Below are 115,343 nucleotides of genomic sequence, written 5' to 3' on the forward strand. Positions count from 1 at the left end.
GCCGATCTTCGCCGCCTCGTAGCCCTCGAGCATCGCCTTGTAGACGGCGATGACGTCCTCGACGCCCGCCGGATGGGTGGCCTCCGGCGCCATCCGGTAGTCGGGGCTGATCACCTTGTAGCCGCCCATGTCGGCGACCTGCATCGCCTCCGTCTGGCTGAAGTAGCGGGCGCCGACGCGGAAGCCGCCGCCGTGGATGCTGATCAGCAGCCGGTCTTCCTTCTCCTCGGCGACGCCCGCCTCGGGGACGAACACCTCGGTGTAGATGCCGGCGATCGTCTCCGCGCTGATCTTCACCGGGTGCTTGGCGACGGTGTCCCGGTAGATGGCCGTCTTGTAGTAGCCGTCGGCGACGCACTGGCGCGCGGCCCGAATCGCCTCCGGGTCGTCGGCGACGTCGTTCAGGCTCGCGCAACCCTCGGAGAAGGTGCCGAACTCCGGTCCGTAGACCTCGCGGAAGTACTTCATCGCCGCCCGCGACTCCTCGCTGAGGTAGGAGGTCTCCGGCAGGTCGAAGGCCGGGACGTGAACGGTACCGTCGGCCTCCACGCGTGGACGTTCAACCTGCGCCGCGAGCGACGCGCCGGACAGGGCGACAGCGGCGAGGGCGGCGGCGACAAGGCCGAACTGGGTACGCATGACCCGGATTCTAGAGATAGCCTCGATCCTCAACCGCAGGAGAAATCCCATGAGTCATCGAGTCGTACGCCTCTCCGGGTCCCTGGGTGCCGAGGTCCACGATCTGCCGCTGGCGGACGCCGGCCCGGACGAGGCCGCAACGATCCGCGGCCTGCTGCTGGACCACCAGGTGCTGTTCTTTCCCGATCAGCATCTCGACGTGGCGCAGCACGTCGCCTTCGGCCGCCACTTCGGCGAGCTGGAAGGGCACCCGCACCTGAACAACCCCTTTCTCGACCATCCCGAGGTCTTCGAGCTGGTGGCGACCCGCGGTGGCGTCGCGGACGAGTGGCACAGCGACATCAGCTTCCAGGAGAGTCCTTCCGTGATGGCGATCCTGAACATGGTCAAGTGCCCGGAGGTCGGCGGCGACACGATGTGGGCCAACATGTACAGGGCCTACGAGGAACTCTCGCCGCCGCTGCAGGAACTCTGCGAGGGCCTCACCGCGCTCCACGACGCGACACCGCACGGCAAGCCGGAGAGAATGACGATCCACCCCGTCGTCCGCGTTCACCCGGAGACCGGCAGGAAGTCGCTGTTCGTCAACGAGCACTTCACCCGCCGCATCGTCGAACTGAGCCATGAGGAAAGCGACCACCTGCTCGGCTACCTGACCCGCTGGGCGACGAACACGCGCTTCACCGTTCGGTATCGCTGGCAGCAGGGCACGCTCGCCATGTGGGACAACCGCTGCACCCAGCACTTCGTGCTGAACGACTTCGACGAGGAGCGGATCATCCAGCGGGTCACCGTGATGGGCGACCAGGTCGAGGCGGCCGGCGAAGCGCGCTGGGAGCCTTACGTGCGAGCCCGTCACGCCGGCGCCACGAGCCGCTACGACCAGCAGCTCAACAAGTACCTGAAGCGCAAGGTCCAGTCGCTGGAGTCGAACGCGAAGAAGGAAGTCGCGCTGGAGATGTAGGGTCAGGGGAGCAGCATGGTCGCGCGCCAAAGCGGACGCCGGCCTGCCGGCCGGCGCGTCTTCCTGGCCGCCTCTGGCGGCAGCGGGTCAGAAGACCCGCGCACCCAGTGTGTGGCGCTCGTGCTCGCCGTTGCGCTGAGTCCAGCTCTAGTGCACGGGCAATCCCCGCAGCGGTGCGTGCCCGCGGGCGCGAACCCGCCCATGCCGAAGAGTGCCCGCGCCTACGCCGCGATGTGCGAGCCCCACCTGGGCGTGGCGCCCATCGTCGACTGCGGCCAGGGAGCGCGCATCCGCATTCGGCAGGACGGCGAGGAGATCTTCGAGGACCCTGGTCTCCACGCCTGTGACGACGGCAGTCTGCAGATCGGCGACTGCATGCCGGGCTCGAGCCTCCAGCGCCACGAGGGCAGGAACGCCGACGGCTCGCCGCGTCCGGAGGTCGTCTGGGTGGGCTTCTGTCGTCACGACGGGCGGGACGACGTCTTCAACGTCGACATCGGCGATTCGGTGCAGATGATCGGCTACAACCGTGAGACCGGCGCCACGTGCTTCTTCGAGTCGGGCGACAACAGCCCCTGGACCTACGTCGGCGAGAACAACCGGCTGCTCGGCGTGCTGCCCGGCCCCGACGACCCGGACTTCGACGACGCCTACATGCCCGCCGGAGACATCCAGTGCGTCCGCTGCCACCAGGCGGACCCGTTCATCCACAACCCGTGGATCAAGTCCGCGCGGCTTCCCGAGAACCCGCGCCAGCCGGTCGTCCCGGTCCTGCCCGGACCGAACCCGCCTTACTACGTCGTGGGCGCGCCTACGTGGGACATGCGGACGATCCACATCGAGGGCACCGGCTGCCTCGGCTGCCACCGGATCCCCATGGAGACGCTGGAGGAGTTCACCGGCGACTTCTGGGATCCGAACGAGCACATGCCACCACACGATCCGGGCTCACTGGCCGCGGACCTCGAGGCGCTGAAGCAATGCTGGGCCCACGGCCCGGAGAACACGCCCGGCTGCGACTGGGTGATCCCGCCGGCCGGCGAGTGCGCCGGCGGCGTGGTCGGACCGGACTATCCGCATGCGGCGGAGAGGTTCAACCGCGGGGCCAGGAGCGCGCCGCACAGCTCGGGAAAACGCTGGATGAAGCAGGGCGCCGCCCAGTAGGAAGGTCCATGCTGGGGACGCCGGCGCACCCAGTGTGTGGCGACCTACTCCTGCCCGGCTGCCTGCTCCACCAGCAGCAACTGGTCGGCGGCGACGTTCTCTCGCTCCGTGGTCGAGCCGTCCGGCCAGGTCACGACGACCGAGTCGACCGTGGCGGCATCGCCGAGACCGAAGTGCTGGCGGAAGTCGTCCTGAGAAAGGTAGCTGGTGCCGCTGCGGATGTTGCGGATCTGGCTGCGGCCGCCCGCCTTGACCTGAATCACCGAGCCGATCGCGTCCGTGTTCCTGCCGGCGCCCTCCAACCTGACCTGCAGCCAGCGGCCGCCGTCGGCCTCGTTGCGCAGCACCGTCGGCGAGCCGTCCAGGTCGTTGATCACGAGGTCCACCCGGCCGTCGTTGTCGAGATCGCCCATCGCCAGGCCGCGGCTGACTCGCTGTTCGAGGAAGGCCGGACCGCCTCGCTCGGCCACTTCCTCGAACGTGCCGTCGCCCAGGTTGCGATAGAGCAGCTTGCGCTGGCGGTAGCCGGCCGAGGCACCGAGCCGGGCGCCGTCGAGCTGGGGATAGACGTGGCCGTTCACCACGACCAGGTCCTCCCAGCCGTCGTTGTCGTAGTCGAGAAACGCGGTTCCCCAGCCGACGTAGGGCAGGCTCGACGCACCCGTCCTCGACCGGAAGGAGGCGTCGCTCGAGTAGTCGCCCTCGTTGCGGTAGAGCGCGTTGTACTCCTCGGCGAAGTTGCTGACGAACAGGCTCAGCCGGCCGCTGCCGTCGTAGTCGCCGACCGCGACGCCCATGCCTCCCTGCTCGCCGCCGTCCTCACTCACCGCGACGCCCATGAAGAAGCCCGACTCCTCGAAGGTGCCGTCCTTGCGGTTCATGTAGAGGTAGTTGGGCGTCGAGTCGTTGGCGACGTAGAGGTCGAGCCAGCCATCGTCGTCGACGTCGACCCAGGCGATGCCGAGGCCGAAGTAGCCGTCCGGGTCGCGAACCCCCGCCTCCTCGCCGACCTCGGTGAAGGCGCCGTCCTCTTCCTGGCGGAACAGGAGGTCGGAAGTGCCCGGCAGGCCGCGCGGTCCGCACTGGACGGCGACGCCGCGGTACTCGCAGGTCTTGCCGCTGCCGAACTCCGGCAGGCTGTCGAGATCGAACTCGACGTAGCGGCTCACGAACAGGTCGAGATCGCCGTCGCGGTCGTAGTCGGCGAAGCCGCAGCCCGCCGACCAGCCCGAGGCCGCGACGCCAAGCTCCGACGCCACCTCGGTGAACGTGCCCTCGCCCGAGTTGCGGTAGAGCCGGTTCCGGCCGATGCCGGTCACGTAGAGGTCCTGCCAGCCGTCGCCGTCGACGTCGGCGATGCACAGGCCCATTCCCCAGCCCGGATGGGCGACCCCGGACTCGGCAGCGACGTCGCTAAACGTGCCGTCGCCGAGGTTGCGGTAGAGCGCGCTGTGCGAGGACTCCGGGTCGTTCGCGGTCTCGACGGTGAGGGAGTTGACGAAGTAGATGTCGAGCAGGCCGTCGCGGTCGAAGTCGAAGAGACCGACGCCGCCGCTCATCGACTCGACGATGTACTTCTTCTCGGGCGCCGAGTTGTGGCGGAAGGTGATGCCGGTGGACTCGGTGATGTCGCGGAAGAGAGGCGTGTCCTCCGCGTTCTGGGCGAGCGCCGACACAGGCCAGACGAAGAGCACGGCCATCGCTGCCGCGGCTCCGTTCAAGGCTCGGCCCTCGAGCCAAGCGGCGGCTGGGCGCGCAGGCGTTCGATGTGCTGTTCGATCGCGGCCTGGGCCTCCCGGGAAAGCGCCAGGTGTCGCTCCGCCCCCGCGCGGTCGCCGAGGCGGGCCAGGGCGAGGCTGAGCTGGTAGTGCCCCTTGATCGACTGGGTTTCGACGGCAACCGCTCGGGTGAGCGCGTCCCGGGCCTCCTCGAAACGACCCTCCTTGACGCGAGCCGTTCCGATCGTCACCAGCGCCGTCGGGTGATCGGGATTGACCGCGAGAGCACGGTCCGCGAGCCGGGTTGCTTCGTCCAGATTGCCGAGCCCCTCGACAGCCTCGGACATGGCGGCCAGGGCCTCCACGTTGTCGGGCTCCAGCCGCAGCGCCGCGGCCAGTGACTCCCGTGCCTCGTCGAATCGGTCCACGCGGTTGAGCGCGAGCCCGAGCCCGATGTGGGTCAGGGCCCGACCCGGATCCAGGGCCGCCGCCTCCTGGAGCACCTCGGCCGCTTGCGCCATCTCGCCTACCTGCATGCGGGCCACGCCGAGCAGGTAGGCGTACTCAGCCTCTCCGGGCTGCATTCGGGCCAGCGGCTCGAGCGCCAGGATCGCCTGGATCGGGTTGCTCCGGGCGAGGGAGAAGCGGGCGTAGGCGTTCAGGACGTCTTCGGAGTTGGGCGCCAGGGTGATGGCGCGGCCGAGTGCTTCGGCGGCGGCGTTGGGTTGGTTGCGGCCGGCGAGAGAGCGGGCCTGGTCGAGAAGCGCGCGGACGGACTCGGTAGATGCGGCGCCGGTCTGGGCGCCGAGACCGGTCGGCGCGAGCAGCAGCGAGAGGAGAACCCAGCGGAAGGTCACTGGTCGGACCTTCCCTTGAGTCGCTGGAAGATCTCGAATTGCTCCCTCGCTTTCTCGCGGTCGCCGAGCTTCTGGTACGCCAGACCGAGCTGATTGCGGATATTGGGGTCCTCAGGCGCCAGCTCCGCCGCCGCGAGCAACTGGGCGGCTGCCTCGTCGGCGCGGCCATCCTCCAGCAGGATCTTGCCGCGGAGGTAGCGGGCGTCGGCGAAGTCGGGTTCCGCGCCGAGCACGAGTTCCACTTCGCGCAACGCGGCCTGGGGCTGATTGTCGAGTTCGAGGACGGTGGCCAGAACGTAGCGCGACTGGTGGTCGGCGGAATGGGTGGCCAGTTCGGCTCGCAGCGCGGCGCCGGCTTCCTCGAGGCGGCCCTGGCGGAGATAGATGTTGCCGAGCGTGGCCTGCGCCTCGGCGACGTCGGGCCGAAGTTCGATGGCGCGTTCGAGGTGCTCCACCGCCGCCTCGAAGTCGCCTTCCTGCGCCGCCGCCTGGCCGAGCAGCACGTTGAGTTCGGGCCAGTCGGCGTGCTCGGCGAGCAGGCGGTCGAAGATCGGCTGCGCCTCGACGGTCCGACCGCTACGGACCAGGGCCAGGCCGTAGGCGTACTGGAGCGAACGGTCGACGGCGCGGGACGGATCGGTGGCCAGCAGCTCAGCCGCGCGTTCGTAGACCTCGGCGTTGAGCCAGGCCAAGGCGAGCATCCGCCGCAGCGCCGGATTGTCGGGCTGCCCCTCCAGCGCCTTCGACAGGGGCGTCGTCGCCAGGTCGAACTGCCCGGCGTTGAACCGGGCGACGCCCAGCGAGTACTGGACGCTCGGGAAGCCCGGATCCACCCAGGCGGCCTGCTCGAAATGACCCGCGGCCCGGGTGAAACGCCGGGCCTGCGTCGCCATGACACCGAGATTGAACGAGGCCCGGGCCAGGGTCGTTCGCGCCGTTCGAACGAGTTGCGCCCGCACCTCCGGAGAAAGGCCGGAGACCGGCGTCTCGCTGAAGACGGACAGGCCGACAACCCCGGCCGACGGTTCCTTGCCATGCCCGTCCAGGTAGTTCGACATGCGGTCGCGCGAACTCCGGGCCAGGGCCACCGAGAAGCGCTCGGCAGCCTCGAAGTGAGGCATCGCCCGCGCCTCGTCGCCCGTGCGGCGCAGCGCCAAAGCGAGCTGATAGTGGAGGCTCTCCATCTGGTTCGCGTTGAACGAGCCGCCGTAGCGGCCCTCCGCCAGAGCGATGGCGCTCTCGAGCGCGGTCGCCGCTTCCCCCGGCCGGTCGAGTCCGAGCAGGGCCCGGCCCAGATGATGCAGGGCGTTGGGCCGGGTCGACGTCGACTCCACCGCGATCTCCAGGGAGGCCAGCGCCTCCTCGAAGCGCCGGGCATCGACGAGGACCATTCCCAGGTAGAGGTGGTTCACCGGATCCTCGGGCGAGATGCGGCGTTCCTCCTTGAAGTGGTCGATGGCCTCCTCGACGGCGCCCCGGCCCCGGTCCAGCAACTCCACGGTCCCAAGGTAGAAGCGGGCCCGCGGCACCCGCGGTTTTTCCTCGATGGCGCGTTCGAGCGCCTCGCGGGCCTTCCCGTACTCGCCGTAGTCGCGGTAGGTCCTTCCGATCAGAATCCAGGTCTGCGGAATCGGACGCTCCTCGGCCACGTCCCGGAAGAGTCTCTCGGCGGCTTCCGGACGCTCCAGGCGAAGGTAACCGCTGGCGAGGGCGAAGCGGGTCTCGAGGTCTTCCGGCGTGGCCTCGACGGCCCGCTCCAACTGCTGCACCGCCATCTCCGGCTGGCCGCTCGCGTTGAAGGCCCGGGCGAGCAGGCGCACGGCCCGACCGTCTCCCGAGCTGCGCGCGAGCAGGCGCCGGAGGTGGTCCGCCGCGCCTTCGGGATCGCCGCGCTCGAGCGCGAGTTCGGCGAGGGCGAGCAGCGGGCGGCGGGCTTCGAGGGCCGAAACCAGGGCCCGTTCGTAGGCGGTCTCGGCCTCGGCCGGGGCGCCGCCGGCGCGGTGCAGGTCGCCGAGCAGCAGCCAGCCTTCGAGCAGCGCCTCGCGGTACCAGCTCTCGGCCGCCTGCGGCTCGTCGCGGCGGAGCATGTTCTCGGCCTCTGTGAGGGCGCGCTGCAAGGCGGCGTCGGGCGGCTCTTCCTGGGCCGCAGCCAGCCCTGCAACCAGGACCAGGCCGAGAGCAGACCCGCGCACCCAGAGCAACGTCAGTTCCGGGCCCCTTCGCCCACGGCCAGGGTGGTCGAGACGAACGCGGTCTCGCGCGTGGCGTCGTCGCGAACGCCTACCGCGACCAGGTTCAGGCCGTCCGGAATGTCGATGTTGAAGACCAGGTCGAGAAGGCGCGTGTCGCGATCCGGAGGCACTTCCACCAGGAAGGTCTTCTCGTCCCTGACCACCTTCGAGGTCTGGGCGTGGCGACTGGCGACCTCCACCCTAATCCGCGCCATCTCCTTGTCCTCGAACGGCAGGAAGGCGACTTGCGCGGCCGGCACCATGACGTGGAGCGGCAGTCGCCGCTTGCCGCCGCCGGCGGCGCGAACGCGGCCAGCGCCCAGCCGCACGCCGAGCGGATTCTCCACGAGACCGAGATAGAGCGCGCCGTCGAGCTGCTCGCTCATTCGCTGGTCGGAGCTCTTGTCGCGATAGCCGCGGCGGTGGCGCACCTGCACGTTCCGGCCCCGCACCCGCACCCGGATCTGGTGTTCGCCGCGGTCGCCGCCATGGGGCGGTCGGTAGGCGACGGAGTAGTAACTCGCCATCTCGCCGGCGATCTGTTCGAGCTCGTCCCCGAACTGGTTGCGGTTGAAGATCGCGCGGCCGCCGGTTTCGTCGGCGAGAACGGCCATGCCGTCGCGTTCGGCTTCACGAACCGAACTGTTGAAGGGATTCGCCCCCTGGAAGTCGATCGACGACTGCTCCGCCGCGCTCAGGAACGTGGAGCGGAGGCCGCTGGTCTGGAGCGAGTAGACCGTCACGCGGTTCGCGTTGGCGTGGCGGGTGAGCTCGTGAAAACCGGTGGACAGCTCCGCCACCGGCGACATGGAGCGGAACCGGTCGCCGGCGGGACACAGGCCAGTGATGAAGTCCCGCAGGTCGCTGCCGGGAGTCCGTTCGAGGGAGTCACTGATGTAGAGCAGCGTCTTGACGCCGGGCAGCGCCGCCAGGAAGCGGACGGTCGTCGTCAGGTGATCGAGCGTCGCGCCGATCCGGTCGCGGCCGATGTGGGCGGCGTTCTCGACCTCGGGCAGCGCCTGGCGGACGAACGTTCCGCAGGGAGCCGGCGCCGAGTTCCGGCGGCTGCTGCCCGCGGAAGCGAGCGTCCTCGCGTCCTGCCAGAGCTGGTTCAACCGCCGTATCGCGAGCCGCTTCGCCTGCTGCGACTGGCCACCCATTCCCGGCGAGGCCGCGATGCGCTCGAGCGCCGCATCCAGGTCCTCGCGGCTGGAGCCGAAGTAGGCCTCGGTCACGAGGTCGCGGTCCTGCCGAAAGATGAGCACGCGTTCCGCGGGGAACTTCTCCTCGTCGAGGAACGCGCGCAGATCCTCGATCGCCTGCTTGCGGCTGGCAGGGCCGAGATGGAGTTCGTCGAAGTAGAGGACGAGATGCGCGGGTTCGGCCGCCCCGCCCGTCGAGGCCGGTTCCGCTGCGGGCGCCGGCTCGCCGGGCTCTCCGACGTTTCCGGCGGACACGGCATTTGTGACCTCACTGAAGAAGTCGATCGTCACCGGCTCGCCGTCCTCGCGCACTTCGAAGTCGTCGGGACCCAGGCCGGTGACGGGACGGCCGCGGTTGTCGCTGACCCAGACCTCGACGTTGACGAGCTGAACGTCGACGACTTCGCTGAACGAGGGTGGCTCGGCATCCTGCGCCTGGGCAGCGGCAATCAACGGCACAGCGGCGGCAACCCCCCCGACCATCGCAAGCACAGGGCGTCCCCGTGGAGAACTCCGGAAGCTCATCATTTCAGTCTACTTTTTGCGTTCAGACAGGCTGTGGTTGGGCCACGCGGCGCAGCAGGCCGAACAGCAGGGCCAGGAGGACCAGACCCGCCATCGGTGCGATGAAGCCGGCCGCCAGGCGGTCGGCGCCGCCGGCAATCCGGGCCGTCAGCCAGGGCAGAGCCGCTCCGCCGGTGCCCGCCAGCGCGAACACCCAGCCGGTGGAACGCGAGCGGGTGGAGGCGGTGAGTTCGGCGAGAAACGAAACGGTCAGCGGAAAGAGGGGGGCCAGACCGGCACCGACCGCGACGGCCGCCACCGCCACCTCCGCCTGCGACTGGCCGGCCAGCAGACCGAACAGGCCGGCGCCGGCCAGCACGATGCCGGCGCCATAGAGCACCGGCTCGGAAATCCGGCGCAGCAGCAGAGGCGCGATCGCCCGGCTGGCGAGCAGCGCCGCCCAGAAACCCGATCCGATCCACAGCGACGTCGCGGTGCGCGCGGGCTGGAACTGGTCGGCGAGGCTGACCAGCCACCCGCCGACGGCGTTCTCGATCCCCACGTAGAGAAACAGGATCGCCGCGATGGCCGCGAGCGCCGCCGTTGCGCCCGGCGGCTCGGACGGCCGGCCTGGACCGCTGGCCGCCGTCAGGCCCGCCCGATCCTCCGCGCCAGCGAACGCCCGGATCAACGGCAGCAGAACGAGCCCCGCGGCGACGGCCAGGACGACGAGCACCGCGTCGCTCGATGTTCCGCGCGGACGAACCGCGAACAGCAGCGGGCAGGCGACCGCGCCGGCCCCCCACACCAGATTGAGCGACGAGAGCGCCGCCCCTCGCCGCGCCGGCTGCGAATGGGCGACGCGAAGGTTCGTGGCCGGAATCGCCAGGCCGAGCCCCAGACCGGTGGCGGCCACCGCCGCCAGGGCGAGCGGCCAGACGGCGATCGCCAGGGACAGCAATCCGACGCCGATCAGCAGGTAGCCCAGCACCAGGCTGAGCCCCTGCCGATAGCTGGAAAGAAGCGACCCCAACGCGCTCGCGAGGAACTGGGCGACGAACAGCGGCGCCAGCTCGTCCACCGGGACGCGCCACTCGCGAGACAGCTCGGGAAGCAGAGGACCGAGGAGCACCGTGGCCACGCCGGTCAGCAGAAAGCCCGCGTAGAGCGGCGCCCGCGCCGCGACGCCGCCGAGCTCGGCCCCTGGTCGATTCGAATCAGCCATCGCCCGGCGGCGGGCCGGTCGAGTCCCGGACCACCAGGGTCGGTTCGATCGTGATCGCCGGGGGCGACTCCTCGCCCGGAGCGCCCAGCTTGCGCAGCAGCTCGGCGGCCGCCCGACGTCCCATCTCGTGCAGCGGCTGCCGCACGGTGGTCAGGCTGGGGTTCTGGAAGGCCGCGCTCAGGATGTCGTCGAAGCCGACGACCGAGACGTCGTCGGGAATGCGCAGCCCGCTCTCGCTGAGCGCGCGCATCGCGCCGATCGCCGAAATGTCGTTGAAGGCGAAGAGCGCGGTGAACGGCGCGCCCACCTCGAGCAGCTTCCGGCCAAAGACGTGCCCTTCCCGGTAGCCCTCCTCCGGCGAGAACTCCTCCCCGGCCGGTTCTCCGGAGAGCTGGAGAGTCAACCGGGGGTCGATCTCGAGACCAAGGTCAGCCGAGGCGCCTACGATCGCCCGCCACCGCGATTCGGTGTCCGCGGAGTGCGCGTGACCCTTGAAGAAGGCGATTCGCCTGTGTCCGAGTTCGGCGAGATGCGCCAATGCCTGTCGCGCGGCGGACTGGTGGTCGATGACGACGTTCGTGACGCCCGCCAGTTCGCGGTGTCCGGCCACGACGACCGCCGGCAGCGCCAGAGCGCTCTCGATCGGCGTGTTGACCAGGATCAACCCTTCGACCGAGCGCTCCGTGAGGAGTTGCAGGTAATCGTCGAAGAGGTCGGGCTTCGAGTGGTGGCCGGCGACCAGGTAGAAGTAGCCCTCCTGCAAGAGCTGGTCCTCGATACCGCCGAGGACGCCGGCGGCGTAGCCCTCGCTGATCTCCGGCAGGAGGACGCCGACCGCGAACGTCCGCTGACGCCGAAGCGACCGGGCGATGAAGTTCGGGCGGTAGCCGAGTTCTTCCGCCGCCGCGCGGACTCTCTCCTGCGTTTCCGGCGGAATCCCCTTGGCCGCCGGTGAGCGGTTCATCACCAGGGAAACGGTAGTCGGCGACAGACCGAGATGGGCCGCAACGTCCTTGAGCCGGATCGGCTTCCCGGTGTTCGGCTCGTCCCGTGGGGGGCGGGTTCCTCTGGCGGCGCTCATCTTCCTCACGGCCGGATCCAAAAAAGTGGGTGCACTTCACAGGATCTTGACAACCCTACGCGGCGTGTGCAGACTCAGGCTAGCATGCTAAAACGATTTAGCCCGACCCTTCCGTCTGCAGCGGCAGGAAAGCCGGGCGTTTTCTACGGCTACCGGCTAAATCGGTTTACCCGTCAAGGAGGACACATGTCCATGGCTCGAAGACTCTCCCTCATCCTGATCCTCGCGCTGCTGGCGGCGCCCCTCGCGGCGCAGCGCTTCACGGCCAGCATCCGCGGCACCGTGACCGACCCGAACGGCGACGCCCTGCCCGGCGCCACGGTGAACCTGGAGGGGACCGAAACCGGTCTCAACCGGACCACGTTCACGAACGCGGCCGGCATCTACACCTTCGGCGACCTGCCGGTCGGCGCCTACGAAGTCACGGTCACGCTCGACGGCTTCAAGTCCTCCGTGGTCAGCGGCCTCGAACTGAACGTCGCCGACGTCCGCGAGGTGAACGCGGCGCTCGAACTGGGCGACGTCTCGGACACGATCACGGTCGAAGCCGAGGCCATCCCCGTCGAGACGATGAGCGGCGAGGTCTCCGGCCTGATGACCGGCGAGCAGATCCGCGAGCTGCCGCTCAACGGGCGCAACTTCGTCCAGTTGACCCTCCTGCAGCCGGGCGTGAGTTCGCCCGAGGGCTTCGACACGAAGAACAAGGGCCTGCTGGCCGGCGTCGACCTGTCGATCAGCGGCAGCGGCACGACCGGCAACCTGTGGACGATCGACGGCGCGAACAACAACGACGTCGGCTCGAACCGCACGATCCTCATCTACCCCTCGGTCGACGCGATCGAGGAGTTCAAGATCCACCGGAACAGCTACAGCCCCGAGTTCGGCGGCGCCGCCGGCGGCCAGATCAACATCGTGACGCGCGGCGGCACGAACCAGTTCCGCGGCAGCGCCTACACGTTCATGCGGGACGACTCCTGGAACGAGACGAACTACTTCCTGGAGCAGGCCGGACTGGACACCGAGCCCCTCGACCGCCAGGACTACGGCTTCACCCTCGGCGGCCCGATCCAGCAGGACAAGCTCCACTTCTTCCTCTCCGGCGAGTGGAACGAGGAAGAGCGCGGCATCGCCCGCACGGGCTTCGTTCCCACCGCGGCCGAACGCGCGGGTGACTTCAGCGGCCCGTCGATCCCCGGGTGCACCCCGGCGATCCCGACCGACCCGACCACCGGCCAGCCCTTCCCGGGCAACGTGATTCCCTCGGACCGGATCAACGCCGGCGGCCAGGGCATGCTGAATCTCTACCCGCTTCCCAACGTGACGCCCGGGGCCGGCAGTTGCAACAACTGGGTCGAAGCCGTCGTCACGCCGATCGACTGGGACCAGGCGAACCTGCGGCTCGACTACGACGCCACGGACCGCACCCGCTTGATGCTCCGCTACACGCGTGACAATTGGGTGAACGGCGCTCCGAACGCCGGCGAAGCGAACGGCCTGTGGGGCGACGATCCGTACCCCGCGGTCGACACGAACTGGGACCAGCCCGGCCACTCCCTGGTGGCACAGCTCAGCCAGGCGATCGGCGACGACAGCGTCAACACGATTACCTTCTCCCTCTCGGGCAACGAGATCAGCCTCAACCGGGGCGGCACCAACCCGGGGTTGAACAGCCAGATCAACGCGGCGATCCCCGCGATCTGGGACGGGAAGACGGGCGGCGCGGACCGTAGCCACCCGGTGTTCTGGGGCGCCGCCGGCTACGGCGCGCTGTGGAACATCGCGCCCTGGGAAAACAAGCAGGACCTGATGGTGCTCAAGGACGACTACTCGCAGGTCTTCGGCAAGCACTGGCTCAAGGTGGGCGCCCTCTACAGCGAGAACAAGAAGAAGGAGTACATCGGCGGCAGTTCGGCTTCCGAGACGCCTCAGTTCTGGGGACCGAGCACCGGCCACAACGGTTGGGGCGCCAACACCGGCAACATCCTGGCCGACTTCCTGCTCCAGGACATGACGTTCGGCTACGCGGAGGCATCGCACCAGCCGGCGCCGGAGTTGAACTGGGAGGACATCGAGTTCTACGTCGCCGACTCCTGGCAGGTGAACCCCCGCCTCAACCTGGACTACGGCGTCCGCTACTCGAACTACAAGTGGCCCTACGCCAGTGACGACCTGATCACGGCGTTCGATCCGAATCAGTTCGATCCCGCCTTGGGCAACGACCCCTGCAACGGCCTGATCCAGGTGCCCGGAACCGATCCCTGTGGCGACGCGGGCTTCCTGGGCGGCTCGACCGGACCGGGCCGCGGGCTGGTGGACAGCGACACGGACAACTTCGCGCCGCGCCTCGGCCTGGCCTACGACATCTTCGGCAACGGCAGGAGCGTGGTCCGGACCGGTTTCGGCCAGTTCTTTCAGCGCGACCGCGTGAACATCCAGCTCGAGTTCGCCGGGAACCCGCCCTTCGTCAATCGCCTGAACGGCATCCGCAAGCTTGACGAGGTGCCGGAGCCATGCGTCGGCTGCGGCGTCGGAGGGCCATCGAGAGCGATCGACCCCGGCTTCGTGACGCCGTACAACCTGCAGTTCAACGTGGCCTGGGAACAACGTCTCGGTCGCAGCAGCACGATCGAGATCGCCTACGTCGGCACCCGCGGGCGCCACATCATGCGGCGCTCCGACATCAACCAGGTGGCCTCCGGCGACAACAACGGCAACGGCATCCCGGACCGGCTCGAGTACGTCACCGCCCCGGCGGACGACGGCGGCGCCGGCGCACGCGGTGCCCTGCGACCGTTCTCGGTCTTCGGCGACAGCGGCATCCTGTTCTGGGAAACGAACGGCGCCTCCGAGTACGACGGCCTCCAGATGCAGTACGTGCAGCGGTACGGCAACGGCTCGCAGTTCCAGGCCTCGTACACGCTCTCGAGCTTCAAGGCCAACGACCCGCTGAACGACGCGGGCGCGGGCCCATTCGCCGGCCAGGTCACGGACCGCGAGAACCCCGATCTCGACTGGGGCTACGCGGGCCTGCATCGGGATCACGTGTTCAACGCCAACGTGCTTCACAACCTGCCCACCCTCGAGAACCAGAGCGCGTTCGTCCGGGCGCTCTTCGGCGCCTGGCAGTTCGGCGGCATCGTCCAGTACTCGTCGGGGCAGGCCCTGACGGTGAGGACCGGCAGTCTGTCCGGGATCAACGGAGCCGGCGGTACCGGGTACACCGAGAACATGCGACCGCTGCTCACCGGCGCTTCCTGCGGCGGCAGCGGGCTGCAGGTGATCAACCCCGACGCCTTTACGCTCATCGGCTGGCAACTCGGAACGCTGAGCGGTACACGGCCCGGCGTGTGCGAGGGCGCGGATTTCTTCCAGGTCGACTTCTCGCTGACCAAGAACATCCGCATCACCGACCGCGTGACCGGGCAGTTCCGGTTCGAGATGTTCAACGTGACGAACCGCGACAACTTCGTCGGCGTCAACACGGTCATGAACCCCACGAGCATCACCTATGACAGCGATGTCCCGTCCGACAGAAGGACCATCACTGGCTACACCCTGCCGAACAACTTCGGCGAGGCTCAGGCAGCGCGCGATCCTCGGCAGATTCAGGTCGGCTTCAAGCTGTTGTTCTAGCGAGAAGCGGTCAGCCCCAACGAACTCTCACAACGAAAGGTAGATAAACAGTGAAGATCCTTGCCCTAACCGTGGTCGCTTGCAGCCTTGCGTTGCCGCTGGGCGCCCAAGAGACCGCCCGCGAAGAGCTACGCGAGCTGACCTACGCGGAAGAGAGCGATCGGGTGCTGTCGCACTTGGTTTCACTGCTCCCGCACGCCCGCGACGCCGCCCAGTTCGAAGCCGCTCTTGATCGCTGGGTTGCGGACCTCGATCCTGCGGACGCGGTGAGTGTCCGGCATCGGATCGACCAGATGTTGCGCGAAGTTCCGGACCGTGAACTCTACGGTCTGCTTCTCACCGTCGTCCGACATCGTTCCCGAACGACCCCGCAGAAAGGGCCGACCGGTATCGCTAGTGCGAGTTCCATCGGAGGCCCGGGCAATGTGAATCCACCGCCTCTTCCCTATCCTGCAGCGGACTTCGTAACGATCGGCAGAGTCGGAGGGCAACTCGCAAGTGCTGCCGGCAACTGCTCCCAGTTGCAAGCCCTTTCGGCCGAACTCTCTACCGTAACGTGCAACACGAACTACCCGGAGTGGGGCGACCAGTGCCGAGCCGCTCGAGGTCAAGTAGCGGACCAACTGAACCAACTCCTAGACGACGCCGACTGCTAGACTTCACGAGCGCAAGAAACAGGACGTCACAACAGTCTTCGGGCTCGTACTTCGTGGGCTCCCCTGCCGAGACGGCGAACACTCGGCGGTGCACGAAGCCATCCATGGACCCTCAATCCAACGACCACACGCAGATCTCGGTGAGTGCCACGCACCTGCTGAGACCACAGTTAGCGGGAACCCTTCAAGATGCCAACCGATCGCACCTGCTTCGTGATCTCTCCCATCGGCGAGCCAGACAGTGACATCCGGGCTGCAGCAGACGACTTCTTCGACCTGCTGGTCGCGCCGGCTGTCGAGAGGTTCGGCTTTCGCATCGTCAGAGCTGACAGGATCGCAGGAACTGGGAACATAACTGACGACGTTCTCGCACACGTCCGAGAATCCGAGCTATGTATCGTCGACTTGACCGGCCACAACCCCAATGTATTCTATGAGTGCGGTCGTCGGCACGAGACTGGGCGTCCCTGTATTCAGTTGATTGAGGCGTCCCAGAAGCTGCCTTTCGACGTCGCCGGAATTCGGACAATCAAGTACCAGTTCGGAAACGAACGACAGACGCGAGACACTGTGCTCGAACTCCAACGGACGATTGAGGGGCTTCAGGAAACTGGGTTCTCGACGTCTTCCGGTGCCAGCCTTGCCACAATTGCCGAGGCGGTGAACCGGCTCGAGAGACGCCTGCTGGCGGGAGAATGGGCCCAACAGCCGATCAGATCTGCTTCGGAACGCAAGCCGGAGGACATCTTCCAGAATCCGTTGAGCAGATTCGACAGAGCCATGCGCTCTGGAAACCTCGCCGATATGCAAGCATTGCTTCCGCAGCTGGAATCCACGCGACACCCGAGAACCCTGCAAGCGGCCGTCGTCCTCGCGATCAACGGAGTTGCCGCCGGTGCCGAGACACTGACTAGGCTCCTGGCGAACGAGGACGCCACGGGCCTGGATGTGGACGAGTTCTGCGCCGCCATATCGGGTTTCGTTCAGTTCCATGTGACGATGGACACCGAGAAGGACGGTCTAGAGTTCGTCAAAGAGAAGGTGGATCGGTATCTCGCGGACAGGCGGGATGTCGAGGCAGACCGGCGCGCCTACTTATACAATCAGATTTCCATGCTTCAGTATGGCGCGATGGAGTTCGGCGAAGGACTTGCGTCCCTAGAGAAGGCTCTAGAGTTCGAGCCAGAGGAGAGGTCCTACTGGTACAACATTTCGTTGATGTATGAGGCATTGGAGATGTTGGAGAAGAGCTGCCAAGCGGCACTGACGTGCGTGAGGGACAGCGAAACGCCCGACGAGGATCATCTGGCTCACGCAGTGAAGGTCTTGTCTGGGGCAGGCAGGTCTGACGAGGCCAAGGAGTACCTGGGGATCCTCCGGCAATTGGACCCGGTCCGGGCGGGAGGACTGGCCCGGACGTTGGAATCCGGCGACAAGTAGGAGGCGGAGTGCCCGGGGAGTTGGAGATCTGAGCGCAGCCGCGCTTCGGCGATCACGTCCCTTCTGGACTCGCCTTTGCAGCAGGCCGTGTCCGCTATCGCCTCCGCTTTGGGAGCCTTGGATGCCCGGCAGACGAAACCAAAGACTCAGTCGCCGGCGATCTGTAGCGCTCGGGCAGGCCACGCCTCTTCGGGTGCCAGTTCGGTCGGTCGGCTCCGTGTTTGTCTGCCTTGGGCTTGCGATCGCCAGCGCCGTTCCGGGTTCCGGGCAGCAGGCTCCGGCTCCCGAGGTTCGGGCCGACGCCTGGCCTGAGCTGAGTTCGCCGCTACCCGTCGACCCGGAACTCGAGGCGCGGGTGACCGCTCTGATCGAGCGGATGACCCTCCGCGAGAAGGTCGGCCAGGTCATCCAGGCGGAAATCCGCTCGGTCACGCCGCGTGACATGCGGCGGTACGACCTGGGCTCGGTGCTGAACGGCGGCGGCTCGTTTCCCGACGAGAACAAGCACGCCTCGCCGGAGAGCTGGCTGGCGCTGGCCGACGCGTTCCACGAAGCCTCGACCGACACCTCGGACGGCGGCGTCGGCATTCCGGTAATCTGGGGCGTGGACGCGGTGCACGGCCACAACAACGTGATCGGCGCCACGATCTTCCCCCACAACATCGGGCTCGGCGCGGCCCGCAACCCGGACCTGATCCGCCGCATCGGCGAGATCACGGCCCGCGAGGTGCTCGCCACCGGCCTGGACTGGAACTTCGGGCCGACCGTCGCCGTGGCCCGGGACGATCGCTGGGGCCGCACCTACGAGAGCTACTCGGAAGACCCCGAGATCGTCGTCGAGTACGCGCGCGCCCTGGTCGAGGGCCTCCAGGGCGCGGTCGGCAGCCCGGACTTCCTGGGCGAAGAGCGGGTGATCGCCACGGCGAAGCACTTCCTGGGCGACGGCGGCACCTTCGAGGGCCACGATCAGGGAGACACGCGGGCCAGCGAAGAGGAGCTCCGCGACATCCACGGCGCTCCCTACGTCGCCGCCCTCGATGCCGGCGCGCAGGCGGTGATGGCCTCGTTCAGCAGTTGGCACGGCCGCAAAATGCACGGCCACAACGAGCTGCTGACGGACGTGCTCAAGGGCCGGATGGCATTCGACGGGCTCGTCGTCGGCGACTGGAACGGTCACGGTCAGTTGCCGAACTGCACGAACGAGAGCTGTGCCGACACGCTTCGAGCCGGCCTCGATCTGTTCATGGTCCCGGAAGACTGGAGGGCGCTCCACAGGAACACGCTCCGCCAGGTGCGTTCCGGCGAGATTCCCGAGGAGAGGCTCGACGACGCGGTGCGGCGCATCCTGCGGGTGAAGGCCCGAGCCGGCCTGCTCGACAGCGGCCGGCCGTCGGAGCGAGCGCTCGGCGGACGCTTCGAACTGCTGGGCGCTCCCGAGCATCGCGAGGTGGCCCGGCAGGCGGTGCGCGAGTCTCTCGTCCTGCTGAAGAACGACGACGGCCTTCTGCCTCTCTCCCCTCGATCCCTGGTCCTGGTCGCGGGTCCGGCGGCCGACGACATCGGCCGGCAGAGCGGCGGCTGGACGCTGACCTGGCAGGGGACGGAGAACACGAACGACGACTTCCCGGGCGCCACCTCCATCTGGACCGGCATCGAACGGACCGTCGAGGCGGCTGGCGGCCGGGCCGTCCTCTGTCAGGGATGCGCGTACAGCGGCGAACTACCGGACGCCGCCATCTACGTGACCGGCGAGACGCCTTACGCCGAGGGCCAAGGCGATGTGACGGGCCTCGAGTACAGCCCGGCGGACAAGTCCGACGTCGAGTTGATGGGGAGGCTTCGGGCCGCCGGCATTCCGGTCGTCACGATCTTCCTGTCCGGGCGCCCGCTGTGGACGAACCCGGAGATCAACGCCTCCGACGCCTTCGTGGCCGCCTGGCTGCCGGGCTCCGAGGGCGGCGGCGTGGCCGACGTGATCTTCAGCGCGGCCGACGGCGGAGTCGCCCACGACTTCCGGGGCAAGCTCTCCTTCTCCTGGCCACGCTCCCTGGATCAGACGGTGCTCAACGTTGGCGACCCGGACTACGACCCGCTCTTCCCCTACGGCTACGGCCTGACCTACGCCGACGAGGGGAACCTCCCCGACCTGGATGAGACGCGGCCCGCCGGATCGATGCCGGTTCGCACGACCGATACCACGGCCGGCGGCACAACCGACCTCGTTCTCTTCGAAGGACGGACGGCGGAAGGGTGGCAGTTCTACCTCGGCGACGAGGCGGACTGGCGGGTTACCGCCCCGGACGGCCGCGGCCAGACCCGCCGCCGAGTGTCCGGCGTCGTGCTCTCGGCCGTCGACCGCAACGTCCAGGAAGATGCGAGGAAAGCGCAGTGGCGAGGCCGCAACGAGGCCCAGATCTACCTGCAGTCGGCTCCCATCGACCTGCGCGCCGAAACGGCTGCCGGCATGACTCTCGAGATCGATTTCCTGGTGGAGCAGGCGCCCTCCCGGCGAGTCCAGATGCGGATGGACTGCGGCTACCCGTGTACCGGCGGGCTCCTCGTCTCGCCCATCTTCGCGGGCGTGCCCGAAGGAACATGGGACACTCTGCAGATTCCCCTCCGCTGCTTCCAGGATTCCGGCGCCGAGATGGACAAGATCGACACTCCCTTCCTGATCACGACGAACGGGCCGTTCACGCTTCGTTTCTCCCGCATCGCGATCGCCCCCGCCGATCCCACCGCGCTGACGGCCGGTTGCTGAGCGAGAAGAATGGCTTGCTGAGCGAGGAGAACACGCCATGCTGACGGCGAAGATCACCACCCTCGACTGGACCGTCGTCGCCCTCTACTTCGCCGGCGTCTTCGCCATCGCGCTCTGGGCGATCAGGCGCGTCCAGCACGGCGAACGCACGTCGTCGAGCTACTTCCTCGCCGGCCGCAACGTCGGCTGGTTCGTCGTCGGCGCCTCCCTCTTCGCCTCGAACATCGGCTCCGAGCATCTCGTCGGCCTGGCCGGCACCGGCGCCGAGAGCGGCCTCGTTCTCGGCCAGTTCGAGCTCCAGGCCTCGCTCATCCTTCTCATTCTCGGCTGGCTCTTCGTGCCGTTCTACGTCAAGAGCGGCATCTTCACGATGCCCGAGTTCCTGGAGCGGCGCTACTCGCCCGCGGCCCGCTGGTACCTCTCGGTGATCTCGGTCATCGGCTACGTCCTGACCAAGATCTCGGTGACGATCTACGCGGGTGGCGTCGTCTTCGAGACCCTGATGGGGATCAACTTCTGGACCGGCGCCCTGGTGGTCGTCGTCATCACCGGCGTCTACACCGTGCTCGGCGGCCTCCGCGCCGTCGTCTACACGGACCTGCTGCAGGCCGTCGTCCTGATCGTGGGCGCGTCCACGGTGACGATTCTCGGTCTGGCCGAACTCGGCGGCTGGAGCGTCATGGTCGAGACCGCCGGCGACGGCTTCTTCGACATGTGGAAGCCGATGTCGGACCCGGACTTCCCGTGGACCGGCATCGCCTTCGGCGCGCCGATCATCGCCGTCTGGTACTGGTGCACGGACCAGTTCATCGTCCAGCGCGCGCTCTCCGCCCGCGGCATCGACGACGCCCGGCGCGGCACGATCCTCGCCGGTTTCCTCAAGCAGTTGCCGCTGTTCCTCTTCGTGGTGCCCGGCGTGATCGCCTACTGCCTGTCGCAGTCCGGGAAGCTCGAGCTCGCCTCCTCCGACCAGGCGCTGCCGGCGCTGGTCGTCGCACTGCTGCCGGCCGGCTTCCGGGGACTGGTGGTCGCGGGTCTGCTGGCGGCCCTGATGAGCAGCCTCTCCTCCGTTTTCAACTCGTGCTCGACGCTGATCACGATCGACATCTACAAGAAGCTCCACCCCGGCGTCTCGGAGCGCCGGCTGGTCCTGGTCGGACAGACGGCCACCGTCGGGCTCGTGGGCCTCGGCCTGCTCTGGATCCCGTTGATGCAGAACATCTCGGGCACGCTCTACCAGTACCTCCAGAGCGTCCAGGGCTACATCTCCCCGCCCATCACCGCTGTCTTCCTGCTCGGACTGTTCTGGAAGCGGCTCAACGCCCAGGGCGCGATCGCGTCACTGGCCGTCGGCTTCGTCCTGGGAATGGGCCGCCTCGTGGCGGAACTCAACAAGGACAGCCTGAGCGGCTTCCTCTACACCTTCGCCGACATCAACTTCATGCACGTCGCGATCTTCCTGTTCCTGATCTGCGCGGCCGTGCTGGTGGCGGTCAGCCTCTGGTTCCCGCCGCCGTCCGAACAGCGGGTCGCCGGCCTGACCTGGAGCCGGGCAGGCAACGCCGAGCTTCTTGCCGAGTCCGAACCCGCGAAGCGCCGGCTGGACCGGACGCTGTCCGTAGTGCTGGTCCTGATCGTCGCCGCGGTGATGGTCTACTTCTCGGCGTAGGCCGGCCGCGACCCCAGCAGAACCTCCATCATGCGATGCGCCGTTTCGGCGCCGCTGTTCTGGTTCTGGCCGGTGACCAGGCGTCCGTCGACGACGACGCGGCTCGCGAGCATGTCGCGAAACCTGGTCTCGCTCTCGAACAGCGCTCCGGCGGCGCGCAGGTCACGCTCCGGGTGCATCGGCGTGAAGGTGATGCCGAGTTCCTCGATCTGCTTGTCCGAAACGGCCGAGACGCGGCGGCCGCGCACCAGCGGTTCTCCGCCCGGAGTCACCGCCTGAAGCAGTCCCAACGGACCGTGGCACACGCCGCCGACCACCGATTCGCGGGCGTACGCCTCGCTGACCTTCCTGCCCAGGTCTTCCGACTGGCCGAGGTCGTACGCGGCGCCCCAGCCGCCAGCGAGAAACACGATGTCGTAGGCGCCTGCGTCGACGTCGGCGATCGCCAACGAGTTCTCGACCCTGGATCGAAACTCCGCATCCCGGAGATAGCGCTTGTCCTCCGGCGTGGCCACCGGCCACCGCACGGACTGGCGCTCGACCGGGATGGCACCGCCCTGGATGCTCGCCACGTCGACCGTCATTCCGGCATCCGCGAACGCGTAGTAAGGCACCGTCATCTCCGACGCCCAGACGCCGGTCGCCTTGCCTGAGTCGCCCAGCGTGTCGTGGCTGGTGGTCACGATGAGGGCGCGGCGGCCGGCGAGATCGATCGCGGGAATCTCGTAGTGGGCGTGAAGGCCCAGGCCGACGAGCACTCTAGGCAATCCCAGCCAGACGGCGGCCGCCAGAACGACGACGGCCAGCCCTGCTCCGGTCCATACCCTGGTCTTCATGAAGGTCTCCTTTGCACGGTCGTAGAAGTAGTTGATCGCCAGCTGACGAGTCGGCGAGTAGAAGGCAGGCACCTCGAGCACTCCCACGCGCTCGGCGTAGGCCTCGTAGTCCGCCAGCATCTCGGAGAACCGCTCGGGTTGTTCCGCGGCCAGGTCGCGGGTCTCGCCCGGGTCCTCCGCCAGATCGAAGAGGCGCCAGCGGCCGTCGCCGACGGGAGCGCCGACCCGGACGAGCTTGTGGTCGCCCTTGAAGACGCCCCTGTGACCCGCCGTCTCGAAGGCGACCGCCTCCCGCGGCGGATGAATCAGGGCCGAAGGATCGCGCAGCGCCGGGGCCAGGCTGCGGCCGTCGATGGGATGCTTGCCGGACGGAGTGGCGTCGCCCGCGCCGGTGAGCTCGAGAATCGTGGGAACGAGGTCCGTCACGAAGGCGAAGGCCGGAGCGATCCCTCGCGCCTCCACCCCCGGCCCGGCGATGATCAGGGGAACGCGAATTCCTCCCTCGCCGCCGTGGAACTTGTAGTACGCAAGCGGAGCGGCCGCCGCGCGCGCGAAGTGTGGGCCGATGATGCCGTAGCTCCCCTTCTCGCCGAGCGTCTCGAGGTCGCGGCGGTAGCCGACGCTCTCCGCCCACCGCTCGAACTGACCGCTCTGGGCCGGATCGCCCGCCTCCGGACCGTTGTCGGACAGCACGACGAAGACGGTGTTCTCCAGGAGTCCCTCGTTCCCGAGGTACTCGACCAGCCGCCCGAAGTGATGGTCCATCGCTTCGAGCATCGCCGCGTTGACCGCCATGTTCTTGGCGGCGAACGCTCTCTCGTCGGGCGAGAGAGCCTCCCAGTCCGCCTGCTCCGGCGTGGTCGACGGGTCGGCCCCGGGCGGAAAGACACCCGCTTCAACGGCGCGGCGATGACGCTCTCTCCGCAGCGCGTCCCATCCTTCGTCGTACACGCCCTCGTAGCCTTCGATGAACTCGCGCGGCGCCTGAACCGGCAGGTGGACCGCCTGAAAGGCGAGGTAGGCGAAGAAGGGCTGTCGCTCCCCGTCGGTGACCCGATCCGTGTCGATGAACTCGACGAGCCTGTCCACGAGGTGCTCCGACGAGTAGAAGTCGGCCGGCAGGTCGGTCGGCTCGCCGTCGGCGAACCAGGGGGGCTCCCCGTAGATGGGCAGGTAGGACTTCTTCTCGAAGTTGTCGGCGCCGGTGGCGTCGAGCGCGAACGTCCGATCGAACCCGCGCGCGCTGGGCAGCGAGGTCGGAGCGTGACCGAGGTTCCACTTGCCGCTCAGGTACGTGCGGTAGCCGGCGGCGCGCAGCCGGCTGGCGATGGTGAGCACGTCCGTGCTCAACTCGCCTCGGTAGCCGGGTCGGCCGCGATGACGAAGCGGCGTGGCCACATGCAGGCTGGCCACGTCGGTCAGGTGCGAGTCGACCCCCGTGAGCAGCATGGCCCGCGACGGCGAGCACATCGGCGAGGCGTGGAAACTCGTGAAGATGACGCCGCGCGAGGCGACCGCGTCGATGTGTGGAGTGCGAATCTCGCTGCCGTACGCGCCCAGATCCGTGAAACCGACATCGTCCGCGACCACGACGACGACGTTCGGCCGGGACGTGGCCGGGGCCTCGGATTCCGCTGCCGTCGACGCCGACGCCTGAAGGGCCGCGACCGCCGCGAGCGTCGCCGCCAAGACTCGCCGGCCTGCACGGCCCCGGCCCCTCTTTCGTCGGCTGAAGATGAACCCGGGTCTCATCGCTCTGAACCTCGTCTGCTAATGTCTATCATTAGTTCTGATGGAAGTCATTAGCACGCGAGAGAAGCTCCTGCGCGCCGCCGAGAAGCTGTTCGCCGAGCGGGGCGTCGGGCCGACCTCCACCCGCGCCATCCTGCGCGAAGCGGGCCAGCGCAACGAATCGGCCCTCCAGTACCACTTCGGCGGCCGCGAGGGGCTCATCGACGCCATGTACGTCAAGCGCGGCGCGCAGATCGGGGAAGAGCGGGAGCGCATGCTGCACGAGCTGGATGAAGCCGGCGGGGCTCAGGACGTGCGCCGGCTGTGCGAGGTGGCGGTCATGCCTCCGGTGCGGATCGCCCGACGCGATCCGGAGTTCGCGCTCTTCCTGAAGGTGGTCGGGCAACTCGTGTTCCTGCCCGGCGAGGAGCTCCGCGAGGGCGCGATCCGCTACACGGGCGCGGGAGTGGGCGAGGTGGCGAAGCGCATCCGCGCGCAGCTTCGGATCCCCAAGGCGCTGGCAGACCGGCGGTTCGACCTGATGCACCGGATGGCGGCGCTGGCGCTCGCTCAGCGCGCGCTTTCCGGCGGCAGCTTCGACGGGCCCGATGCCGAGCTGTTCTTCGAGACGCTGCTGGACGCGATGGCGGCCGTTCTCGAGGGACCGGTTTCTCCTGCGACGGAACGCGAACTCTCTATGCCTTGACAGCAAGTCAGGAAGACATCATGATGCCTCCATGCGAACGACGGTCACGCTGGACGCTGACACGGAATCCCTGCTGCGCGAAGCGATGCGGCAACGGGGCCAGACGTTCAAGCAGGCCCTGAACGACGCGGTCCGGCAGGGTTTGGCTGGAGTCGCCGGCGATCCAGAGCGGCCGGCCTTCGTGCAACGGACCTTTCCTATGGGCGTCAGGGCCGGCTATGACCTGGAGAAGCTCTCCTCCCTCGAAGCGGAGTTGGACGCGGGGGATTTTCTCAAGGTGACTCGCCGCCTGCTCAAGGAAGGCGCCGTGACCCCGGAATGATCGTCCCCGACGCGAACCTCCTCCTGTACTCCGTCGACTCAACGAGCCCGTTCAACGCACGCGCGACCGCTTGGTGGGCCGGCTGTCTGAGCGGCTCGGTACCGGTCGGCCTCTGTCAGCCCGTTCTCTTCGCCTTCCTGCGGGTCAGCACGAACCGTCGCGTCTTCCGGGAGCCGCTCTCACTCGACACAGCCGGCGACCTGGTGAACGAGTGGATCGCCCACCCCGTTACAAGGCTGCTGCTACCTGGCGAGGACCACGTGCGCCATGTCGTGGACCTTCTCGCAGAGGCGGGATCCGCCGGCGGCGACCTCGTCACGGATGCACAGGTCGCTGCGCTCGCCCGGACCCACCGAGGCGAAGTACACACCGCTGATCACGACTTCCGGCGTTTTCCGGGAGTGACCTGTCACTATCCGCTGACACCCAACGAGACGTAGGACTCCCATGCCCATGAAGCCCACTCGACGCGACCTCCTGGCCAGGAGCGCCGCCGTGGCCGCCGTGGCCGCGCTGCCGCCGCTCCGCACCGCCTTCGGTCAGAGCGCTCCGGCCGACGAGGGCCCCGGCGCCACCCATCTGCGGCGCGACCTCGAAGAGGCGATCGCGCGCCACCGGGTCGTCGGCGCGAGCGCGGCCGTCTACCACCGCGGCGAGATCGAGACCGCCACGGCCGGGATCCTGAACGCGACCACCGGCGTCGACGTCACCCCCGAAACGGTGATGCACATCGGCTCGATCACGAAAACCCTGAACACGACCCTAGTCATGCAACTGGTCGACGAGGGTCTGGTCGACCTCGACGCACCCGTGCTCGAGTACCTGCCAGGCTTCGCGGTCGCCGATCCGGAGGCGACCCGGGCGATCAAGGTCGGCATGCTCATCAACCACACGAGCGGCATCGACGGCGAGATGATCCCGGACCACGGCCCCGACCAGGAGGCCATCCGCCAGGCGGTCGAACGCGCCCGTGATCTCGGTCAACTGTTCGCTCCCGGCGAGGACTGCTCGTACTGCAACACGGCGATGGTGGTCGCAGGCCACCTCGCCGAGCGGGTGCTCGGGGACAGTTGGTACAACCTGATCGAGGATCGCATCTTCGGCCGTCTCGGCCTGGAGCACTCCGTCGTCCAGCCGCAGGACGCCCTGCTTCACCGCGCCTCCGTCGGCCACTTCCTCAATCCGGCCACCGGCACGCAGCAGAGGACGTCGCAGGCCTTCCTGCCGCTGAGCTTCGCTCCGGCCGGCTCCACCGCCATGATGTCGGCGTCCGACCTGCTCGCCTTCGTCACCGCCCACCTCCGCGGCGGCGAGGGGCTGAACGGCGAGCGCCTCCTCTCGGAGGAAAGCTCGAAGGCGATGCGCACCGGCACCGCGGCAGTCCAGGGGATCGGCGCCGTCCGCTCCTTCGGCCTCGGCTTCATGCTCGGTCCGAACGGCGACTTCGGCCACGGCGGCGGCGGCCCGGGCATCCTCTCCTGGTTCTCGGCGCACGAGGAGTCCGACTTCGCGATGGTCGTCCTGACCAACTCGGCGCACGGCGGGCTGGTCGCCTTCGAGCTCGTGAACGCCTGGATGAAGAAGGCTTCCGGCTTCGAGCCGTTGGCGCCGCAGCGGTTCCCGGCGCTCGACATCGACATCGATCCGCGGCTCTACGCCGGCGTCTACGAGGACGTCGCCGCCGAGCACACGGTCACTGAGCGCGACGGCCGTCTGAGCGTCAGCTCCCGCGCCAAGGTCGCCTTCTACGACACGACCTCGACCGACCCGACGCCGCCCTTTCCGCTCGACCCGGTAGGCGAGCATTCGTTCGTCGTCTCCCTGCCGGAGCCGATCGCGGCCACCGCGCCGCAGACGCTCCTGTCGTTCGTCAATCCGCAGGCCGACTGGCGGATGCGGCATGTGTCGACGGGTGGGAGGCTCTACCTGAGGAGGTCGTGAGCGACCGGCCGCGATACGAAGCGGGCTACGAGAGGGGATCGCCCAGTTGCTGGGACTGCTCCCTCTCGGCGCGGATCGCGTCTTCGTCGAAGCGGAAGTAGGACCGTGGGGGCAGTTGGCCCCAGGTGTTCGAGGCGAAGGCGTCGTCCGGGAAATGCCGGACCTGGTGGTTCGGCCCGAGGACTTCCATGTCGGCGAAGAACTCGATGAACGTGTCCTCCTCCGGCATCCGCCAGTAGGCGAACAGGTTCCGGGCCATCCCGTGGCGGCCGGGTCCCCACACGATCGGCCGCCGGTGGGCCGCCAGGTGATCGAGCCCGACCCGCATCTCGCCCCAGTCGGTCAGCTCGAACGCGACGTGGTGGATGTGGGCGTAGCCCTTGTCGAGGAAGGCGAGCACGTGGTGCTCGCGATCGGCGTGGAGCCAGCAGGCGTCGTCGCCGATCCAGTCGGTGATCTTCAGGCCGAGGGCCTCGACGTACCACTTGACGGCGCGCGGGGTGTCGGCGGTGAGGTAGTTCACGTGCTGGAGCCGGCGCGGATGGAACCCTGGCAGGGCGTCCGAGTGCTTGCAGACGTCGGGCCGCGGGTCGTCCGGCGCGACGTGCTCGACGACGGCCACGCCGTTGCCGTCCGGGTCGGCGGTGCGGAGCCCGAACCGGCCGGCCGGCAGCTCGAACGGCACGGCGAGCGTTCCGGCGCCCGAGAGCCGGTCGCCGGCCTCGGCCAGGGTCACGCCGGCTTCGAGTTCGTAGGCGATGTAGTCAACGCAGCCTCGCTCGCCGGCGGTCAGGCGGACGCAGAAGTCCTCGTAGGCGCAGCGGAGCAGGGCGCCGTCGCCCGCGGCCGGGCTGAGGCCGAGCAGCCGCTGCCAGCGCGCCGAGGCCTCGGCGAGATCGGTGACGGTGAGGCCGACGTGGTGGATGCCGCGGATCACGAGCCACCTCCTGTCCCGGCAGCCGCGAACGCGGCAGTGCGTTCGCAGACCGTCTTCACGTCGCAGTAGAAGTCGAACGAATGGCGGCCGCCCTCGCGGCCGATGCCGGAGTGTTTCGTGCCGCCGAACGGCGTCTCGAGGTCGCGGACGTAGAAGCAGTTCACCCAGATCGTGCCCGCGCTGATCCGGCGCGAGAGCCGGCCCGCGCGGGACTCGTCGCCGGTGAAGATCATCGCCGCGAGGCCGTAGTCGGTCGACTCGGAGAGGGCCACCGCCTCCTCGTCGTCCTCGAACGCCTGCAGGGTCAGCACCGGCCCGAACACCTCCTCGCGCAGGATGTCGGCGCCGGACGGCACCTCGGTGAACAGGGTCGGCGGGAAGTAGAGCCCGCCGCTGCCCTTGCCGCCGAAGCGGAGCGCCGCGCCCTGGGCCAGCGCCTTCTCGACATGCGCCTCGACGCGCGCGAGCGCCCGCGGGTGGATCAGCGGGCCGTAGGTCGTCGCAGCGTCCCGCGGGTCGCCGACCCGGATCGCCTCGACTTGCTTGAGGAACCGCTCCATGAAGGCGTCGAGGCAGCTCCGCTCGACCAGCAGCCGGGTGCCGGCCAGGCAGACCTGGCCCGAGTTGTCGTACTGGTACGCCGCGGTGCGGGCGGCGGCCTCCAGGTCGGCGTCGGCGAAGACGAGGAAGGGCGACTTGCCGCCGAGCTCGAAGGAGACGGGGGTGAGTTCCGCCGCGGCCGCGGCGCCCACCGTGCGGGCGGTCGCCGGCGATCCGGTGAAGGCGATCCGGTCGACGCCGGCGTGGCCGGTCAGCAGCGCGCCGGTCTCCGGCCCGCCGTGGACGATGTTGAGCGCTCCCGGCGGCAGCCCCGCTTCCTCGGCCAGGTCGCCGAGTAGCGAGCAGGTCAGCGGCGCCCACTCCGGCGGCTTGAGGACGACGGTGTTGCCCGCGGCGAGGGCCGGGCCGACCCGCCAGGTCGCCAGCATGAAGGGCGCGTTCCACGGCGTCGACACGGCGACAACGCCGGCCGGGTCGTGCCGGACCGTGTTCCGCTCGCCGCCATGCAGGATGCGCGGCGGCTCCGCCAGACGCGACACCGCGTACTCGGCGAAGAAACGGAAGTTCATCCCGCCGCGCGGAATCACCCGCTCGCGCATCGCCTCCAGCAGCGAACCGTTGTCGACCGTCTCGACCTGGGCGATCTCGGCGGCCCGCCGTTCGACCCCGGCGGCCAGACGCAGCAGGTACGGCGCTCGCCCCTCCGGTCCCAGCGCCGCCCAGTCCGGGAACGCCCCGCGCGCGGCGTCGACGGCGGCGTCCACCTCCGCCGGCCCCGCCTCGGGCAGCTCGGCCAGCTTCCAGTCCCAGTCGATCGGCGAGCGGACCTTGAAGCCGGCGCCGGCGCCGACCCGGCGGCCGCCGATCAGGTGGTCGGTCGGAACCGCGACGCCCTCAACGTCGACGCGCTCGGCCGTCACGAGGCCGCCGCCTCCGCCGCCGCGACGACCTCCGCCTCGTCCTCCGGCACGCAGAGCGCGACGTGCAGCGTGTTGCCGGTCACCTGGGGCTGCTCGCCGACCGGCTGCAGGTCCCGGTCCAGCTCGACGATCGGGTTGCGCAGGGTGCCGATCTCGTCGCATTGCACCTCGACCACGTCGCCCGGCTCGACCGGCCGCGAGTTCGCCGGCGTGCCGGTCATGATGACGTCGCCGGGTTCGAGCGTGATCAGCCGGCTCAGGTCGGCGACCTGGTAGGCGAACGAGAACAGGAGGTCTTCGCCCGTGCTCCCCTCCTGCACTACCTCGCCGTTGACCAGGGTGCGCAGCGTCAGGTCGTTCGGGTCGACATCGCCGGCATCGACCAGGGCCGGGCCCATCGGCCCGAAGCCGTCCTGACCCTTGACCCGCAGCATCGAGCCGCGGTCCGCGTGCCGGAAGTCGTGGATGCCGAAGTCGTTGACCAGCGTGTAGCCGCGCACGTAGTCGAGCGCCTCCTCGATCGCCACGCCGGTCGCCCGCCGGCCGATGACGACCGCGAACTCCCCTTCGTAGTTCAGGAAGCGGCAGCCGCGCGGCCGCGCCACCGGCGCCTCGTGGGCGCTCAGCGACGAGGTGGGCTTCATGAAGTAGGACGGCACCTCCGGGATGCTCTCCATCTGGTACTCGACGCAACGCGAGCGGTAGCTCAGGTGGACGCCGATGATCTTCGACGGCGGATCGATCGGAGGCAACCAGGTGCCATCGTCGGCGCGGCGCTCATGTCTCATCGCAGTTCGTCCTCACGCCGTTGATGGATGGGATGAGCAGAAGTCGACGAGGGCGCGGAACAGCCGGCCGCCGTCCTCCGGCGCGGTGACTTCGGGGTGCCACTGCACGCCGAGGCAGAACGGAAGCCGGGGATCCTCCAGCGCCTCGATCACGCCGTCCGGCGCGGTGGCGGCCACGCGGAGCCCCTCGCCCAGCCGGCCGGCGCCCTGGTGATGGTGCGAAGCGATCTCGACGTCGCCGTCTTCCCTGCCCGCCTCCATCGCCGCCGCCAGGTGGGTCCCCGGCTCGATCGTCACCATGTGCCGCGTGAACTCGCCCAGGACGTCGCGGTGCGGCTTCATGTCGAGCCGGTCGCCGAGGTGCTGTTCCAGGTCGCCGCCGTAGAGGATGTTCAGGAGCTGGAAACCGCGGCAGATCCCCAGGATTGGCATCCGGCGTTCGAGCGCGGCGCGGCCGATCGCCAGCTCGACCCGGTCGCGCGTCTCGTCGTGCTCGTCGTTCTCCGGGTGCGGTTCCGCGCCGTAGATCTGCGCGTCGAAGTCCTTGCCGCCCATGAAGACGATCCCGTCGAGGTCGTCGAGCGCGGCCCCGGGTTCCTCGTCGTACGGCTCGACGCTCGGGATGATGACCGGGGCGCCGCCAGCGGCGGCAATCGCCGAGACGTAGTCGTGCGGGACCATCGAGACGACCTCGTCCCACGGGCCGATGATCGCGTCCCGGACGTCGCCGACGATGCCGATCCGCGGCCTGCGTCCGCGTCCCGAGTTGCTCGCCGCCCCTTCACTCATCGGTAGCGAACTCCCATGTGCTTGATGCCGTTGAAGAAGTTGGAGCGCAGCCGCTCCGGCTCCGAGACCAGTTCGAGGCGGTCGAGATGGGGCCGCAGCTCCTCCAGCGCGATCTTGATCTCGAGCCGCGCCAGGTACGCGCCCAGGCAGAAGTGCGGCCCGATGCCGAAGGTCAGGTGCCGGTTCGGCTTGCGGCCGACGTCGAATCGGTTGGGTTCCTCGAACACGTCCTCGTCCCGGTTGGCGCTCGTGTACCACATCGCGACCTTGTCGCCGGCGCGGATGACCTCGCCGCGCATCTCGACGTCCTCGGTGGCCGTGCGGCGGAAGTGGTGGACCGCCGTCACCATCCGCAGCACCTCGTCGGCGGCGGTCACAGCCAGGTCCTCGTCGCCGGCGACGATGCGCTCCGCCTGGTCCGGGTGGCGCAGCAGTTCGCACATGCCGCCCGACAGCGAGTGGCGCGTCGTCTCGTTGCCCGCCGCCGCCAGCAGCAGGAAGTACAGGTCGAACTCGTGCGGCGTGAGCGGCTCGCCGTCGACTTCGGCGAACACCAGGTCGGTCACGATGTCGTCGCGCGGTTCGGCGCGGCGCTGGGCGGCCAGCTTGCGGCCGTACTCGAACATCTCGAGGCTCGCCGGGCTCGAGAACGGCAGGTGCTTGAAGCGCTCCCGCTCCGTCTCGTAGTCGTCGACGTACTCCGGGTCGGTCGCGCCGAGGATGCGGTTGCCGATGTCGACGATCAACCGCCGGTCCTCCTGGGGCGCGCCCAGCATCTCCGCGAACACCCGCATCGGCAGCTCGACCGCCACGTCGTCGACGAAGTCGAAGTCGCCCCGGGCGATCGCGGCCTCCAGGATGCCCCGAAACAGTTGCCGGATGTGGTCCGAGAAGGCCGTAAGCGCCCGCGGCAGGAAACGCTTGCTGATCAGCGAACGCAGCTTGTAGTGGCGCGGCGGATCCATGTCGATCATCGACTTGCGGGCCTCGACGTGCTCCGGCTCCAGGTCCTCGAGCGAGGTGCCGCCGACTTCGGACGAGAAGCGCTTCGGGTCCTTCGAGACCCGCACGACGTCCTCGTGACGCGTGATCGACCAGAAGCCCGGCCCCTTCGGCTCCGGCTGCCAGTACACCGGCGCCTCCTCCCGCAGCCTCGCGAACCACTCGTGCGGCACCCCGCGGGCGAACCGGTCGTGATCGCAGAGGTCGATCTCGGCCGCGAGCGAGGCGTTGGCTGCGTGCGCCACCGGTTCGACGTCTAGAGTTGAATCCGGTACTCGTTGCGCTCCCAGTCGGTCACCCAGCCGTGGTAGCGCTCGAGTTCGAAGCGCTTGAGCGTCAGGAAGGCGGCGACGATCTCGCGGCCGACGCCGGCGCAGAGCAGTTCGTCGGCCTCCACTCGTGCGGCACCCCGCGGGCGAACCGGTCGTGATCGCAGAGGTCGATCTCGGCCGCGAGCGAGGCGTTGGCTGCGTGCGCCACCGGTTCGACGTCTAGAGTTGAATCCGGTACTCGTTGCGCTCCCAGTCGGTCACCCAGCCGTGGTAGCGCTCGAGTTCGAAGCGCTTGAGCGTCAGGAAGGCGGCGACGATCTCGCGGCCGACGCCGGCGCAGAGCAGTTCGTCGGCCTCCAGCGCGTCGAGGGCCTGGTCGAGGGAGCTCGGCAGCGAGGCAAGATCCTCCCGCCGGTAGGCGTCGCCCGCGGTCTGCTCGGGCGCCTCGAGTTCCCGGCGCACGCCGTCGAGCCCGGCCTGCAGCAGCGCGGCGATCGCCAGATGGCAGTTCGCCGTGCCGTCGCCGACGCGGATCTCCAGCCGGGCCGACTTGCCGCGCTCGGGCGGCACGCGGACGAAGGTCGTCCGGTTGTCGAGGCCCCAGGAGACGTTGATCGGCGCCAGCGAGTCGGGCGCGATCCTCTTGAACGCGTTGACCGTCGGGTTGAGGAAGGCCATCAGTGCCCCGGCGTGCTCCAACACGCCGGCGATGAAGGAGAGCGCGGCCGCGCTCAGACCGTCCGGGCCCGCCGGATCGCCGATGCGGTTGGCGCCATCACCGTCCTGGAGCGACACGTGCAGATGGAGCCCCGAACCGCCCTGGTCGTTGAACGGCCGGCCCATGAACGTGGCGCGCATCTCCTCCAGCACCGCCATCTCCTTGACCGTCGCCTTGAGACGGAAGGCCCGGTCGGCAGCGTCGAGGGCGGGGCCGTGACGGAGGTTGATCTCGTACTGCGAGTTCATGAACTCGTGGTTCGCGGCGTAGGCGCCCAGACCCATCCCGGCGCAGGCGTGGAGCATCCGGCCCGAGATGCCGCCGGGGTCGCTCTCGGCGCCGACCGTGTAGACCCGCGACAGCGTGTCGACGTAGCGGACCGCGCCCTCCGGGGCAGCGTCGTCGGGCTTGAACAGGAAGAACTCGAGTTCCGGGCCGACGATCGGCAAAAGATCCAGTTCGGCCAGCCCGTCCGCCGCCCGCCGCACCGCGCCGCGCGGGTCGAACGGATGGGGATTGCCCTCCTCGTCGACCAGGTCCACCAGGCAGGCGGCGACGTCCGGCGCCCACGGCAGCGCCGCGGCGGTCGAGAGATCCGGCCGCGCGAAGAAGTCCGGGTAACCGATCTCGCCGCCCATCACCGGCGTGTGCGCCAGGTCGGTGGTCATGATCGCCGAGCAGAAGGCGACACCGCCCTCGATCTCGTGGCCGGCGTCGGCGAGCACCAGGTCCTTGCCGCGGGCGATCCCGTGGAGATCGGGGTACATCACCCGCAGTGTCTTCGCGCCGAGCTCGGTCAGGCGTTCGATGTCGCTCATGTGCGATTCCCCTTTCCCGCCAGGCCGAGCGCGCCTGAGCGCAGCGACTGGGGGCGCTCCCTCGCTCACGGCGGCGTGCCCAGACCCAGTTGCCGGAGCCGCGCCTCGTCTTCCGCGTACTCGCGCTGGATCGCCTCGAGTTCGGCGTCGATCGCCTCCTTCGACCACCACTTGTCGCGGAACATCAGGCCGCGAATCCTACGTGCGTTGCCGATGTCGTCGAGCGGGTTCGCGTCGAGGAGCAGAACGTCGCCCCGCGCGCCTGTGGCGAGCACGCCGAACTCCCCTTCCCGGTCCATGTAGCGGGCCGCCTCCGAAGTCGCGGCTTCCAGCGTCTGGTACGGCGTCAGGCCGGCCTCGACGAAGAGGCCCATCTCCCGGTGGACGGTGTAGCCGGTGGCCGAGATGTCGGTGCCGACCAGCAGCGGCGCGCCCGCGTCGTGGAGCGCCTTGACCAGGCCGAGCCGCACCGAGCGCGTCCCGGTGATCCCCGCCCGCTCGCGCGGTCCGTAGAGGGTGTAGAGCCACTCGATGCCGCCGGGCGTCGTCGGGTGCTCGTACTTGCCGATCTCGCCCGCGTCGCGCTGCGGCCGGTCGAACTCGGTCACCGTGCTGTCCCACAGGGCGAGCGTCGGCACGTTCCAGACCTCGTACCGCGCGGTCAGCGCCGCCAGCTCGGCCACCTTCTCCGGCGAGCACCACGCCCAGCCCTGGTAGATGTCCTGCCGGACCGGCTTCATCTTCACGTGCGGCGCCGCGCAGGCGACGTCGTAACCGGTCAGGTGCTCGATCGAGCGCAGCCCGCGCTCCAGCGCGTGCTCGAGCGGCACGCGGATCGGCACGTGGGCCGCGACCGTGAGGCCCACCTCCGCGGCGGCCGCCATCACCGCGTCGAAGACCTCGGGGCTGAGCGTCGTGTAGACCTTGGCCAGGTCGTAGCCGTCGGCCGCGCTGCGGCGCACGAAGTCCGCGGCCTCCTCGGGCTCCGTGAACGTCCGCGGAATCGGGAAAAGCGGCGGGTCGCCGTCCATCAGCGGCGACGAGACGAAGATGCGCGGCCCGAACAGCTCGCCGCGCTCGATCGCGTCGCGCGCCTCCAGGACCAGGGGGCCGCCGGAGGGGTCCCTCGCCGTGGCGACGCCGAACATGACGTACTGCCTCAGGTTCTGGTCGCGCATCCGGACGCGCGACGCGTCCGTGCCGTCCCAGGCGAAGCCGTCGAAGTGGTTGTGCATGTCGGCGAGCGCCGGGATGAGGAACTTGCCGGCGCCGTCGATGACTCGGGCGTCCGCCGGCGTGCAGCCGGGACTGCTGGGACAGATGTCGGCGATCCGTTCGTCGCGGATGACCAGGGTGTGGTTCTCCAGCACGAGCGGCGTGCGGGAAGTCATCGGGATGAGCGTCGCGTGTTCGATCGCGGTGGCGCTGGCCGTCTCGGCGGCCCCCGCCGTCTGCGCGGCCGTCAGGCGGACCAGGGCGCCGGGGTTGTTGAGGAGCAGGTAGATCGCCCCGTCGGGGCCGGTCCTGATGTCGCGGATGCGGCCGTGGCCCTTGAACAGGAGTTCCTGGCGGGTGACCCGGCCGCCTTCGATCTCCAGGCGCCGGAGTTCCTCGAAGGAGAGCGAACCGACCAGCAGGTCGCCTCGCCACTGCTCGAAAGCCGGGCTCGTCACGAACTCGATCGGGCCGACGGCGAGCGCCGGCGTCCACTCGACGACGGGCGCCTCGATGCCGTCGGCGTGGGTCCGGTCGCTGACGACCGAGCCGTCGTAGTTGACGCCGAAGGTCACGACCGGCCAGCCGTAGTTCCGGCCCTTGACCAGGAGGTTCAGTTCGTCGCCGCCGCGCGGTCCGTGCTCGGCGGCCCAGATCCCGCCGGTCTCCGGGTGCTGGGCCATACCCTGGACGTTCCGGTTGCCGAGGGTGAACACCGCGCCGAGCGCGCCGTCCTCGCCGGCGAAGGGGTTGTCGTCCGGGATGCCGCCGTCGGGCCGGATGCGGAACACCTTGCCCGAAGGCATGGCCGGGTCCTGCGAGTTCATCGCCGCGCTCATGTCGCCGATCGAGAAGTAGAGGAAGCCGTCGCGGTCGAACAGCAGGCGGCCGCCCCAGTGCTTGCTGTCGGGCAGGTGGTACCCGGGATCGAGGCGGAAGAGGTACTCCGTGTCCCGCCAGCGGTTGCCGTCGACGCGGCCGCGGATGATCCGGGTCAGCCCGCGGGCGTAGCGGTCGTTCGGGTCCTCCGAGTGGCTGATCGCCGCGTAGACCCATCCGTTCTCCGCGTAGTCCGGATCGAGCGCGACATCCATCAGCCCGCCCGTCGAGGTCGCGACGTCGACCGGCGGCAGCCCCGTGATCCGCTCCGGGTCCACCTTGCCGTCCCGGTACCGGAGCAGGTAGCCCGCGTCCTCGGAGATCAGCGCCTCCGACGGGCCCGTGAACTCGATGCCCCAGGGGTTCTCCAGTTCGTCGGTCGCCAGGTACTCGACCCGCAGGGTGTAGTGCTCCGTCTCGACCGCCGGCGGCAGCGGCTTCGCGATCCAGACCTCCTCCGTCTGCAGGCTGTAGATCAGCTCGACCAGCGCCGCCATCTCCTCGTCCGAGAGTTCGCCGAGATAGCCCGGCATGTCGGTGCCCGGGATGCCGTGCCGGATGTTGCTCTCGACCGAGAAGCCGTCCCGGCCGAACCGCCAGTCCGACTTGATCAGCGGCTCCGCGAGCCCGCCTTCGAGCGCCTGCCCGTGGCAGCCGCCGCAGTGGAGGCGGTAGAGGGCGCGCGCGTCCGGCTCCGCCGCCGCGACGGGAACGGCCGCGAGCAGCACCGAGACCAGGAGGCTAGTTCGCACCGGCCGTGTACACCCTCTCGCCGGCGATGAACGTCATTTCCACCTTCGTCCGATGCACCTCGGTCGGCTCGACGTCGAACGGGTTCTGCGAGGTGACGACGAGGTCGGCCTCCTTGCCGACCTCGATCGTGCCGACCTTGTCGCCCTGGCCCATCAGGCGCGCGCCGTTCCAGGTCATGATGCGGAGCGCGTCCTCCAGCCCTACCTGTCCCTGGAGGCCCAGCGTCTCCTCGCTGCCGCCCGGCACCTGCCGGGTCACCATCGTCTCGACGGCGAGCCACGGGTCGACCAGGGGCACCACCGGCCAGTCCGAGCCTGCCGCCACGAGGGCGCCCGTCTCGAGGGCGTCCCTGATCGGCACCCACCGCTTCATCCGCTCGTCGCCGACCGCCTTGCGGATGTCGATCGCCGCCATCGGCGTCGGGAACCAGATGTAGGGCGAGAACTCCCAGGCCATCCCCAGCTCGCGCGGCCGGGGAATGTCGGCCGGGTCGACGAAGGTGCTGTGGCCGACATCGTGCATCGGGCCACCGAAGCCATTCCGTGCCCGGGCCGCCGCGACGGCGTCGATCGCGGCCCGCACCGCGCCGTCGCCGGCGGCGTGCATCTTCACGTGAAGCCCCTGGCGGTCGAACGCCGTGACCGCGTCGTTCAGCGCCTCCTGCGGCACCAGGAGCAGCCCGAGCCTGGGCCGCGGATCGTCCTCGCCGGTCGAGTCCTCATAGGGAGCGAGCATCGCCGCGGTGTGGCTCTCCGTCGGCACGCCGTCGAGCATGATCTTCACACAGTCGACCTTCAGTCGCTCGCTCTCGTAGGTCGCGCGGATCGCGAGCTGGGACTCGGCCGCGTCGGCGAGCGCCGGGTTGTGCGCCCAGGCAACGCAGGCCCGCACCCGCTGCTTCAACGTGCCCTCGCGCGCCAGTCGGGCCAGCGCGCCGAGCTGCCACGAGTTCGCGTAGGCGACGGTGAACGAGGTGATGCCGTGGGCCAGCATCTCGTCCGTGGCGATCTTCATGCCCTGCATCTTCTGCGCGTCCGAGGCCGGAGGAATCGCCGACGCCACCATGGCGTTGGCCGTCTCGCGGAGCAGGCCGGTCGGCTCGCCGTCCTGGTCGCGCTCGATGATCCCGCCCTCCGGGTCCGGCGTGTCGCGGTCGATGCCGGCGACTTCCAGCGCCATCGTGTTGACCCAGACGCTGTGGTGGGACTCGTCGTAGAGGAAGACCGGGTTGTCCGGCGACACGGCGTCGAGGAATTGCCTGGTCTGCTGGCCGGGCTCGAACACCGCCGCCACCCAGTTGCCGCCGTTGATCCACTCCCCCGGCTCGGCCCGGGAAGCGCATTCGCCGACCGACTCGCTGATGATGTCCGGCGTCGCGCCCGGAGGCAGGCGGCACGAGAACTCCTGCATGCCCGCGATCAACGGATGCACGTGGACGTCGTGGAAGCCGGGGAACACGGTCCGGCCTGCCAGATCGATCACCTCCGTCGAGCCGATGCGGAACGCGGCGACGGAGGCGCTGTCGCCGACCGCGACGATGACGCCGTCGCGGATCGCGATGGACTCTGCCCAGCCGTCGGGCGTGTAGACGTTGCCGCCGTCGAGGATCGTGTCCGCCGGGTCGTTGCGCGACAGCGCCGGTTCGCCGGCCTGGAACTGGGCGACGGCGGGCTGGGCGACGATGGCGGCGAGGATCAGGGCGAGAAGAGACCGGCGCACCCACTTAGTTCTCATGGACAATCGCTCCTGCGTAAAGGGTCAACTCGACGGTCGTGTCGCTGACGTCCTCGATCGGCACCTCGAACAGGTCACGGTCGAGGACGATCAGGTCGGCTGACTTGCCGGGGCTGATCGTGCCGGCCCGCGACTCGACGCCGAGCAGCCGGGCGCCCGCGAGCGTGTAGAGCTCGATCGCTTGTTCCAGACTCACCGCCTGCTCCGGCGCCAGGGTTCCCGGGTACCCGCCCCAGGGGTCGGCGCGGGTGACCAGCGCCTCCATGCCGGGCCAGGGGTTCATGTCCGGGATCACGGCCGGCCAGTCCGAGCCGACGATGACGTGGGCGCCCGCGTCGAGCAGTTCCCGCACCGGCCAGGAGCGGTCGGCGCGGTCGCCGATGGCGGCGCGGATGGAGTCCGAGATCAGCGACGGGTACCAGATCGCCGGCGACATGTCCGCGACCGCGCCGAGTTCGGCGTAACGCGGAACGTCCTCAACGGCCACGAAGCCGGAATGGGCGAGCTGATGCATCAGTCCGGAATCGCCGTTCTGCTCGCGCGCGAACTCGATCGCGTCGAGCGCGACGCGTACCGCCCGGTCGCCGGCGGTGTGGATGTTCACCGTGACGCCGAGCGCGTCGAGTTGCTGCAGCCAGGCGTTCAGCGCTTCCGGAGGCACCAGCAGTTCGCCGTTGTGAGCCGGTCCGCCCGGCTCCTCCGGCTCGTAGTCGTCGAGCATCGCCGCCGTCCGCGCGACGGACGGCACGCCGTCGAGGAAGATCTTCACGTGGTCGGCGTCGAGGTTGGCGGCCCGGTTCTCCTCGCGCAGCCGATCCAGGGCGTCGACGTCGAGCTCGAGGGTGCCGGCGACCAGCGGAATGGCGATCGACGCCGCCATGTGGACGGTCAGCGCGCCCTCGTCGGCCAGTGCCTTGTAGGCCGCGACGCCGGTGCCCTCGTCGCCCGCCTCCTTGATGCCGACGATGCCGAAGCGGTTCGCCGTCCGGATCGACTCGCGGGCGGCGCGCAGGAACTGCTTCGCCGTCTTGTCGGGGATCGCCTGGAACACCGGGTACATCGCCGCTTCGAGCAGCAGACCGTTCGGCTCGCCGGTCGCCTCGTCCAGCACGACCTCGCCGCCCTCGACGACCGTGCCGGCATCGATGCCCGCAAGTGCGAGCGCCTTGCTGTTCACCCAGCGGTTGTGGCCGGTGTCGTCCGCCAGGCTGATCGCCACGTCGCCCGAGAACCGGTCCAGCCACTCGCGCGGGGAGCCGATGTCGTGCTCGACGAAGAAGTTGCTCGTCCAGCGCCCGCCCTCGATCCAGGCCGCGGCGGGATCGCCGGCGACGCAGGCCGACAGGGTCTCCTCGACTTCTGTCGGTCCCGCGGTGGGCGGGAACAGGCACTGGAGCAGCACCTCGGTGCCGCCGAGGACGGGATGGACGTGGACGTCGTAGATGCCCGGCATCGCCATGCGGCCTTCGAGGTCGCGGACTTCGGTGTTCGGGCCGCGCCGTTCCAGCGCCTCCGCGGTCGAGCCGACGAACGTGAACTCGCCGCCCGCGATCGCGACCGCTTCCGCCCAGGGCTGCACGGCCTCGAGGGTGTAGATGCGGCCGTTGGTGAGGATCAGGTCGGCGTCGCCGTCGCCCGCGGGAGTGCAGGCGAGAATCAGGGCGACGAGAAGGAAGCGGCCCGGCACTCCACGCCCGGTCAGAAAACGGTCGCGGCCGGCTTGACCTCGAAGGTCACGTCGCGCGGCGGCTCAACGCCGAGCAGGTGCTCGACGAAGTAGTCCCAGGTGCGGAGCAGGGCGTACGGCTCGGCGCCGCCGCCGTGGTTGCGGTTCGGAAGGTACAGCAGGTCGTAGGGCTTGTTCGCCTTGATCAGCGCGTCGACGAGGCGGAAGGCCTGGGCCGGCGGCACGTTCTCGTCCATGTCGCCGTAGACGATGAGGAGCCGTCCCTCGAGATTCCCGGCCATCGCCGTGATGTCGAGCGGTTCCCAGCTCTTCGGCGCTTCGTCGGGCCGGGTCCGGGTCCTGCCGCCGTCTGAGTACTCGGCCGGGCCGGTGAACGCCTCGAAACCGGGGTAGATCGCGGCGTAGTCGTAGACGCCAGCGCCGGAGACGGCCACGTCGTAGAAGTCCGGCCGGCTGAGGATCGCCTGGGCGGTGAACGTCCCGCCCCAGGACCAGCCGTAGATGCCGACCCGCTCCGGATCCATCTCGGGCTTGAGTTCGGCCCACTGGCGGATGACCGCCACGTGATCGTCGACGCCGACCTGCGTGAACTCGGGGTAGCCCGCGTCCCGGAACGCGCTGGAGCGGCCCGGCGTGCCGCGGCCGTCCGTGACGACGACCGCGAAGCCGAGGCGGGCCAGAGCCGGCTCGGCGGCGGGGTTGCGCGCGCCCACCGCCTGGACGAAGTTCCGCGGCGCCACGAACACCTGCGGGCCGCCGTAGACGGCGTCGATCACCGGGTGCCGGCCGCCCTCGACTTCGCGACGGGGCGGGAAGTAGACGGAGTACACCTCCGTCTCGCCGTCGGCGGCGACGAAGGCGCGCCGCTCGGGCGCCACGAAGCCCGCCTCGAACAGCGCGGAGGCGTCCGCCTGCTCGACCTCGGCGAGCACCTTGCCGTCCTCCGTCGAGCGCAGCACGGTGACCGGCGGCCGGTCGACGGTCGAGTAGGTGTCGAGGAAGACGCCGAGATCGGGCCGGATCCGCGGCGGCGGCGGAGCGAGCCCGAACAGGACCTGCATCATCGGCACCGGCGCCGGCTCGAAGTGGTGGTCGGCCTCGTTCGCCGTCAGCAGCGTGACTTCGCCGCCACGGAGCGAGCCGGGGTCGAACGGCGCGCGATAGAGATGGCGCAGGTACGGGTCGCCGGGCTCCCGGCCGCCGCCCGTGAAGTAGACCTGCTGGCCGTCCTCGTCGACGTGGATGATGTCGAGCACCGTCCAGTCGCCTGCGGTGATCGTGCCGACGAGGTCGGCCGTGTCGTCGCCGGCCAGTTCGTAGAGGTAGAGGTGCCCCCAGCCCGTGCGGTCGGAGTACCAGAGCACCCGCCGTTCGTCGTTCGGACCGCGCACGAGGCGGACGTTGGGCCGGTTGTACATGTGGGTGTTCGCCTCGACCCGCGTCTCGTTCGTCTCCCACACCACCGGCGTGGCCTTGCCCGACTCGATGTCGACGGCGACCAGGGCGGCACTCTTGCCGGCGTAGGCGGACCCCAGCATGTACAGGCGGTTCCGCTCCAGGTCCCAGCCGATCACGCCGCCCCCGAGCCCAGGGGTGTCGATCCCTTCAGGGAGCGAAGCGCCATCGAGCTCGACCTGGACGCGTCCGCCCTTCTCCGTATCGAACAGGAACCAGTCCACGCTCATCTCGTCCTCGTCGCCCGCGACCGGTTCGCGCAGCAGATGCACGACCGGCCGACGGCTGCCGTCTGTCGGCACCCACTCGACGAACGGCACCGCCTCGAGCAGCCGCTCGTCGATGCGCGGCGCGAGCAGGTAGCGGCTATCCGGCGACCAGCTCGAAAGGTACGGCGGCTGCCGTAGTCCCGTCTTCCTGACGACCACGGTCAGCAGCGAGGAGTCGGGCCACTTGCCGTAGGAGAAGTACGGCTTGCCGTCGTGCGTGAGACGGGTCTCCTCGCCCGTCTCGAGCTTGCGCACGAACAGGTTGTCGCCGCGGGTGAAGGCCGCACGGCCGCCGTCCGGCGACGGCAGCAGGCCGGGCTCCGGCGGCGTGATCGCCTTCGCGGCGCAGCCGAAGTCGGCCACCGAGCAGGTGATGCGATGGGCGCCGTGGCTAGCGGTCAGCGTTGCGAGGTCGTCGGTGAGCGAGAGCCCGAGGAGCCCCTCGAGGCTGGCCTTGTTCCCCTGCTCCGCTGCCGCGTCGGCGTCGGCCAGGGCATCGAAGATCGCCGCCGCCATCCGGGCATGGTCGAAGGCGGGTCGGCGAGACCACGTCTCCAGGTCGAAGACCGCGAGTTCGGGGCCCGAGTCGCCGTCGCGGCCGTACCAGAAACCGGTCGTCTCAAGATCGGCGTCGAGCCAGTGCGGCGTGACGTCCGCGTTGCGCAGCAGAGCGAGCAGGTTGCCTTCGACCAGCGCCGCCGCAGCCTGGTAGTCGTCCGCGTCTGGACCGGCCTCCTGGGCGACGGCGACAGCGGTCGCCAGACCGACGATGAGCGCAGTCGCGGCAGCTCCACGGGCCCAACGGCTGCGGTAAGCTCGCACGGATCCAGACCTGTTCTGCAAGGGAGTAGCGATGACGAGTCGACGCCTGGTTGGTTTTGCGCTCTGCCTGCTCTTTGCCGCGACGGCCCACGGCGCCGCTGGGGCGGAAGGGCCGACATTCTATGAGGATGTCCTGCCCATCCTGCAGGAGAACTGCCAGGAGTGTCACCGGCCCTCGGGCAGCAAGATCTACCGGGGCGGCGTGCCGATGTCGCTCACGACCTACGAGGACGCCCGCCCCTGGGCGCGCGCGATCGTGCGCCAGACGGCCTCGAAGGAAATGCCGCCGTGGGACGCCTCCGAGCACTTCGACGGCGTGTTCAGGAACGAGCGCGGCCTGACCGACGAGGAGATCGCGACGATCCGGCGCTGGGTCGAAGGGGGCGCTCAGCCCGGCCGGCCGGAGGACGGGCCGGAGCCGATCGAGTGGCCAGACGACGAGGGCTGGGTGTTCACAGATCCCGACCTGGTGCTCAAGATGCCGGAGCCCTACTACGTCGAGGACGACATCAAGGACATCTACACCAAGCACCGCCTGGTGCTGACGCCGGACCTCCTGCCCGAGGACAAGTGGGTGCAGGAGATCGAGTTCCGCCGCGGCAGCGAGCTCGTCCACCACTTCAACATCTTCGTCAAGGGGCCGAACGACGAGGAGACCCGCGGCGACGGCCACTTCCTCGGCGGCGCCACTTCCGGCTCGCCGCCCCACGTCTGGCCCGAGGGCTACGGCTCGCTGCTCGAGGTCGGCGCGACGCTCACCTTCGACCTGCACTACCACAAGGAACCGGGCCCCGGCAGCGGCGGCTGGGACCAGTCATCGATCGCGCTGAAGTTCGCGACCAGGCCGGTCACGCACCCGGTCCACTTCTTCCCGATCAGCAACTACGAGTTCGAGATTCCGGCGCGCCACGCCTACTGGCACGACACCGCCGAGCGCACGTTCGACCGGGAGGTCACGGTCCTCGGCATGCTCCCCCACATGCACATGCGCGGCCGCGAGTCGAAGTACACCGCCTTCTACCCGGACGGCACCGAAGAGTTGATCCTCCACGTGCCGGACTGGGACTTCGACTGGCAGGAGATCTACTGGTACGACGAGCCCAAGGTGTTGCCGAAGGGCACCCGTCTGCGGATCGACATGTGGTTCGACAACTCACCCGGGGAAGCGGAACGCTGGGGCTTCAACCCCGACCGTGACGTCGTGTTCGGCCCGATGTCGACTGACGAGATGTTGATGGGCTTCATCTCCTGCGTCTACAGCGACGGCGAACCGCCGCCCAGGCGGCAGGGACGCGGTCGAGCGACCGAGACCACCGCCGGCGGCGAGTAGGCGAGCAGGGGTCTCCGTCCCGCGTCAGTAGGACAGGTTCTCGGTGACGCGTACCCAGCGTCCGTCCTGTACCTCAGCGAGGAACGACTCGTCCGAGCCGACACGCTTCTCCGGCCCGAAGCTCAGGACCGGGCCGCCGAAGATGTCCTGGTAGTCGTCGATCGACTCGATCGCGGCGACCAGCGAATCGACCGTGAGGCCCGGTCCGGCGTCGCGTAGGGCCCTGACCGTGAAGTCGGCGACCAACCAGCCCAGGAGCGAGCCGGTGTTGGGCTCCGGGCCGTAGCGTTCCTTGTAATCGGCGACGAAGTCGCGGACCTCCTGGCGAGGATGATCGGCGTAGGGAAACTCGAAGGACGTCATCGCGTAGAAGCCATTCGTCACGCCGCCCTCCGCCTCCGCGACCTCGGACTCGAACGCCGCGATCGGGCCGACGAAGTCGACGTCCCAGTCGATTCCCCTTGCCGCCGAGATCGCCAGGATCGTGTCGCCGATGATCGTTCCGAGCACGATCAGGTCGCAGTCGGCCTGCCGGAGCTTGAGGATCGCCGCGCTGAAGTCGGTGTCGAGAGGCCTGTGGGCGGTCGAGTCGATGACCTCCCGGCCCATTTCGCCGAGCTGATCGTTCGCGGCGTCGGTCATCTCCGTTCCGTAGTCGGTGTCCTGGGTCATCGTGCAGATGCGCTCCTTGCCCCTCTCCTCGACGAAGTACCTGATGGCGGCGCGCATCTGGTCGTAGTAAGTGGAGATGCCGGCGAACTTCAGCGGATGCAGCGGTTCCGCCATCGAACGCGCGCCCGAGAGCGGGAAGATGTTGGGAACGCCCGCCTCGAACTGGCTGGTCATGACGGCGTTGTTCATCGGCGTCCCGAGGGCGCCCACCATGGCGAAGATCCTGTCGCGGTGGATCAGCTTGTTGGCCGCCTGGACCGCGCGAGGCACCTGGTATTGATTGTCCTCGACGACGAAGCGGATCTGACGGCCGTGGATGCCGCCTTCCTCGTTCACGCGATCGAAGATCATTCGCGCCGCGTTGATGCTGCCGACACCGATGGCCGCGGCCGGACCGGACAGGTCGGTGTAGGTGCCGAGCACGATCTCCCCGGCCGTTTCCGAGGTCTCGGGATCGGAACTCCCGCATCCTGCCAGGACGGCGCCAAGCAACATGCAAGCAACGGTGAGGGAATGGTGTCTCTTGGTCATGCCTGCTGTCCTCCGTACATCGAATCGATCAGGGGTCGGTACTTCTCGTTCACGAACTTGCGCTTGAGCTTCATCGTCGGCGTGAGCTCGTCGTCCTCGGGGGTCAGCTCCTGGTCGATCAGGCGGAACTTCTTCACCTGCTCGACGCGCGCGAACTTCGCGTTGACGGCCTCCACCTGATCGTGGATCAGCTCGACGATCTCCTCCGCGGCGCACAGGCTCTGGTAGTTGGTGAAGGGCACGTGGTGATCCTGAGCGTATTTGACGACGTTGTCGTGGTCGATCATCACGAGACATGTCAGGTACTTGCGCTTGTCGCCGATCACCACCGCGTCGGCGATGTAGGGCGAGAACTTGAGCTGGTTCTCGATCTCGCTCGGAGTGATGTTCTTGCCACCGGCCGTGATGATGATGTCCTTCATGCGGTCGGTGATCCTGAGGAAGCCCTCGTCGTCGATCTCGCCGACGTCGCCGGTGTGGAGCCAGCCGTCACGAATCGTCTCGGCCGTCTTCTCCGGCTGGTTGAGGTAACCCATGAAGACGAACTCTCCGCGGATCAGGATCTCGCCCTCCCCGGAGATCCTGATTTCGCCGTAGGGAACAGAGCGGCCGACGGTGCCGGGCTTGATGTCGCCCGGTTGCAGCATGGAGGCGATGCCGGTGTTCTCGGTCTGGCCGTAGCCTTCCACCATGTCGATGCCGAGTGCGAGATACCAGCGGATCAGATCGGGTGAGATCGGCGCGGCCCCGGTGCCGATCCAGCGACAGCGGTCGAGGCCCAGGAACCTGCGAATGTTGCGCAGCACGAGCGCATCGCCGACGCGGTAGGCGAGCTCCAGGACCGCTCCCGGCCTCTCGCCCGCGAGACGTTTGTCCGCCCGTTTGAACCCGATCCCTATCGCCTTTCCGTACGCCCATCGCTGCAGGAAGGTGGCGTCGGAGAGGGCGATGCTGATGGCCGAGTAGAACTTCTCCCACACGCGCGGCACCGAGAAGAACAGCGTCGGCTGGATCTCCTGAGCGTTCTCGGGCACCGTTTCCGGATTCTCGACGAAGTTGAGCTTCGTGCCGGTGTAGAGGGAGCCGTAGACGAAGATGCGCTCGGCGATGTGGCACAGCGGCAGGAAGGCCATGCGCTCGTCGTCCTCGTTCTGCGAGAGGACGTGCGGGGCGTTGACGCACTGGAACACGAGGTTGTGGTGGCTGATCATCGCCCCCTTCGGAGGCCCGGTGGTGCCGGAGGTGTAGACGAGGATCGCGAGGTCCTCGGGCTTCGCCAGCTCGAGGCACTCGGCCCAGGCCTCGGGGTGGAGCTCGTCCTGTTCGCGTCCGAGCGCGAGCAGGTCGTCGTAGCTCATGGCCCGCGCATCCTCGAAGTCCCGCAGGCCCTCCATGTCGAAGATCACGATCTGTTCGAGCGTCGGGCACTTGTCGCGCACCTCGAGCACCTTGTCGAGCTGCTCCTCGTCTTCGACGAACATCACCTTGCAGCTCGAGTCGTTGACCAGGTAGTCCACCTGCTCGGCCGCATCCGTCGGGTAGATCCCGGCGCACACGCCGCCGGCGCCGAGTACCCCCATGTCGGCGAACATCCACTCGGTGATCGTGTTGGAGAGGATGCAGGCGACGTCGCCCTTGCCGAAGCCGAGCGACCGCAGCGCCAGCCCCGTATGGCGCGCCTTCTCGCCGAAGGTGCGCCAGGAGACGTCCTGCCAGATGCCGAAGTCCTTCTCCCGCATCGCGATGCGGTCGCCGTACTTCTCGACGCGGCTCCAGAACATCGTCGGTACGGTGCCGGCGAAGCTGGTGTCGCGCCAGAACACGAGCTCGCGGCCGTCGTCGGCCACGCGCGTCTCGCGCACCAGATCGGGGTTCGATTCGACGCCGCCCATGCTCACCTCCAGGTCTTGCGCTTCTTCCACCGGCGGACCCCCCTCGGCATCTGGTCCTTCATGCCGAGATAGAACTCCTGGATGTCCGGCGAACTCTCGAGCTTCTCGCACGTGTCGTCCATGACCACCCGTCCGTTCTCGAGCACGTAGCCGTAGTGCGAGTGCCGCAGCGCGACGTGGGCGTTCTGCTCGACGACGAGGATCGTCATGCCCGCCTCCTCGTTGATGCGCTTGATGATCTCGAAGATCTGGTGGACCAGGATCGGGGACAGGCCGAGCGACGGCTCGTCGAGCAGCAGCATCCTCGGATGCGCCATCAGGGCGCGTCCGATGGCGAGCATCTGCTGCTCGCCGCCGGAGAGCTGGCTCGCCGGCTGCGAGCCCCGATCGGCGAGCGCCGGGAAGTAGTCGTAGACGCGCTCGAGATCGTCGGCGATGCGGGCGCGGTCGCGGCGGCTGAAGGCACCCATTCGCAGGTTCTCGTTCACCGAGAGGAAGGGAAAGACCTCCCGGCCCTCCGGCACGTGGCTCAGGCCGAGGCGCATGACGGCGTCGGGATCGCGGCGCGCGATGTCCTCGCCGGCGAAGAGGATCTCGCCCTTCTGGGGATCCATCACGCCGGAGATCGTACGGAGAATGGTCGTCTTGCCCGCGCCGTTGGCGCCCAGCACGGCGACGATCCGGCCCTCGGGCACGGCGAGGCTGACGCCGCGGATCGCCATGATGGGACCGTAGTAGGTCTCAACGTTCTTGAGCTCGAGCAACACTCAATCCGCTCCCAGGTAGGCGTCGACGACGGCGGGGTTCTTCTGCACGTCCGCGGGGCTCCCCTCCGCGATCACGCGACCCTCGTTGAGGGCGAGCACCCGCCCCGCCACCCGGCTCACGAGACCCATGTCGTGCGCCACCATGACGACCGTGACGCCGAGATCGCGGTTGATGTCCTCGATCCAGAACCCCATGTCCTCGCTCTCCTCGGGGTTGAGCCCCGAGGTCGGCTCGTCGAGGAGCAGCAGCTTCGGCTCGAGGCAGAGCGCGCGGCCCACCTCCACGACCTTGCGCACGCCGTATGGCAGGTTCGCGATCCTCTGCTCGCGGTAGTGGGCGAGCTCGAGGAGGTCGATGACGTCTTCCACGCGGCGCCGGTGCTCGAGCTCCTCCCGCCTCACCGCGGGGAGGAACAGGAGGTGGGACAGCGCGGTCGAGCGCCGGTGGACATGACGGCCGATAAGGAGGTTCTGCAGAACGGTGGCGTGCTCGAAGAGCTCGATGTTCTGGAAGGTGCGCGCGAGGCCGAGCGGTGCGATGCGATGCGCCGGCAGCGAGGTGATGTCGCGGCCCGCGAAGCGAACGCTCCCGCCGTCGGGGGAGTAGATGCCGCTCACCAGGTTGAAGAGCGTCGTCTTGCCGGCTCCGTTCGGTCCGATGATGGCGAACACCTCGCCCTCCTCGACCTCGAAGCTCACGTCGTCGACGGCACGAATGCCCCCGAAGCTGATCGACAGGTCCGTAACGGCGAGGTAGCTCACCTCAGTCGCTCCGTGCGCAGGTAGGTCTTCTGGCGCCGGTGCGTCGCCCGGCGATAGAGCGGGAACAACTGGAAGTAGCTCTTGATCTTGAGCCAGCGGCCGAAGATGCCCTGGGGCTCGAACAGGATCACCAGCACGAGGATGAGGCCGAAGATGCCCGGCTCGAGGCCGGGAGCCTGTGCGATCTGCGGCGGCAGCGTGTCGCGGGCGATGGCGAGGAGCTGAGGCAGAAAGCCGATGAAGAGCGCGCCGTAGATGACGCCCCGCATCGAGCCGACCCCGCCGACGACCACCATCAGGAGGAGCTGCAGCGAGATGAGGAACGTGAAGGCATCGGGCGAGAGGTAGCCGAGGCGATGCGCGAAGAGAGCGCCGGCCAGGCCGGTGATGCCGGCGCTGAGAGCGAAAGCGAAGGTCTTGTAGACGGCCAGGTTGATGCCGACGCTCTCCGCCGAGATCTCCGAGTCACGGATGGCGACCATGGCTCTTCCGGTCGAGGACCGCAGGATGTTGAGCGCCGCGAAGAGGGTCACGACGAGGAGCGTGAGCGTCAGGTAGTAGTGCTGCCAGCCCTGCGTGAGCGGCATCCCGAAGAGGCTCGCCTGCGGAACGGCGAGGCCGCGAAAGCCCCCGGTGAGCCACTCGGCGCGCGAGATCGTCTGCTCGGTGAGCATGGCGAAGGCCAGGGTGGCGATGGCGAGATAGATGCCCGTCATCCGGAGCGCGATCCACCCCACGCCGGCGCCGACGAGCGCCGAGACCAGGACCGCCGCGACGATCGAGAGAAGGAACGGGAGACCGGCGCCCAGAAGCAGCGAGTGGGTATAGGCGCCGATCGCCAGAAACGCCGCGTGGCCCAGGCTCACCTGGCCGGTGTAGCCAACGAGCAGCATCAGACCGACGCCGGCGATGGCGTAGATCATCACCAGGTTGAGCTCGCCCAGATAGAAGGTACCGAGCGCCGCCGGCGCCGCGGCGGCCAGCACCAGGAGCAGGCCGTACCAGAACCGGTCGCCACCGTGCTTGAGGTGGTCGATGTCCTGGTTGTAGTGGGTCTTGAAGAGGAACCGCATGATGCTCGCTGGCCGTCAGACCTTCTTTCGCTGAATCTGCGCGAACAGACCTTCGGGCCGCAGGATCAAGGCGAGAATGAGAATGCCGTAGGCGGCCATCTCCTGGAAACCGGCGGGCAGGTAGACCCCCGCGACCTGCTCGGCGATCCCGATGATCCAACCGCCGAGCAGCGCGCCGGGGATCGAGCCGAAGCCGCCGATCACCGCGGCCGCGAAGGCCTTGATCCCGATGAATCCCATCCCGGGCTGGACGAGCGAGACGGGCGCCAGGAGGATCCCGGCCACGGCGGCGACTCCGGCGGAGATCGCCCACACCAGAGAGAAGACTCGCTTGACCGGGATGCCGACGTAGTAGGCCGCGAGCTGGTTCTGCGACGTGGCCTGCATGCCGATGCCGAGCCGCGTGTGGCGGAAGAAGAGGAAGAGCACGACGCAGAGGACGAGGGTGCCCAGGAGGATCGCGAGGTTCTCGTAGCTCACGACGACCTCGCCGACACGCAGCGACTCGCCGGTGTACGGAGTCGGAAAGCTCCGCGGGTCGTAGCCCCACACCAGTCCCGCCACGGCGCGGAAGATGAAGCCCAGCCCGATCGTCAGCATCACGATGGCGAACTGCGGCTCGCCCAGAACGCGGCGTAGCACGAAGGCGTCGAGCAGATAGCCGAAGACCGCCAGCGCCAGGACCGACAGCAACAACCCCAGCGCCCAGGGCAGACCGAAGTCGCCGATCAGGGTCACCGCCATGAAGGCGCCCAGCATCATGAGATCGCCCTGGGCGAAATTCACCATCTCGGTCGCCTTGTAGACGAGGACGAAGCCGAGAGCGATCAGGCCGTAGATGCAGCCGACGGCCAGACCATTGATGAGAACCTGCAGGAGCTGACTCAGAGTGACTCCTTCACCGGCCCGCGTCCCGCGTGCCCGGCTTCCCTGTGCCGGATTCCGGACCGGACGGAGTATAGCCTTGGCCACCTACCAACACGGGAGAGAACGATGGCGAGAAGAGTCCATCGCATCGCCGCGCTGGCGGTCTGCGTATCGTGCGCCACGGCCGGCGCCGCAAGCGGGCAGCGCAATGCCTACTTCGGCGATCTGCACATCCATACCCGTTATTCCTTCGACGCGTTCGTTTTCGGCACCCGCGCTTCGCCCGACGACGCCTACAGCTATGCGCGCGGGGAGGCGATCAAACATCCCGCCGGCTACCGGATCCAGCTCGATCGCCCGCTCGATTTCTACGCCGTCACCGATCACGGGATGTACCTGGGGGCGTTTTCGGCCATGACCGATCCTGCCCATCCGCTCCACGGTGCTTCCGAAAGCCGTCGCTTCTTCGATCCGAAAGACGTCGACGAAAGACGCGCGGCCTTTCGATCCGCCGGCGCGTTTCTCAGGGAGCATCCCGACCCCGGGGCCTCACGTTCGGCATGGCGGGAGATCATCGAGTCGGCGGAGCGCAACTACGAGCCGGGCAAGCTCACCACCTTCGTCGCCTACGAGTTCACGTCGTCATACCCCCCGGGGGCCAATCAACACCGCAACGTCATCTTTCGCGGCGCGAACGTGCCCGACCAGCCCTTCAGTCGGCTCGACTCGCCGAACCCCGAGGATCTCTGGGACTGGCTCGAAGGTTTGCGAGCACGGGGCATCGAGGCGCTCGCCATCCCCCACAACTCGAACCAGAGCGATGGCTACAGGTTCGCGCGCCAGAAGCTGTCCGGGGAGCGATTCGACGAGGCGTACGCCCGACTCCGGATGCGCAATGAACCACTGGTGGAGATGACACAGGTCAAGGGCACCTCGGAAACACACCCGCTGCTTTCCCCCAACGACGAGTGGGCCGACTTCGAGATCATTCTTCTCACCCCGGAAGAATCGAGCTTCGACAGAATCCGCGGAGGCTACGTGCGCGACGCCTACCTGGCTGGTCTCGAGTTCGAGGAGAGGGAGGGCTTCAACCCCTACCGGTTCGGGATGATCGGTGCGAGCGACAGCCACAATGCAGGAGCCTCGTACGAGGAGTCGTCCCATATCGGCAAGGTCGGCTTCCTCGATGGGATGCCGGTGGGGCGGGGATCCGTACCCCCCGAAGGAGCTACCAGTTGGAAGGACGTGGAGGAAGCCGCCGAATCCGACGCGACCTCACGGCCCCCACAGGAGATGTTCTCGACCTGGGGCGCTTCCGGCCTGGCGGGCGTGTGGGCCGAGGAGAACACCCGCGAATCGATCTACGACGCCTTCCGTCGCAAGGAGACGTTCGCGACCACCGGACCGCGCATCCGGGTGCGCTTCTTCGCCAGCTACGGCTTCGATGACGATCCGTTTCAGGACGTGGAACTCGTGGCGAAGGCCTACGAGCACGGAGTACCGATGGGCGGCGACCTCCCTGCCCGGCACAGCGGCGTGCCGCAGTTCCTGGTCTGGGCGGTGCAGGACCCCGAGTCGGCGAAGCTCCAGCGCGTGCAGGTGATCAAGGGCTGGATCGAGGACGGCCAGCCACAGGAAAGTGTCTACGATGTCGCCTGCTCCGACGGCCTGGAGGTCGACTCCGAGACCCACCGCTGCCCCGACAACGGCGCTCAGGTCGATCTTGCCGACTGCAGCGTCAGCCCCGACGTCGGTTCAACCGAGCTCATGACGCTCTGGACCGACCCCGACTTCGACCGTAGCCAGCACGCCTTCTACTACCTGCGAGCCCTGGAGAATCCGACCTGCCGCTGGTCGACGTGGGATGCGATACGGGCGGGAACTCCACCTCGACCCGGCCTCGCACTCACCCTTCAGGAGCGCGCCTACTCCTCTCCCATCTGGTCGGTACCGAACTGAGGAAGAGCTAGCTTTCAAGAGCGCCTACCCTCAGATGTAGGGCTCGACGCCGGGCATCAAGACATCCATGTAGACGCGGGGGACCATGGCGCGGCGGCCGAACATGCCGAGCGCGCGGTGCTCCGAGCCGGCGAGTCGCACTGCCGCTGCGCCGATGAGGCGGGCCAGCGCCGTCTCGCGCCAGAACCAGTCCCGGAGCTCGAGTGACGTCGCCCGGCCAGGGCGGCCCTGGGCCGCCTCCATGTACCAGGTGCGCAGGTCGTCGCAGCCGAGGCGCACCCACTCGGGGAGCGGCAGGTTCGTGGCGACCGACGGGTCGTTCGCGCCGCCCGCCAGTTCGCCCAGTCCGCGCACGATCTGTTCGTGGCTCAGGCCGCTCGCCGGCGGCGCGGATCGACCGCGCCGCGCCGCGTAGACCTCCTGCCAGGGCGCGAGGCGCCGCAGTTCCGCGAGGACCTCGCCTGCCAGCCCGGCATCGTCGCCGGCGGCCCCGGCGAACGAGACCGGACAGGACCAGCCTGGGCCGTCGTCGGCCGCGCCGTCGGTGGCGGCGGGCGCGTCGTCGGGAAAGTCCTCCAGGACGACCGGGCCGTCCCGCCGCTCCAGCAACCCCAGCGCCGAGCGCAGCACGCGGCGCTGGAAGTCCGGTTCACGGGGCGCGCCGAACGGCCGGCCCAACTCGAACGGCACCCACAGGAACCGGGGCAGTTCCATCCGCTCCGTGTTGACCCGCACCAGGCTGATGCCCGTCGTCGCGATGCCTTCGTCTTCGAGGAAGTGACTCACCGCGCCCACGGCGCGGGTGCAGTTCGGTCATACAGGACAGAGGCAGACAGCCTCCACCTCGTCCTCCCTGAGCCGTGCGGCGAGTTCGCGCACCGTCGGTTCGATCGCCTCGGGAGGCCAGCCGGCGCCCATCAGCGAGTAGTGGAAGTCGGCCACCGACCCGATCTCCCCCTCGCTCTCCAGTTCGCGCAGCCGGTCGAGCGGGAACACGACGTTCACGTCCTCCCGGAAACCGGTCCGGTCGAAGTGGACGGACGAGTGCGTCATCGTCAGGTCGCTGGTCGAGATCGAGCCGGGAATCACCCGGTAGCTCAGGTCGACCGTCGAGAAGGCCTGATCGCCCACCCGGTGAAGGCCGGCCGAAGTCACGAGCGCCACCCGCCGCTCCGCCAGCGGCGGACCCTCGACCCACGGCCGAGTCGCGAACGGCAGGCACTCCTTCGCCGCCACGTGAGCGGCTTCGACTTCGGCCATGTCGGACAGTCGGACCATCGCGTCTCCTCGTGCAGCCGGAGGCTGACACAATCGAGCGGCCTTGCCACCCGGCGCGGACGTTGCGGCCGCTCTGTAGGATCCATCCGCCGTGCCGACTGCCGGTGCGCCGGCCTTGGCCAATCAGCAGGGAGTGACGTCCATGACTATCGCCGCCTCCGTAGACACCCGCGTCCCCACGTCCCTCCCCGACCTGGTCGACCCGGGTCTGCTCCGGTCCCAGGCCTACATCGATGGCCAGTGGGTCGACGCCGACTCCGGCGAGACCTTCGCCGTCGAGAACCCGGCCAACGGCGAAGTCCTGGCCGACGTCGCCAACTGCGGCGCGGCCGAGACCCGGCGCGCGATCGCGGCGGCGGGCCGCGCCCTGAAGAGCTGGCGCCAGACCACCGTCAAGGAGCGCGCCGCGCTGCTGCGCCGCTGGTTCGACCTGATGATGTCGAGCCAGGAAGACCTGGCGCGGATCCTGACCGCCGAGCAGGGCAAGCCGCTGGCCGAGTCCCGCGGCGAGATCGCCTACGGCGCGAACTACGTCGAGTGGTTCGCCGAGGAGGCCAAGCGCGTCTACGGCGACACGATCCCCGGGCCGTCCAACGACAAGCGGATCGTCGCGATCCGGCAGCCGATCGGCGTCGTGGCGGGCATCACCCCCTGGAACTTCCCGAACGCCCTGCTCACCCGGAAGATCGCGCCGGCCCTGGCCGCCGGCTGCACCGTGGTCTGCAAACCGGCGAACGAGACGCCGCTCTCCGGCTTCGCGCTGGCCGAACTCGCCGAGAGCGCCGGCATTCCCGCGGGCGCCGTCAACATCCTCTGCGGCAAGACGGAGGAGATCGGCCGGGAGCTGACCTCCAACCCGACCGTCCGCAAGCTCAGCTTCACCGGCTCCACCGCGGTCGGCAAGCTGCTCATGGCCCAGTGCGCCGGCACGATGAAGCGCACGTCGATGGAGCTCGGCGGCAACGCGCCGTTCATCGTCTTCGACGACGCGGACCTCGACGCGGCGGTCGAAGGCGCGATGATCTGCAAGTTCCGGAACGCCGGCCAGACCTGCGTCTGCGCCAACCGCATCTTCGTCCAGGAGGGCGTCTACGACGAGTTCACCGACAAGCTCGCCGAGGCCGTGGCCGGCATGAAGATGGGCGACGGCACCGAAGACGGCGTGACGATCGGACCGCTCATCCACCGCCAGGCCGCCGACAAGGTGATGGGCTTCATCGAAGACGCCGTCGACCGCGGCGCCACCATCGAGTCCGGCGGCGGACCCTCCGATCTCGGCGAGTGCTTCCTCGAACCCACGATCCTCTCCGGCGTGACGGACGACATGCGCTGCTTCCGCGAAGAGGTCTTCGGCCCCGTCGTGCCGCTGATGAAGTTCAGCACCGAAGAAGAAGCGATCGCCATGGCCAACGACACCGAGTTCGGCCTGGCCAGCTACTTCTACGCCCGCGACGTCGGCCGCATCTGGCGCGTCAGCGAGGCGCTGGAGTACGGCATCGTGGGGATCAACGAAGGCATCATCTCCAACGAGATGGCCCCCTTCGGCGGCGTCAAGGAATCCGGCCAGGGCCGGGAGGGGTCGAAGTACGGCTTGGACGACTACCTCGAGATCAAGTACATGTGCATCGGGGGGATCGAGGCGTAGGAACCCTCAAGCCGCCTCGCTACACGGCTTCGCGAGAAATGGCGGCGAGCCCAGTGAGATCGCGAACGTCCCCCACCGCGTCCAGCCGCAACGACACCTCCCGCAACCGATCACTCGCCTCCGTCCCCAGCAACGGCGCCGTCAGCCCGGTCATCTTCACCGCCAGCTTCGCTCCCTGCGCTTCCAGGTCCGTAGCCGGGATCCCCGTGTCATGGAACTCCTCGAGCGAGTGTCCATTCGCGCGCAGCTCGACCCGGGCCTGCGTGTGACCAAGCCCGCGATCCGTCCGCACCTCGACCCTGTCGATCATCCGCACGACCTCGGGATCGTCGAGCGTCTCATCAACAAACGTCCCGGTGTCCGTCGTGTCGATCCCCAGCATCGCCAGCGACGTCGTGGCAACCAGGCTGAACTTCGCCTCCAGCCCGGTCTTCGGCTCCGGAATGCCGCAGACGTCGAGCAACCCCGGATGCACCGTGACGACCGCCTTCTCGACATCCCCCGCCGCGACCCCCTCGGCCGCCAACCGCGGCCGCAGCCGCCCAACCGACTCGATGGCCGCATGCGTCAGGTAGCAAGCCGCGTGGTACTTGAACAGCGTGTCCTCGATCAGGAAGCGGTCGTCCTGCTCCTCGAGCCGCTCCCAGTTGACCTCCTCGTGGCCCGAGGCCGCCGCGTCGGCGTAGCCCTGCCGGCCGTCGACAGCTTCGGGGTTCGAGGTGAAGCCCCGCATCGCCAGCCGCGCCGACAGCAGGCCGCGCTCGGCGGCGTGACCGGCGTGGAACGGCTTCGTCATCGTGCCGAAGTTCGCCTTGAGGCCGCTCGCCTGCGATGCGGCCAGCCCAAGCGCGTGCGCGAACTGCTCGTTGCTCGCGCTCATCAGGTGGCATGCCGCGGCCGCGGCGCCATGGACGCCGATCGTCGACGTCGAGTGCCAGCCCTTCTTGTAGGCAACGCCTCCGATGAGTGCGCCGACCCGCGACTCCACCTCCACGCCGACGACGAAGGCGACCAGCAGCCGCTCGCCGCTCGCGCCCATCTCCTGGGCTTGCGCCAGGGCAGCCGGGAACACCGGCACAGTCGGATGCCCGCCCATCATGCTGTGCGTGTCGTCGAAGTCCAGTGCGTGACCGGCCGCGCCGTTGACCAGTGCGGCAACCCCTGGCGCGCACCGTAACTCCGTGCCCACGATGGAGCACGGTCCGGCCTGGCCGCCGAGCTCATCACGCAGGATCCCGGACAGCGGCTCGCGGCTGCCGACCAGCGCGCAACCGAACCAGTCGAGCACGCACTGGCCCGCGACGGTGCGGGCCGACTCGGGAATGTCGTCCAGGGTCAGGCGACCGAAACGGTCCCAGAGATGGTTGGCAAGTCTCATCGTCAACTCCTCCTCGACGGCTTCCCCAGCAGCGCGTCGGACACGATCTTCAGCATGATCTCCGACGTCCCCTCGAAGATCTTCGTCAGCCTCGCGTCGCGCCAGTAGCGCTCGACCGGGTAGTCCGTCGTGTAGCCGGCGCCGGCCAGCACCTGCAGCGCGTCGGAGCACACCCGCTCCGACATCTCGGCGGCGTAGTACTTCACCATCGCCGCCTCCTTGGCGCAGGACACGCCGGTGTCGATCTTGGCGCAGACCGAGTAGTTCAACTGGCGCGCCGCCTCGACCTCGGCCGCCATGTTCGCGATCTTGAAGCGGATCGCCTGGAAGTCGGCGATCGGCCGCCGGAACTGGATGCGCTCCTTCGAGTAGGCGATCGCCTGCTCCAGCGCACCCTGGGCGAGGCCGATCGAGCGCGCCGCCGTGTGGGCCCGGGCGCTCTCGAGTCCGCGCGCCATGCCGTAGAACGCCTGGCCCTTGGCCTCCTTCTGGCGCTTCGTGATCGGCACGCGGACGTTCTCGAAGTGGAGTTCCCAGGTCTTCCACCCGTGGTACCCGATCTTCGGGATCGGCGAGCCGGTGACGCCCTCGGGCAGCTCGCCGGGCGGCTTCTCGATGCCGATCCCGGTCAGCGCGGCGTGGCGCTTCGACGGGTCGCCCTCCGTCCGCGCAATGACCTGGATGAAGTTCGCCCCATCCGCGAACGTGCACCAGTACTTGTTGCCGGTGATCACCCAGTGGTCGTCCTCGACCCGCGCCCGGCAGGTGATCGACGAGATGTCCGAGCCGACCTCCGGCTCCGACATGGCGAGCGCGCCGAGGTACTTGCCCTGCGCCATCAGCTCGATGCGCTTCCGCCGCTCCTCGCCCTCGAACGGGATCGAGCGGTAGAAGCCGTTACCGCGGGCGATGATGCTCGCCACGCTCATCCAGCCCCGCGCCAGCTCCTCGGCCACCAGGCAGTACTCGAACGCGCCCAGCCCGGCGCCACCGTACTCCTCCGGGATCACGATGCCGAAGAAGCCCAGCTCGCCCATCTGGTCGATCAACGACTGCGGGATCGACTCCTTCTTCGGGTCGAGCTCGTTGGCGACCGGGAGGACCTCCCTGTCCGTGAAGTCCCGCGCGATCCGGCGGAGCATCTCGCGCTCCGGGGTCATGTAACCGACGGCGGCGGGTGAAATGTCGTTCATGGCGCGATCATCGCTCCTGTTCGCTCAGGAACTCGTCGATCTCGGCTCGCGACATGGCCGGCATGATGACTAGCTACCCGCGGCCGCAGCCGGAGAAAAGTCCGGCGAGCCCAGCCGCGTCTGATCGCCGACGATCTCCGCCAGCACCGGCTCGATGTAGCCGTAGAACCGCTCCGGGTCCTCGGACATCGGGAAGTGGCCCAGGCCCTTCATCGTCCGGTACGTCGCGCCCTCGATCTGCGCGGCAACTTCTTTGGACGCCTCGGGCGGCGTGGCCGCGTCGTACTCGCCGGTCAGCAGGAACACCCGCGTCTGCGACGTGTCGATCTCCGAGGCGCGATCGCCAAGGTCGTGGTCGGTGCCCCAGTAGAAGAGGTCGCCCCGGAACACGCGCGGCGCGCCCTGGCTGTAGCACCAGCCGACCTCACGGCGGAACGCCTCGGGCGCCTCTGGCGACGTGATGCCGATCATCAGCTCGCCCTTGTAGCCGTTGTTGATCTCGGGGTGGTCGAGCAGGTCGATGTTGCCGGGGTCCGACTTGATCGCCGCCTCCAGCCCGATGACGGCCTGGAACAGCCCCGCGCGGTGCAGGGCGAGGTCGAGCGCCAAATGACCGCCGATCGAACTGCCCATGTAGACCGGGTCTTCGAGCTGGAGTTCGCCGACGAAGGCGGCGACGAAGTCGAGCAGGAAGCTCTTCGTCAGCCTGTACTCCTGCTTCCACCACTCGACGCCCGCCGGCGGCACGGACTTGGCGTGGTAGGGCAGGTCGTAGGCCAGCAGGTGGAAGTGCCGGCCGATCCGCTCGTCTTCCAGCTGGTGGCGCCACTGGCGGCCGTCGGAGCCGGCGGTGTGCTGGAGCACCAGCGGGATGCCGTCCGGGTTCCCGGCCGACTCGAAGTAGACCTCGTAGGAAACGCCCTGAACTTCGAGGTCCAGGTAGCGGCCGACGCGTTTCGCGAACGTGGGCATCAGGCCGCCGCCCGCTGGTCGCCGAGGAGCATCCGCTTCACGTCGCCGTTCGTCTGCTGACTCAGGATGAACAGGTAGAGCGTGAGGATTGGCGCCCCAAGGAGGAGGCCCCCGACACCGAGCACCAAGCCGCCCGGCGTGAAGTTGTTACGCCAGGCCATCCAGAACCCGGAGAGGATCAGCATGCCCATGAAGTCCAGGTTGAACTGGCCCGGCCACCCCACTTCGGCGATGTCGCCGAAGAAGACGCCGAACAGGCCCAGGCCATGCTCCATGGCGACGAACACCGTGTAGACGACGATCACGCCGAAGATGAGGCCAAGCAACAGGCGAAACGCGTTCATGCGGAAGCTCCCTCGGTTGGGTTGGACATCTCGCGCAGCACACCGACCAGCCGGCGCAGCGCCGGGTAGTAGGCGGCGTAGTCGAGCTGCTCGCGGTTCAGCTCGATGCCGTGATGCACGCTGGCAAAGAACGGGTCCTGGTAGAAGGGCCGCGGCACCTCGCGGAGGAGTTCGCGCCACTCCTCCTCCGGACCGGCGATGAAGACGTCGGCCGGGCTGTCCGCCTCGCACGGCTCGACCGCGGCAACCGCGCCGTCCTCGAAGCGGATCGCGTGGTGCCGGTCGCCCACGCTCAGCCGCAGGCTCGCCGTCCAGTGCCGGATCGTGTACCGGAACTCGGCGTCCTGCTCCAGGGTCGATTTCAGGTTGTTCCAGGGAATCATCCCGGAATCGTAGCGCGCAGAACCACTGGGAGCGCCGGCGTCCCCGCCGGCATCCGGAACGACGCGACGCGAAGTGGCGACCGCTTTCCGCGGGGTGCGTCCGCGACACGAACGAAACAAAGGTGCCGGTCGCACCGTTAGAGGAGCGAAAGACTCCGCCAGTGTTCGATGGCGCGTACCGCCGAGAGGAGCTATGGATGGCTCAGGAAAGACGTTCTCTACCGGCATCTCTGGGGGTGTTAGTCGTCCTGCTGGTCGGTGGCTCACAGGCGTCCCTGGCTGGATCTCCGGGCAGCCCGGCCATCGACCATCTCCTGGAGCCCGAGTCGGTCGTGCCGGTGACTTCAGCCGAGTTCGAGGCCATCCTGGAGCACCATCGGGGTAACGCGGTCATCGTCAACTTCTGGGCCACCTGGTGCGCGCCCTGCCTGAAGGAACTGCCGGATCTCGATCGGCTTCAGCAGGAGTACCACGACCAGGGCTTGAAGGTGATCGCTGTCTCCATCGACCGACCGAAGACGCTCGAGAAGATGGTGCAGCCTTACTCTGCGAAGCACGCACCGAACCTTGTTTCGTACCTTGCTGTAGGCGAGAAGAAGTCGGTCTCCCGGATAGGCAGCTTCAGGGCCGCGCGGAAGCTTGTGCACACCATCTACTCGGAGTGGGACGGCAAGGTTCCCGCGACTGTCGTCTTGGATGCGGGAGGCGCTCGGTTGACGGCTTTCACAGGATCGAGAACGTATTCGGAGTTCAAGACCTTCGTGCAGGAGCACCTGGAGGCACTACCGAAAGGAAACCCTCGGTGATCTGGAGAGCCTTGCTACTCGCGGCCTCGGCGGCAGTGCCGGGAGCAATCGCCCAGGAGGACGACGCATCCCAGCCCACCCCAGTGGATGTCGTCGAGGAAGAGATCAAGGTCGTGGGAGATCTCCCTGGGCCGCCCCTCTGGAAGGTCACCAGGGACGACCACGTCTTGTGGATCCTTGGTACTCCAGAGTGGGTGCCGGACGATCTACTCTGGCAATCGGACTCCGTCGAACACATGCTGGCCCACTCCAGCGAGTTGCTGACATCCCCAGCCGTGGCCGTCACGGCGTCAAACCCGGTCCGAGTCATGCGGGCCCTCAGGCAATACAGGCGCACACGACGAATCCCGGACCGTGGAGCCCTGGAGGACCTGCTGTCAGAGGACCTGTACAAGCTCTTTCAGGAAACCAGCCTCAGATACGCGCCGAAGCGAAACGATCTCGAGAGATTACGGCCTAGCGTCGTGGCCAAGGAGCTCTTCGACTCCGCGGCACAATCCGCAGGCCTGGAGCCAGGCCGTACGATTCATCGGGAAATCGAGAAGAGAGCCAGGAAGCGCAACGTCAAGGAGGTCGCAACGGTACTCTCCCAGCGCTACAAGGATTCGCCTATTGTCGATTCGATCGAGGAAATGTCGGCCACTGTGGAGCGAACCTGTCTTGAGAAACGTCTTCAAGGTCTCGATGCCCAGCTCGAGGCGCTGACGCGTCTTGCCGCTGCCTGGGCCGAAGGCGATCTCGCTTCGCTTAGGGCCCATCCAGGCGATCCGGCCACGGAGGCCTGCGATCCCTGGCGACTGGCCCTCGACTCAGAGGAGCTGAACCGGATGGACTCGCGGAGCTGGGAACTCTGGCTCGAGAACGCCGATCGCGCATTGAGCAACAACGACTCCACTTTCGCCATCCTGCCTCTCAAAGCCCTGCTCCGGGCAGACGGACTTCTGTCGCGGCTCCGAGAGAGAGGCTATGAAGTCGTGGAGCCCGACGAAACTCCTCTGGGCGAAGAGGGAGGCTAGGGCCTTCTCAACCAGCCCGAGCGCCGTTCGGCACCGGCCGCTCCGGGAGCAACAACGCCGGTTGAATCCCGTCCTCGTAGCCGACGTCGAAGATCATGCCCTCCGAGATCTCCCCCATCATCTTCCTCGGCTCCAGGTTGACGATGAACAACGCCTGACGACCTTCGATCTCGGCCGGGTCTTCGCGCTCCTGTTTCATCCCCGCGAGGATCGTCCGCTTGTGGTCGCCGAAGTCGACCCTGAGTCGCACGAGCTTGCTGGACCCTTCGACATCCGTGACGCTCTCGATCGTGCCGACCCGAGCGTCGAGCTGGTTGACGACATCGATACTGATTGCGGGCTTGACCTCCGCGGGCTTCATTTCGTTCAAGCGATCCTCCCGGGGAGCTTCGGTTCGAGGGCGGCTCATCGTACTGCGTGGTAGAACCTGCACCGCATGCCCGACCCCGACTTCTCCACCTTCCCGCTCAAGAAGAAGGGCAACCGCTACCAGGACTTCGAGGAAGGCCGGACCTTCCAGCACCACTGGGGCCGCACCCTGAGCGAAGCGGACAACGCTCTCTTCGCCACGTCGACGATGCGGTTCACGCCGCTCTACTTCAACGCCGAGTACGCGCGCGCCCACGGCCACGACTCGGTGGTCATCGACCCGTTGCTCGTGCTCTGCACGGTCGTCGGCATGTCGGTCGAAGACCTCTCCGAGGGCGGCGGGCCGTTCCTCGGCGTGAACGACGTGAAGTTCCACCGGCCGGTCTACCCGGGCGACACGATCACGGGAAAGAGCCGCGTCGTCGGCCGCCGCGAGTCCGGCTCCAGGCCGCACTTCGGCATCGTCACCTGGGAGACGGAGGCCTTCAACCAGCACGGCGAGAAGGTCGTCAGCTACCAGCGCACCAACCTGGTCGCCAAGCGGCGCGAGGCAACCCCATGACCACCGCCCTCACGTCGCCGTCCACCTACTTCGAGGACTTCGCCGCCGGCCAGAAGATGCAGCACGCCCGCGGCACGACGATCGAGGAGGTCGAGAGCCAACTCCTGACCAAGCTCGTCATGAACACCGCCGACGGCCACTTCAACGAGGACCGCATGCAGAAGTCGCCCTTCGGCCGGCGGCTCGTGTTCGGCCTGGTCACCGGCTCGACGGTGATCGGCCTGGCGACCCAGGACACGGCCGAGAACGCGCTCGCCGAACTCGGCCTCGACAGGATGCGGTTCCGCGCGCCGGTCTTCCTCGGCGACTCGCTGACCGCCTACACCGAGGTGCTCGACACTCGCGACGCCGACCGCGACGACGCCGGCGTCGTCCGCTTCAAGCACTGGGGCACGAAGCAGGACGGCACGATCGTCTTCGAGGGCGAGCGCGAGGTGCTGATCAAGCGCCGCTCGCACTGGGGGTCGTAGTGAGCCCGGACGCCCGGGCACGCGGGCCGCTCAGCGACCTCGTCGTCATCGACTGCACGATGGCGCTCGCCGGGCCGTTCGGCTCGGCCATCCTCGCCGACCTCGGCGCCGACGTGATCAAGGTCGAGCCGCCCACCGGCGACATGTCCCGCCCCTCGCCGCCCATCCCCGAGGACTTCATCCACCCGGCCCAGGGCAAGGCGGGGGTCGACGGCGGCTGCGACTTCGGCGGCTACTTCGGCAGCATCAACCGCAACAAGCGCAGCATCTCGCTCGACCTGAAGGACGAAGCCGACCGCGAAACCTTCCTCCGCCTGTGCGAGCAGGCCGACGCGGTGCTCGAGAACATGCGCGCCGGCGTGATGGACCGGCTCGGGCTGAGCTACGAGACGATCCGCGAGCGCAACCCGAAGATCGTCTACGCGGCGCTGCGCGGCTTCGGCGACCCGCGGACCGGCGAGAGCCCCCACTCCGACTGGCCCGCCTTCGACATCGTCGCCCAGGCGATGGGCGGCTTCGCCCACGTCAACGGCCCCCGGGGCGACGACGAACGTCCCGGCGGGGGCTACCCAGGCGGCGCCTCCGTCGGCGACCTGTTTCCCGGCACGCTGATGGCGCTCGGCGTCGTCGCCGGGGTCCACCACGCGCGGCGGACCGGCAGGGGTCAGTTCATGGACGTCGCGATGGTCGACGGCGTCAACCTGCTGTGCGAGTCCGTGTTCGCGAACTACGGCTCCAGCCTGCGCCACCAGCTCCCGCCGCGCGGCAAGCACCACCACAGCCTGTCCCCGTTCGGCATCTACGACGCGAAGGACGGCGGCGTGGCGATCGCGGCGCCGACGCCGACGCAGTGGGAGATCCTCTGCCAGGAGATGGGCCGGCCCGACCTGGTGGAGGACGAGCGCACGAAGAACTTCTGGTCGCGCCGCGAGAACCGGGAGTTTGTGGAGGCGGTCGTCTCCGGGTGGACCGGCGCGCACACCCGCGACGAGATCGTCGAGGCGCTCGCCGGCCGGGTCCCGTGCGGCCCGGTGCAGACCGCGGCCGACATCTTCGAGAGCCCCCACACCGCCGTCCGCGAGATGGTCGCCGAAGTCGAGCTGCCGGGCGAGAACGCGCCGGTCCGGATCGTGGGCTGCCCGATCAAGTACACCGAGACGAAGACCGGCGTGCGGCGCCGGGCGCCCCTGCTCGACGAGCACCGGGACGAGATCCTCGCCCAGTTCGGGCTGGACGCCGGGCCGGACGGGGAAGGCAAGGAGAAGTGAGCATGCGACTGAGACGTTCCGAGCTGGCCGTGCCCGCCAGCAACCCCAGGATGGTCGAGAAGTCGGCCTCAAGCGACGCCGACCTCGTCTTCCTCGACCTGGAAGACGCCGTCGCGCCGGACAAGAAGGAGGGCGCCCGCCAGATCGCCATCGACGGCCTGAACGACCTCGACTGGACAGGCAAGGTGCGCTCCGTCCGCGTCAACGACCACACCACCCGCTGGGCCGTCGACGACGTGATCAGCGTGGTCGAAGGCGCCGGCGAGAACCTCGACATCATCATCCTGCCCAAGGTCAAGGAGCCGCGCGACATCTGGTTCTTCGAGACGATGCTCGACGGCCTGGAGCAGAAGCTCGGGCTTGACCGCAGGATCGGCCTCGAGGCGTTGATCGAGGAAGCCGAGGGCCTCGCCAACGTCGAAGCGATCGCCACCTGCTCAGACCGCCTCGAAGCGCTCATCCTCGGCTTCGGCGACCTCTCCGCCAGCATGGGCATGCGCTTCGGCCACGAACTCGACAAGGACTACCGCTACCCCGGCGACATGTGGTCCGCCCACCGCGTCCGCATGATCGCCGCCTGCCGCGCCGCCGGCATCGACGCCATCGACGGCCCCTTCGGCGACTTCCGCAACGACAAGGCCTACCTCAAGCAGGCCACCTACGCCGCCACCCTCGGCGCCGTCGGCAAGTGGTGCATCCATCCGAACCAGATTCCGCTCGCCAACGACGTCTTCGCGCCGTCGCCCAGGGAGATCGAGCAGGCGCGGAAGATGGTCGATCTGTACAACGAGTCGGTGAAGGCGGGCGCCGGGGCCGGCGGCAAGGGTGGGCAGTTGGTGGATGCGGCGACGTTGCGGATCTACCAGCCGGTGCTGGATCGGGCGAGGGCTACGGGGAAGCTGTAGCAGAGCGTCAAGCGGATGCCGGCCAGAAGGCCGGCGCACCGACAGGTGCACCGACATCGGCGGCCACTCAGGCGTTCAGGAAGCCCCGCGTCACCATCCGCTTCATGAAGGCGTTGCGACGCTCCACCATGGACCGTTCGTACATCGAGCGCCCGAACGCTTCCTCGGCAAACGGCTCCACGACCGCGGGGCCAAGGAAGTCGAAGACCAGGAACATGGCGGCCCATTCCTCGTCCACCCCGTCCTGCAGGAAGCCGCGCTCCCTGTTCACCGCGACGAAGTCACGCAGGACCTCGACCAGCCTCAGAAGCAGCTTGAGGCTTCCGGGCGACTGTTCGACCATTGCCCGGCGCATGTACATCAGGGCATCCCGGTCCCTTTCGATCCACTCGACGACGTCCTCCACGAAGTGCTCGAGGGCGGACGTTCCGGAGCGTTCCGAAATCGTGCTGTAGAGCTCCTCGACCTGCGCGAGAACGTGGGCCTCGACTTCCTCTCGAAGGCCTTCCTTCGATCCGAAGTGCTTTCGGATCAGGCCGAACGAAACGCCGGCCTCGGCGCCGATCTCACGGACCCCGACGCCCGTGAAGCCACGCTCGGCGAAGAGCTTCATCCCCGCCAGGATCAGCCTCTCGCGGCGCGTCGGGGCTGCCTCCGCGCTGGTCATCGTCCGTCGAGTGTCTCAGAACTCGAAACGCACGCCGATCTGCCCTTCCCGTCCGGGCAGAACCTGAAGCGGCTGACCGAAGGCCGTCGGCCGGTCCTTGCCGGTCTCCACGGCGGCGGGGTTCTGCTCGTTCGTGGCATTGAAGAACTCGACCAGGAAGGTCAGCCGCCTGTCGTTGCCGAGATCGAAGAACTTCGCGAGTCGAAGATCGAGACTCTGGTACGAAGGCGCCTGGAAGCTGTTCTTGGTCACGCTCGTGTCCCGAAGCGAGAAGCTCAGATTGCCGTCCGGGTCGGAGAGCTGCGCCGCCGATTCGGAGAAGCGGAAACCGCTCGTGTAGCGGTAGATGCCGCTGAGCTGGAAACCCGCTGGCAGGTCGACCAGACCGAAGAGGACGAACTGGTCGTCGACGGCGAACGGCGACGGACCCTTGTCGAGGTCGGGACCGTTGTGGAACGTACCCGCCTGTGGAATGAAGTTGCCGTTCCCCGCGGTGAAGGAACCGTTCTCATTGGTCTGCCCGGTCGTCGGGTCCGTCACCACGGGCACCGTGCCGACGAACGAATCGGTCGGAGCGGAACCCGTCGCGGTGGGGCCGCTCAGCGCGCCGTTGCCCAGTTGGCCACTGACCAGGTTGTCGACCGCGTCCGTGTAGGTGTAGTGCGCGGACAGGCTGAAACGGTTGCTCAGGCGCTTGGTGTAGCCCACCGTCGCGGCCTTGTACTCGCCTTCGAACCACGGCCCGAAGCCACGAACGCCCACGCCGGCGCCGCCCTCGTAGGTCCGTTCGGAACCCGGGATGCGCGACACGAACTCCAGGTTCGTCTCGCGAACGCCGAGGATGTTCCTCATCTCCCGGTAGTGGAGATCGAGCGTCACGAGGTGGTTTCGCCCGAACTGCCGCCTGGCGCCCAGGTGGTACGCGCGGGTGTTGGGCGTTTCGAACCCCGGGTCGATCTGGATCGGAAAGTCCTGAGCCGGGAGGAGCGGATGCGTCAACGCGCCGAAGGGCCCCCAGTACCAGGCATCCGGACCGAACGCGAAGAGCGGCACCATCGCGTTCACGCGGGCCAGGTACTCGTCCGGACTCAGGCCGCTCAGGTCCTGCACGTTGTCGCGGGTGATCACCGTCTCCGGCGGGATCGGGCTGCGACCGTCGGCGACGATGTTGTTGAAGATGTCGACGCCAAGGTGAGGCGTCGGCAGGCCGAACAGGCAGGGGGTGCCCTCCACCGCGGCGTGGGGCGCCAGCGGATTCGGGCAGAGTCCGACGAGGATCGGAATGATCGACGTGACGTTGTAGAAGCCCTGCGGGTAGGAGAGATCCTGGATCAGGTTCATGTCGGCGCCGCCGAACGCCGCGATGTTGCGCACCAGGCCCAGGCGGAACCGGTCGTAGTACACGCCGGCGCTGCCGGAGATCACGGTCGAGTCCGTCGGGCTCCAGGCGAAGCCGAGACGGGGCGACAGGTTGTTCTTTTCGAACTCCGAGTCGCGGTCGTAGCGCAATCCCATGTTGACGACGAGCTCGCCGCCGATGGACCAGTCGTCCTGCACGTACAGCGCGGTGTAGTCGTTGTCGAGAGCGACGTTGTCGCCGCCCGCGACGCGCGGCCCGATCTCGGTCAGGGTGAACAACCCGGAGTAGACCGGGCCGAAGCGCGCGAAGTTGGCCTCGGTCGCGAAGAGTTGGTTCGCCAGGATGCTGGCTTCGCTGCCGTTGACCTGCGTCCCCAGATAGTCGAGGCCGAACTTGATCTCGTGGTTGCCGAAGCTGGCCGCCAGACTCGGCCCGGCGGACAGGTATTCCTGATCGAAGTCCGAGCCGGTGGACGGATTGCCGAACGCGACAATTCCCAGGTCGCCGAAGAGCTGGAAGGTAAAGGGGCTGCTGAAGATGGAGAACGCGGTGGCGGCACCCGCCTCGGGGTGCGACGGCGTCTGGACGTCCGTATGTTCCCGGTACTGCAGGTGACCTTCGAAGATCCAGTTGCCGTCGCCGAAGAGCGACGTCTGCCTCAGCCCCAGCATGGACCGTTCACGCCCGAAGTTTTCCGGGTGGACGGGAGGTTCGCCGCCGCCGACAGCGGCAGGAAGTCGTTCACCTGGCTGTCCGACACGCTGATCTGCTGGTCGAGCCGGTGCCGGTCTCCAACCTGCTCGGTGAGCTTCAGGAAGTACCGGTCTTCGTCCGTTGTCGCGGGAAAGTCGAACGAGTTCTCGAAGTCCCGCAGGACCGCCGGAGTCGCCGGAGGAAACGCGAAGTTCAACTCCCGCTCCTCGTCGATCTGCTCGGCCGACGCGAAGATGAAGGCCCGGTCGCCGACGAGCGGACCGCCCAGGTTCAGGGCGAAGTTGTCCCGGGACAGGCTCGGCGTTTCGGCCATCTCCTCGAGACTGTTGGAGGAGTCCATCCCGTCATCCCGCACGAAGCCGACGACCGCGCCGCGCCACTGGTTGCCGCCGCCCTTCGTGACGACGTTCACGACGCCGCCCGAGCCGTGGCCGAACTCCGCCTTGAATCCGCCGGTGAGCACCTCGAACTCCTGGATGGAGTCCTGGGTGAACTGCGAAGCCGCGCCGCTGCCGAACTCGTCGCGGTTCGGCATGCCGTCGATCAGGTAGACCGCGTTGCCGGCGCGCTCGCCCAGGACGGGCACGGCCTCGTCGCTGCCCTTGTCCTTCTCCCGGTTCACCTGGACGCCGGGGACCAACTGCATCAGGTCGAGGTAGTCGCGGCCGTTGACCGGCAGCGTCGCGATCTGAAGCGGCGTCACGACGCCGCCGGTATCGGAGGACTGCGTGTCGAGGAGCACCGGCGCGCCGGTCACCGTCACTTCGTCTTCGACGGTGCCGACCTCGAGCTCGAAGTCGAGTTCCACGCGGGAGTTGAGCAGGAGTTCGAAGCCGGACCTCACGGCCGGCGCGAAGCCGTCGGCCGAGGCGCGCACCTCGTACGTGCCGGCCGGAAGGGCCGGGAGGCGATAGCCGCCGTCGGCATCCGTCGCCACTTGCCGTTGAAGCGTCTCGCTGGCGACCGTCACCTCCGCGCCGGGAATGGCCGCGCCGTCGGCGGAGCGGACCTCGCCGGTGATCGTCGCGCTGGTCTGGGCCGTTACCGTCGCGGGCGCAAGGGTTGCCCACACGACGGCGGCCGCGGCGAGCACCGCCCAGCTCCCGATTCGTCCTTCTCGAATCGAGCGTGTTCTCCGACCTGGCAAGACGAACCTGGACATGCTTGCTACCCCCCTCGCAAGAAGTGATCGCCAAGAGCTAGGCGTGTGGGATACGGTTGTGCACTTGAAAGTACACCGGTGTATACCCGACCGTCAACGGCCGCAGCGGAACCGCCCGCTGTCCCTGCTGTCGCTGGACGCCCTGATGGCCCTGTGGCTTCCCGTCGCGCTCTGCGTAGCCTGCGCCCCCCAGCCGGAACCGGCGGCGAACGAACCCGCCGCGGCCATCGTTCCGCACCCGAACCTGGACGGCCTGCGACCGTTCATCGAGGAGTCCTTCGCCGACTGGAACGTCCCCGGCCTGGCCGTCGCCGTCGTCGTCGACGATCGGCTGGTCTTCGCCGAGGGATTCGGCGTCAAGCAGGTCGGACTGCCCGACCGGATCGACGCCGCCACGCTCTTCCAGATCGGCTCGGTGACGAAGAGCTTCGGCGCCGCGGCCATCGCCGCTCTGGTCGACGACGGTCTCGCTGCCTTCGACGACCCGCTGGTGCAACACCTACCCTGGTTCGAGTTGGCGGAACCGGAGCGCGCCGCGCAGATCACGCTGCGTGACCTTCTCGCTCACCGTTCCGGCATCCCCGAGGACTACTATCCCGCGCTCGAAGTCATCGATGCGCGCGCCGTCGCCGAACGGGCCCGGCGCCTGGAGAACTTCGCTCCCTACGGCGACCACCGCTACAGCAATCTCGGCTATGGACTGCTGAGCCTCGTCGTCGAGGCGGCGACCGGAGAGTCGTGGGGCGAGTGGCTGGACGACCGGATTCTCTCGCCGCTCGGGATGGACTTCACGCACCCGAGCCCGTACGGCGTCTGGGCGCCCCGGTTCGTCGCGCCGACCTTCCTCGGCACCGCACCCGCCGGCGCGGTCAGCATCGCCGACGCGCCCGACCGAAATGTGGCGATGCCCCACGGCTTCGACCGCGACGGCGAACGCCGGGTTCTGCCGTGGCAGTCCTACGACAACATGCAGGCGGCCGGAAGCGTGGCCTCCAACGTGCTCGACCTGGCCGACTGGCTTCGCATGCACCTCGACGAAGGCCGCCTCGACGGAGTCACCGTGCTCCAGCCGGAGACGCTCGCCGAACTCCACGCCGAGCAGGTCGACGCCCCCGGCTACTTCCTCTTCGCGGACGATCCGCAGTCGTCCTACGCGATGGGTTGGGAAGCGGGGTCCTTCGCGGGCCACCGCTACGTATCCCACGGCGGCGGCATCTTCGGGTTCCCCGCCTACGTCGCCCTGCTGCCGGAGGCCGACGCCGGCGTCGCGGTGCTGGTCAACGGCAGCATGTGGACGCCCTACTACCCGCACCAGGAGATCGCCGCCTTCGTCTTCGCCCGCCTGCTCGACCTTCCGGAACGCGACGTCCACGCGGAAGCCATGCATGCCACGGAGGCCATTCACGCCCAGGTAGAGCAGGCGCTGGCCGCCCAGGCGGCCATGCGCAATCCCGATTCGCCTCCGTCGCATCCGCTCGAGCGCTACGCCGGCCAGTACGCGAACGCGTTCGGAGAGACGCTGACCGTTTCGGCGGCCGCCGGAGCGCTCCGGCTTGCGTTCTCGGCCCCGGGCTCCTTCTCGGGAGACCTGGAGCCACTGGACGGGGACACGTTCCTCCTCCACTACGACGGCGGCGACGGCCAGGCGTTCTCCCGGTCGCCGGCGACCTTCAGCGACTCCGGCCCCGGCCCCGGCCTGGAGCTCGATCTCGGCAATCTCGGCCTCTACCGCCAGGAAACCACCAACTGACAAGAAAGAAGAGCCTTCGCATGAGAACCGCACGAGCCATACGAGCAATCGCCGTCTTCGCGGCCATCGCGTTCGCCGCCGGCCCCCTCTGGTCCCAAACCGTCGAGGAGCGGCTCCAGGGATTCGACGAGTGGGTCGAGTCGGTGATGACGGAGTGGAAAGTGCCGGGCCTCGGCGTGGCGATCGTCGAGGACGGCAAGACCGTCTACGCGAAGGGCTACGGCTGGCGCGATGTCGAGCGGGAACTGCCCGTGACGGCGGACACGCTCTTCGCCATCGGCTCGAACACGAAGTCCTTCACGGCCACCCTGCTGGCGATGCAGGTGGACGACGGCGCTCTCACCTGGGACGAGCCGGTCCGCAGCGTGCTCCCGGAGTTCCATCTCCACGACCCGGTGGCGACCGCCCAGATGACCGCGGCCGACCTGCTGAGCCACCGCTCCGGCCTCCCCAGGCACGACCTCTACTGGCTGGCGACCGGCAGGAGCCGCGAGGAGATGCTGGCCGGGCTCCACCACCTCGAACCCTCCGCCACCTTCCGGAGCAGCTTCCAGTACCAGAACCTGATGTACATGACCGCCGGCATCGTCTCCGAACGGATCGGCGGCAAGTCGTGGGAGGAGCTCGTCGAGGAGCGCATCCTCACTCCGCTCGGCATCGAGCGTGCCACCTTCTCGGTGATCCAGATGCAGAAGGACGAGGACTTCTCGTACGGCTACGGCGCGGACGAGGAGATCGAGCGGGTGCCGTTCCGGAACATCGACGCGATCGGCCCGGCCGGGTCGATCAACATGTCGGCCCGCGACCTAGCCGCCTACGTGCAGTTCCATATCGACTACGGCAAAGCCGGCGACACCCATCTCCTCAAGGTAGAGTCCGCGAAGCTCCTGCAGCAGCCCCAGATGGTCCTGAGTCCGCTGCTCCTGTCGCTGGTGCAGGACGGAGCGGAGATCAGCGACCCCACCTACGGGCTCGGCCTCATCGTCGGCGGCTACCGCGGCCACAAGCACATCAGCCACGGCGGGGGCATCGACGGCTTCATCTCCGCGATGGAGTGGCTGCCCCACGAGAGGATCGGCGTCGTCGCCCTCTCCAACACCTCCAGCACCGGGACCGTGCCTCCCCTCGTCGCGCGCAACGCGTTCGACCGGATGCTCGGCCTCGAGCCCATCGACTGGGCCGCCCGGGCGCGCAAGCGCGAAGCCGAGGCGAAGGCCAAAGCCGAGGAGGCGAAGAAGGCCGACCGCGAGGCAGCGGTGGCGGACACCAAACCCTCACATCCGCTCGCCGACTACGCCGGCGACTACGAGCACCCCGGCTACGGCAAGGCGTTCGTGCGGGTCGACGGAGACGGCCTCGTCCTGGAGGCGGTGGGCATCGAGTTCCCGCTCGTCCACTACCACTACGACCTGTTCACCGTCCCCCACGATCTTCCGGCGAGTTCGCCCGCGGCCGCGCTCGGGGGAGCCAAGGTCCGGTTCGACTACGACAACGCCGGAGCGATCAACGTCGTTGCGGTGCCGCTGGAGCCGGTCATCTCGCCGATCCGCTTCGAGCGCTCCGACGCCTGACCCGCGCTCCCGAATCGGGCAACCGGCAGCGGAGTTCGTCCTGGTCCTTGAGGACCGGCATCAGGCCGTGTCCATGGGACCCGGCGCCGGGGCCTGTAGTACGGTTGCTCTGTCGACCTGCTGGATGAACAGGTGGCACCGATGATGACGAGAGCAGAACCGGATACTCGACTGGCGGCGATCGAGCGGCGGCTTGGCTCGATCGAGGGCCGCCTTGGCTCACTCGACGGACCGATGGCGGGGGTGGAAAGACAGCTCGCAGCGCTGTCGAGACAGGTGCACTCGCTGACGGTGACCTTTAGCATCCTTCTGGGCCTGAACACGCTGGTTCTCTGCGTACTGACGTACGTCGTGGCCACTTGACGAGCGACTGACCTCCGCTAGCAACTAGGTGCGCCGGCGTCCTCGCCGGCATGTAACCGCGGGTCCACTGACCCGCGGACAACACGAGCCGCGAAGCGGCGACCATCCTTCACTACGTCGTCAGACGCACCCGTTCCCCATCCAGTTCGATCGTGGTCTTGGAGTAGGTCAGCTTCTCGACGATCTTGCCGCCCCGGAAGTGCAGCACATCGAGGCCGCGCCTGGCTTCGTGCTTTTCTTCCTGGCCCTTCTCGAACGAGGGCGAGTCGAGCTGCCAGCGGAAAAGCATCTTCTGTTCGACTTCGTCGATGAAGGTCTCTTCGGTCGTGAACTTGAAGTCTCCATGATTGGCGAACCATGGCGCCCATGCCTCACGCAGATTCTCCTTGCCCCTGACCGAGCCTCCGTTCCAGTTCTCGAAGTAGATCTCATCGTGAAACAGGTCCATCACGCCGTCGAGGTCGTGCTCGTTCCAGGCTGCGCCCCACTTCGCGAACGCGCTGGACATTCCGTCTCTTGTCAGCATGGTCTCTTCCTCCTATCCCCGGGTGGCACCGCTTGAGATGGTCCTCAGGTCCCGTTGCAGGTCTTCCAGTTCGTACTGCGCCGGGATGTTCGCCGAGCGCGCGTAGTCCATCATCTCCCACAGGGAGACACCGGCATCGCGCGCCGCCCGCGCGAGTGTGAGCTTGCGCTCGCCGTACTGCCGGGCGTAGGGCTCGAGCTTCCAGTCGTGAACCGCCCGTGCGAGCAACCGGCGCACCGTCGTCGAGCGGTCGGACTGCTCGACTTCCCCGATGAGTTCGAGTTCGCGCACCAGACCCACGGGCAGCCTGGCTCGAATCGTCTCTTCTCTCCTCATCTCTAGGCCCCGCGCAACTCTACGCCCGTTCCGGCCGGACGCGTACGGGCCAGCTCAATCTCAGGCAGTGGTTTCGCCTACTAGGCTTAGGGGTCATGAAGCAGGTCAGCGTTCGAGAAGCCAAGTCGAATCTCTCCCGGCTGTTGCAGGAGGTAGCCGCCGGTCAGGATGTCGTGATCACTCGCTCGGGGCGTCCCGTCGCGAAGCTCGTCAATGTAGAGGAGGGGCGACCGATCCTCGGGATCGACCAAGGCCAGTTCGTGGTGCCGGAGGACTTCGATACGCCGCTCAATGAGGACCTGCTGCGCGCCTTTGAAGGCCGGTTGTGACGCCGTGATGCCGACCCACCGCTTCACCCTGATCGTCGAAGGCCCTGACTTGCAGGCCGAACGGGTCATCGACGCCCCTTCCAGGCCGGCTGCAACGACGCCACGGTCGGACGGACCGATGGCGCGCGGTACATCGAGTTCGACCGGGAAGCGGGGAGCTTCAACCAGGCTGTCTTCTCCGCGGTGCAGGACCTCGAGAAGGTCGAGGGCGTTCAGATCACGCGGGTCTTCTGACCGGACGAGTCCAACCCGGCCGCACTAGCGTCACGGATGGAAGTTGATCGTCACGACCCGGTACACGGCCACAGGCTCGCCGTGGAGCGTCGCCGGCTTGAACTTGTATCGCCTCACGGACCTCGCCGCCTCCAGACCGAGTCCGTAGCCGGGATCCTGGAGAAGGACCGGGTGCTCCACCCTTCCGCGTTCATTGATGACGAATCCGATCACCGCCGCGCCATAGGCGCCAGCCTCACGTGCCCAGGCAGTCTTCCTTGGCACATAGGAGTGAGGGTTCTTCCGCACAGGCGGCTTCATCCCTTCGACCGGCTTACCGCCAACATTCAGCGTGTGGATCTCCCGGTCCGGATCAGCGAGGCGTAGTGCCTCGAGGTCGGCGTCGACGACGAGTCGGAGGGCGAATCCGTAGTGCTCGGCGGCATTGCTGTTTCTCTGGTCGACGTAGCGAAGCGCCGATGAGACGGCCACGTCGTGCAGTCCCTCCTCTTCTGCCGCCGCGGCGTGGACAGCCCAGAAGAGCGGCGGCAGTTCCAGGCCGGAATGGAGCGCCTCGAGCTCGACCATGTCGTCCAGGGCGCTGAGCGCCTCGGGCAACTGGTCCAGTTGGATGAAGCGTGTCGCTTCCGCCCACAGGCGTTCCACCTCGGCCTCCGGGGTCGGCTCTACCTGCGCCAGCACGCGCGCCGCGGCGAGCAGCAGGAGAAGGACAGCGCTGCGATTCGTCACGGGCGGGTCCGGATTGGCAGCCCCTGCAGGTCGAACGTGGACGGCTTGTCACCGCGGGCCTTCCGCGTCTCCTCCCGTACTCGCTTGGCCAACTCGATCCGTTCCCGCCAATCGGGGTCCATGCCGGCCGGTGGGGACCCAAGCGCGGGTGACTGTCCGGCGGCATCCCGACTGCGATCCGGCAGTGTGGCTTTGGGCTGGGTCACGACTGGTTGCTGCTGGTCCGCATGATCTGTTGTTCCAAGTACACGCTCTCCCTCATGCTCAAGGCGTACGAGTCTGACTCTACGCCGTGATGGAAGTCAGCCTCCAACAAGAACCGGGGACACCAAGGTATCTTCTCGAGCCCCGCTCTTCCGCACCAACGCTCCGCCCTTGATGCCCTTCGCGTAGACGGCACGTATGGCCTCGTCGCAGCTCGGGTAGGCACCGATGACCTGCTGGCCGCGAATCACCAGGTGCTGGTTCGGGTACTTGCGCCTGAGCTGGTCGAAGTTCTCGTCGTAGTAGTCCCGTTCCTCCTTGAGCACAGTCCTCACAACGTAGCCCCCCGAAGCACGCTTTGGCTCCATTGCCAGCGCGCCCCGGCAGGCCGTGTGCGAAGCGCACGACCGTCCGCAGACTTGTGGGATGTCGGCGTCAGCGGACTTGGGAGGGTTGCGGTAGCGGAGCCGACCGGGACACGTCGACCTTCACGGTGACCCTGGCGTTGGCGTCCAAAGAGGCCAACATCTTCATCAGCCGATCCAGCGTGAAGCGCCCAAGATCCGCGTTGCGGATGCGGGAGAAGTCCGCCGCGGCGAACCCGGTGAGACTCGCCGCCTTGCGCACCGCGAGACCACGATCGTCCAACACGGCGATGATTCGCGCGGCAAGGACGGCCTTCGCCTGCTTGAGGTCGGCCTGGGGATCACCGAAGTCTCGGAAGACGTTCCCGCTTCCGTGGACAAGCTCGACGTTCTTCTCACTCATGGAGTGATGTTGTCAGATACGACTACATCAAGCCGGTACCCGCGCAGGGCTGGACGCGTACCCCCGGGCGAGATGGAGACTGGGTTTCGCCTAGGCTTCGGGGTCACGATGCCGACCCGACGTTTCACACTGATCGTCGAGGGCCCTGACCTGCAAGCCGAACGGGTCATCGACGCCCTCTTCCAAGCCGGCTGTGACGACGCCACGGTCGGACGGACGGATGGCGTGCAGTACATCGAGTTCGACCGAGAAGCGAAGAGCCTCCTTCAGGCGGTCTCCTCCGCGCTGCACGACGTCGAGAACGTCGAGGGCGTTCAGATCACGCGGGTCTTCTAGGAAGAAGGGTTGAGACCATGCCACTGACGCGTGACTTCAGAGTGACGGTCCGGGAGCGGCTCGAGCGCGACCCAGGCTTTCGGGAGGCGCTGCTCGAAGAAGCAGTGCAGTGCCTTCTTGCCGGCGAGGTAGACGTCGGCAAGTCGATTCTGCGTGACTACGTCAACGCGACCATCGGGGTTCGCGAACGGCGCTAGGGCGCCTTCCCGGACCGCGCGCGCAGCCTCCCCGTCCCGAACCACACCCCGACAGCCCCAACCACCGGGTTGAGCCAGTTGAACCACGCCGGCTGAAGAGCCCCCGCGGTCGCCTCCATCATCGACACGTCGTCGGGGCGCGGTCCCGCCACCATCTCCGGCGGGATCAGGGCATTCACCACTCCGAACACGATCACCAGGCCGATCAGCATCGTGGCGCCCCTGGCATCGTGCGCCACCCTGGCACAGACCTGCCCGCCGACGTACGCGCCCATGAGCCCGAGTACGAGCTGGAGGACTGCCCAGCCGACGGGTACCTCCCAGGAACCCGGCTCGAAGGCGCGCGAGGGCCCCACCGTCAACCACAGAAGCGAGAAAAGTGCGAAGAGCACGGCGGCCATGGCGACGTAGCCGGCGATGGCGGCGAGGATGTTCCTGAGCATCATGTTCCTCCCTGAGGCGACAGCCTAGCGATGGCGCTCGAAGTAGGCCCGCAGCCGCGCCGCCTCGTCCGCCGCCGCGGGATCGCCTTCCACCTGGTACAGGCGGGTACGAACCACGAACAGGTCCATGTCCTCCTCGCTGGGCGGCGTGTCCCTCTCGATGATCTCCCACACCTTGCGAGGGAAGAAGCTGCCCCAGTCCGGCCGGCGGCCGTCCACGTCGGTGAAGCCGTACTCCTTCGCCAGTCCCCAGCTTGAGAACAGGCCGCCGCTCTTGGCCCCGACGTCCGGCTCGGCGGCCAGCGCCGCCACCGCGCGCCCCACGTAGCACGGCGTTTCGGCCTCGGCGAAGTACGGATCCTTCTCGATGGCGTCCCGCCAATTCGCCTCGGTGACCCCGAAGTGGTCGAGCACCGCCTCGGACCGCATCAGCCCCGGCGTGAGCGCCACCGTCGTCACCCGGTGCGCGTGCAGGTGGGCCGCCATCGCGTAGGCCAGCCGAATGACCGCGTTCTTGGCCACGTCGTAGAAGAGGTTGCCGCGATACCCGAAGGTGTCGTCGTCGGTGACCTCGACGACGAGCCCCGCGTTGCGCTCGACCCTCAGGGGAACGCCATGCCGGCTCGTGACGATGTGAGTGTGGACGGCGCGCTCCAGCAGTTCGAACCCCTCAGCGGTGGAGAGCTCCCAGAAGGGCGCTTCCACTCGGTCAGCGCGTCGCCGCCCCAGATATCGTTGACGAGCACGTCGAGCCGGCCCTGCTCGGCGCGGACGCACGCAAACAGCCGCTCGACCTCCGCCTCGACGGTGTGGTCCGTGCGGACGGCGATGCCGCGGCCTCCCGCGGCGGTCACCATCTCGGCGGTCTCTTCGATGGTCTCGGGCGATCAACGTCGTTTCGGTGGCGCCGTAGCCGGTCTCTCGCCCATCCGCTTCGCGCGCTCCGGCGGGTGAGGTGCCGGATTGCGGACCGCCACACAACAGCATCGCCGAGAGGGTGACTGCGCTTGCGTTCGTCGTCACTCGCTGTGGCCCTCTCGTCGCCACTCTTGGCACTGGGCCACTACCGCCTTCGCGGGCCTTCGGTCCACGGTCCTTGCTCTATGCACCCACCGTCACGGTCTCTTTGCCTGAAAGGGGGACGAAGGGGGGAACGGAAGGTCGGTGAGGGTGCCACCTTTTTCCTCGTCCCAGCCAAGCTGGTACGCTGCACTCGAACACCCTGTGTACGACAGTCAACTGAAAAGGAGGTTGGGATGAAGAAACAAGTGCCGACTATCATCTTGGCTGTACTGCTGCTCGGCTGCGGCGGAACGGGCTACGACGAGTCGACAGCCGAACTCGCTCCAGGTGACGACTGGCTCATCGTCCGCGTAGCCGGCTGTTCTTACATTGGCTACGCGATGATGACCGAACCGTGGACAGCCAGGGTGGACTACCAGAGGTCCTTTGAGATCATCGGACACTTCAACTCCGGAGACGAAGCGATCATCGCCGCGAAGAACGCGGTTCTGGAGCGCTGCAACAATCCAGAGTAGAACCACAAAAGACGGTGAGACGGCCAAGTCCTCTTCGCTCAAGGCGCATCGGCTCCGCGACGTGGCGGGGGCGATCGAACAGTCTGCAAATCGAACTCTATGAACCGCCGACCTACCGGGTCCCTCGACCAAGGGGCCGGCAGCTAAAGCGGTACGTCGACGAGTTCGCCGACAGGGCGCGCGGCTTCGCAACGGGCCGAGACTGGAGTAGGCTCTCACCAATGCACCGATCCAGGAGAAACGCAATGGTGAAGCACCCCATCCTCGGCGGCCAGTACTTGGTTTCGGCCACAATCACGGCCGTCCCCATGGACGTCCAACACGACGCGATCTTCTGCCGGCTGATTCAGGAGCGCGCCGCGTTGCTGTCGTTCTTCACCGAGGACGAAATGGACCTCTTCGTGAAAGTCACTGACAGCCGAGCAGAGACAGGCCACTGGTTGTTTCATGCGGCCTCCCTTACAGGCTTCCCCGGCTCGATCACGGTAACCAAACCGGAAGCAGGGACGAAGAGGTACACATTCAACATGAACCAGCCCGTCGTCGTCGGAACCCTGGACTTCCTAGCCTCATAGTAAAGGCGCTGACCGTTGTCTCGCTGATCGTGGCCGAGGCGCACGGCTAGGCCCCTACCGCTCCGGCACAAGTGTGCAGTCTTCAGTTGCCAGATGTGTGCAGTTTTCGGTTGCCATTGACACCCGCGTCGGCCTGCGGGTCGCGGCGGGTTGTGCGACGCCCCTGCGTCGACTGATGTCGGCCAGCCTGCCTCTCGCATCAGGCTGGCGACTGCTTGTGCCCTACGCTGCCTGCCGATTCCACGAGCTAGGCGTGGACGCGCGACGAATCGTAGCTGCCCCGACTGCGCCGCTGATTCTCCGAACACCTGCCGCAACAGATTGTCATCTGACAGCGCCCGCCCCGAACGCGTCCCCTGAGCCACGGATGGAACCTGCCCAGGGACACGCCCAGCACCTAGGCCATCGTGGCGATGTGAAACCGCCCGGTGGTCCCCTAACGAACCGTCCAGTGTCCGAACGGATCGGCGCCCACATAGGGGGCCTGCCCGGGTCCCCATGCGGGCTGCTATTGCCACTGCTCAGAATTGAATCTACCATCAGCGCACTAGGTTACGGCTGAGGCTCGAAGTCGCCAGCCGTCCACCGTACGCGCGGTCGTCCGTGGCCTGCGGGAGGTACAACACGGGAGAAGGAGTCGAAAGGAGGATCGATAAGTGGAACAACCGGCCTGCGAGATGGTCACGACGCTATCCAATCTCGACGCCGTATGGGGGGCGGCCATAGGCGCCGGTGGTGCCCTCGCGGCCGCGGGACTAACGCTAGTCGCGACTCGCGGGCGCGATCGTCAACGGCTGTCGGCAGATTTCTTGACCATCTACATGAAGGACATTCACCACCACCACGCGGAGGCGTTTGACGGTCTCCGAAAGGGCAGCTACGAAGCGTACTTAGTGGGGAACTGGTTCGAGGCTTTCGCCGCGCTGACTACGTCGAAGCTGGCCAGCCGCAAAATCGTCAGGCATTCAGGCCTGGAGGAGCAAATGAGAGAGTTTTGGAACGAGGCTGTAGCAGCACACACAAAGGGCGGCCCACTAGATCCCCATGAGAAATGGCCGGACTTGGGGAGGCTAGTGGGATGAGGGTCTACAGGATTCCAGCCGATCTGGCTGAGCTCAGAGACAGGCTCTCTGAACTAGAACACGGAGGCGACGAAGCGAAGTGCGCAGTGGTGCCCGCGAACGTAGATGTGGCGAGGCTCGCGAGACCCCCAAGACCGGGCGCGGGCAGCGGTCGCGCAGCTTTCCGATGCCCGCATTGTGGCGCAACTTCGGGGATGCCCGAAGTTGCGCGGTCCTGAGCTTCCCGTCTTGCCATCCAAGGAGTTCGCATCGGATGCAGTGAGCCAGCCGCCGGTTCCGTGTGATCGTCACGGTTGACCCTTCTCCTCCTGGATCTGGATCAGGTTGCCGCAGGTATCGTCGAAGACTGCGGTAACAACGGTCCCGAGGTCCGTTGGCGGCTGAACGAACCGCACACCTCTTGCCACGAGACGCTCGTACTCAGCTTCGACATCGTCGACCGCGAAGCTGGCACCGGGGATCCCGTCCTCCACCAACGCCGCCCTGTATGGACCGACGGCGGGGTGTGCAGCGGGCTCAAGCAGCAACTCCGTCCCGTCCGGGGCTTCCGGGGATACGACGGTGATCCAGGCGTGCTCTCCCAAAGGGATGTCGTGCTTCACCTGGAAGCCGAGCGTTTCGGTGTAGAAGCGAAGTGCCTTCCGCTGGTCGTCCACGAAGACGCCGGTCAGGTGGATTCTCATTCCTCGATGCCCTCATCGGTTGAGTGTGAAGTGTCCTCGTCCGTCGAGACCGGCCACCGCTCCCGGATTGCCTTCAGCGGGGCGCCCTCAAACCAGTGGAGCTTTGACCTCCCCTCGCGCCTCGTGCGGATCAGCCCGACGGCTTCCAGGACGCCCAGGTGTTGCGAGATCGCCTGCCGCGAGGAGTTGATGCCGTGTTTCATGATCAGGCGCCCGCAGAGTTCGAAGAGCGACTGACCCGACCGATCGACGAGTTCATCCAGGATGGCTCGCCTGGTTGGGTCAGCGATCGCGCGGTAGATGTCCACATGTCCAGGGTCGGTCTTGCGGGTCGGGGCTTCACGTTATGCAAGCGCGTGCTTGCACGTCAACCGCCCCGATCAGCGGCTTGAGTCAGTTGGACCATCGCGGCGCCCCCCACCCTGCGGGTCGTCAATGGTCCACCGTGCCCTCGGTAAGCGAACGGATCGGCATGGCAGCTCAGCGAGCCGCCGAGTCCATGCACTCGATCAGGATCTCCTTGGCCTGCTTCCAGAGCCTGTTGCCAGGGTTCGTACCCATCCGCTGGGCGAAGGCGTTGTACATGTCGGCCGCGTACGCGGCTTCGTCAGCGCAAGGACAACAAGCCGGCGGCGCGGCTGCAGGGGCCGCAGCCGGCGCCGCCGCAACCAGCAAAGCTGCTGCGATAGCCAAGGTCACGGCGCCAGCGGCGAGGCGGAGCCAAAGTCGACGGCGCGGGTCTGGATTGGGGATGCTCATGGTGTTCTCCGGTCAAGTTGGCGAAATCATCTTCGCGCCGTTTCGCCTGCGCGAAGGCACCGGCTACGCGACGCGAACGATAGCCCCGAGTATCACAGCTCCTGTGCGCATCCGCCGTTGCGCCTGCATCTTGATCGCGCAATCGTCGTGCAATACCGCAGTTGGCTCGCCACAAAGTCGTTCTTCATCGCTGTATACTCGTCGGCCGCGCGGAAGCGCGATCCAAACCAGCTAGTGAGGGGGCGGTGGAGACTTGGCTCCCGGAGTTCGCCCCTACTTCGACACCACCGTAGGAGAAGCAGCAGATGCTCCGCGCCGTCCTCGCTCTCGCCCTTTCCCTGGCACCGTTGGGTCTTCACGCTCAGGAGGAGCAGCCGGAGCCTGAGCCCGACTCCACATGGACGATCTGGCTCGGTACGAGCAGCGCTTCGTTCGACGGCCTGTCCTTCGGAGGCGTCAACACCGTGGGCTATGCGACCTTCTCCGGCAAGAGCAAGTTCTTTCTGTCGACGTCCCTGGCTCAGGACGAGGCGAACGTGAGCAGCCTCCTCGGCTACGACCACTACGGCTTCCCGCTCTACTACAACGCGGACATCCGGGCCACGCGCAGCTCAGTGGCTGTCGGCTTTGCCAATCGGCCGGAGAGCAAGACCCGGGCGGCGGCTTTCCTCAGCGCCAACTACACGGCCTTCTCGACCAGCGGCACAGTCTTCGGGGAGAGTTTCTCGGAGAGCGACAACAGCTTCGACCTCGGCTTCGGCGCTGCCGTGGCGATCAGAAAGCGTCTCGTCGCCATCGTCCAGTGGGGTCAGGCGTCGTTCGACGACGCTTCCGGGGACGTCCTCACTTTCGGTCTGGGGTGGGGATTCTAGTGAGTGACACAGTCTTCACGAAGGTCGACTACGACCTACAGACTCTCATGAGTCAGATCGCCCTCGGCACGATCGGTCTGCCAGACATACAGAGGCCCTTCGTCTGGAACAACGTCAAGGTCCGCGACCTGTTCGACTCGATGTACCGCGGCTATCCGGTCGGCTACTTGCTGCTGTGGCGAAACGGGCTCAGTGACGACAAGACGATCGGCACTGAGGAAAAGTCGAAGACGCCTTCTCTGGTGATAGTGGACGGCCAACAGCGACTCACCTCCCTCTTCGCAGTGACTCGCGGCCAACCCGTCGTCCGCAAGAACTACAACAGCGAGCGCATTCAGATCGCCTTCAACCCCCTGGAGCGGCGCTTCGAGGTGGCCGACGCAGCGACGCGCCGAGACAAGTCGTTCATCCCGGACATATCTCGCGTCTGGAGCGAAGGCCTGTTCGATGTTGCCCGCGAGTACCTGGAAGGGCTCAGGCTCACCCGTGAGGTCAACGGTGACGAAGAACGGGCGATCCAGGACGCCATCACTAGACTCCACAATCTCCTGACCTTCCCGTTCACGGCTCTCGAGCTCGCGGCCGGCGTCGACGACGAAGCGGTGTCGAACGTCTTTGTCCGCATCAACAGCAAGGGCACGCCCCTCAACCAGGCGGACTTCATCCTCACCCTCATGTCCGTGTTCTGGGACGAAGGCCGAACTGAACTCGAACAGTTCTGCCGCCAGGCTCGCCAACCGAGCAAGGGAGTACCTTCCCCCTTCAACCACTTCATCGAGCCCGAACCCGCTCAACTGCTGCGAGTCGGCGTCGGTGTGGCGTTCCGTCGAGCCCGCCTGCAACACGTCTACTCGCTGCTGCGGGGCAAGGACCTGGCGACCCACGAGTTCAGCACCGAGCGTCGCGACGCGCAGTTCACCCAACTCAGGGATGCGCAGGGTCGGGCCCTGGACCTCAAGCACTGGCACGACTTCATGAACTGCCTGCATCTCGCTGGCTTCCGAAGCGAAAGGATGATCAGCTCCAGCAACAATCTCCTCTTCTCCTACATGCTCTATCTCATCGGCCGCACGGAGTACGGCGTTGAAGAGGCTGAACTCCGCAAGACGATCGCCCAGTGGTTCTTCATGTCCGCAGTGACCGGGCGCTTCACGGGAAGCCCCGAGACGGCGATGGACTACGACCTGGCCGGCCTTCGGGGCGTAACGCGCGCCTCTGACTTCGTCAGCCGCCTTCGACACGTCTGCAGCATCACGCTCACCGGCGACTTCTGGGACGTGACTCTGCCCAACGATCTTGCGACTTCTTCGCCCCGCAGCCCGTCACTCTTCGCCTATCACGCCGCTCTTGTACTGCTGAACGCCAATGCCCTGTTCTCGCGGATCCGGCTTGCAGACCTCCTCGATCCAGCGATCGCAGCAGCCAAGGGGCCAGTCGAACGTCACCACCTCTTCCCGAAAGCTCATTTGGCCCGACTCGGCATCAGCGGCACGCGCGAGACGAACCAGATCGCGAACTACGCGTACCTCGAATGGAGCGACAATCTCGATGCCGCAGACCGACCACCTGCTGACTACCTTCCGGAGTTGAAACGTCGATTCGGGCCAGCAGAGCTGGCCCTGATGTACAGACACCACGCTCTACCCGAAGGCTGGGAGTCCATGGACTACCACTCCTTCCTGGAGCGACGCCGCGAGTTGATCGCCGAAGTCATCCGTGACGGATACAACCTGCTCGCGACAGAGGTCGATCCCGAGCCGGTGCCCGATCCTTTCGATCTGACAGAAGCCGTCTCGTCCGGCGAATCCGATTCCACCGAGTTCAAATCGACGCTCCGAATCAACCTGCACACGGGCGGTACCGACACACGGATCGAACTCGCCGTCTTGAAGACCATCGCAGGGTTCCTCAACGCACGCGGGGGAAGTCTCATCATCGGCGTCGCTGACGACGGCACGCCCGTTGGCATCGAAGCGGACCGTTTCGCCAACGAGGACCGGATGAGCCAGCATCTCGTCAATCTCGTCAAGGGTCGCATCAGTGCCGGCGCCCTCCCCGACATCCATCCTCACTTCGAGGACCTTGAGGAAACGCGGGTGCTCGTTGTCCGGTGCTCAGCGGCAGCCAGTCCGATGCACGTCAAGGACGGCAACGAGCACCGCTTCTACGTCCGTTCAGGGCCGACAACTCAGGAGCTGCCAGCGCCCGAGGCCCTTCGCTACATCAACAACCGGTTTGGAGGCTAGTGCTCTTGAGCGCAGGCTAAGCGGCAGAACCCGAGCCACGTAATCGCGGTGTCCTTCCGCACAGTGGTCCAGCATGCGTCAGATTGCGCTTAGGCACAAACCCCCGTTGCCCATCGACCGACGACGGGAGCGGTTCAGGCGGCGATGGCGCTTGGCGCCAGCGCTTGCGCTGGTGCGTTGGCGGCAAGCGAAGGCGCTCTCACCTGCCGAATGTCCACGCCCAGGTCCGGATCCGATCTCTCGAGCCGGAGCGCGAGGTCGTTCGGCAATTCGCCCTGGCGGGCGCGGTCCCGGGCCGCCTCCCACTTCGTTTCCGCCTGAGGATCGTTCGTGGCGAAGAAGTCCTCGACCTCCCGGCGGAAATCCTCGAAGTTCGCCGCATCGGATGCGCAGTCGATCAGGGTGCACCGTAGTGCCTCGACGAAGTCCTGGTACGCCTCGTTCAGGGTTCGACCGAACCCGAGAAGACTCCCCGGATTCACGCCGCTGAGCTCGAATTCCCCGTCCTCCTTGTCGTAGGTCGCCAGCGCGCGGCCATGGACCCGCACAGAAGCGATGTAGCCCTCGCCGAACACGGGGCTTCCACTCTCGAAGAACAGTGCGTACTCGGTCATGTCAATCTCCCCTCCGGAGCGAAGCGGCCGCAACTTGGCGATCCTAGAATGACCCGCATGAAGAACCCCGCCCACCCAGGCAGGCTCGTCGCGAGCGCCATCGAGGCCGAGGGCTGGACGATCACGCACGTCGCCGAGCAGCTCGGCGTCACCCGCGCGTTCCTGTCGCGCATCCTCCATGGACATGCCGGCATCACCGCAGCCACCGCGCTGCGGCTCGAGGCGCTCGGCTGGTCCGACGCGGAACACTGGATGCGGATGCAGGCGAGCCACGACCTCGCCCGGGAACGGCGGCGCGGGGAGGACTGATAGATGCCCTCAATGGCTCGTCGGCGACCCCCAGACTGTTCGACGAGCGAGCCATGATGAACGTCACTTTCGACACCAACTGCATCATCGCCCTGGAAGCGGAAGAAGCCACGGCTGACGACCTGCGTCGCCTCGTGCGTGCCGCCGCCGAGGGGAAGTTGAGGCTGCGCGTTGTAGCCATCAGTGCATCGGAACGCCCCCGTCGCGATGCACCGTCCACCGGGTTTGTTGGCTTTGAGCGGAAGCTCGCCAACGCTGGTCTCGGGGAGGCCGAGATCCTGTCCGGGCCGGCCATCTGGGACCTGTCCTACTGGGACCGGTGCGTATGGATGGACGACGAACGGAGCGCGAAGGTGAGGCAGATCCACCGAATCCTGTTTCCGAAGCACCCCTACAAGTCGAGCGGTGACCCTCGCGGGAAGTGGCGGAACCGCCTCGTGGACACCTGCGCTCTGTGGACGCATCTGCATCACGGGGGTGGGGCCTTTGTCACGACCGACGACGACTTCCACGCGAAGCGTGAGAGGATCCAGAACGAGCTGGGCACTAGCATCCTGACCCCGCATGAAGCCACGGTGCTCGTCGAGCAGCGTCGGTACTGAGACGGGACCCTGCAACCGCCTCGAACACGTCAGCGATCCGCTTGCAGGGCGGCCGCCGTCTAAACGCGCTCCCGACGCCGAGGACGGTACTACGTAGCGAGCGGTGGTCCCAACCCTCATTCAACCCAAGGGTTGAACGACACCGCCCAATCCCGCTACCCTCAACCACATGGTTGAACAACACCTGAACCGCATCTTCCACGCCCTCTCCAACCCCACCCGCCGCGCCATCCTCGGCCGCCTCGCCTCGGGCCAAACAACCGTAGGCGATCTCTCCCGCCCACTCCCCCTGTCCTTCGCCGGCGTCTCCAAACACCTCGGCGTACTCGAACGCGCCGGCCTCGTCACCCGCGAGGCACGCGGCCGGGAACGCATCTGCCGGCTCAACCCGGCCGCGCTCCGGGACGCCCAGGACTGGCTCGAGTTCCACACGCGCTTCTGGACGGAGCGCCTCGATGCGCTTGGCGCCCTGGTCGAGACCGGCGGCGACGAGGAGGGCGAACGGCGATGACGGACCTGACGCTTCAACGCGTGATCGACGCACCGGTGGAGCGGGTCTACGCGGCCTGGACCGACCCGGAGTTGCTGAAGCAGTGGCTGGCGCCGGGCAATGCCGTGGCCTCGCGCGCGGTCGCCGACGTCGCGGTCGGCGGGACGTTCCTCATCGAGATGCGCGGGACCGACGGGCAGCGCTGGCTCGCGCGCGGCGTGTACCGGGAAGTCGCGCCGCTACGTCGTCTGGTGCACACCTGGCGCTGGGAAGGCAGTGACACCGAGACGCTGGTCACCATCGAGTTCGAGCCCGAATCGGCCGACAGGACGCGCCTCACGCTCACTCATGCCCGGTTCACCCAGGACGAGGCCCGCGACGAGCACGAGCGGAGCTGGGCCGACTGTCTCGAGAAGCTCAGGGAGCTGTGCGCCGCGTGAACGGGACCTCATCGACCGCCCGTCCCGACTGGGTCTCGGACGACCTGTTTCCCTTCGAGAGCCGCTTTCTCGACCTCCCGCCCGATCACCGGATGCACTACATCGACGAAGGCGAGGGCGAGCCGATCGTGTTCGTCCACGGCAACCCCGCATGGTCGTTCCTGTTCCGGCATCCGGTCCGGGAACTGCGATCGGAGTACCGCTGCATAGCACTCGACCACATCGGCTTCGGCCTCTCGTCACGGAGCGCACGGCGCGAGGACCATCGTCCCGGGAGTCACGCGCGCCGCCTGGCCGCCCTGCTCGACCATCTCGACCTTCGCGGGATCACCCTGTTCATGAACGACTGGGGCGGGCCGATCGGCCTCGACTTCGCGCGCAGGCACCCGGAGCGCGTCAAGCGTCTCGTCATCGCGAACACCTGGTGCTGGCCGGTCGGGGACGACTTCCACTTCAGGTCGTTCAGCTTCCTGATGTCGAGCTGGATCGGCCAGTACCTCCTGCGGCGCCACAACATCTTCGTGAACCGGGTGATGCCGAGAGCGGTCGGCGACCGACGCGTCCTGACGCCGGAGATCATGGCCCACTACCGCGGCGCCCAACCGTCGCCCGCGGCACGGGCCGCGAGCGCCGCGCTGCCGGGCTACATCGTAGGCGCGAGCGACTGGCTGCGCTCGATCTGGCAGGACCGCGCCGCCTTCGCGGACAAGCCGGCGCTCATTCTCTGGGGCCTGAAGGACATCGCGTTCCGGAGGAAGGAACTGGAGCGGTGGAAGTCGGCGCTTCGGGACGTCGAGGTGCGCGAGCTCGAGGACTGCGGGCACTTTCTGGCGGAGGAGGCGCCGGGGAGGGTCGTGGAGGCGCTTCGGGGGTTCATGGGGCGGTCGGTAGAGGCACGTCCCATGGGGCTCCGGCCGGGGTTCGACCTGGACGACATCGGCGGTCTGCTCGACGTTCTGGACGGTCCAACCCGCCGGTGACACTCATCGACGCCAATGTGCTGCTCTACGCCTACGACTCCGAGAGTCCGTTCCAGAAGGCGTCGGCGCGATGGCTCGAGACCGAACTTTCGTCAGGCCGCTCCGTCAGCTTCGCGCTCGTCACTTTGCTCGCCTTCGTCCGCATCGCCTCGGATCGCCGCGTCTTCTCCCGTCCTCTGACGCCGGCCGAAGCCTGCTCCCTGATTGAAGGGTGGCTGGCCCTGCCGAACGCCAGGCTGCTGCAACCGGGGCCGCGGACCTGGAAGATCCTGAGCGAAGTCTGCGGCAGCGGTCAGGCCAGGGGCCCGATGGTGATGGACGCGCACCTCGCCGCACTGGCGCTCGAGCACGGCGCCTCGATCACCACCACCGACCGGGACTTCACGCGGTTCCCGGGTATCGACCTCATGGACCCGACAGAAGCGACCTCGCACCAGGCGTGAACCAGTTCGAGCCCGCGTCGGGCCGTGCCGCCGCGCACTCGCTCTCGGTTTCGTGCAGGAGGTCGTGCCCACCGGCGACCAGATCGACCGGGCCTGCCCCGCTCGCCGTTCGGGAGATCAAGCGGGCGGCGCAGGCCTATCTCGAAGAGGGCGAGCAGGCCGCGTACCGGGAGATCCCTGCCATGCGCGCAAGGACGGCGAACTCGGCGGACTTCGCGGAGGGGTCGCTTCGTTCGTGGAGCGTTGCAAGGCAGAGGTCCAGGGGCGCTGACTGGGGCTCTACGCAGGCGACGATCGGCGTCGGAACGCCTTGCGTTCGCCGGCTACGACCCATCCTCTCCTACCGTCACTCGCCTCTAGGGCGCTCAGGACGGCGCTGCCCACGTCCTCGATCTCCCCCATGGTCGTCCAGTTGCAACCCCTCTCCTCGATCTCACGCGCAATCATCACTGCCTAACACCTCCCCGGACCGGGACCGAACTGCCCGAACACGGCCGTCTTCGTCAAGGTCTAGCTCAAGCGCTAACTTCACTTGATCGTCCCGTTCCAAGCGGATGTTGGGAATCTCGATCCTCCCCTCTTGCCACAAGACACTACCGCGCACCGTCGACGACTGACCGCTATAGAGCTTGTAGCAGATCCGATACCTCCCGGCTTCCGCGGATGGGTGGAGCCACACCTCGTTGCCCGGCCCCCGAGTGTTGTCCTCTTCTAGCTTCCCGTCCGAGCCCCGATGCTCTCTTTGCGAAAAGTAGAACTCGCGACCCGCCGGGTCTACGACGTGAAGATCGACGTCCTCACGCGACGCCCAGCTCGCGATTACGAGGACAAATGTCTGTGCCAGAGCCGACCGACAGTCCGCCAAGTCCTCATTCAGGCCGCCCAGTTCGTCCCTCGCCGCTCCCAGCTCGTCCTGGCACTGAGCAAGCCGCCCACGCACCGTCTCCACTCGCTGTTGGCATCGTTCAAGGGCGGCCGTGTCGACCGTGCCCGCGAGTTGCGCCTCGAGGACGTCGTTGCGTTCCGTGACCGACGCTAGCTCGGCGCGGCAGTCCTCCAGTTCGCTCGCAGGCACTACCGCTTCTGCTGGACTCTCGGCCGCGATTGAGAAGAAGACCATGAAGATCAGTGCCATAAGAATGAACGCGCCGAGAGCCGAAGCAAACAGGTCAAGAGCCGAAACGCTGAAGACATTGACTTCTCGGCTGCTCTTCTTCATGCGGTGCTCCCAGACGGATCTTCTTCCGATACGAGTCTTCTGCTCTCGACGCGCTTGCCAAACCCCGAAGCTCTCCCCTGCCGATCTGCAGCCTCACCTTCTGAGCTCTTCCGTCGACTAGCGTGCTCCGCCATCCGACTGTCGACAGGCCCGAGCTTGTCGCCGCCAATCCGTACAACGACGACTGTGGCATTGTCTTGTCCCGGCCGCGCGCGAGCTTCTATCCGGCCAATCAGGGTCGTCGCAATTCGCGCGGCAGGTTCTTCTCCGTCGACCCGTGCCGCGCAGATCGATTCGATTTCTTGGTCGTCAAGCGACGCGAGACCGTCACTCGCTAGAATCACGATGTCACCCAACGCAACATCCAGCTCGCCTTGGGCCACTTCCTCAAGTACAGTTCCTTGGATTGCACTCGTCAACGCCGCGCGGTCGGGGTGCTCCCGAGCCGAATCGGCGGATATCTCGCCCCGCTTGACTTGAACGTCTAACTCGTTGCCGTACGTATGCAGCGGGTTGATTCGCTTGAGCCCATCCGCCCGCCACCGAAGAATGAGGGAGTCGCCGATGCTGAGCCACTCGGCTCGGTCATTGAAGAACAGCACAACCACGAGCGTGCAGCCCATGCCGGCGAGGTCAGGCTCGGCCTCAACGACGATTCCCACCTCTCGGTTCGCGTGTGCCAACGCGCGCCGCAGGCGACCTCGGGCAGGCTGGGAGATCAGAGAGTAGCTGTCGAAGAACGTCCGAATCGCCACGTCGCTGGCCCGGTCGCCAGCCGGCATTCCGCCCATTCCATCCGCCACGCCAGCCAGCAGGAGTGCACCCTTCTCAAGAGCGGGCGGCTGAACGTGGACCCCCCAGTCGTCCTCCTGACGACATCGCGCTCCGATCGTTGTCGCCGCCGCGAAGTCGCGGCCCTCAATCATCGACGTCGGACCAGTCGAAGTCCGTGGAACAGAAGGCCTGGAAACGCAGCGTCGTGGCGCCTATCTCAATCGTAGACCCCGACTCGATCTGCATCGGCGACATTACGACCTCGCCGTTGAGGTAGGTGAGGTTTGCGCCGCTTCCGTGACTCAGATGGAACAACCGCCGTCGCGGATCGTACGCGAGCCGCGCATGGTCAGAACGCGAGATGCCGTCATCGCCGAAGGCGATCCGAAGCCGTGCGTCGTCCCCGCGACCAATTGAGTTCATGCCCGTGCCGAGGGCGAATGAGTGGCCTTGGCCCGGACCACCGACGATCACAAGCCAGCCCACTGGCGGGTCGCTCATGGGATCGCTCAGTTCGGGTACCGATGAAGAACTCGCCGCCCGAGTCCGCCGGCGAATCACTCGTGTCTTGTCGACACCTCCCCCTTCCTTTGGCGCCGTCGGCCCCCCCGGGGACCGATGAGCAGCCCCGTGTTTCGGCTCGAACAGGGACTCTTCGTTGCGCTCACGCCGCCGAGCTATAGGATCAGTGTCAGGCTCGACCGCATCATCCCTGCTACCACTCGATTTGCTCTTGGCAATCTGATCTGTCTTGTCGTCGATGATCTGCCCATCGGGGCCACGCAGAATCGGCATACAGCTTGCTCCTCCAATCAGAGTTGATCCCCTCTAGACGTGCGCTGGTCACGCTCTGGCCGGGTCGCGTCGAGCACGCCGGTCGAGATACGCCTTCCACCAGGGCCTCCTGAGCGTTGATTCAAGGCGTGAGCGTCCGGGCTACGCGGAAACCGATGATGTTGTCGTAGTCAAACGACACCTTACGGTGGCGGTTCGCCGCACGGATGGACAACGCAAAGCCATACCACGAACCACCGCGTAACACGCGGACGGAATGGTCAAGCGTAGGACAGTCAACACCTTGAAGCCAAGCCGTGCCGTCCGACGGAGCACCCAAGTAGCTCTCGTTCCAGCAGTCTTGCACCCACTCCCAGACATTACCGTGCATGTCGTGAAGACCCCAGTCATTCGCAGCGAACGAACCGACAGGCGCAGTTCGACTGTCGTCCCATTCGCTGCCGCAACCACCGCAGTTCGCACGATTCGTACCGATCTCGTTGCCCCAGGAGAAGGCTGTACGCGTGCCTGCACGGGCCGCATACTCCCACTCAGACTCACTCGGTAAACGATAGCTCTCACCCGTCTCGGCCGACAACCACGATGCGTACGCCTGAGCGTCCTCGAAGGACACGTTGATCACAGGACGACGGCCGCGACCCCAACCCTCGTCATCAGGTCGCCGACGCACGCTCGAAGAAGCGAACCGGTCATACTCCTCGAACATTACCTCGTGCTTCGACAACGCGAACGACTTCATCTCCACGCTATGCACAGGTTCCTGATCCTCGGCACACGATTGACCCGAAACGCAACCCATACGGAATGAACCTGGAGGCATAACTACAAGCTCTGGACCCTCGCCGCCAGAACTCAGCCGGTCCCGGAACACGTCACCAACCTCGTACGTTCGGCGCTCCAAGACGACCCGCTCCAGAGTGGCACCGTACACCTCCACTGGCCGGCTCAAGTGGTGGTAGCCGGAGCGACTCACCGTCACAACATGACTTCCCTCCGGCAACCGCACGCCAGGTTGGTACCCACCCGCAACCCCAGCAAGCTCCACTCGGGCATCCCGAGGAACGAGCTCCAGCGTCAGCGTGCCGTACGGCACCGATTCCAAGCGACGCTCCAAACGCTCCAAACCACCCTTCGGAACATCCACCTCCACCTGCATTGAGTGATGCTCCTCGGCGCCGAGCGTCAGAGTCACAGCACCTGCTGGCAACTCCAGCGTTACGGGCGTTCCTTCCGCTAGGCGCCGACCATCCTGTTCGATCCAAGCGGCACTGGGCACGGTCAACACTTGCAGCCGACCCGTACCACGCACGAGTTGTCGGTCGATCTGCAGTACGACGCCGTCCGAAAACTGCTGGTCCGGCAGGCTCAACTCCTCATAAGCCGAATGGCGCAACGTCACCATGCGGTTGCCGGACCGAATGTCGCCCCGTTCCAATGGGCTCTCTCCCACAGACAAGCCGTCTACAAGCACCTCGACACCAGGTGGCGCTGTATGCACAACGAGAGTCGCACTACCGCCAAGCGGCGACGCCGATATCGACTCTCCCTGCGTTCTCTCTTCCGGTCGCTCACGCCGTCTCGGAGTCCTTTCCGGTGACGGTTCCTCAGGTGTGGCCGCACGCCCGTCTTCTTCGCTCCTGACCGGCACCGGAGACGAAGGGCTGTCGACAGCACGTTCCAGTACACCGGCCGCGCCCGCGTCGTTGCCTCCCCGGGCAATCGGATCAAGGTCCGCTTCTCCCTCCGATTGCATCCCGGTCTGGGCCGCTTCCTCGTACTCACCACTGCCGACAGGACGTTCCTCAGGCGCCTCTGAACTCGATTGCGGCGGCACCATGCGGTCCCACAGCATCACGCCCCCAACAACCAGCACGAGAACAGCCACTGCGGCGGACAGCCACCAACCTCGTGTCTCTTGGATTCTCCAACGACCGCTCGCAACGACAGCTGCCCCAGCATCCATAGATGCGTCCTGCGCAGGCACCGCTGCCACCGGAGTGACCGGGGCTTCCTCCTTCGGCGCTGCCACCGGCTCCTTCCCTGAAGACGTGCCCTCCAACCGGGAGACCCACTCCTCCAGCGATGCCGGACGCGCCCTCTCATCTACACTCAAACCGCGGTCCACCACCTCAAGAAGCGTTCTAGAGAACCCCTTGACGGCTCGCTCGGTCAACGACCGCTGAGGATCCGCTTGGCCCCGTGCCAATCGATGCATCCGGCTAGTGGCCTCAACCGGAAGCTCACCCGTAACGGCCCGATAGCACAAAGCCGAGAGAGCATAGATGTCCGTCCAAACCCCTTGCTCGCCACCGCTCTCGTACTGCTCTGGCGGCGAGTACCCTGCCGACACGACCGCGGTCAGGTTCTTCGATTTTCGACCAAGCGCCTGACGTGCAGCGCCGAAGTCCAGCAGCACAGGCGACTCGTCCGAACGCCGAATGAACACGTTCGACGGCTTGATGTCCCGGTGCAGAAACCCCGCTGCATGCACATCTCGAAGGCCATCAACGACCGGCAGTAAGACCTTTCGCAACTGACTCTCCGAGAGCCTGCCGCCGAGCCGATCTAAGATCTTGTCTAGTGGCTCGCCTTCCTCATAGTCCATTACGATGTATGCGGTTCTGTTCTCTTTGAAGTAGTCGATCACCCGCACTAGGTTCGGGTGACGAAATCGTGCCAAAACACGCGCCTCGTCCAGGAACCGAGCCAAACCCCACTTCACGTCCTCCCGGTCGCTAGAAGACTTCGCATGCATCGCCGAGCCTTCACGAACCGCGAACTCGTTCGGGAAGTACTCCTTGATCGCCACACGCCGCTCCAGTTGGGCATCGCGGCCAAGATAGGTCACGCCGAAACCGCCAACACCAAGAACGTCCAACAGCTCATACCGGCCGTGCAGAAGATGGCCCCTTGGCAAGGCCTGTCGGTGTTCGTAACCTCCGGATTCGGACATCGCCTTTCCCTTCGAGTCTCAGTCTGTGCCGTACTCGCTCACAGCCGGTGCACCCGAACTCGAGCAATGAACCTAAGCCGTGCCCGAAACTCCCGCCACGTCACTTCCTGCCGACTTGGGCTGAACGGCCACGGATCTCGCAAGACGACATGTGTGATGACCGGCTGATTGAACCGATCTACGCGGTAGTACGCTGCCGTCAGCACGTACGCATGGCCGACCGGCTGGCCAGCCAACCCGACGATCAAGGGCCACCTCAACGCTAAGTCGCCGACGATCTCTGATCCGGAGTAGACCACCGGAGTCGCACTGATCGCCGAGAAGCGGCCGCGCACATCGGGCGCCCAACCGCGGAGCGCATCGAGTATCTGCTCTGGCACCGCCGGCCTGTCGACCAGCGCCCCGTAGATTCTCGCAACCACCTGCTCCTGGTTGACGAACAGGCCATGGTAGTTCAGTACCATTTGCACTGTGGCCGCCCAGCACCAGTTCGCCTGCCGCTGTCGCCCGTTCACTCGGGGCGCAGCGAAGTAGTCGAACTCGTCTCCTGGTACTCCGGCCACAAAGTAACCGGGGCCCAACTCACGTATCGACGGAGTCGAGACCTGGGCCCCTGCCGGTATCGACGACAGCGACTGGAGTATGAACACGGCCGCCGCCGCCATCGAGGCGGCGTGTGCCCGGAGCCTCGCTAGGCACGCCGAACGTGTCCTGTCGCTACTCTTACTCAAGGCGCAGAGCCGCCACATGGCCACTGCCTCGTCAAGGGGTCAATGCCAATCCGTCCGAAGTGCGTCCTCTGACGCGGGCGTTCAGTGACCACGTTCGCTGCCTGGTGACCTGCGGCTGGGCCTAGCGCCGGCCGCGGCCAAGTTGTCACATGAAGAGCCTCCGTTGGCCTTCGCGCGCTCAACGAGTCTCCGCACGCCCGCAGCCAGTTCCACACCACGGAAGACGTCCCTCATATCCGCATTCGTGGCGTTCTCCCAAACGCCATCGCTGACCAACAAAAACCCGCTGAACTCAAAGACGGCCGCGCCGCCCGTTTCCGGTTCGGGCGGCCTGCTGCCGCCGAGCGAGGCATACAACCGGTTCTGATCCGGATGGGCTTTCATCTCTTCCTCGGATAGGCGGCCCTGCAGACGCATGAGCTCAACGATAGAGTGGTCGAGCGTACGACCGACCAGCTTTCCACTCTCGAAGTGGTACATCCGGCTGTCGCCAACATGGGCCCACACGGCAACCGTCTGGCTAATGTGGAGCAGGACGCAGGTGCTGTGAGGGGAGCCCCTGCGTTCGGCCCCCACCTTTCGAATCCGCTGATGAGCCGCCTTTACGATGGACGCAAGGAGCTCTTCGGCGTCACCCCCGGCCCACTCGCCAAGCCGCTCTTCCGCTGCCTCGACGACCGCCTCCGCAGCGAGCCCCCCATCGGAATGACCGCCCAGGCCGTCCGCAAGGACCAGCAACTTTGAGTCGCCCTTCCCGAGGACGGCGACCCGGTCCTGCTGGTGGGTGCGGCCGCCAATGTCCGCGTAGCAGGCGGCTTCGATGCTCGCTTCGCAGTCAGCCACCAATCACCGCCAGCCGGATACTCGTAGCCATCGACTGCTCACCAGTGTCGTCGCCCCTGCCGCCGCTTCGAACCCGCCGCGGCCTAAGGAGTGCTCGGCAAGAACACAGCCAACCATTGCCACGAAGAGGCCCTTATCCGCTCGCGCGCACCATCCCCGGCAACTACTTCTCATAGAGCCGGTTGATGAGATTGTCGAGGCAGTATTGGCCGGCCCGGTTGAGTGCAGATTCCTCGCGACCTTGAGCCACATGCATCAGGAACACGAGAATCGCGGACAACAACAACGCTACGAGTGTAGTATTGAAAGCCACGGCAAGTTTGCCCGTCAAGATCTTCATCCACTCGCCGACAGCGGTCTGGTCCGACGTGACCGGCATGTTCCCAGCCTCTCCCAGAGCCAACGCGATGCCGATAACGGTGCCGATAAAGCCCAGAGTCGGGATCAACCAGACCATGTAGCGCATCATGTTGTACTTCAACTCGATCTCGTGCTGAAGAAGCTCGAGACTGGAGTTCAGTAAAGCGTTGGACTGATTCACCGAACGGCTGCTCTGGAACTGCAGCACGATTCGCACGATGAGGCGCTGCAGGAAGTTACTCTCGCTCGGCGCCCGCGGGTTTACGCGAGTGTAAATGTCGCCGAGGTCTTTCGCACGCAGCATCGTCTGGTCATCCTCGGGCAACAAATGCAACTTCATCTGCCGAAGCTCCCGACCGCCGCGAACAAAGCGTACAAGAACATCCGAAAGGCCCACAAAAAACAAGAGCCACATCAGGTTCTGGATCGTGAACGGGTAGATTGCGCTTCCTCGATCCAGAAGAATGCCCCCGGCGCCGAGTTCGCCCGTCGCTGGCGGTGGCACAAGTAAGCTCAGAACTCCTACGAACAGCGCTCCCGCCACCAAACCTCCGAGGGCTGCCAGCAGCCGCAGATTCGTTTCGGACACCTCGATGCTCCCGTACTACCTAGACTGCTAGTGCGGTACGACGCGGCCGCGCGCGTCGCGCCTGACCGGCCCAACCGGTCTGTCGTCAGAAACGTAGCCCTCCGACGAGGGCACTCCTACGCCACCGCTATGAGACGAAGCGTCCGCCAGTGCCATGAGCTGGCGGGCCGTGGTCCTGTAGTCGCCCAGTTCGAGCTGTTCGTCCGGTCCAACCAACTCTTGAGTCACTGGCTGCCAGGTGCCGTCGCGAAGGACTCTCGTACCGTTCGTACTGCCGTGATCAAGCAGGAGGTATTCCTGACCCCGAACCTCTAGCTCCACATGTAGCCGGGATACTCTCGACGAACTCAACTTCACGTCCACGTCACGCCCTCTGCCTACCCGAACACGAAAGGTGTCCGCTCGCTTCCTGGCTACGGACGCCGGAACGGAGGCCGCCCGCGCACGACGGGAACGCACGACATGGGAAGCGCCGCGCCCCACGCGGGCAATTGCCTCGGCCATGCCGACCTTGAGCGATGCGAAGCCGAAGAGCATGATCGAAGCGAGGATGACGACGGCAACGGCGCCAGCCAGTGGCGCCGTCAGCCAACGGTTTGAAGTGCTGCCCGCGAGAAGTTCCTCCCACTCGCGATCCAACTCGGCAAGCCTCTCCTCAGTAGCTGCACGCTCCTGAGTATTCTGTCCATCGAGATTCCGTTCCAACTCCTCGATTCGTCTCGCGAGGTCCTCGGCGTCTGCCGTCGCAACACCAGGCCCCACAGCCAACGGCGCTTCACAGGAGTCCGTGGCCGAGCGGTACGCGACACTCTGCGTCTCCAGGGAATCGGCAAGCTCGGCAATGAAGGAAGCGAAGAAAACCCCTGTAGGGGCCTGAACATCCACGCCGTCCTGGGTCACAATCACGAGGGCTCGCGGACCGCTGGTGTTGACGCCAATCACGCGGCCGCAAGCATCAATGAGTGGGCCGCCGCTGTTTCCCGGATTGATCTGAGCGGAGTGCTGAACGACTCTCAGTTCACGACGCCCATTCCATGTGCCTCGCTGGATTCGTTTCCCGACGTTGCCTTCGGTGAAGGTCGGGTCGGACGCTTCGGTGCTCAGCGACATGATGTCCGCAACGCCCGGGAATCCCACAGCTGTCACATCGGACAACACACGGGGAGGCGAAACGGCCAACACCAGAGCTTCTAAACCGGCCAAGTCCGTAGACAGGAGAGCCAGATCAAGGTCTGGGTCGGACCAGATCAGCTCAGCCGAGGCGTGCCGGCCCGCCTGAGCCACCACGAACTCACGGCTTCCTTCGACGACATGATGATTGGTTGCCACGTAGCCTTGATCGTTCACGACGAAGCCCGTACCCGATCCGACTTCAGTGATCACCTGGACGACAGCCGGATTCACCCGATCGAGAAACGCCTGATCGCCAAGCGGTGCGGCGGGAAAAGCCGGTCCGCGGAGAAGCGCCATCGTGGTCGCTATCAAGATCAGACGAGCGACGCCCCGTGCAGTCATTCTCCGGCTCCCGTCCACATCGGCATCAGCCAACGACCTCCAGCTTGCGGCTTGAGCTGGCCGTCTCTGTCGCGGTCACCGTGATCGTGGAGGCGGCCCCGGCGACCGGCGTGACGGTAACGGAGGAGGACACGTAGAACGTCACGTTCGACTCGTTCGAAGAAGTCGTCGCGAGGTCAGAGGGCCGTCTTCAAAGGGGAACGACGCGACATCGATCGATAGCGCCGAGGGCGATTCGCCGTCCCCGGCACCTTGACCGCCCTGTTGTCGAACGCCTTGAGGCTGCGCGACGCCGGGTTCGCGTTCGTCCTGTCGGGCCAAGTAGCCCCACTTTCGATCGGATCCAGCCAGTCCGAGAGCGTGCACCCAGTCCACCGCCGTGTTGTTCACGAGCTCGCCGCTGCAAGCGAGACTGCCGCAACCGTCCAAGCGCCGAACACGAGTGAAACCGTTGAGGCGAGGATCAATCGTCGCACTCTGCCGGCCGGGCCTCGGGAAACCCGACTAGCCCGGATTGTCTCGTCCTGAGCCACCCCAACTAGGTCTTATAGCAGCCAAGTAGGGACTCGCGCATCTCCCATTTGGTAGGCCTCCAACCCCGTACAGGTGAGCTCGACCCAATCGAGGCAGGAAGCGCTCCCGTTTCGGAAGTGCCCCCCGCCTTCAAGAAAACTCGCTAGCGCCCGCGACCGGAACGGCCGGCAGCAGAAGCTACACATCGGGTCTCGGTGAGTGCCCCTACGCGGCGCAGCGACTCGAGATCAAGGAGCGGAGTCGCGTCGACCCGTCGAGAGATCGCCGCAGTCGACCCCGACTCACCTCCGGCAGCTCTCCCGCAAGTGTCGTGACGTCCGTGACCGCGGTTGCCGGTACCCCCGGTTCGCTGCGGTACTCCTCGCTGTACCGGTCACAGTGACGTTGACCCAGATCACGTAGCCGAGGTCTGCGGTCGAACCGCCGAACACCCACACGTAGCCGTTCGCCTCCCGTGAACTGCGATCGAGATTCCGCTGCATGGCACTCGACCACATCGGCTTCGGCCTCTCGTCACGGAGCGCACGGCGCGAGGACCATCGTCCCGAGAGTCACGCGCCGCCTGGCCGCTCTGCTCGACCATCTCGACCTGCGCGCGACCACAACATCTTCGTGAACCGGGTGATGCCGAAAGCCGTCGGCGACCGAAGCGTCCTGACGCCGGAGATCATGGCTCACTACCGCGGCGCACAGCCGTCGCCCGCAGCACGGGCCGCGAGCGCCGCGCTGCCGGGCTACATCGTGGGCACGAGCGCCTGGCTGCGCCCGATCTGGCAGGACCGCGACGCCTTCGCGGCCAGGCCGGCACTCATTACTCTGGGGCCTGAAGGACATCGCGTTCCGGAGGAAGGAACTTGAGCGGTGGAAGTCAGCGCTTCGGGATGTCGAGGTTCAGGAGTTGGAAGATTGCGGGCACTTTGTCGCGGAGGAGGCGCCGAAGAGGGTGGTGGAGGTGCCTCGGCGTTCATGGGGCTCGTAGCGTCGGCGACATACGGTCCGCTTGGGTCCGCATGATCGCCGCCTGCCGCGCCGCCGGCATCGACGCCATCGACGGCCCCTTCGGCGACTTCCGCAACGACAAGGCCTACCTCAAGCAGGCCACCTACGCCGCCAACCTCGGCGCCGTCGGCAACTGGTGCATCCACCCCAACCAGATTCCGCTCGCCAACGACGTCTTCGCCCCGTCGCCCAGGGAGATCAAGCAGGCGCAGAAGATGGTCGACCTGTACAACGAGTCGGTGGCGAAGGGGGCCGGGGCCGGCGGCAAGGGCGGGCAGTTGGTGGATGCGGCTACGTTGCGGACCTATCAGCCGGTGTTGGATCGGGCGCGGGCAACGGGGAGGTCGTAGGACGACGAAGCGAGCGAAAAGAACGCGAACGCCGTCCTGGGGCCTGGGTTCGTCTAGGCTTCGGTGCTCATCGAGAGGAGCGAGAACGCAGCTCTCCCCGCTCCCGCGAGAGATAGCCGCCGGTAAGGCTGACGTCGTCATCACGCGGTCGGGCCCGGCCTCTTGGTAAGCTCCTCACTTTCGATGAACAACAACCGCTCATCGGCGCGGACAAGTGTCGACGCGTCCTGGCGGACCTTTGCCCGCGATCGGGTAGTCCGCCTCGTCGAAGTTCCTCTCTGCAGCCAGCGCACGGGAGATCGTTGGCACGCTGGGCTGCCTCCGCTGCACTGAATCCGCCTCCATCCACGGAGAAGCAACCCACCGACCCGAGACCCCGGTGAGCTGGCCGACTAAAGTGTCCGTCATACCCCAGACTGTACTGAGGGTCCATTGACGCTCTCCACCTGAACGTACCGACCCCGGTATCGTCGAACCTCCCTTCAACGAAACGCCACCACTTCACTGCGATCGGCTCCGTGCGTGCCATAAGCCATGAGATTCCTGACTAGACCCCAGCCTCTCATTCGTTCACTGACGGCACTTCTCGGCCGCCGTCACCGTAACGGGTCCTCCGCCCGGACAACACCGCAGCCGCAATCTCCACCTTGCAATGACGGGATCCGAGCCACCACGAACACTGAAGCGTTGCTAGAGGCGACGAATGAGAGCGCACGCACCTTCCGCACTGTCTACCTAGCCTCTCTGCCCGTGACAATCGCCGTCCTTGTCCTTACATTCACCGCTACTGATCGTGTCTTGTTCACCAACAGCGACCTTGTTGCTCCACTCATCAACGTGGCGCTGCCAACCTCCATCTTCTTTGTGGCGGCCCCGATCGCACTCTTGCTGTTACACCTCAACCTCCTACTTCAGGGGACGTTTCTCGCCCAGAGGGTCATCGACTGTAGAGCTGCCCTTGCAAGCACGCCCGAACTCGGGGACGAGAGACTCGGAACACTGCCCTCCGCTCCTTTAGCACAACTTGCGACCGAACGCTCCTCCGGAGTCCCTCGCTCCTTCTTGACTCTGTGGGCCTTCGTCACAGTGGCGCTACTCCCACTTGTCACCTTGGGTGTTCTTCAAGCTCAGTTTCTCGACTTCCAAAGTCCACGGATCACCGGCTTTCACTCTGTTCTACTCGTGACCGATTCCGCCTTGCTTCTGGCTTTCTGGCGCAAGCTCCGTCGAGTTTCTCCAGCTAGATGTCGGACCAAGCCAGTCTATGTCTGGGGCACGACTGTCACAATGGCCGCCTTTCTTCTGCTGGCCCACGCAGGCCGCTACCCGATGCCGAACCCGCTACCAGCATTCACCCTAACGCAGGACCTCACGGACCGTCTAAGCTCTCTGTATCAGCTCACGGTGCGAGACCGGAGACTTCATCTCTCGCCGTCACTTCCGGCAGCACCGACTCCGTGCGAGGAGTCCACAGTTGGTTTGGATTTGACTTCTCGCTCCTTTCGGCACGCCAAGCTAACAGGCTCGGTCCTCTGCCACGCCACACTCGTGAGGGCTGATTTGAGCCGCGCCGACCTACGCGGCGTTGATCTGCGCGATGCCGACCTCAGGAAGGCACACTTGCAACTAGCGGACTTGAGCCATGCCAAGCTGCAAGACGCAGACCTCTACGAGGCCCGCCTTCACGGCGCCGCCCTGAACGACGCCAAACTCCACCGCGCGAACCTGACTTTCGCACGGCTATACGGCGCGTATCTAGCGAGGGCAGAGTTCTTGAACGCCGATCTGTTTGAGGCAAACCTTTCCTGGTCCAAGGGAGATGAGGCGACCTTCCGCGGAGCCGACATGCGTCGCGCGGTGCTTGTGGGCACACGACTGTCCTTTGCTGACCTGAGTGGCGCGCACCTAGGAGGGGCTTGGATCGTCGGGGCATCCATGTTTGAAACCCTGCTCCACGGCACCTCGCTCTCAGGTACACAGGTTATCGGCACCGAGTTGACTTCGGCTGAGCCGCTCGGCGTCGATCTGACCTTCGCCCGCCTTAGCGGATCCAATCTGCGATTCTCGGAACTATATGGCGCAGAGATCAACGAGGACACCAGACTTTCTGGGGTAGTGATCAAGCCGTCGTTTCGGCCCTTTCGTTCGATGGGGAGTCTTCGGGAGCTCGTGGGCACCAGGACGCAGCTGAACGCCGCGAACGTAGTTGGCCTTGTACCTCGTGAGGTAATCTCAGGGGTAGCCCGGATCGACGGTGCAAACGAGGACGTCAAGACGGCGGTTCTGGCGTCGTTGGAACGGATGAGGAAGTTCCCTGATGAGGACGACCTAAACCAGTGGCGATTGAGCTCCTTGGTCAAGCCGTACTCCGAGGTCGAGGCCACGATGTGGCTAGATCTCTTCAGTATGGACTACTGCCGTTTCCGCACGTCACCCTACAGCAGATTCATGGACTCACCGAGCACGTACGGAGTAACCGAGGAATCGACTCGACAGTCGGATCAAGGTTCATGTCCCGACGCTCTAGTCGCCATTCCCCTGTGGGCGCCCTTTCCCCAAAGCGCGTTCTAGTCTCACAGCGCGCGCGCTTGAGAGTACCATCCGAGTATCTGCACAACGCGCGACGGCATCTGTGCCGGCAGCCGAGGGCCGGCATCGCCTCTAGACGCGGCGAGTCGTGCTTTCCCTCTTCCGAGATCCCGAGCACGAAGTCTCGTCTGTTGAAACAGACCGTTCACGCCTCGCGCGAGTTCTGGCAAGCGTCCCAGGTTGTGGTCGTGCTCAAACGTGTCCTCGTCTTCTTCCGCCGCCACAAGCAAGACTTGGTCGCTGATCCGAGGGACGCCTCCGCCGCAATCCGCCGCAGTCGTCGGGAGAGCGTGTCGAAGCACATAGGCACCCATGCTGTGTGTGGCCACGCGCATCCGGCGCTGACACGGCCGTCACCCGCGGCACGGGCCGCAAGCGCCGCGCTGCCGGGCTACATCGTGGGCGCGAGCGACCGGCTGCGCTCGATCTGGCAGGACCGCGCCGACTCCGCGGACAAAGCCGGCGCTCATCCGCTGGGGACTGAAGGACATCGCCTTCCGGAGGGAAGAGCTGGAGCGATGGAGGGCGACGCTTCGGAATGTCGACGTGCGCGAGTTCGAGGATTGAGGGCACTTTGTGGCTGAGGAGGCGGGGGAGGGTGGTGGAGGTGCTTCGGTGGTTCGTGGGGCGGTCGTAGTGGAAGCCGTCCGCTTCACCGATCTCGGCGCTGCCGCTCCGCGCCTCTGGCTCAGCACTCTGGAAGCAGATCCCCAGCGTCTCGCAGCTCTGTCAAGCGGCTCGATGAGGGCGCTGCCCGAAGTCGCCTGCGAGGATGCCCCGCATCGAGAGATCCTCGTCGAGCTCCGGCCAGTGGAGGCCGAAAGGAGAGAGCTCGATCCGTTCGAGCTTCGCTTCCGTCCCGCCCTCGAGACGCGGATTCCCGGCCACGGGAAACGCCAGCTCGAGGCCGCTGGCCAGGATCACGCGGACCTTCCCGTCCCGATACGAAGCGGAAACGGGGCTATCGACCAAGGTGCTCATGCCAAGTCCGGAGTATAGGCTCGCGATTCTCTGACCCGCATGAAAAACCCCGCCCACCCAGGCAGGACTGAAGCAACGCCCATCACAACCACCCTCACCGGGCATGTGCTGCGAATCCACGTGGACCGCGAGAAGAAGCTCAACAGCTTCACCCCCGAGATGTTCGGGCAACTCTCCGCCGCACTGGCCGAACTCGAGGAGGCGGAAGACGCATGGGTCGGCGTCCTCACCTTCCAGGGGAAGCACACGACGGCCGGCCTCGACCTGCCGAAGTTCGCCGGTTCGATGGCCCGCGGCAGGGACGCCGACGAATCGCCGGGCGACCGCCCCGACCCCTTCGCGCTCCGCCGGCGATGCCGCAAGCCGCTTGTGATGGCCGTCCAGGGAATCTGCTACACGATCGGGATCGAAATGGCGCTGGCCGCGGACATCGTGGTGGCGGCCGAGGACGCGCGCTTCGCGCAACTGGAACCCCGGCGCGGCCTCGCGGTGTTCGGAGGCGCCCACGTCCGCTACGTGCAGCGGGCCGGATGGGGAAACGCGATGTACCACCTGCTGCGCGCCGACGAGTTCGACGCCCAGCGCGCACTCGCTCTCGGCTTCGTGCAGGAAGTCGTGCCCGCCGGCGACCAGATCGACCGGGCCCTGGCGCTTGGGGAGGAGATCTGCGAGTGCGCCCCGCTCGCCGTTCGGGAGATCAAGCGGCCGGCGCAGGTCTATCTCGAAGAGGGCGAGCAGGCCGCGTACCGGGAGATCCCTGCCATGCGCGCAAGGACGGCGGACTCGGCGGACTTCGCGGAGGGAATCGCTTCGTTCGTCGAGCGTCGCAAGGCGACGTTCCAAGGGCGCTGACCGGGGAACAACGAAGCACGATTCCGCAGCCCTGGGGCATGAAGGACATCGCATTCCGAAGGAAGGAACTGGAGCGATGGAAGTCGGCGCTTCGGGATACCGAGGTCCGGGAGTTCGAGGATTGCGGGCACTCTGGCGGCGGCGCTTCCGGGGGTTCCTGGGGCGGTCGTGGGCCGGCGGTACGCCAAACGCACGTTCGCTACGGCTAGCCCGCCGACTTGTGCTCCGCTCCGTGAGGTGCACACGACCGCCGCCTCCCGCGTCGCCCGCACCACGGTCCCGATCGCGCTCTGGCTGTTGGGAGGCTGTCCGTGGACCAGCCTAGACTGGACTCGCACGCCATCGTGAGCCCAATTTCGTCTAGGCTCGGCCACAATGAAGGAAGTGAGCGACCCCGAGTGCCAGACGTCTCTGCACCAGCACCCGCTGGAGAACACCGCCCGCCCAGCTAGGGTGGTCACTCACTCATCCCATTCCTCCCGAAAGTCGTCACCGCGGCGCATCGCCGAAGGCGTTTCAGGACTACACCTGGGCCTGACCGAGTCTAGCTTCCTCCGGGGACGGCCCTGGCGCCCATGACCGAACCCGCCCCTAGGCCCCCTCAAGATCCGACGGCCCGAACGTGGCTCCAGGCCCGGGACTGCGAGGCGCCCATCTCCTCAAACGTGGGAGCGGGCGATCTTCCGTTCCAGCGCTGGTTCCGATTCAAGGAGGCCTACTCCCCCGCACTAGTCGCGCAGACAATCGCGACGTGCGACTACCCGGTCCGGCACATCCTGGACCCATTCGGCGGCAGTGGCACGACAGCATTGACGGCTCGAATGGAAGGCCTCGACAGCACGTCGATTGAGGTGAATCCGTTTCTAGCAGACCTGATTCGGGCAAAGGTAACACCGGTATCGGCCACATCCTTCGCCGAGACGTGCCGGCGCATTGTCGAACAGACGAACGTCCTCGAGAACGACTACAACATCATCGACGCCGCGCCGGCCACCTTGGTCGAACCTGGTGTCAACAACCGGTACATCTACGCTCGCGAGACATACGGCGCACTACGCGCGCTGAACCGCCACATCGCTCAGCTCGAGGTCAACGAGTCGCGGCTGGCACGCGTTCTCTTGGGGAGCATACTAGTCGACTGCAGCAACGCTATCGTCAACGGAAAAGGGCGGCGCTATCGTCGGAACTGGCAAGCTCGCAGTGTCACGCGTGCGGACGTCTTTGAGCGTTTCGACGCGGCAGTCACACGGGCTGTTGAGGACTTGAAGGGCTTTGCCCGTACACCCCCCTCGGAGCACTGCGTGTTCAATGACGACGCGAGGAAGCGCCTAGAGCTCCTAGCCGCCGCGGACCTAGCCGTCTTCTCCCCACCGTATCTCAACTCCTTCGACTACACGGACGTCTACAACCTTGAACTCTGGATGCTGGACTATCTCCGCTCTGGAGCCGACAACAAGAGGCTTCGGGCGCGAACACTCCGCTCGCATGTGCAGATTCGGTGGCCATCTGATAAGACGGCGCCTGCGACACCGAAGCTCTTGGCAACGAAGACCGCGCTAGACGAACGCCGTGAGGCCCTGTGGAACCGCAACATCCCGGATATGGTTGTCGGCTACTTCACCGACCTTCAGGACGTGTTGGTTTCGCTAAGTCGTATTCTGCCAGAGCGGGCCTACGTCGTCGCTGCGATCGGCGACAGTCAATACGGTGGCGTGAGGATCGACACAGCCGGAATACTGACCGAGATCGCGAAGAAGTGCGGGTACGAAGTAGAAACGGCCTCCAAGATTCGGTCGCTGCGTGCCAGCGCCCAGCACGGTGGCCGATTCGACTTGGCCGAGACCGTGGTCCGGCTGAGGAACTGTGAGACCAAGGGAACAGGATGACTGACGTGCTGGAGGATTCCAAGTACCGCCTCCCCCTGATTAGCCGGGTGCAGCTTTCGGCATTCGATCTCTATCGCCGCAAGCCCGACATCCGGTCAGACATAGGCAGGGCCGTGTTCTGCCTTATAGGAGCGAACGGCCTCGGCAAGTCGACGTTCCTGAACACCCTTCTCTATGGCCTGACTGGTGGTATCCCCTACCGTGCACGCAGCTTTTCATCCCCCCGGGAGTACGCCGAAGAGGCAACGCGGCTTGATCGCCGGGACGACTACTACGGGGGACGATTGAGCGAAGCGGCAGCAGAACACGCTGCGATTACAGTTCAACTTCGCTGGCCCAGCAAGACTGCCCTAGTCACCCGCCGGCTCCTTGGCCCGGGCGCCGTAACGGCTCTCGAGGTAAGGGCGAGCGCCGACAACTGCGCGTCTCACTTCGAGGGTGAAGACGCAGAGCGCACATACCAAGAACTTGTGGTAGGCGAAACCCGACTACCGAGTTTCGACCAGTTCCTGTTCCTGATGCATTACGTCTGCACCTTCGATGAGGATCGGCACCTTCTCCTGTGGGATCCGGTCGCGTTGACGAACGCCCTCTACTTGGCCTTCGGTTCCGACGGCACCCAGGCCGCCCAGGCGAACGCTCTCAAGCGAGACGTCGAACGGTTCGCTTCGCGCGCCCGCAACAGCCGCTTCGCGGCGAGGCGATCCCTTGACGAGGCCAAACAGCTCCGTAAGGCTCTCGCGTACGACGACGACCGGGAGACCGACGAGGCAACGCTGAGACGCTATCAACGGCTGAACGAACGACTCGATCAGGCCGTTCTGAGGGTCCACCGAAAGGACGCTGAGCTGCGAAAATGTGAAGCGCTCGTTTCAGATCGCAGCGCCGGGCTCACCGAGTTACAACTCGCGTACGATCAGGAATTCGCGGTCCGAGCCGACGTCTCGTTGATTGCACGCCATCACCCGCTCGTTCGCTCCACTCTCAGTAGCGATCGTTGCGCGGTTTGTGCAACCACAGGCGTCGGAGACGCCATCAGAACCTCGATCGAAGCTGACGCTTGTCCTCTTTGCGGGAGTCCGATCGCGGACGGGGTGAACGACGACACGACGATAGAGAGACTGAAGGGCCTCGACCAACAGATCGAAGAGGCTCGAGCTGACCTGCGACAGGCGCTCGATCGTCGTCAGAGGCTCAAGGACCACCACACAACGTCGGTCCAGACAGAGGCCGCCGCCCGGGCCGCTCGGGACGAGTTCCTAGCCGAGAATCCCGACGCGCAAGCGGGGTCTGACTTCCAGGGGGAACCGGGCAAGATCAACGCAGCAATCGAACGCCTACAGGCCGAAGCTCGTCGCTTCGACGAAAGAAGCAAGAAGGAGTATGCGGCTCGAGACAAGGCCAGACGTACTTTACGCACCATCGAACGCGAGCTCCAGGGACGGTTCGATGATCACTCTGAGCGTTTCACGGCTCTCTTCCGCTCTTACGCGGAGGAGTTCATAGGCCTCGCCGTAGATATAGAACTGGAACACCGCAAGGGAGCAAACGAAACAGGTTTCGAGCTTCTGTTGAGTTTGGAGAATCAGACGCGCTCCAGGGCCGATGACGTATCAGAGAGCCAACGGTTTTTTCTCGACATTGCGCTGCGAATGGCCCTCACTGAGTTCGCCAGCTCGACCAGCGCCACCTTGCTGATCGACACGCCGGAAGGCTCTCTGGACATTACGTACGAAGCCCGGGCGGGCCAGATGTTCTCCGACTTCGCGGCACGGGAAAACGCAATCCTCATGACAGCAAACCTCAGGAGTTCAGCTCTGCTGTTGAGACTGGCCGAACGTCAGAAGCAAGCAGGTATGCAGATCGAACGCATGACCGATTGGACCGACCTGAGCGAAGTGCAGCGAGCCGAAGAGAGCCTCTTTGAAGAGGCGTACAGTGAAATCGACCTGGCCTTGCGATGAAGTCCGGTCAGATCTCTCTCCACTCGGCGGCCCTGACGGACGTGGTCTTCCTTGTCGGCCTCGCGCCGTCATCCTTCGTCCCGATTTCGATTGCCGAAATGCACTTGTACGCGTACCTCGCGAATCTGGTCGCGGTCCGCAGAGGCGTGCCGGTATCCGACTGGGGCTATCGATTCTCGGTGACGGCTGATGGGTTTCCCTTCGCGCATGACCTCGAGGACGCAAGGGAGAACCTCGTGCGGCGCTCCATCGTTCGCGTCGACCACGACGGACTGCGGCCCGGAGCGGATTTCTTCGAGAGCGAGATTCACCTGTTGGAGGGCCTAGTGCAAAGCGCCCGTCGAAGGGCATGGCTCGACGACGCCTTCGCCTGTGCATTGCATCTCCCACGCGGCGCCGTGCGCGACGCTGTCAACCACTCCCCTGGGGTCGCCACGGGTCTGCGCCACCAGCGAGCTTCCGCACTTCTCAAGGACGCTGACGTAGAGCAGATCTACGGCGAGTTCGCGCTAATAGGGGAGGTGCTGGGGCCTGATGCCGAGGATGTTCTTCAGACGATAGTGGTGTGGCTGTCCGCACGTGTCGTTACGAAGGGCGGGATGTGGAGCTGAACCCTGCCAGCATCCGCGAGGTGGCCGGGATGCTCTTCGGACGCCACGCGCGTCAGGCCTTCGGCGACCAGGGTGACGACTACCTCAGTCGACTCTTGAACGGCGTCCGCGAGTTCTTTCAGACGGTTCCGCCGGACGGCCTGTCTACGACTTTCGTCTTCCTATACCGGGTGTCGGGGCCTAGCGCTTACGAACTGGACGACAATCTGGAACAACTCGCGGCCTCGCTAGCCATCCGTGATGTCCCAGGATACAGGCGACGGATTGAAGATGTCCCGGTGCTAGTGATCGAGATCCGAAGGGACGGCCTCTACGACTTAGCCGCGACGCCAGAGTCATTGCAGCTCGAACGGCTGTCGGAACACTCGCTCGTCTTCACAAATGAGCGCGGTGTCGACCGTTTCGTTATCGCTGGTCGCTCAACGGATATGCCTCCGTTCGTGACGGGCGCTCGCAGCAACTTCGCTGTCCCGACCATCTCTGATCTTGAGGAAGCACTCGAAAAGTACCGGCGGGAAGCGGCGAATGTCTCGTGTCCCCTGCTCGCGGATGTGTGGGTAGGTGGTCGTGATGGGCCTCGTCTCGTCTTCAAGAACAAACCCGAGTCGACCATGCGTCGGTCTCTTGAGCGCTTCCTAGCGACCAGTATGAACAGGAACGTGTCCGTTCGGCCGGAGCACAATACAGACGAAAGTCACCCTGTGGATTTGGTTGTCAACTGGTTCGGCGTGAGACAACGAGCGCTGATAGAGGTCAAGTGGCTGGGCAAGTCCCTGACTGGGAGTACCGACGGCAGGAGAGTCACAACCTACAGCGATTCGCGCGCCCACGAGGGCGCGGGACAGTTGGCGGGCTATCTCGATCGGGAACGATCGACGGACCCTGAAGTCGCACTCCGTGGGTACCTGGCTGTGTTCGACGGTCGGCGACGCAGGGTGGTCGACGCTTGCACGCCCATATCTCCGGCCGATGCGTGGTTCTTCGAGAACCGAGAGATCAGTCTCACAGGGAATCCGGCTAGTGAGCAGTTGGGCATGGCACCGATGTTCCGGTACTTCCTTGAACCCGGGGCGCCCCCACCTTCAGCGTCGGAACGAGCCTCATAGGGCCTCGGTCACTTCAGGAAGGTTCACCTCCGGGTACAGCTTGGCGAACTGATCGAGACGGACTTCGATCAACTCCTTGTACAGGTCCAGCTTGTGACCGAGCCGGCGCCGCAACGAGAGTCTCGCCCGAAGCCAAGGCTACGTTCAAACTGGCCGGACTCGACCCATCTGTGGACCGTCCGGCGGCTGGCGCCGAAGCGCCGCAACTCCGCCTTTGAGGTCCCTTGCTCCAGGTCGTGCCTCAGTAGCATCGTCGTCTCCCCCTCCTGGGGCAGCGCGTCGCTCCATCGCCGATGGGGAGCGTTCGCATCGAACGACCTCCCAGCCACGACCAACCGCAGGGTGCGCCGCTCTCGGTCGCCACGACCGGGACGTCTTCACGGCTGGCCCCAACAGCGCTCTCGCCCCCTCACCGGTGCCGTCCTCACCTAGCGCCAGGGGGGCTCCTCTACTGTGGCGACACCTCATGCGACGTCTGGTCTCGGGCAGGGCCACTGTGACTCATTGTCCGTGGACGTTTTCGTCACCCCTAGTGACAATCCGCACAACTCCCCTTCCACATGCGCCCACCTCTACCTAGTCGACCCACACTGACCGTTCTCGGCTCACGAATCCGCGACCGGCGAGCGTGTCTGGGACTCTCCCAAGAGGCCTTTGCAGGCCGGTGCGGTTTCGACCGGACGTACATCAGCATGATCGAGCGAGGTAAACGCAATATCTCGATACTCAATCTCCTCCGGATCGCTCGCGGCCTAAACGTGAGTGCTTCCACTCTCCTCGACGGAATCGACGATGGCCCTGACCCCAAGCAATAGAGAACATGCACTTCAGATCCAGGCCGGGACATCGGGCCGAAAGTCAGGGCATGCTTTTGAGGACGCCGTCGCCCACAGAATCAACAGCCGCGCCTACCCTCTTCGTTTCTCCGGCCTCCTCAACGAGCATCTGCTCGTTGGGGAGCCGGAGCGCCTGCTCCTTCAGTACATTGCGGAGACCCTAGGAGGTCGCACGATTCAAAGTGCTTCGGCTTTGTCCACCGGCGCTCTGGCTACTTCCGAAGAAGGCCAGAAGTGGCTTCACATAAACGGAGTTGAAGTCCGACGCTGCAAGAGCGACATTCTACTGACTCTCCGGTTTGGCTCAGGCACGGAGCACACCGTTGGCGTCTCTACCAAGCAATGTAACAACATTACGCCCACAAATGCCCAACTTTTCTTCACCACTGCTCGCGCCTTCGCCGACCTTCTCGCGAGCAACGGCATTCCTGTTTCTGACGACGCCGTGTACGCTCTACGGCAGTTCTGCGGCGACGCCGGATTTCGGCCGTGTGACAACTCCGCTCTCATGGCGCACCGCGAAGTCGACCCTCGACGCTTCTTCTGGGAAGAAACCCATACTCCAGGCCGACAGGAGTGGGAGTCGACGCTCTCTGACAATCAAGCCAGCATAACCAGACTCCTGCTTCAGAAAGCGTATCTCGACGATCCGTACTCACCGGAGTTCTTGCTCCACAAGGCCAGACGGGCAGATTCCTGGGAACGCACCGAAGTGGCCCTCTACACGATAGACGAACTAGTTGCCCATTCCCAACGCTACGCGCCGTTTCACCTAAGGCCATACTCCGTCCGGAAGGGCACCTACAAAGACCCTCCGGGTGTATCTCACATGGCCCCCAGATTCGGAATCGTCCAGATGCAGCGCGGCGGCCAAGCGCAACATCCAGAACAGTTGCAATTCAACCTACAGGCAGGGTACTTCTACAAGATCGAGCAGTTCCGTCCTTAGGTGTTTCCCGATGGTCAGCGCTAGAAGCGGTGGCACAGCGTTGCCAATCGCTTTCCGAACAGTGCCAAGCCGCCCTTCGAATCTGTAGCTGTCCGGAAACGACTGAAGCCTAGCTGCCTCCCTGGCTGTAAGTGCGCGGGTCGCAATCGGGTGAACCGTTCTACAGCCCGAGATCATACTGAAGGTCGTTTGTACAGTCGCTCCGGGCTCGTTCCACACTTGCCGCTTGTAGGTGGTGTTGTAGCCCGAGGGAGGTCGCAGAGTTGGATCGTTGTTCTTATGCGCACTTTGCCCTTCGGGAACATCCCACAGCCAACGGATCACATGGTCCGGGTGGCGGACCGCCGCATGTAGTGGGTCGGCGGTCATCTGTCCCGACTCGATGTACTCAAGGTCTGAACAAGCGTCGCCAAAGGTCCGGGCCGCCTTAAGGAAGAGAGTCGGAGTCATGTCGTACTGTGGCTCCGGAAACGTCGGCGACACACCCAAGTCGGACCGCACCGCCACGAAGAACACTCTCTCTCTATGCTGTGGCACGCCGTATCGGCAGGCGTCGACGCTGTGTAGCCTTGCCTCGTAGCCTCGGGATCGAAGCTCTTCGACTATCACGTCCTTCACGAAACGACCGTTCGTCGATCTCATGGATGTCAGGAGACGGACATTCTCTAGAATCACGACCTTCGGGCTCAGCACTTCGACAAACCGCATGAGATCCTTGAACAGGTAGTTCCGATTGTCGGCAGCGTCACGCTTTCCAGATAGACTGAATCCTTGGCAAGGCGGCCCGCCGAAGAGGACATCAACTACACCAAGTTCACGGCCGATGCTGCCAATCTCCTCCGGCCCTAACCGCCTTACGTCGGATCCAACCCGCTTCACATGCGGAAAGTTCGCCGAGTAAGTGCTCGCCAATCCGTCATCGATCTCGATGAAACCCAAGATCTCGCAGCCGGCGCTTGACATTCCAAGACTGAATCCGCCACCACCGGCGAAGAGGCTCAAGCCGGTGAAGGCCTTCCTCTTGTCCGTGGATAGCGTATCGAGAGCCATCAAGTAGCCCGCGTTGTTCTCGCTCTGGCGCACCAGTTCGGCCCTCTCTGAGCGGCGGCCAGAGTAGGTGTACGAGTGTCTTCGGTATCTTTTCTTTCGGTCGATGATATCTTGGTGCCTCCAGGGCCTAGAGAGTATCTCCCGGAGGGTCTCCTGATGTCCGCTAGAGAGACCGGCCTTCTCGAGTTCGAACGCCGATAGGATGCGCTGAGGTATACCGGCAAGCTCAGCCAAGCGGGCCTGCGAGAGCCGGTGCCGGCGGCGAAGCCGACGAAGCTGCAGCCCAGTGGCGAACATGTGACGTATTGTCTACCCTCGTGCTGGCACTGTCAAGGTGGTCCAGTCAACCTCGATGAAGCGCTACCAAGGCATCTTCCGCCCGCTGTACCCCCTCCCCACCTCCGCCGAATCCTCCCGCCGACCCGCCCCAATCATCACCCCCCGGTCAATCTGCGCCGCCACATTCTCCGGCAACACATTGTCCAGGAAGAACATCCCCCGCTCCTTCGTCAGCTCCAGCACCATGTCGCCGGCGGCGACGACCTCGGGCGGCAGCGGCGGGTCGGCCCGACCTTCCAGGTAGCCATACGACAGTCCCAGGTCCCGCGGGCCATGCTCGGCGAAGGCCAGGCCGGGGACGGAGAGCGTCTCGGCGGCCCGGTCCAGGGCCTGCTGGTCTTCCAGCTTGACGCCGAGCATGATCTCGCCTTCGGGGTTCAGCGGCCAGACGTCGGCCTTCTGGAGGTACTCCGGGACGCTGAGGCCCCAGACCCAGGCGGCGAAGGTGTGGCTGCCCCAGCCGCGGAGGCCAACGCCTGTTATGTCGATGGCCTGCTTGTGGATCGGGTAGCGGGCGGCCTGGACGAAGCGCTTGACGCCCTCGGGGTCGCGGGCGCGGGCGAGGTGGACGCCGTGGACGCCCTGGGCGAGGGCCTGCTGGACCATCCAGCCGCCGGCGGTGACGGTCGGTTCGTCGAGGCCCAGCAGGGGCAGGGAGACGATGACGGTGGGCGTCCGGTGGCCGCTCGGGGTGGGGCCGGCGTCGACGAGGCCGCGCATGAACTCGCGGAGCGCCGCGAAGTCGAGGGCCACGTGCTCGACGTTGTAGATGATGTAGTCGCCCCAGGTGCCGGCCATCTGCACGCCTTCCTCGTAGCCGCCGGTGGAGGCGTCGTAGTAGATGGGCTGACCGCGCTCGAGGAGTTCGATGGACTTGTTGACCCGCTGCGGCTCGTAGTCGGAGACGGCGCGGGCGGCGTCGAAGCCCTTGCCGAAGCCGGGTGAATCGGCGATTTGGCGGTAGGTCGGCAGCAGGCGGAGCTCGGTGACGGCACGGTGGTTGCCCCAGAGGGTCAGGTTGCGGCCGGAGGCCGAGTGGACGACGCTCCAACCGCCGTGGCTGGCGACGACGCGGTTGGTGAGGTCGGCGGCGGGAAGCGGATCCGCGACGATGACCTGGGTCTGGTGGCTGGCCGCAGACCAGGAGGCGCTGAGCATCTGGAGTTCCCGGCCGTCGTCGAGGAATTCTGCCAGTCCCGCCTCGTTGCCTTCGCCCACGGAACCGTCGCGGATCAGGGACGCGGTGACGATCGCGGTGCCGTCGCTCTGAAGCGACCCGGTGACGATGTTGTTGCTGAAGCGCGTGGGCTCGAGCCCCTCCTTGGTCTCGATGAGCAGCGTGTCTTCGAGGATCGTGTTGTCCACGACCTCCAGCTCGCTCCGCTGCAGGTAGAAGCCGCCGTTGAGCGCGGCGACGTTGCCCTCGACCCGACCGCGGCTCTCCATCGTGATGCGCAGGGCGCTGGAGTTGCCGGAGCCGTCGGTATTGCCAAAGAAGCGGTTGCCGGTGACTTCGACGAAAAAGTCCTCCGCGCTCGGCATCGGGTCGAACGGCCGGTCGTAGCGGTGTTCCTGGCCGCCGACGAACAGGCCGCCGCCGTCGTCGTTGCCAAAGTTGGCGACGATGACGTTGTCGCGGACCCTGGCCGAGGACCAGTAGGCGACGAAGATGCCGCCGCCGTCGTTGTTGTTGAGCGCCCAGTTGCCGAGGACGACGTTGCCGGTGATCTCGGGCGACGACCAGTTGAAGACGGAGATGCCGCCGCCGTCGCTGCTGCGCATGGTGTCGGCGGCACCGGCGACGTTGTAGATGATGGCGTTGTCGGCGATCACGCCGCCGCACTCGCCGTCGAAG

Annotated in this window: 102 protein-coding genes and 3 pseudogenes (2 of these 105 cut by a window edge); 47 read left to right on the plus strand and 58 right to left on the minus strand. The window is 66.5% G+C overall.

The window, feature by feature from the left end; all coding sequences use genetic code 11:
- Positions 1-639 carry the 5' portion of an alpha/beta hydrolase gene (locus tag OXI49_17805; GenBank protein ID MDE2692353.1) on the minus strand. It extends 519 nt beyond the left edge of the window, so 639 of the gene's 1,158 nt are visible here — the first part of the coding sequence; its start codon is at positions 637-639; its stop codon lies beyond the left edge, outside the window.
- A gap of 49 nt (positions 640-688) precedes the next feature.
- On the opposite strand from OXI49_17805, the gene OXI49_17810 reads away from it, so the two are divergent.
- The gene (locus OXI49_17810) at positions 689-1,603 is read left to right on the plus strand and encodes a TauD/TfdA family dioxygenase (GenBank protein MDE2692354.1); all 915 of its coding nucleotides are present in this window, start codon (positions 689-691) and stop codon (positions 1,601-1,603) included.
- Positions 1,604-1,804: 201 nt separating this feature from the next.
- Complete coding sequence (locus OXI49_17815; GenBank protein ID MDE2692355.1) at positions 1,805-2,767, plus strand: hypothetical protein; 963 nt, start codon at positions 1,805-1,807, stop codon at positions 2,765-2,767.
- Positions 2,768-2,811: 44 nt separating this feature from the next.
- Here the strand turns inward: OXI49_17815 and OXI49_17820 are convergent, their stop codons facing one another.
- From OXI49_17820 to OXI49_17845, 6 genes are all read right to left on the minus strand, one after another.
- On the minus strand, positions 2,812-4,488 hold the full coding sequence (locus tag OXI49_17820) for a CRTAC1 family protein (protein ID MDE2692356.1): 1,677 nt from the start codon (positions 4,486-4,488) through the stop codon (positions 2,812-2,814).
- Positions 4,485-5,342 carry a tetratricopeptide repeat protein gene (locus OXI49_17825; protein ID MDE2692357.1) on the minus strand — a complete coding sequence of 286 codons (858 nt, stop codon included), beginning with the start codon at positions 5,340-5,342 and terminating at the stop codon, positions 4,485-4,487. The genes OXI49_17820 and OXI49_17825 overlap by 4 nt, the downstream gene beginning before the upstream one ends.
- A complete protein-coding gene (locus OXI49_17830) occupies positions 5,339-7,534 on the minus strand; it encodes a tetratricopeptide repeat protein (protein MDE2692358.1) in 2,196 nt (731 codons plus the stop codon). The genes OXI49_17825 and OXI49_17830 overlap by 4 nt, the downstream gene beginning before the upstream one ends.
- A gap of 11 nt (positions 7,535-7,545) precedes the next feature.
- Positions 7,546-9,228, minus strand: a complete 1,683-nt coding sequence (locus tag OXI49_17835) for a VWA domain-containing protein (GenBank protein MDE2692359.1) — start codon at positions 9,226-9,228, stop codon at positions 7,546-7,548.
- Positions 9,229-9,322: 94 nt separating this feature from the next.
- Positions 9,323-10,504: a hypothetical protein gene (locus OXI49_17840; protein ID MDE2692360.1), complete on the minus strand. Its 1,182-nt coding sequence runs from the start codon at positions 10,502-10,504 to the stop codon at positions 9,323-9,325.
- Positions 10,497-11,585, minus strand: coding sequence for a LacI family DNA-binding transcriptional regulator (locus OXI49_17845; protein MDE2692361.1), 1,089 nt, complete (start codon positions 11,583-11,585; stop codon positions 10,497-10,499). The genes OXI49_17840 and OXI49_17845 overlap by 8 nt, the downstream gene beginning before the upstream one ends.
- Before the next feature lie 192 nt (positions 11,586-11,777).
- On the opposite strand from OXI49_17845, the gene OXI49_17850 reads away from it, so the two are divergent.
- The gene (locus OXI49_17850; GenBank protein MDE2692362.1) at positions 11,778-15,218 is read left to right on the plus strand and encodes a carboxypeptidase regulatory-like domain-containing protein; all 3,441 of its coding nucleotides are present in this window, start codon (positions 11,778-11,780) and stop codon (positions 15,216-15,218) included.
- Positions 15,219-15,400: 182 nt separating this feature from the next.
- Here OXI49_17850 and OXI49_17855 read toward each other — a convergent pair whose 3' ends face one another.
- Positions 15,401-15,571, minus strand: coding sequence for a hypothetical protein (locus OXI49_17855; GenBank protein ID MDE2692363.1), 171 nt, complete (start codon positions 15,569-15,571; stop codon positions 15,401-15,403).
- 516 nt (positions 15,572-16,087) lie between these two features.
- On the opposite strand from OXI49_17855, the gene OXI49_17860 reads away from it, so the two are divergent.
- The 4 genes and pseudogenes from OXI49_17860 to OXI49_17875 all read left to right on the plus strand — a co-directional run bounded on the left by OXI49_17860 (position 16,088) and on the right by OXI49_17875 (position 21,744).
- Positions 16,088-17,314 (plus strand): hypothetical protein, encoded by a 1,227-nt coding sequence (locus tag OXI49_17860; GenBank protein ID MDE2692364.1) that lies wholly within the window; start codon positions 16,088-16,090, stop codon positions 17,312-17,314.
- Positions 17,315-17,663: 349 nt separating this feature from the next.
- Positions 17,664-19,436: pseudogene (locus tag OXI49_17865) on the plus strand (glycoside hydrolase family 3 protein).
- A 51-nt stretch (positions 19,437-19,487) separates the two neighbouring features.
- Positions 19,488-20,075: a putative glycoside hydrolase gene (locus OXI49_17870; GenBank protein MDE2692365.1), complete on the plus strand. Its 588-nt coding sequence runs from the start codon at positions 19,488-19,490 to the stop codon at positions 20,073-20,075.
- 37 nt (positions 20,076-20,112) lie between these two features.
- On the plus strand, positions 20,113-21,744 hold the full coding sequence (locus tag OXI49_17875) for a sodium:solute symporter (GenBank protein ID MDE2692366.1): 1,632 nt from the start codon (positions 20,113-20,115) through the stop codon (positions 21,742-21,744).
- On the opposite strand, the gene OXI49_17880 is transcribed toward OXI49_17875, so the two are convergent.
- Positions 21,729-24,269 (minus strand): sulfatase-like hydrolase/transferase, encoded by a 2,541-nt coding sequence (locus OXI49_17880; protein ID MDE2692367.1) that lies wholly within the window; start codon positions 24,267-24,269, stop codon positions 21,729-21,731. The genes OXI49_17875 and OXI49_17880 overlap by 16 nt on opposite strands.
- 103 nt (positions 24,270-24,372) lie before the next feature.
- Between OXI49_17880 and OXI49_17885 the strand changes: the two genes are divergently transcribed.
- From OXI49_17885 to OXI49_17900, 4 genes are read left to right on the plus strand one after another with little or no spacing between them, the layout of a single operon-like run.
- Complete coding sequence (locus OXI49_17885; GenBank protein MDE2692368.1) at positions 24,373-25,017, plus strand: TetR family transcriptional regulator; 645 nt, start codon at positions 24,373-24,375, stop codon at positions 25,015-25,017.
- A gap of 31 nt (positions 25,018-25,048) precedes the next feature.
- Positions 25,049-25,339: an antitoxin gene (locus OXI49_17890; protein ID MDE2692369.1), complete on the plus strand. Its 291-nt coding sequence runs from the start codon at positions 25,049-25,051 to the stop codon at positions 25,337-25,339.
- Positions 25,336-25,779 carry a PIN domain-containing protein gene (locus OXI49_17895; protein ID MDE2692370.1) on the plus strand — a complete coding sequence of 148 codons (444 nt, stop codon included), beginning with the start codon at positions 25,336-25,338 and terminating at the stop codon, positions 25,777-25,779. The genes OXI49_17890 and OXI49_17895 overlap by 4 nt, the downstream gene beginning before the upstream one ends.
- 13 nt (positions 25,780-25,792) lie before the next feature.
- Complete coding sequence (locus OXI49_17900) at positions 25,793-27,280, plus strand: serine hydrolase (protein MDE2692371.1); 1,488 nt, start codon at positions 25,793-25,795, stop codon at positions 27,278-27,280.
- 25 nt (positions 27,281-27,305) lie between these two features.
- On the opposite strand, the gene OXI49_17905 is transcribed toward OXI49_17900, so the two are convergent.
- From OXI49_17905 to OXI49_17955, 11 genes are all read right to left on the minus strand, one after another.
- Positions 27,306-28,217 carry a VOC family protein gene (locus OXI49_17905; GenBank protein MDE2692372.1) on the minus strand — a complete coding sequence of 304 codons (912 nt, stop codon included), beginning with the start codon at positions 28,215-28,217 and terminating at the stop codon, positions 27,306-27,308.
- The gene (locus OXI49_17910; GenBank protein ID MDE2692373.1) at positions 28,214-29,698 is read right to left on the minus strand and encodes an aldehyde dehydrogenase family protein; all 1,485 of its coding nucleotides are present in this window, start codon (positions 29,696-29,698) and stop codon (positions 28,214-28,216) included. Before OXI49_17910 ends, OXI49_17905 begins: the two co-directional genes overlap by 4 nt.
- Positions 29,695-30,486 carry a fumarylacetoacetate hydrolase family protein gene (locus OXI49_17915; protein ID MDE2692374.1) on the minus strand — a complete coding sequence of 264 codons (792 nt, stop codon included), beginning with the start codon at positions 30,484-30,486 and terminating at the stop codon, positions 29,695-29,697. The genes OXI49_17910 and OXI49_17915 overlap by 4 nt, the downstream gene beginning before the upstream one ends.
- Positions 30,487-30,498: 12 nt before the next feature.
- A complete protein-coding gene (locus tag OXI49_17920) occupies positions 30,499-31,275 on the minus strand; it encodes a gamma-glutamyl-gamma-aminobutyrate hydrolase family protein (GenBank protein ID MDE2692375.1) in 777 nt (258 codons plus the stop codon).
- Positions 31,272-32,522, minus strand: a complete 1,251-nt coding sequence (locus OXI49_17925; protein ID MDE2692376.1) for a cytochrome P450 — start codon at positions 32,520-32,522, stop codon at positions 31,272-31,274. The genes OXI49_17920 and OXI49_17925 overlap by 4 nt, the downstream gene beginning before the upstream one ends.
- A gap of 11 nt (positions 32,523-32,533) precedes the next feature.
- The gene (locus OXI49_17930) at positions 32,534-32,674 is read right to left on the minus strand and encodes a hypothetical protein (protein MDE2692377.1); all 141 of its coding nucleotides are present in this window, start codon (positions 32,672-32,674) and stop codon (positions 32,534-32,536) included.
- A gap of 94 nt (positions 32,675-32,768) precedes the next feature.
- Positions 32,769-34,085: a glutamine synthetase family protein gene (locus OXI49_17935; protein ID MDE2692378.1), complete on the minus strand. Its 1,317-nt coding sequence runs from the start codon at positions 34,083-34,085 to the stop codon at positions 32,769-32,771.
- A 65-nt stretch (positions 34,086-34,150) separates the two neighbouring features.
- Complete coding sequence (locus tag OXI49_17940) at positions 34,151-36,931, minus strand: PQQ-dependent sugar dehydrogenase (protein MDE2692379.1); 2,781 nt, start codon at positions 36,929-36,931, stop codon at positions 34,151-34,153.
- On the minus strand, positions 36,921-38,666 hold the full coding sequence (locus tag OXI49_17945) for an amidohydrolase family protein (protein ID MDE2692380.1): 1,746 nt from the start codon (positions 38,664-38,666) through the stop codon (positions 36,921-36,923). The genes OXI49_17940 and OXI49_17945 overlap by 11 nt, the downstream gene beginning before the upstream one ends.
- Positions 38,656-40,353 (minus strand): amidohydrolase, encoded by a 1,698-nt coding sequence (locus tag OXI49_17950; GenBank protein ID MDE2692381.1) that lies wholly within the window; start codon positions 40,351-40,353, stop codon positions 38,656-38,658. Before OXI49_17950 ends, OXI49_17945 begins: the two co-directional genes overlap by 11 nt.
- Before the next feature lie 11 nt (positions 40,354-40,364).
- Positions 40,365-42,899, minus strand: coding sequence for a prolyl oligopeptidase family serine peptidase (locus OXI49_17955; GenBank protein ID MDE2692382.1), 2,535 nt, complete (start codon positions 42,897-42,899; stop codon positions 40,365-40,367).
- Between the two features lie 31 nt (positions 42,900-42,930).
- Between OXI49_17955 and OXI49_17960 the strand changes: the two genes are divergently transcribed.
- Positions 42,931-44,229, plus strand: coding sequence for a hypothetical protein (locus tag OXI49_17960; GenBank protein MDE2692383.1), 1,299 nt, complete (start codon positions 42,931-42,933; stop codon positions 44,227-44,229).
- Between the two features lie 24 nt (positions 44,230-44,253).
- Here the strand turns inward: OXI49_17960 and OXI49_17965 are convergent, their stop codons facing one another.
- From OXI49_17965 to OXI49_17990, 6 genes are all read right to left on the minus strand, one after another.
- Positions 44,254-45,432 carry an ABC transporter substrate-binding protein gene (locus OXI49_17965; protein MDE2692384.1) on the minus strand — a complete coding sequence of 393 codons (1,179 nt, stop codon included), beginning with the start codon at positions 45,430-45,432 and terminating at the stop codon, positions 44,254-44,256.
- Positions 45,429-47,213: a long-chain fatty acid--CoA ligase gene (locus tag OXI49_17970; protein ID MDE2692385.1), complete on the minus strand. Its 1,785-nt coding sequence runs from the start codon at positions 47,211-47,213 to the stop codon at positions 45,429-45,431. Before OXI49_17970 ends, OXI49_17965 begins: the two co-directional genes overlap by 4 nt.
- A gap of 113 nt (positions 47,214-47,326) precedes the next feature.
- Positions 47,327-48,046: an ABC transporter ATP-binding protein gene (locus tag OXI49_17975; protein ID MDE2692386.1), complete on the minus strand. Its 720-nt coding sequence runs from the start codon at positions 48,044-48,046 to the stop codon at positions 47,327-47,329.
- 45 nt (positions 48,047-48,091) lie between these two features.
- Entirely contained in the window at positions 48,092-48,853 is a 762-nt protein-coding gene (locus tag OXI49_17980; protein MDE2692387.1) for an ABC transporter ATP-binding protein, read from the minus strand.
- On the minus strand, positions 48,850-49,926 hold the full coding sequence (locus OXI49_17985) for a branched-chain amino acid ABC transporter permease (protein ID MDE2692388.1): 1,077 nt from the start codon (positions 49,924-49,926) through the stop codon (positions 48,850-48,852). Before OXI49_17985 ends, OXI49_17980 begins: the two co-directional genes overlap by 4 nt.
- Before the next feature lie 15 nt (positions 49,927-49,941).
- Positions 49,942-50,814, minus strand: a complete 873-nt coding sequence (locus OXI49_17990; protein MDE2692389.1) for a branched-chain amino acid ABC transporter permease — start codon at positions 50,812-50,814, stop codon at positions 49,942-49,944.
- 105 nt (positions 50,815-50,919) lie between these two features.
- Here OXI49_17990 and OXI49_17995 point away from each other — a divergent pair, with 105 nt between their 5' ends.
- Positions 50,920-52,752, plus strand: a complete 1,833-nt coding sequence (locus tag OXI49_17995; GenBank protein ID MDE2692390.1) for a DUF3604 domain-containing protein — start codon at positions 50,920-50,922, stop codon at positions 52,750-52,752.
- A 30-nt stretch (positions 52,753-52,782) separates the two neighbouring features.
- Here OXI49_17995 and OXI49_18000 read toward each other — a convergent pair whose 3' ends face one another.
- Together OXI49_18000 and OXI49_18005 are read right to left on the minus strand one after the other, a co-directional pair.
- Positions 52,783-53,538: a hypothetical protein gene (locus OXI49_18000; protein ID MDE2692391.1), complete on the minus strand. Its 756-nt coding sequence runs from the start codon at positions 53,536-53,538 to the stop codon at positions 52,783-52,785.
- Between the two features lie 27 nt (positions 53,539-53,565).
- Positions 53,566-54,030 carry a glycine/sarcosine/betaine reductase selenoprotein B family protein gene (locus OXI49_18005; protein ID MDE2692392.1) on the minus strand — a complete coding sequence of 155 codons (465 nt, stop codon included), beginning with the start codon at positions 54,028-54,030 and terminating at the stop codon, positions 53,566-53,568.
- A 142-nt stretch (positions 54,031-54,172) separates the two neighbouring features.
- Here OXI49_18005 and OXI49_18010 point away from each other — a divergent pair, with 142 nt between their 5' ends.
- A complete protein-coding gene (locus OXI49_18010) occupies positions 54,173-55,675 on the plus strand; it encodes an NAD-dependent succinate-semialdehyde dehydrogenase (GenBank protein MDE2692393.1) in 1,503 nt (500 codons plus the stop codon).
- Between the two features lie 19 nt (positions 55,676-55,694).
- Here OXI49_18010 and OXI49_18015 read toward each other — a convergent pair whose 3' ends face one another.
- The 5 genes from OXI49_18015 to OXI49_18035 all read right to left on the minus strand — a co-directional run bounded on the left by OXI49_18015 (position 55,695) and on the right by OXI49_18035 (position 59,945).
- A complete protein-coding gene (locus OXI49_18015) occupies positions 55,695-57,053 on the minus strand; it encodes an MmgE/PrpD family protein (protein MDE2692394.1) in 1,359 nt (452 codons plus the stop codon).
- 2 nt (positions 57,054-57,055) lie between these two features.
- Entirely contained in the window at positions 57,056-58,246 is a 1,191-nt protein-coding gene (locus tag OXI49_18020) for an acyl-CoA dehydrogenase family protein (protein ID MDE2692395.1), read from the minus strand.
- 69 nt (positions 58,247-58,315) lie between these two features.
- Positions 58,316-59,218, minus strand: coding sequence for an alpha/beta hydrolase (locus OXI49_18025; GenBank protein ID MDE2692396.1), 903 nt, complete (start codon positions 59,216-59,218; stop codon positions 58,316-58,318).
- Positions 59,218-59,562, minus strand: a complete 345-nt coding sequence (locus OXI49_18030; protein MDE2692397.1) for a hypothetical protein — start codon at positions 59,560-59,562, stop codon at positions 59,218-59,220. Before OXI49_18030 ends, OXI49_18025 begins: the two co-directional genes overlap by 1 nt.
- Positions 59,559-59,945 carry a hypothetical protein gene (locus OXI49_18035; protein MDE2692398.1) on the minus strand — a complete coding sequence of 129 codons (387 nt, stop codon included), beginning with the start codon at positions 59,943-59,945 and terminating at the stop codon, positions 59,559-59,561. The genes OXI49_18030 and OXI49_18035 overlap by 4 nt, the downstream gene beginning before the upstream one ends.
- A 122-nt stretch (positions 59,946-60,067) precedes the next feature.
- Between OXI49_18035 and OXI49_18040 the strand changes: the two genes are divergently transcribed.
- Complete coding sequence (locus OXI49_18040) at positions 60,068-60,751, plus strand: TlpA disulfide reductase family protein (GenBank protein ID MDE2692399.1); 684 nt, start codon at positions 60,068-60,070, stop codon at positions 60,749-60,751.
- Positions 60,748-61,767 (plus strand): TraB/GumN family protein, encoded by a 1,020-nt coding sequence (locus OXI49_18045; GenBank protein ID MDE2692400.1) that lies wholly within the window; start codon positions 60,748-60,750, stop codon positions 61,765-61,767. Before OXI49_18040 ends, OXI49_18045 begins: the two co-directional genes overlap by 4 nt.
- Positions 61,768-61,774: 7 nt before the next feature.
- Here the strand turns inward: OXI49_18045 and OXI49_18050 are convergent, their stop codons facing one another.
- Positions 61,775-62,128, minus strand: coding sequence for a tRNA-binding protein (locus tag OXI49_18050; GenBank protein ID MDE2692401.1), 354 nt, complete (start codon positions 62,126-62,128; stop codon positions 61,775-61,777).
- Between the two features lie 75 nt (positions 62,129-62,203).
- Between OXI49_18050 and OXI49_18055 the strand changes: the two genes are divergently transcribed.
- The 4 genes from OXI49_18055 to OXI49_18070 are packed head-to-tail and all read left to right on the plus strand — an operon-like array spanning position 62,204 to position 65,341.
- Positions 62,204-62,698 (plus strand): MaoC family dehydratase, encoded by a 495-nt coding sequence (locus OXI49_18055; GenBank protein ID MDE2692402.1) that lies wholly within the window; start codon positions 62,204-62,206, stop codon positions 62,696-62,698.
- The gene (locus OXI49_18060; protein MDE2692403.1) at positions 62,695-63,168 is read left to right on the plus strand and encodes a MaoC family dehydratase; all 474 of its coding nucleotides are present in this window, start codon (positions 62,695-62,697) and stop codon (positions 63,166-63,168) included. The genes OXI49_18055 and OXI49_18060 overlap by 4 nt, the downstream gene beginning before the upstream one ends.
- The gene (locus tag OXI49_18065; GenBank protein ID MDE2692404.1) at positions 63,168-64,436 is read left to right on the plus strand and encodes a CoA transferase; all 1,269 of its coding nucleotides are present in this window, start codon (positions 63,168-63,170) and stop codon (positions 64,434-64,436) included. The genes OXI49_18060 and OXI49_18065 overlap by 1 nt, the downstream gene beginning before the upstream one ends.
- A 2-nt stretch (positions 64,437-64,438) precedes the next feature.
- Complete coding sequence (locus OXI49_18070) at positions 64,439-65,341, plus strand: CoA ester lyase (protein ID MDE2692405.1); 903 nt, start codon at positions 64,439-64,441, stop codon at positions 65,339-65,341.
- 67 nt (positions 65,342-65,408) lie between these two features.
- On the opposite strand, the gene OXI49_18075 is transcribed toward OXI49_18070, so the two are convergent.
- From OXI49_18075 to OXI49_18085, 3 genes are read right to left on the minus strand one after another with little or no spacing between them, the layout of a single operon-like run.
- On the minus strand, positions 65,409-66,008 hold the full coding sequence (locus OXI49_18075; GenBank protein ID MDE2692406.1) for a TetR/AcrR family transcriptional regulator: 600 nt from the start codon (positions 66,006-66,008) through the stop codon (positions 65,409-65,411).
- Positions 66,009-66,023: 15 nt separating this feature from the next.
- Positions 66,024-68,039: a TonB-dependent receptor gene (locus OXI49_18080; GenBank protein ID MDE2692407.1), complete on the minus strand. Its 2,016-nt coding sequence runs from the start codon at positions 68,037-68,039 to the stop codon at positions 66,024-66,026.
- Entirely contained in the window at positions 68,027-69,175 is a 1,149-nt protein-coding gene (locus OXI49_18085) for a carboxypeptidase regulatory-like domain-containing protein (GenBank protein MDE2692408.1), read from the minus strand. The genes OXI49_18080 and OXI49_18085 overlap by 13 nt, the downstream gene beginning before the upstream one ends.
- 133 nt (positions 69,176-69,308) lie before the next feature.
- Between OXI49_18085 and OXI49_18090 the strand changes: the two genes are divergently transcribed.
- From OXI49_18090 to OXI49_18100, 3 genes are all read left to right on the plus strand, one after another.
- Positions 69,309-70,994 (plus strand): serine hydrolase, encoded by a 1,686-nt coding sequence (locus OXI49_18090; GenBank protein ID MDE2692409.1) that lies wholly within the window; start codon positions 69,309-69,311, stop codon positions 70,992-70,994.
- Positions 70,995-71,014: 20 nt separating this feature from the next.
- Positions 71,015-72,565 carry a serine hydrolase gene (locus tag OXI49_18095; protein MDE2692410.1) on the plus strand — a complete coding sequence of 517 codons (1,551 nt, stop codon included), beginning with the start codon at positions 71,015-71,017 and terminating at the stop codon, positions 72,563-72,565.
- 144 nt (positions 72,566-72,709) lie between these two features.
- The gene (locus OXI49_18100; protein MDE2692411.1) at positions 72,710-72,928 is read left to right on the plus strand and encodes a hypothetical protein; all 219 of its coding nucleotides are present in this window, start codon (positions 72,710-72,712) and stop codon (positions 72,926-72,928) included.
- A 112-nt stretch (positions 72,929-73,040) separates the two neighbouring features.
- Here OXI49_18100 and OXI49_18105 read toward each other — a convergent pair whose 3' ends face one another.
- Together OXI49_18105 and OXI49_18110 are read right to left on the minus strand one after the other, a co-directional pair.
- Entirely contained in the window at positions 73,041-73,454 is a 414-nt protein-coding gene (locus OXI49_18105) for a nuclear transport factor 2 family protein (protein ID MDE2692412.1), read from the minus strand.
- Between the two features lie 12 nt (positions 73,455-73,466).
- Positions 73,467-73,790: a UPF0175 family protein gene (locus tag OXI49_18110; protein ID MDE2692413.1), complete on the minus strand. Its 324-nt coding sequence runs from the start codon at positions 73,788-73,790 to the stop codon at positions 73,467-73,469.
- Positions 73,791-73,885: 95 nt separating this feature from the next.
- Here OXI49_18110 and OXI49_18115 point away from each other — a divergent pair, with 95 nt between their 5' ends.
- On the plus strand, positions 73,886-74,119 hold the full coding sequence (locus OXI49_18115; GenBank protein MDE2692414.1) for a type II toxin-antitoxin system Phd/YefM family antitoxin: 234 nt from the start codon (positions 73,886-73,888) through the stop codon (positions 74,117-74,119).
- A gap of 264 nt (positions 74,120-74,383) precedes the next feature.
- Here OXI49_18115 and OXI49_18120 read toward each other — a convergent pair whose 3' ends face one another.
- From OXI49_18120 to OXI49_18130, 3 genes are all read right to left on the minus strand, one after another.
- Positions 74,384-75,082, minus strand: a complete 699-nt coding sequence (locus OXI49_18120) for an energy transducer TonB (GenBank protein MDE2692415.1) — start codon at positions 75,080-75,082, stop codon at positions 74,384-74,386.
- Between the two features lie 302 nt (positions 75,083-75,384).
- Positions 75,385-75,654 (minus strand): hypothetical protein, encoded by a 270-nt coding sequence (locus tag OXI49_18125; GenBank protein ID MDE2692416.1) that lies wholly within the window; start codon positions 75,652-75,654, stop codon positions 75,385-75,387.
- 67 nt (positions 75,655-75,721) lie between these two features.
- Positions 75,722-76,054, minus strand: a complete 333-nt coding sequence (locus OXI49_18130) for a helix-turn-helix transcriptional regulator (protein ID MDE2692417.1) — start codon at positions 76,052-76,054, stop codon at positions 75,722-75,724.
- A 108-nt stretch (positions 76,055-76,162) separates the two neighbouring features.
- Between OXI49_18130 and OXI49_18135 the strand changes: the two genes are divergently transcribed.
- Together OXI49_18135 and OXI49_18140 are read left to right on the plus strand one after the other, a co-directional pair.
- The gene (locus OXI49_18135) at positions 76,163-76,390 is read left to right on the plus strand and encodes a hypothetical protein (GenBank protein ID MDE2692418.1); all 228 of its coding nucleotides are present in this window, start codon (positions 76,163-76,165) and stop codon (positions 76,388-76,390) included.
- 17 nt (positions 76,391-76,407) lie between these two features.
- Positions 76,408-76,569 (plus strand): annotated as a pseudogene (locus OXI49_18140) (transcriptional regulator).
- A gap of 14 nt (positions 76,570-76,583) precedes the next feature.
- On the opposite strand, the gene OXI49_18145 reads toward OXI49_18140, so the two are convergent.
- A complete protein-coding gene (locus tag OXI49_18145; protein ID MDE2692419.1) occupies positions 76,584-77,030 on the minus strand; it encodes a hypothetical protein in 447 nt (148 codons plus the stop codon).
- A 24-nt stretch (positions 77,031-77,054) separates the two neighbouring features.
- A pseudogene (locus tag OXI49_18150) lies at positions 77,055-77,914 on the minus strand (SDR family oxidoreductase).
- A gap of 384 nt (positions 77,915-78,298) precedes the next feature.
- Between OXI49_18150 and OXI49_18155 the strand changes: the two are divergent.
- The 3 genes from OXI49_18155 to OXI49_18165 all read left to right on the plus strand — a co-directional run bounded on the left by OXI49_18155 (position 78,299) and on the right by OXI49_18165 (position 80,225).
- Positions 78,299-78,568, plus strand: coding sequence for a hypothetical protein (locus OXI49_18155; protein ID MDE2692420.1), 270 nt, complete (start codon positions 78,299-78,301; stop codon positions 78,566-78,568).
- A gap of 248 nt (positions 78,569-78,816) precedes the next feature.
- Entirely contained in the window at positions 78,817-79,143 is a 327-nt protein-coding gene (locus tag OXI49_18160; GenBank protein MDE2692421.1) for a hypothetical protein, read from the plus strand.
- A gap of 809 nt (positions 79,144-79,952) precedes the next feature.
- Positions 79,953-80,225 (plus strand): hypothetical protein, encoded by a 273-nt coding sequence (locus tag OXI49_18165; GenBank protein MDE2692422.1) that lies wholly within the window; start codon positions 79,953-79,955, stop codon positions 80,223-80,225.
- 287 nt (positions 80,226-80,512) lie between these two features.
- Here OXI49_18165 and OXI49_18170 read toward each other — a convergent pair whose 3' ends face one another.
- Positions 80,513-80,908 (minus strand): VOC family protein, encoded by a 396-nt coding sequence (locus OXI49_18170; GenBank protein MDE2692423.1) that lies wholly within the window; start codon positions 80,906-80,908, stop codon positions 80,513-80,515.
- Positions 80,905-81,216, minus strand: a complete 312-nt coding sequence (locus OXI49_18175) for a helix-turn-helix domain-containing protein (protein MDE2692424.1) — start codon at positions 81,214-81,216, stop codon at positions 80,905-80,907. Before OXI49_18175 ends, OXI49_18170 begins: the two co-directional genes overlap by 4 nt.
- 756 nt (positions 81,217-81,972) lie before the next feature.
- Here OXI49_18175 and OXI49_18180 point away from each other — a divergent pair.
- Together OXI49_18180 and OXI49_18185 are read left to right on the plus strand one after the other, a co-directional pair.
- Positions 81,973-82,539: an outer membrane beta-barrel protein gene (locus OXI49_18180; protein MDE2692425.1), complete on the plus strand. Its 567-nt coding sequence runs from the start codon at positions 81,973-81,975 to the stop codon at positions 82,537-82,539.
- Complete coding sequence (locus OXI49_18185) at positions 82,539-84,785, plus strand: DUF262 domain-containing protein (GenBank protein ID MDE2692426.1); 2,247 nt, start codon at positions 82,539-82,541, stop codon at positions 84,783-84,785. Before OXI49_18180 ends, OXI49_18185 begins: the two co-directional genes overlap by 1 nt.
- A 134-nt stretch (positions 84,786-84,919) precedes the next feature.
- Here the strand turns inward: OXI49_18185 and OXI49_18190 are convergent, their stop codons facing one another.
- Positions 84,920-85,399 (minus strand): hypothetical protein, encoded by a 480-nt coding sequence (locus tag OXI49_18190; protein ID MDE2692427.1) that lies wholly within the window; start codon positions 85,397-85,399, stop codon positions 84,920-84,922.
- A gap of 48 nt (positions 85,400-85,447) precedes the next feature.
- Between OXI49_18190 and OXI49_18195 the strand changes: the two genes are divergently transcribed.
- From OXI49_18195 to OXI49_18220, 6 genes are all read left to right on the plus strand, one after another.
- Positions 85,448-85,708: a HigA family addiction module antitoxin gene (locus tag OXI49_18195; GenBank protein ID MDE2692428.1), complete on the plus strand. Its 261-nt coding sequence runs from the start codon at positions 85,448-85,450 to the stop codon at positions 85,706-85,708.
- 53 nt (positions 85,709-85,761) lie between these two features.
- On the plus strand, positions 85,762-86,310 hold the full coding sequence (locus tag OXI49_18200; GenBank protein MDE2692429.1) for a hypothetical protein: 549 nt from the start codon (positions 85,762-85,764) through the stop codon (positions 86,308-86,310).
- A 169-nt stretch (positions 86,311-86,479) separates the two neighbouring features.
- The gene (locus tag OXI49_18205) at positions 86,480-86,821 is read left to right on the plus strand and encodes a metalloregulator ArsR/SmtB family transcription factor (GenBank protein MDE2692430.1); all 342 of its coding nucleotides are present in this window, start codon (positions 86,480-86,482) and stop codon (positions 86,819-86,821) included.
- Positions 86,818-87,240: an SRPBCC domain-containing protein gene (locus tag OXI49_18210; GenBank protein ID MDE2692431.1), complete on the plus strand. Its 423-nt coding sequence runs from the start codon at positions 86,818-86,820 to the stop codon at positions 87,238-87,240. The genes OXI49_18205 and OXI49_18210 overlap by 4 nt, the downstream gene beginning before the upstream one ends.
- Positions 87,237-88,220 carry an alpha/beta fold hydrolase gene (locus OXI49_18215; protein ID MDE2692432.1) on the plus strand — a complete coding sequence of 328 codons (984 nt, stop codon included), beginning with the start codon at positions 87,237-87,239 and terminating at the stop codon, positions 88,218-88,220. Before OXI49_18210 ends, OXI49_18215 begins: the two co-directional genes overlap by 4 nt.
- Positions 88,217-88,663 (plus strand): type II toxin-antitoxin system VapC family toxin, encoded by a 447-nt coding sequence (locus OXI49_18220; GenBank protein MDE2692433.1) that lies wholly within the window; start codon positions 88,217-88,219, stop codon positions 88,661-88,663. The genes OXI49_18215 and OXI49_18220 overlap by 4 nt, the downstream gene beginning before the upstream one ends.
- Before the next feature lie 433 nt (positions 88,664-89,096).
- Here OXI49_18220 and OXI49_18225 read toward each other — a convergent pair whose 3' ends face one another.
- The 8 genes from OXI49_18225 to OXI49_18260 all read right to left on the minus strand — a co-directional run bounded on the left by OXI49_18225 (position 89,097) and on the right by OXI49_18260 (position 98,442).
- Positions 89,097-89,882, minus strand: a complete 786-nt coding sequence (locus OXI49_18225) for a hypothetical protein (protein ID MDE2692434.1) — start codon at positions 89,880-89,882, stop codon at positions 89,097-89,099.
- Positions 89,879-90,808, minus strand: a complete 930-nt coding sequence (locus OXI49_18230) for a protein phosphatase 2C domain-containing protein (protein MDE2692435.1) — start codon at positions 90,806-90,808, stop codon at positions 89,879-89,881. Before OXI49_18230 ends, OXI49_18225 begins: the two co-directional genes overlap by 4 nt.
- Positions 90,801-91,451: an FHA domain-containing protein gene (locus OXI49_18235; GenBank protein ID MDE2692436.1), complete on the minus strand. Its 651-nt coding sequence runs from the start codon at positions 91,449-91,451 to the stop codon at positions 90,801-90,803. Before OXI49_18235 ends, OXI49_18230 begins: the two co-directional genes overlap by 8 nt.
- Positions 91,452-91,572: 121 nt before the next feature.
- The gene (locus OXI49_18240; GenBank protein ID MDE2692437.1) at positions 91,573-94,404 is read right to left on the minus strand and encodes an SUMF1/EgtB/PvdO family nonheme iron enzyme; all 2,832 of its coding nucleotides are present in this window, start codon (positions 94,402-94,404) and stop codon (positions 91,573-91,575) included.
- Positions 94,405-94,442: 38 nt separating this feature from the next.
- Entirely contained in the window at positions 94,443-94,919 is a 477-nt protein-coding gene (locus tag OXI49_18245) for a hypothetical protein (GenBank protein ID MDE2692438.1), read from the minus strand.
- A gap of 297 nt (positions 94,920-95,216) precedes the next feature.
- Positions 95,217-95,978: a serine/threonine-protein phosphatase gene (locus tag OXI49_18250; protein MDE2692439.1), complete on the minus strand. Its 762-nt coding sequence runs from the start codon at positions 95,976-95,978 to the stop codon at positions 95,217-95,219.
- Positions 95,979-96,141: 163 nt separating this feature from the next.
- Positions 96,142-96,927, minus strand: a complete 786-nt coding sequence (locus tag OXI49_18255; protein MDE2692440.1) for a MotA/TolQ/ExbB proton channel family protein — start codon at positions 96,925-96,927, stop codon at positions 96,142-96,144.
- A gap of 27 nt (positions 96,928-96,954) precedes the next feature.
- A complete protein-coding gene (locus OXI49_18260; protein MDE2692441.1) occupies positions 96,955-98,442 on the minus strand; it encodes a trypsin-like peptidase domain-containing protein in 1,488 nt (495 codons plus the stop codon).
- Between the two features lie 1,014 nt (positions 98,443-99,456).
- Here OXI49_18260 and OXI49_18265 point away from each other — a divergent pair.
- The 3 genes from OXI49_18265 to OXI49_18275 all read left to right on the plus strand — a co-directional run bounded on the left by OXI49_18265 (position 99,457) and on the right by OXI49_18275 (position 102,896).
- Positions 99,457-99,834 (plus strand): hypothetical protein, encoded by a 378-nt coding sequence (locus OXI49_18265; protein ID MDE2692442.1) that lies wholly within the window; start codon positions 99,457-99,459, stop codon positions 99,832-99,834.
- A gap of 23 nt (positions 99,835-99,857) precedes the next feature.
- Positions 99,858-100,325: an aldolase/citrate lyase family protein gene (locus OXI49_18270; protein ID MDE2692443.1), complete on the plus strand. Its 468-nt coding sequence runs from the start codon at positions 99,858-99,860 to the stop codon at positions 100,323-100,325.
- Positions 100,326-101,075: 750 nt separating this feature from the next.
- On the plus strand, positions 101,076-102,896 hold the full coding sequence (locus tag OXI49_18275) for a pentapeptide repeat-containing protein (GenBank protein ID MDE2692444.1): 1,821 nt from the start codon (positions 101,076-101,078) through the stop codon (positions 102,894-102,896).
- A gap of 747 nt (positions 102,897-103,643) precedes the next feature.
- On the opposite strand, the gene OXI49_18280 is transcribed toward OXI49_18275, so the two are convergent.
- On the minus strand, positions 103,644-103,895 hold the full coding sequence (locus OXI49_18280) for a DUF2442 domain-containing protein (GenBank protein ID MDE2692445.1): 252 nt from the start codon (positions 103,893-103,895) through the stop codon (positions 103,644-103,646).
- 39 nt (positions 103,896-103,934) lie between these two features.
- Between OXI49_18280 and OXI49_18285 the strand changes: the two genes are divergently transcribed.
- The 7 genes from OXI49_18285 (at position 103,935) to OXI49_18315 (ending at position 112,099) form a co-directional block, all read left to right on the plus strand.
- Positions 103,935-104,747, plus strand: coding sequence for a crotonase/enoyl-CoA hydratase family protein (locus OXI49_18285; protein MDE2692446.1), 813 nt, complete (start codon positions 103,935-103,937; stop codon positions 104,745-104,747).
- A gap of 575 nt (positions 104,748-105,322) precedes the next feature.
- On the plus strand, positions 105,323-106,633 hold the full coding sequence (locus OXI49_18290; protein MDE2692447.1) for a hypothetical protein: 1,311 nt from the start codon (positions 105,323-105,325) through the stop codon (positions 106,631-106,633).
- A complete protein-coding gene (locus OXI49_18295) occupies positions 106,630-108,597 on the plus strand; it encodes a hypothetical protein (protein ID MDE2692448.1) in 1,968 nt (655 codons plus the stop codon). The genes OXI49_18290 and OXI49_18295 overlap by 4 nt, the downstream gene beginning before the upstream one ends.
- Positions 108,594-109,208, plus strand: coding sequence for a hypothetical protein (locus tag OXI49_18300; protein ID MDE2692449.1), 615 nt, complete (start codon positions 108,594-108,596; stop codon positions 109,206-109,208). The genes OXI49_18295 and OXI49_18300 overlap by 4 nt, the downstream gene beginning before the upstream one ends.
- On the plus strand, positions 109,199-110,314 hold the full coding sequence (locus tag OXI49_18305) for a hypothetical protein (protein ID MDE2692450.1): 1,116 nt from the start codon (positions 109,199-109,201) through the stop codon (positions 110,312-110,314). Before OXI49_18300 ends, OXI49_18305 begins: the two co-directional genes overlap by 10 nt.
- Before the next feature lie 560 nt (positions 110,315-110,874).
- On the plus strand, positions 110,875-111,129 hold the full coding sequence (locus OXI49_18310) for a helix-turn-helix transcriptional regulator (protein MDE2692451.1): 255 nt from the start codon (positions 110,875-110,877) through the stop codon (positions 111,127-111,129).
- Positions 111,107-112,099, plus strand: a complete 993-nt coding sequence (locus tag OXI49_18315) for a hypothetical protein (protein MDE2692452.1) — start codon at positions 111,107-111,109, stop codon at positions 112,097-112,099. Before OXI49_18310 ends, OXI49_18315 begins: the two co-directional genes overlap by 23 nt.
- On the opposite strand, the gene OXI49_18320 is transcribed toward OXI49_18315, so the two are convergent.
- Both OXI49_18320 and OXI49_18325 read right to left on the minus strand, forming a co-directional pair.
- Complete coding sequence (locus OXI49_18320; GenBank protein ID MDE2692453.1) at positions 112,055-113,383, minus strand: DNA cytosine methyltransferase; 1,329 nt, start codon at positions 113,381-113,383, stop codon at positions 112,055-112,057. The genes OXI49_18315 and OXI49_18320 overlap by 45 nt on opposite strands.
- 126 nt (positions 113,384-113,509) lie before the next feature.
- On the minus strand, positions 113,510-115,343 hold the 3' portion of the coding sequence (locus OXI49_18325) for a right-handed parallel beta-helix repeat-containing protein (protein ID MDE2692454.1). The gene runs 854 nt beyond the window's last position; only the last 1,834 of its 2,688 coding nucleotides appear in the window; its start codon lies off the right edge, out of view; the stop codon is at positions 113,510-113,512.

It is taken from the genome of Acidobacteriota bacterium, from assembly GCA_028875725.1.
GTDB lineage: Bacteria > Acidobacteriota > Thermoanaerobaculia > Multivoradales > Multivoraceae > Multivorans.

Bases quoted from the DNA above. Each gene is read 5' to 3' on its own strand.
- OXI49_17895 (MDE2692370.1), top strand. From the start codon at position 25,336: ATGATCGTCCCCGACGCGAACCTCCTCCTGTACTCCGTCGACTCAACG.
- OXI49_18095 (MDE2692410.1), top strand. From the start codon at position 71,015: ATGAGAACCGCACGAGCCATACGAGCAATCGCCGTCTTCGCGGCCATC.
- OXI49_18195 (MDE2692428.1), top strand. From the start codon at position 85,448: ATGACCCGCATGAAGAACCCCGCCCACCCAGGCAGGCTCGTCGCGAGC.
- OXI49_17845 (MDE2692361.1), bottom strand. From the start codon at position 11,585: ATGAGCGCCGCCAGAGGAACCCGCCCCCCACGGGACGAGCCGAACACC.
- OXI49_18300 (MDE2692449.1), top strand. From the start codon at position 108,594: ATGAAGTCCGGTCAGATCTCTCTCCACTCGGCGGCCCTGACGGACGTG.
- OXI49_18115 (MDE2692414.1), top strand. From the start codon at position 73,886: ATGAAGCAGGTCAGCGTTCGAGAAGCCAAGTCGAATCTCTCCCGGCTG.
- OXI49_17810 (MDE2692354.1), top strand. From the start codon at position 689: ATGAGTCATCGAGTCGTACGCCTCTCCGGGTCCCTGGGTGCCGAGGTC.
- OXI49_18205 (MDE2692430.1), top strand. From the start codon at position 86,480: ATGGTTGAACAACACCTGAACCGCATCTTCCACGCCCTCTCCAACCCC.
- OXI49_17920 (MDE2692375.1), bottom strand. From the start codon at position 31,275: ATGAGTGAAGGGGCGGCGAGCAACTCGGGACGCGGACGCAGGCCGCGG.
- OXI49_18260 (MDE2692441.1), bottom strand. From the start codon at position 98,442: ATGACTGCACGGGGCGTCGCTCGTCTGATCTTGATAGCGACCACGATG.
- OXI49_18145 (MDE2692419.1), bottom strand. From the start codon at position 77,030: ATGCTCAGGAACATCCTCGCCGCCATCGCCGGCTACGTCGCCATGGCC.
- OXI49_18170 (MDE2692423.1), bottom strand. From the start codon at position 80,908: ATGAGAATCCACCTGACCGGCGTCTTCGTGGACGACCAGCGGAAGGCA.
- OXI49_18020 (MDE2692395.1), bottom strand. From the start codon at position 58,246: ATGAACGACATTTCACCCGCCGCCGTCGGTTACATGACCCCGGAGCGC.
- OXI49_18010 (MDE2692393.1), top strand. From the start codon at position 54,173: ATGACTATCGCCGCCTCCGTAGACACCCGCGTCCCCACGTCCCTCCCC.
- OXI49_18200 (MDE2692429.1), top strand. From the start codon at position 85,762: ATGATGAACGTCACTTTCGACACCAACTGCATCATCGCCCTGGAAGCG.
- OXI49_17855 (MDE2692363.1), bottom strand. From the start codon at position 15,571: ATGTCGGACGACGGTGAGAAGCAGACCGTAGAGTTCACGGTCCGGAAC.
- OXI49_18030 (MDE2692397.1), bottom strand. From the start codon at position 59,562: ATGAACGCGTTTCGCCTGTTGCTTGGCCTCATCTTCGGCGTGATCGTC.
- OXI49_18235 (MDE2692436.1), bottom strand. From the start codon at position 91,451: ATGCCGATTCTGCGTGGCCCCGATGGGCAGATCATCGACGACAAGACA.
- OXI49_18050 (MDE2692401.1), bottom strand. From the start codon at position 62,128: ATGAAGCCCGCGGAGGTCAAGCCCGCAATCAGTATCGATGTCGTCAAC.
- OXI49_18280 (MDE2692445.1), bottom strand. From the start codon at position 103,895: ATGAGCACCTTGGTCGATAGCCCCGTTTCCGCTTCGTATCGGGACGGG.
- OXI49_18015 (MDE2692394.1), bottom strand. From the start codon at position 57,053: ATGAGACTTGCCAACCATCTCTGGGACCGTTTCGGTCGCCTGACCCTG.
- OXI49_18290 (MDE2692447.1), top strand. From the start codon at position 105,323: ATGACCGAACCCGCCCCTAGGCCCCCTCAAGATCCGACGGCCCGAACG.
- OXI49_17885 (MDE2692368.1), top strand. From the start codon at position 24,373: ATGGAAGTCATTAGCACGCGAGAGAAGCTCCTGCGCGCCGCCGAGAAG.
- OXI49_18225 (MDE2692434.1), bottom strand. From the start codon at position 89,882: ATGAAGAAGAGCAGCCGAGAAGTCAATGTCTTCAGCGTTTCGGCTCTT.
- OXI49_18190 (MDE2692427.1), bottom strand. From the start codon at position 85,399: ATGACCGAGTACGCACTGTTCTTCGAGAGTGGAAGCCCCGTGTTCGGC.
- OXI49_17900 (MDE2692371.1), top strand. From the start codon at position 25,793: ATGAAGCCCACTCGACGCGACCTCCTGGCCAGGAGCGCCGCCGTGGCC.
- OXI49_17870 (MDE2692365.1), top strand. From the start codon at position 19,488: ATGCCGGTTCGCACGACCGATACCACGGCCGGCGGCACAACCGACCTC.
- OXI49_18100 (MDE2692411.1), top strand. From the start codon at position 72,710: ATGACGAGAGCAGAACCGGATACTCGACTGGCGGCGATCGAGCGGCGG.
- OXI49_18285 (MDE2692446.1), top strand. From the start codon at position 103,935: ATGAAAAACCCCGCCCACCCAGGCAGGACTGAAGCAACGCCCATCACA.
- OXI49_18265 (MDE2692442.1), top strand. From the start codon at position 99,457: ATGGCACTCGACCACATCGGCTTCGGCCTCTCGTCACGGAGCGCACGG.
- OXI49_18075 (MDE2692406.1), bottom strand. From the start codon at position 66,008: ATGACCAGCGCGGAGGCAGCCCCGACGCGCCGCGAGAGGCTGATCCTG.
- OXI49_18295 (MDE2692448.1), top strand. From the start codon at position 106,630: ATGACTGACGTGCTGGAGGATTCCAAGTACCGCCTCCCCCTGATTAGC.
- OXI49_18060 (MDE2692403.1), top strand. From the start codon at position 62,695: ATGACCACCGCCCTCACGTCGCCGTCCACCTACTTCGAGGACTTCGCC.
- OXI49_17935 (MDE2692378.1), bottom strand. From the start codon at position 34,085: ATGAGCGACATCGAACGCCTGACCGAGCTCGGCGCGAAGACACTGCGG.
- OXI49_18180 (MDE2692425.1), top strand. From the start codon at position 81,973: ATGCTCCGCGCCGTCCTCGCTCTCGCCCTTTCCCTGGCACCGTTGGGT.
- OXI49_18035 (MDE2692398.1), bottom strand. From the start codon at position 59,945: ATGATTCCCTGGAACAACCTGAAATCGACCCTGGAGCAGGACGCCGAG.
- OXI49_18080 (MDE2692407.1), bottom strand. From the start codon at position 68,039: ATGCTGGGGCTGAGGCAGACGTCGCTCTTCGGCGACGGCAACTGGATC.
- OXI49_18105 (MDE2692412.1), bottom strand. From the start codon at position 73,454: ATGCTGACAAGAGACGGAATGTCCAGCGCGTTCGCGAAGTGGGGCGCA.
- OXI49_17875 (MDE2692366.1), top strand. From the start codon at position 20,113: ATGCTGACGGCGAAGATCACCACCCTCGACTGGACCGTCGTCGCCCTC.
- OXI49_17850 (MDE2692362.1), top strand. From the start codon at position 11,778: ATGGCTCGAAGACTCTCCCTCATCCTGATCCTCGCGCTGCTGGCGGCG.
- OXI49_17915 (MDE2692374.1), bottom strand. From the start codon at position 30,486: ATGAGACATGAGCGCCGCGCCGACGATGGCACCTGGTTGCCTCCGATC.
- OXI49_17840 (MDE2692360.1), bottom strand. From the start codon at position 10,504: ATGGCTGATTCGAATCGACCAGGGGCCGAGCTCGGCGGCGTCGCGGCG.
- OXI49_17945 (MDE2692380.1), bottom strand. From the start codon at position 38,666: ATGAGAACTAAGTGGGTGCGCCGGTCTCTTCTCGCCCTGATCCTCGCC.
- OXI49_18270 (MDE2692443.1), top strand. From the start codon at position 99,858: ATGTCGAGGTTCAGGAGTTGGAAGATTGCGGGCACTTTGTCGCGGAGG.
- OXI49_17970 (MDE2692385.1), bottom strand. From the start codon at position 47,213: ATGTTCTGGAGCCGCGTCGAGAAGTACGGCGACCGCATCGCGATGCGG.
- OXI49_18315 (MDE2692452.1), top strand. From the start codon at position 111,107: ATGGCCCTGACCCCAAGCAATAGAGAACATGCACTTCAGATCCAGGCC.
- OXI49_18125 (MDE2692416.1), bottom strand. From the start codon at position 75,654: ATGGAGCCAAAGCGTGCTTCGGGGGGCTACGTTGTGAGGACTGTGCTC.
- OXI49_18025 (MDE2692396.1), bottom strand. From the start codon at position 59,218: ATGCCCACGTTCGCGAAACGCGTCGGCCGCTACCTGGACCTCGAAGTT.
- OXI49_17985 (MDE2692388.1), bottom strand. From the start codon at position 49,926: ATGCGGTTCCTCTTCAAGACCCACTACAACCAGGACATCGACCACCTC.
- OXI49_18310 (MDE2692451.1), top strand. From the start codon at position 110,875: ATGCGCCCACCTCTACCTAGTCGACCCACACTGACCGTTCTCGGCTCA.
- OXI49_18110 (MDE2692413.1), bottom strand. From the start codon at position 73,790: ATGAGGAGAGAAGAGACGATTCGAGCCAGGCTGCCCGTGGGTCTGGTG.
- OXI49_17995 (MDE2692390.1), top strand. From the start codon at position 50,920: ATGGCGAGAAGAGTCCATCGCATCGCCGCGCTGGCGGTCTGCGTATCG.
- OXI49_18230 (MDE2692435.1), bottom strand. From the start codon at position 90,808: ATGATTGAGGGCCGCGACTTCGCGGCGGCGACAACGATCGGAGCGCGA.
- OXI49_17890 (MDE2692369.1), top strand. From the start codon at position 25,049: ATGCGAACGACGGTCACGCTGGACGCTGACACGGAATCCCTGCTGCGC.
- OXI49_18240 (MDE2692437.1), bottom strand. From the start codon at position 94,404: ATGTCCGAATCCGGAGGTTACGAACACCGACAGGCCTTGCCAAGGGGC.
- OXI49_18135 (MDE2692418.1), top strand. From the start codon at position 76,163: ATGCCGACCCGACGTTTCACACTGATCGTCGAGGGCCCTGACCTGCAA.
- OXI49_17965 (MDE2692384.1), bottom strand. From the start codon at position 45,432: ATGACCAAGAGACACCATTCCCTCACCGTTGCTTGCATGTTGCTTGGC.
- OXI49_18055 (MDE2692402.1), top strand. From the start codon at position 62,204: ATGCCCGACCCCGACTTCTCCACCTTCCCGCTCAAGAAGAAGGGCAAC.
- OXI49_18005 (MDE2692392.1), bottom strand. From the start codon at position 54,030: ATGGTCCGACTGTCCGACATGGCCGAAGTCGAAGCCGCTCACGTGGCG.
- OXI49_18130 (MDE2692417.1), bottom strand. From the start codon at position 76,054: ATGAGTGAGAAGAACGTCGAGCTTGTCCACGGAAGCGGGAACGTCTTC.
- OXI49_17960 (MDE2692383.1), top strand. From the start codon at position 42,931: ATGACGAGTCGACGCCTGGTTGGTTTTGCGCTCTGCCTGCTCTTTGCC.
- OXI49_18210 (MDE2692431.1), top strand. From the start codon at position 86,818: ATGACGGACCTGACGCTTCAACGCGTGATCGACGCACCGGTGGAGCGG.
- OXI49_17975 (MDE2692386.1), bottom strand. From the start codon at position 48,046: ATGGCGATCCGCGGCGTCAGCCTCGCCGTGCCCGAGGGCCGGATCGTC.
- OXI49_17815 (MDE2692355.1), top strand. From the start codon at position 1,805: ATGCCGAAGAGTGCCCGCGCCTACGCCGCGATGTGCGAGCCCCACCTG.
- OXI49_18070 (MDE2692405.1), top strand. From the start codon at position 64,439: ATGCGACTGAGACGTTCCGAGCTGGCCGTGCCCGCCAGCAACCCCAGG.